This window comes from Capnocytophaga leadbetteri, assembly GCF_003054025.1.
Lineage (GTDB): Bacteria > Bacteroidota > Bacteroidia > Flavobacteriales > Flavobacteriaceae > Capnocytophaga > Capnocytophaga leadbetteri.
Map to the genome: position 1 here is coordinate 1 of NZ_QBKG01000001.1, position 115,343 is coordinate 115,343.

Consider the following 115,343-nt stretch of genomic DNA (forward strand, 5'->3'; position numbering starts at 1 on the left):
CATTATTATTTACAGCAATGAAATGTCCTCGTTGTAAAGGAGAGCCTGTACTAGTAGGAAGATATGAAGAGGAAAATAGAAAAAAAGTAAGAATTTTCCCTATATATTTATATCGCCCAAAAGGTAAAAAAGAATTAGAAGTTATAAGATAAATGAAAGGCACTTACTACAAAACTCCCATTGTTTGCAAACGCAAGCAACCTTTTTTTAATGGGTAAACCACCAAATTTGCGCATCGCCAAATTATTTACTACCTTTGTACGCTATTATGAACGAATCAGTAAAAACATATACGGTAGAAGAGGCAAAGCGGCGTTTAGAGCGCTACTGCGCATACCAAGAGCGCTCGCACCGACAAGTGCGCGACAAGCTCCGCGAGATGCGTATGATTCCGCTAGCTATCGACGAGGTTATCGTGCATCTTATCAAGCACGATTTCCTCAACGAAGAGCGCTTTGCTCGCAGTTACGCCCGCGGTAAGTTCCGCCTTAAAAAATGGGGACGGGACCGCATCACCCGTTCGCTTTACGCTATGGGGCTCACCGACTACCTTATAGAAGCAGGCTTAGAAGAAATTGATGAAGATGAGTATCAAGAAGTATTCGATGCCGTAGCCGAAAAGAAATACACCTCGATAAAAGACACAAACCCTTATAAAGCAAAAGCAAAATTAGCTAATTATCTACTGTATCGCGGTTTCGAACCCGACTTAGTATACAGCAAAATAGACGAATTATATGAAGAGTAGAGCACAAGAATCAACTAACGCTATTGAGCGTATGTACGTTACTATGCGTCACCTATTCACCCGCGGTTTCTACAAGCCTATGGGCGTATCGGGCGAGGCATTGCGCGAATCATTATTGGTATTGCGCCCCGAAATATACGGCTCTATAGCCGAAAATAAAACCGAACTCAACGGACTTATTTACGTACTCGACCGCCTGCCCGAGGGCATCGAGCAGTGTTTGTATATCAACCTTATAGCCGATGAGGGTTACCGCAAATCGCATTTTAAACCTATCATTCCGCCCAAGCGCCGCCGCAACTGCTATCGTATAGACGACCAGCAGATGAATATCGAAATCACCCGTGGGCGTTCCGACATCTACGATTTGCTCACGCATCTAACGTTTTTATTCATAGAGTCGCATAAGATAGCCGACCGTATTTTGTTAGACGACAATAAGATTTCTCACGATTGGGAAAAAGTAACCGTGGCGGTGAATAAGCCCAAGCTGACGCTTGCCGAGCGCGAAGCCTGCTTTATACACATAGGCAATCTGTTGGGGCGTACTTTTGAAGAGGTACTCGAGGCGCATAATGCCCTTTCTACGGTAGCGCAACCCAATCGGTTTATACATATTATCTATTGGTTAGGCAAAATAGCGGTGAACGAACGCCTTAACGATGAGCGTCGCACCATCACCTTTAGTACCGTCTTGCGCGAGCGCATTGGTCACCACCTCCACGGCGAGATTTGGGCAGAGCATCTCAAACACCTCCTTCTCAAACGCGGATTGCTGCACCGCCCTATACATATTATAAGTGCCAATATGCACAGCGTGATGAACAGCCTATTTGCCCAAAAAGCGATAGGTACAGAAGCACAGGCAGACAGCCAAATGGCGCTATTCGAGTCGCTCAGCAAGCACGAGAACGAAGAGCTCAGACAGAAAGTGAAAAACTATGCCCACTCGCATGGTATGATTTCGGTAGACGATACTTCGGGCACCAATATAGATGTGCAGCTGTTCGATACCGCCAAGATAGACTTTACAGGCACTCCTTATGATTTAAGTCACCTAAAGGAAGAAGAAAAGCCAGTGCTCTTAGTAATGGACTATGCTTTTGGCGAACAAGCCTACGAAACGATAGACGAACTTTTGAAGCCTTACCACAAGGGCGGGGATACTCACTTTTTAGATGTAGTATCCGTATCGATTATGGGCAAAGCAGGTATTTTAGAGGGCGACAAAGGCGATATAATGATACCTACATCGCATATTTTCGAGGGTACCGCCGATAATTATCCTTTCAACAATGAGTTTTCTAAAGCCGATTTTGAAGGACACGGACTAAAAGTATTTGAGGGGTCTATGATTACTGTATTAGGCACCTCGTTGCAGAACAAAGATATACTGAAGTTTTTCTTACACTCTACGTGGAAAGCTGTAGGATTAGAGATGGAGGGCGTACACTATCAGAAAGCAATACAATCGGCCTCGAAGATACGCAAGAGCATACGCGAAGATGTAAAGGTGCGTTATGCGTACTATGCCTCTGATAACCCCCTAGAGACCGGTAGCACCCTTGCCTCAGGCGGTTTAGGCACCATCGGAGTAAAACCCACCTACCTTATAACCCTAAAGATATTGGAGCAAATTTTTTCTAAAGCCTCTTAAAAAGAATGTACAAAAAACTTCCTAAAAAGCGTTACGAGCGTACCCTTGCCATACTCAAAAAGTACGCTCCACAGGGGGCTACTATCTTAGATGTAGGAGTGGTAAACCCTTTTAGCGAACTGATGCAAGCCGAGGGCTACACAGTGCGCAACACTCAGGGCGAGGACTTGGACTTTCAAGCCGATTGCCTGCAGTCGCTCCCTGCCGATTTTGCTACCGCGCTCGAAATACTCGAGCATTTAGTCAATCCGTTGGCGGTTTTGCAGCAATTGCCTACCGATAAGCTATTAGTTACCGTGCCATTGCGCTTGTGGTTTGCCAGCGCTTACCGCAATACTAACGACCCTCGTGACTGCCATTATCACGAGTTTGAGGATTGGCAGTTAGATATGTTGTTAGAAAAAGCGGGTTGGCACATTGTATATCGCGAAAAATGGACGCATCCTGTAGGCAAATGGGGTATACGCCCATTATTGCGCCTATTTACCCCTCGCTATTACGCGGTTTATGCCGTTAGGGGTTAGTTGAATGTATTAGACAATTTAAATTGAAAATATAGTTATGAAAAGAAATATAATCGCAGTCATTATCTATATAGCCCTAATACCATTATCTTTCCCTCAAAATACTATCTCAAAATACCTTGTAGATAAAGATACTAAAGCACCTCTACAGTCTGCTACTATCCATAATGTTAATGATTACACCATTACTAATGCTGATGGGTACTTTGTGTTCTATTCTACTAATGACAGCATTACTATAAAAATGTTAGGCTATGAAACACTCAAAACTACTTTTAAAGCCCTTAGCCACACTAAAGACACCTTGTATCTTAGCCCTAAACCCTTTCAGTTAGACGAAGTAACTCTTTCTAACAAAAATATTCTTCAAGAAGCCTATAATCGTGCCTCCACCAATTATCCTATGGAGCCTTTTGCAGAAGATTTCTTTTTGCGTTGCGTACTTAAGCGCAATGGCGAACTCGTAAAAATAGAAGATTTTAGTGGGCGTATCAAACGAGATAAACTTTTTGCTGCTGAAAAGAATTATGCTTTTCAACTATTTAATATGCGTAAATTTGGTATAGAAAAGAAAGGTTTACGAACTGATGATTTTGAGTTGCCTTCCCTAAATGGTATTTTTGATTGGTATAGTAATTACTTCTTCTTAGATCCAAAGGAGTACCGTTTTTCATTCCTTAAAGTTATAGATGAAACACATCAACAAGTAAGTCATACTTCTAAAAATGAAGAGGATTACAAAAAAGGAATAGGTCATTTTATCATCAGTACTGATGATTATGCTATCAAAGAATGTATTTATAAAATCAATCCTAAAGTGGTAGATAAAATACCTTTTACTAAAAAGTTGTCAGGAAAACATAGGGTTATTGATTACTATTTGAAAGAAAAAAGTGAGAAGGACACTGATAAGAATAAGTATTTTATAACCAATGCTATAATGAGCCAAAAAATAGAGGGTTATAATAATGGTGAAAGAATAGTATATGAGGTAAGTTTCGAGCTCATTGTTACTCACCCTTTTTCAGACTTCAGTACTTTTAAAGCCAATGTAAATGGTAAAAAAGAATTGTTTAAATTAGAGATACCTTATAACAAAGAGTTTTGGGAAACCCAAAACCAATTGCCTCTTACCAATGAAATGCGTAACTTTATCAATAAAGCTCATAACCAAAAAGAATATCGTGTAATATCTAATTTTTAAAGATACTGATACGGTTAGCATTTAGCTGTTAATAATGAGCAACTTAGGAGAGCTTTCTGACGGCTAACGACTAAAGACTAACCACTATTTTTGGTCATTTTCAAAAAAAGTTGTACTTTTGCCGCCGAAATAATTTTAAGCAGGTGTTTTTCCGTGCGGAGAAACGCTGTCAGTCTTAAAGAAAACAACTTATATGAATTTACAAAAAAAGAGGTATTTATTTGTGATTATGGTATTTTTCTTTTTAGGATTTACCATTAAAGATGAAGAAACTAAAGCTACTGTTGTACCAACCAATTTCTTAGTAGAAACGCCTCAGCTGGCTACCGCTATGCCAGAAGCTACCAATAATGAGGAAACTATTACTTTCAGTGCCCTACACGCTGGTAAAACCTTTGTAGGATTTAAAGAAGCCTTAGCCTATCGCGAGTCGCGAGGCAGTTATACGGTAGTAAACCGTTTTGGATATATGGGCAAATACCAATTTGGCAAACGTATCTTGCGCTTTTTTGGGGTAAATGATATGGACGAGTTTCTCAACTCTCCTGAGCAGCAAGAACGGGTCTTCACCCTCAGCCTACAGCGCAGCAAGTGGTTTTTGCGCAAGGAAATAGAAAAATATGTAGGCAAAAAAATCAACGGAATAGAAATAACAGAATCAGGTATTTTAGCAGCTGCACACTTAGCAGGGGCAACCTCCGTTCGCAAATATTTTAAATGCCAAGGCAATTATGATTTTGCTGATGGCAATGGCATTACACTGCAACATTATCTGAAGCTCTTTGCAGGCTATGACACCTCGCACATAGTGCCAGAAGAAAAACCTAAAATATAACTTTTTTCAACTCGATATAATTACTTTGTCAAGAAAGGAACTGATATACAGTTTTTTCTTGACAAAGTTTTTTTATCAAAAGAAAAATACAATTTATTTTAGTACCTTTGCCCCCTAAAACCCTTAATAATCGCCGTTATGAAAAAACGCCTATTTTTACTCGATGCCTACGCCCTTATTTTTAGGGGCTACTACGCTTTTATTAAAAACCCGCGCATCAATTCCAAAGGACTGAACACCTCAGCCATTTTGGGCTTTATGAATTCCCTTTTCGATGTGATGAAAAAGGAGCGGCCTCATCATTTAGCCGTAGCATTCGACAAGGGCGGTAGTGTAGCGCGCACCGAGCTTTTTGCCGATTATAAAGCTAACCGCGAAGAAACCCCTGAGGCTATCCGCATAGCCATTCCTTATATACATCAGATTCTCAATGCCTTGCATATCCCTATTATAGAAAAAGAGGGCTACGAAGCCGACGATATTATCGGCACTCTTGCCAAACAGGCTGAAAAGCAAGACTATCAGGTGTATATGGTTACCCCCGATAAGGATTACGCCCAGCTGGTGAGCGACAATATCTTTATGTATCGCCCCCCTCGTGGAGGGAATGATGTAGAAATATGGGGAGTGAAAGAGGTACAAGAGAAATTTGAGGTACAAAACCCCTTGCAAGTGATAGACTTTCTGGGTATGATGGGCGATGCGGTCGATAATATCCCTGGCCTCCCAGGGGTGGGCGAGAAGACTGCCAAAAAGCTCCTTGCCGACTTTGGTTCTTTAGAAAACCTCCTTGCTAATACCGACCAGCTCAAAGGCAAGTTGCGCGAGAATATAGAAAACAATAAAGAAAAAGGTATCCTCTCTAAACAGTTGGCTACCATTATGCTCGATGTGCCCGTTGTTTTTGATGAGAAGGACTGCGAAGTCTCTACCCCCGATTTCGAGGCGGTAGGCAAACTTTTTGAAGAGTTAGAGTTTCGTCAGTTATTAGTCAATTTCCAAAAGGTATATCAGCCAGAAGCGGTAGTACAAAGCAACCAGAAAGTCGCCTCAGCCCAGTTAGATATGTTTGCCGTACAAGGCGACTTATTTGCTCAGCCCCAAGTAGCGGTCGAGAAGAAGACAGCCGCCAATACCCCCCATTACTACCAGCTGGCAGATACCCCAATGGCACAACAACTACTCTTGCAGTCGCTATTGCAGCAGACTGAAGTCTGTTTTGATACCGAAACCACTGCTATTGATGCTCTCGAAGCTGAATTAGTAGGTATTTCCTTCTGTTGGACGGCGCACAAAGGCTATTATGTACCATTTCCTGTGGATAAAGAAGAAGCTACAGCCCTGCTGAATACTTTTCGTCCGTTTTTTGAGGATGAAAAGATAACCAAAGTAGGTCAGAATTTAAAATACGACCTCAAAGTACTCGAAAATTACGGTATAAAGGTACAAGGGGCGCTATTCGATACGATGATAGCCCACTATCTTATCAACCCTGATATGCGCCATAATATGGACTTGCTTTCGGAAACCTATTTGGGTTATACCCCGATTGCTATCGAAAGCCTTATAGGCAAAGGCAAGGCGCAACGCTCAATGCGTACCGTCGCTTTAGAAGAGGTGAAAGAGTATGCGGTAGAAGATGCTGACGTTACTTGGCAGCTGAAGGACGTCTTTAAGGCAGAATTGCCTAAGGTAAATGCCCAAAAAGTGTACACCGATTTAGAGATGCCTCTGCTGAAAGTATTAGCGGCAATGGAGCGCGAGGGGGTAACCCTAGATGTGGCGTATCTGAAAGAATACTCTAAAACCTTAGACGCAGAGATAGCACAATTAGAAGCCACTATAGCCGAGCAAGCAGGTACGCCTTTCAATTTGGCATCGCCCAAGCAGTTAGGCGATATTCTCTTCGAGAAACTTAAGATAGACAGTAAGCCTAAGAAGACAAAAACAGGGCAATATGCTACTTCCGAAGAGGTGTTAGCTCCTTTTGCTGCTAAACATAAGATAGTAGCCGATATATTAGAGTGGCGACAAGTACAGAAGCTCAAATCTACTTATGTAGATGCGTTGCCGTTAGAGGTGAACCCCCGCACAGGGCGTGTGCATACTACCTATATGCAGACGGTAGCCGCTACGGGGCGCCTTAGTAGCAATAATCCTAACTTGCAGAATATCCCTATCCGTACCGAGCGTGGGCAACGAGTGCGCAAGGCATTTATAGCTCGCAATGATGATTATGTACTCCTTTCTGCCGACTATTCGCAGATAGAGTTGCGCATCATTGCCGCCTTAAGCGAAGAGCATAATATGATAGAATCTTTCTTGCACGGCGAGGATATTCACTGCGCTACGGCAGCCAAAGTGTTCAACATACCTTTAGAGGCAGTTACCCGCGAGCAACGCAGCCACGCCAAAACGGTAAACTTCGGTATTATTTATGGCGTATCAGCTTTTGGGCTTTCAGCACAAACCGATTTGAGCAGGTCGCAGAGCAAAGAGCTGATAGATACCTATTACGCTACTTACCCCAATCTGCGTAACTACATACAGAAGCAGATACACTTTGCCCAAGAGCACGGCTATGTAGAGACCGTACTGGGCAGGCGTCGCTACCTGCCCGATATACATTCGCGCAACCAAGTAGTGCGAGGGGCAGCAGAGCGCAACGCCGTAAATGCGCCTATACAAGGTTCGGCTGCTGATATTATCAAGATAGCGATGATACGTATCTATGACCTACTGCAAGCCCAGCAATTGCAAACCCGTATGCTGCTGCAAGTACACGATGAGTTAGTATTCGATGTGCCTAAAACCGAATTAGAGATAGTGAAACCCCTCATCAAAGAAGCGATGGAAAGCGCCTTTACTCTTGCCGTTCCGTTAGTCGCTGATTTAGGTATAGGCAACAACTGGCTAGATGCTCATTAAAATGATTAACAAATAACTAAATAATGAAACAGAAATTAAATATAATAAGCATTATACCGCTACTGATATTCGTAGCAATATTCTTAGGGAGTGGTTTGTATTTCGATAACTTTTATTCGCTTCCAGCACCTATTATAGCGCTTTTTGCAGTAGTGATAGCGCTTCTTATTTATAGGGCTCCGCTTAATGAGAAAATAGCTCTCTTCTTTAAAGGGGCAGGCGATAGCAATGTATTGCAGATGTGTGTTATCGCCCTCTTGGCAGGGGCATTTGCGTCAGTAGCCAAAGCCTCTGGTAGTATAGACAGTATCGTGAATATGGGTATGTACTACATATCGCCTCAGTACTTTCCGGTAGGTATTTTTCTTATAGCTTCTTTTCTGTCGTTTGCTACAGGTACTTCAGTAGGTACTATTATGACGCTTTCGCCTATTGTCTTCAACCTCGCTACCGAAAGTCACTCTAATACGGCTCTTATTGGGGCATCGCTGTTGTCAGGGGCTATGTTTGGCGATAATCTCTCGCTTATTTCTGATACTACCATTGCCGCTACCCAGTCGTTGGGTTGTAAGATGAGCGACAAGATGAAAGCCAATGCTAAGATTGCCCTACCAATGGCATTGCTTTCAGTGATTGTTCTTTTGTTTATAGGCAACCCCGAAGCACAGACTTTTATCCATAGCGAGGCATATCACGACTTTAATGTAGTGCTTATTTTGCCGTATATAGCCGTAGTGATTATCTCGCTTTTTGGAGTGAATGTGTTTGTGTCGCTTTTCTTGGGAGTGCTCTTATCAGGAGTGATAGGACTATCTTATGGTAAGTTTGGCTTTTTAGACTTTACCCAGCATACCTACAAAGGTTTTATGGATATGGCTGATATTTTCTTCTTGTACTTTATCATCGGTGGATTGGCTCTTTTAGTAGAGCATTTTGGCGGTATACAATACCTGATGAATCTCATCGCTAAGCATATTAGGAGTGGGGCATCGGCATTGCTCGGTATGGGCTTCCTTGTAACGGTAGCCGATGTATGTGTAGCCAATAATACGGTAGCGATTCTTATCGTATCGAAGATAAGCAAGCGCATCAGTGAGCAGTTTAACGTGTCGCTGCGCAATGCCGCTTCGGTGCTCGATATCTTTTCTTGCTATGCTCAAGGTCTCATTCCTTACGGGGCGCAGGTTATTGGGCTTTATCAGTTCGCCCACACAATGGATTACCCTCAATTAGTGATGTACTCAGTATATTTACACCTGCTGCTGATTGGTACTTTGGTATATATTTACTTTAGTCGGAAGAAAGCACAAACGGTATAATTTATAGTGAAATGTACATCAGTTACCACCCTATCTATAATCACCCAGTGCCAGATAATCATCGCTTTCCGATGCAGAAGTACGCCCTTTTGCCGCAACAGCTTCTGCACGAAGGGATAGCCGATCCTACTGACTTTCGTACCCCCTCTAAGGTAAGTCTGGAAACGCTCTGCTTAGCGCATACCCCAGATTATGTGCATAAGTTTGTGCAGCTACAGCTGTCGCATAAAGAGGCATTGCCTATTGGTTTTGTCCAAAATCAGCAGTTAGTAGACCGCGAACTCACCTTAGTACAAGGCACTATTGAGGCAGCCCTATGGGCACTGCGCACCGCTGAGGTAGGGTTTAATATAGCAGGGGGTACGCATCACGCGTTTTCTGATAGGGGAGAGGGGTTCTGTATGCTCAATGACCAAGCGGTGGCGGCTGCCTATTTGCTGGCGCATACAGCTGTTAGAAAAGTGCTTATTATCGATTTAGATGTACATCAGGGCAATGGTACTGCCGAGATATTTAGGCACGACCCGCGTGTCTTTACCTTTTCGATGCACGCAGAGGGCAATTACCCTTTTGTAAAAGAGCAGTCCGATAGAGATATCGCCCTACCTACAGGCACGTCTGATGCGGCTTACCTTTCTGTACTTACTTCTGTTTTGCCCGAAATTATTACTGTTCATCAGCCTGATTTTGTGTTTTACCAATCGGGAGTAGATGTGCTTAGTAGCGATAAACTAGGTAAACTATCGCTGAGTGTGCAAGGCTGTGCTGACCGCGACCGATTTGTATTCAACCTTTGTCGCCAATACCATTTGCCGGTGCAATGCTCTATGGGTGGAGGCTATTCGCCTCAGCTTTCAGCTATTCTTAGAGCGCATACCAATACTTTTATGATGAGCCAATAACCCTTAATATTCACTAAAAAACAAATGAAAAAAAAGAATTATTTAGGCATCTTTATCAAGTTTTTCTTTCAAGGAATTCTTATTATAGGCCCTCTTAGCGCTACCGTGTGGATTATATGGTCTATCTTTAAGAGTGTAGATAACTTAGTGCCCAACATCTCTCGCCAATACCCAGGGGCTGTATTTGCGGCTGTGCTGTTTGGTACCGCACTTATCGGCTTTGTAGGCAGTAAGCTTATTTTGGGGCAGCTATTCGTTAGCCTAATGGACTATATAGTGGCACATATCCCTGGGGTGAAGATTATCTATTCGTCTATTAAAGATATGTTGGCTTCGTTTGTAGGCGATAAAAGGAAGTTTACCAATCCTGTGTGGGTGCGGGTTAATGAAACCCCTGAAATATGGCGTATAGGCTTCCTTACCCAGCATACTATGAATTTTACAAATCTGGAAGGTATGGTGAGTGTTTATCTGCCACACTCTTATGCTATATCGGGGTGGGTAATCGTTACTTCTGCCGAAAATATTAAACCAGCTGAGGGTTTTACCGCCCAAAAAGCTATGGAGTTTGCCCTGAGTGGGGGTATCCTTAAAAATGATAAATAATAAAAAATGCCCATTGGCTGATTAGCTAATGGGCATTTTTTTAATTATTAAAGCTGAATTAGTACCGCCAAAACCAAATGAATTGCTCAAGAAAGCATTGATGGGCTTTTGTTGTGTACTGCCGATAATATTTAGCTTGGCACTGTCTTCATCGGGGGTTTCGAAGTTGATATTAGGAGCTATAAAGTCGTGTTGCATCATTAGTATGCTGTATATGAGCTCGCTTGCCCCTGCCATCCAGCATTCGTGTCCCGTCATTGACTTGGTAGAGCTTACAGGCGTTTTGCTGCCAAATACTTCGTAAATAGCCTTTGCTTCATTGGCATCGCCTATAGGGGTGGAAGTAGCGTGCGCATTGATATAATCTATCTCGTGGGGCTGCATACCTGCATTTTGGAGCGCTCGCCTCATCGCGCGGGCGGGGCCTTCTACACTTGGGGTAGAGATATGAGCGCCGTTAGACGAAAAACCATAGCCTACTACTTCGGCTATAGGGGTAGCCCCACGCTTTAGGGCGTGCTCATAACTTTCGAGTATAAGGGTGGCAGCCCCTCCGCTAGGTACTAAGCCGTCTCGATGTGCATCAAACGGACGAGAGGCAAGTGCAGGTGCCTCTTCGCGTATTGAGAAAACTCCTAATCCGTCGAAGCTGCCCATACAATAAGGATTTACCTCTTGGGCTCCGCCGCATATGATACAATCTTGCATACCACTCTGTATTAGCAAATAGCCTAACCCTACGGCGTGCGAACCGCTGGCACAAGCCGCGCTAATGCTCATATTGACTCCGCGCAGCTGAAAGAGGGTAGAGAGGTTCATTGTAACGGTAGAGTTCATTGTGCGAAATACTGCCCCTGAACCGAGCAATGCTGTGTCTTTCTTCTCGCGTATCTTGTCGTGTGTAAGGACTACCGATTCGGCTACACTATCATTTCCGTAGAGAATACCTACTTCATTCTGGCGTAGAAAGTCGAGGTCTATTTGTGCCGCGCTAAGGGCATCGCGGGTAGCCATATAGGCGAACTCACTTTCCTGCCCCATAGAAATGCGCTCTCTGCGCCCCAATATACCTTTGAGCTCTGGGGTAGGTAGAACACCTGTAAGGGCTGACCTATAGCCCATCAGCTTGCGCTCGGGCTGTACTACAATACCCGACTTCCCGTGATATAATGAGCTATAGACCTCGCTTAACGAAGTGCCTATACACGAATAAATCCCCATTCCTGTTATGACAACCCTCATAAGAATTTTGAACTATGATTAGAGTGATGAAAGGTCTTTACCAATGTCTCTTCGGTAGTAAGCCCCTTCGAAATGTATTTTGCTGATACTGTGGTATGACTTCTGTAGGGCTTGGTGAAAATCAGCTCCTAAGGAGGTGATTGCCAATACTCTGCCGCCTGCCGTTAGCAGTGCGCCCTCTTTTAGGGTAGTGCCTGCGTGGTATACCATACTATCGGTTACACTTTCTGTGCCGGTGATAACCTTTCCTTTTTCGTATTCCTCAGGATAGCCTCCTGATACCATTACCACTGTGGTAGCACTTTCTGGGGTTATTTTTAGCTCTTGTGCAGCCAAAGTGCCGTTGTAAAGGGATTGGAACAAAGGTACTAAGTCGCTTTCTATGCGAGGTAAAACCACTTCTGTTTCGGGGTCGCCCATACGCACGTTGTATTCTATCACGTAAGGTTCGCCTTCAACTTTTATAAGTCCGATGAAAACAAAACCTTTATAGACGATGCCTTCTGATTGTAGTCCGTTGATGGTAGGTTTTACGATGCGCTCTTCTATCTTCTGCATAAAAGCGGCATCGGCAAAAGGCACAGGCGAAACCGCCCCCATACCTCCGGTGTTGAGCCCTGTATCGGCTTCGCCAATACGCTTGTAATCTTTGGCAGTAGGCAATATCTTATAATCGACGCCATCGGTTAGCACAAAGCAGCTAAGCTCTATACCTTTGAGGAACTCTTCAATCACTACTTTGGTGCTAGCTTGCCCGAATTTAGCATCGATGAGCATACGGCGAAGTTCGGCTTGTGCTTCGTGTAGGTCTTCGAGTATTACCACCCCCTTGCCTGCCGCCAATCCGTCGGCTTTAAGCACGTAAGGGGCTTTCATCGTGCTGAGGAAAGCACAACCCTCCTCAACCGTTTCCTTAGTAAAGCTCGCATATTTAGCCGTAGGAATGTTATGGCGCACCATAAACTCTTTAGCAAACTCTTTACTGCCCTCGAGGGTAGCGCCGTGCTGCGAAGGGCCTATTACTTGCACGTGTGCGAGGTCTTTGTCGCTAACAAAGAAATCATATACTCCTTTTACTAAAGGGTCTTCGGGACCTACTACCACCATTGCAATCTCTTTTTCGAGTACAAAGGCTTTCAGGGCAGGGAAATCGGTAGGGCTAATAGCTACATTGGTAGCTACGTGGTGAGTGCCCCCATTGCCAGGGGCTATGTAAAGCTGGTCGCAAAGTGGACTGCTGTGTAGTTTTACGGCAAAGGCGTGTTCGCGACCGCCAGAGCCTAAGATTAGTATGTTCATTTTTGTCAATTTGTCAATTTGTCAATTTGTCTTATTTGTCAATTTTGCAAATGGGTATGGGCTGCATTTTGTGTTGGTTGGCACGGTTGAGGCGGGTGTATATCTCGAATACTTCGCGCTGTCTGCCTGTGAAGGCTTCGGCAGTTTGTCCTTGCTCGGTTTGTAGCATTGCCCACTCTAACTCGTCATAAGTGGCTTTTAGCTGGTCTTCATCGCTGCGGTCATCGCCAAAAAGTCCGTCAGAGGGTTTTGCTTTGAGAATGCTTTGAGGCACCTGTAAGTACTCGCCAAGTTTGTACACTTCACTCTTCATCAGGTCGGCTATAGGACTGATGTCTACGCCCCCATCGCCGTATTTGGTGAAGAAGCCTACGCCAAAATCTTCTATCTTATTGCCTGTGCCTACTACGATATACCCCTCTAAACCAGCGAAGTAGTAAAGAGTCGTCATTCGTAGGCGGGCACGGGTGTTCGCCAAAGCCATTTCGTAGGTGGGCTTATCGGTCAGCGGCACTTGCACTACGAATTGGTCGAATACAGGGGTGAGGTCTACCCGCAAATTAGTGACGTTAGGGTAGTGCGCCTTGAGGAAGCTGATGTGTTCTTCGGCTCTGCTTACGTGGCTTTCTGCCTGATGAATGGGCATTTCGAGGCAAAGAGTTGGTAACCCCGTACGCGCGCAGAGAGTAGAGACTACGGCAGAGTCTACCCCTCCTGATATGCCTATCACCAAGCCTTTGACACGGGCTTGCTGGGCGTAGTTTTTTATCCAATCAATGATTTGAGAAGCTGTTTTTTCCATATGATTCTAAAAAATATCACTTGTGTTTATCTTAAGGGTTGGAAATTTTACTGAGGTTATTTCTTTGCCCTCTACAATAGGGGCAAGTCCGCGATATTTGCCATTTTCTAATACAAAAACATTTACTTCTTTATTAGAAGGGCGCACAATCCAATACTCAGCAACCCCTGCTTCTTCGTATAGGCAAAACTTATCGCTTAAATCGCGTTGAGAGTTGCCTGCCGAAAGTATTTCGATTACTAAATCGGGGGCACCTAAGCAACGTTTGCCATCGGCTAATTTCTCAGGCTCGCACACTACACAGAGGTCGGGCTGTACGACACTGTCTTCTTTGCCTTCTGCATTAGGAAGTACCACATCAAAAGGTGCGGCAAACAGTTCGCAAGTCTTTCCTTTGAAGAAATTATAGAGTTCGCCCGACAACTTGCGAGATACTCTCTGGTGAGGTATTGCAGGGGCAGGGCTCATCTTAAAAATCTTCCCTTTTAGCAACTCTATACGCTCTTCTATTTTCCAAAGGAAATAATCGGCATAGGTATAAAGTCCGTTTACAAGGTCTAACTGATTGATATTAGTAACTTCCATTAGTGTTGAATTTGAAAATGATGTTTAGGGTATTCCCTTACGATAGGAAATTTACTATAGCCTCGCCGTTTTGGGCGGCTGTGGCGAAAAACTGTTGCAACTTTTCGAAGTGATACTTTAGGTAAGAAAAATCATCTTCGTTCCACTCTAATGAGGGGTAAAGCTCTTCATTGGCAGCCATCTCTTCGGGATTATAGTTTTCCCTTAAATCTGCTTCGGACATAGCACTGAGTCGCTTACTGAGTGCCGCTACTTGAGCGGGGGTAATGTAGTGCGCAGGTCCAAATCCATAGAGGTCAGACTGCTCATCAAAAAGCTGTCCGCTGAAAAAGAGGCGAGATACATCATCGTCTTCATCTTCTTCGTAGCCACAGACGAAAGCACTGCCTGTGAGTAGGTACATAATACCACTCCACGCCTTATCAACATCAAATAAGCGTTCATTGGTTTCTTCAACCTCGAAAAGCGTATGAATCTCCTCTTCGAGTGCCTTAGGTTCTTTTAGATATTTGTCAAACTCCGCCTTAGGTACGCGGAGGTAGTTCATAATCATACCCATAATATTGCTGTTTTACTATTGAAAGCACAAAGATAGTAATTTAATGACAAATGGCAAATGGCGAATGACAAATTAGGATATTTTTCTGTTTTCGGGTTTTTTGGGAGATATTTATACTTTGGGCGATGTTGTGCTCTTCCTGTATTGTTCCTATATCGTTCCTATATCGTTTCTATATTGTTTGTATAGGGTAAGTAAGAACAGAAAAAATTTCGGTGGTGTTTCAAAAAGTATGATGAAAAACAACAAGTCTTGCGAAAAGCTCGTTTTATTCTATGTCTCAATTTACAGTTATTCCCCTCTATCCCAACAGTATATGCTTTTCCTATTAGATGATTATCCTCTTTAAAAGTTGTTTTAAAACTTTTCCAATCATCAGTTGCTATAGAATCATAGGTAATATTCAGTTCTTTAAGTTGCTTCCTTAACTTTTTAGCTGTTCTTAAATCTCTTTTACCCCAAACATAAGTTATAATTTCTCGTGTTTCTCTGTCATAAGCGTATATAAGCCACTGTTTGTTCTCTTTTTTCTGAACATAAGTCCAAAATTCATCATACTTTTTAAATCACCTCCAAATTTTTTTATCTATGATAGAAAGAAATTTTTGATACGTTTGTATATCTGTTGATTATTTGTTATTTTTGTAGCCCAAAATTAAGCCCTATGGCTACATACAAACTACCCTTGCATTTTTGATGTAGATACGGACACTGATTACTTTTTGGGGCATCTGGTGAATATCAGGCTCGATGATAACTACCGCCTTCATTTAGAAACGATTAGTGGATAATAAACCTATGAAAAAACTTACTTTTGAGAAATATGGCTTGAGTCCGGAGAAAGTGGAACAGCTCAGGGCTTATAAGATTTTGCCCGATAAACAAACCCTAAAAAACCTCATCAAAGCCTACGAAACGGACAAGGCGGAAGAAACAGAAATTGCTGATTTTCAGAGAGAGCTGAGCCAGCCTATCGATGAGGAATATATTCGTTTTCTGTTGGAGCACAACGGAGGCATTCCTTCTAAAAACAGGGTGAAAGGCAGTAAGGTGGTAATAGACCGCTTTTTGGCTTTTCGGTCGGCTTATAAGTTTCATTCGCTGATAGACTTGTATACTGACTTTCAGAAACAGGGAATACCGATTGCGCGCACTCCTGCGGGCGATACGCTTCTATTAGCAGAAGACCAGCAGATTTATCTTTTTAATCATAATATACAAGACATAGAGCCCTCTCCTATTGCTACTTCTTTTGCCGATTTACTAATGAAACTTTATTAATTTGCAATGATTGATTACACTCCCAAAGAACATGGCTGGTTAGAAGTCATAATCAGCAATGGCACTGCCGAAATAGCTTTTGTAGCCTCTCACTTGCACGATAGTAGGCAGGATTTGATACGCTCGGTAGCAACCTTAGAAAAGTATAAAGAAGCAACCGTTGTTTTTCAAGACGAACCCGATGGTTATGTACTCCACTTAGAGTGTGAGGACAAACATTGCCATTATACCCTTCATTCCTTTAAAGGTTATGACCCAACAGCCCTCTGCGAGTTGGTTTTAGAAGGAAACATCAGTTTTGCGAGTTATAAAAACGATATAGCAAAGATTAAATAATACTATATGGAAATCACACAAGCCCTTAAAACAGAAATTTACCACACCCTTACCGACTTTTTAGAAGCCTATAAAGCCGAAGATACCCAAGTATTAGCTGAAAAGTTTGATATTTCGGGAGAATTTTTAGAAGAAATCTATGAAATGCTTGACTTTGTAGAAGATAAAAGCGTGTTGCACCTCTTTCCTATAGAAGAAATGGATAAAGAAGAGGGAGGAGGGGTGAATTTAGAGGTGTATAACTTCAACAATGATGATACCGCTGTGGGAATAGAAGCCCACTTGTGGGATGATCAAGAATATTTTGCCATCATCAAAGGATATTACAACCTTGGTGACCAATTTCCTAAGTTTGTATTTCACTACTTTAGTTGTTAATACACCCGTTGAGGCTATCTGAAAAGTCTCAAAATCGCTTTTGCGTCGCTATACTTTTGCGAGTTATAAAAACGACATAGCAAAGATAAAATAACACTATATGGAAATCACACAAGCCCTTAAAACAGAAATTTACCATTTAAATCACCTCCAAAATTTCTAAGTTTAAAGCATAATTCCGTTTTCTACTAAACTTTCATAGGCTTTCTCGGTGATAATTACGTGGTCTAATAGTTTGATGTCTAAGGTTTCGGCTGCTGTTTTTACTCTCTGGGTTAGCTGTATATCGTCGTGGCTGGGCTCGGTGCTTCCCGAAGGGTGATTGTGTACTAAAATAATTGCGACGGCACCTTGCTCTAAGGCGTTTTTGAAGAGAAGCCTTATATCGACGGTAGTATGCGTGATGCCTCCTGAAGAAAGTCGGCATTTGTGAATGACGCGATTGGCACTGTTGAGGTATAGCACCCAAAACTCTTCGTGAGGGAGGTCGCCAATAAGGGGTTGCATTAAGGTGAAGATGTTATGAGGGGCTTCGATTTTAGGTTGTGGCTCAGGTGTTTCGGCAGCACGCCTACGTCCGATTTCGGTGGCGGCGAGAATTGTGATTGCTTTGGCTGTTCCGATGCCTTTGAAGGCGGTGAGTTGTGCGAGGGTTTGTTTGCCCAAAGTGGTTAGGCTATTGCCTACTGAAGCCAATATGCGTCTGCTTAAAGCAACGGCACTTTCATTGGCAGCCCCTGAGCCAATGAGAATGGCTAAAAGTTCGGCATTGCTTAATGCGGTTTTGCCTTGCGCCATCATCTTTTCGCGAGGTTTATCGGTGTCTTCCCAGTTTTTAATCGTCATAATTTAGTGCTTTGGGTTGGGGGTGTTAATAATACTCTATGATTCTCTTTATTGTGGTTGTGAGTTTGCCGTCTTCGTATTCCTTGACGAGAGTGGCACTGCCTTGGGCATCGTATTCATACTCGTAAGTGGTAGTAACTGAATAAGTAGCATACTTCCGTTCACGTTTTTCTAAATAGTCCTTGCTGTTGTAGGTACATATAGAGGTTAAAAAAAGCTCATTTTCGCTGCCTATGTAAAACTCTCCTTTAATGACTTGTCCTTTTTTGTTATGGGTTAGTACGTTTTTCTGCTTACTTCCGTCCTTGTGTTCAATATTTATTTCTCTCTTGAGATTCTTATGGTCATAAGTGGAGTTCATTACAATCTTTTCGTCCTCTTTTTTATAAACATCTGTTCGGGTAAGCTCTAAGCCTTCCGGGTTTAGCTTACTTATGCTTTGGTATAGGATGTCTCCATCGCTGTTGTAAGCGGTTGTTTTTACTTCGTAGGCAGTGCGAGTAACGTAGATTTTTCTGGGTGTCTGTTCGTCCTCGTCATCATTAGGGGGAGTTAAGCGAACCGCTTCGGTATAATAGCCTTTTTCATCAAAAATATACAGCATTGAATCAGAGGCTTTGGTCATCTCTTCAAAAAACACTCTATCAACATTACCGTAGTAATAGGTCAGTTCGAGCATTTGTTTTACCTTGCCGTGCAATTGGTTGTCGTCTAAATCTGTAGCGGGTTTAATGCGTGTTTGGCAGCCTACAATGGCTATTAAGGTGGTTAAGATGATTAGTGCTTTCCTCATAGTTTGTTAGGGTTTGCTTTGTGTTGTTGATAATTTATTTGCCAGCCAGCTTACGTAGAACAACTGAAAGCTGTGATATAGCATTATGGGTAATAGAAACATTACCTTATTATCGTCAGGGATACCTAATACCATCATAAACAAGCTGCCGTGTACTAAAGATTTCTTAGAGCCGCAGAAGGTGGTGGTGATAGTATCTTCGCGGTTGAAGCCTAAGCGCTTAGCTGCCCAGCCTAATACGTGATAGACAATAAAGAACAGTCCTACTGATGCCCCTGCGATAATAAGAAACGTTACGGCAGGTACGCTGCTGAAGACTTCGTTTACAAAAGCAGTTGAAAAACTCTCATAGACGATTAGTAAGATGATAAGTCGGTCGAACTTGCCGATGAGTTTTCCGTAACGGGTAATGAACTTACGGCATAAGGGGTTTAGAAGCAAACCTAATACGATAGGTAAAAGTACTTTTAGCAATAGTTGTTGGATGATAGAGGCTTGGTCGACTGTACTGTTGCTGCTGTTATCCATAAAGGGCTGCATTAGCATAGGAGTGGCAAAGATACCAATAAGTCCTGATATAGAGGCGTTGAAGATAGCTGAAGGTACATTGCCTTTTGCGATAGAGACCATCACTACTGACGATGATACGGTAGAGGGCAGGCAAGCGAGGAAGTATATGGAAAACCATAGGAGGTAGAAAGTAGTACCTTTTGCCAGCGGATAGAAGGCAATGACCAAAAGGGGGAAAAGCACAAAGGTAGCCAGCTGCACCAATAGGTGTAGTTTCCAGTTTTTGATGTCGTTTACTACCTCGCGGATATTGAGTTTAAGACCATAGAGGAGGAAGATAATCACTATACCCCAATCAATAAAAGTACCTAAATTGAAGTAGGCGTTGTAGCTTTCGCGATAAGGGATGAGTTTGCCCAACAGTACCATTAGTACTAAGAGCCAAAGGAAGGCGTTTTTGCTAAAAATTTTGTTCATTTTCTTTTGTATTACTAACCATTAGTTGCTTATTGTGATTTAATAGCGCAAAAATATAAAAAACTTTTGAAGAAACTATAAAAAAATCAGAGAAAGAAGCAGAAGGGTGTGTATGATTGTGGGACCCCTTCTGCTATTCTCTGAAATATTGCCCGACTTCCTGAGGAGAATAGAATAGATGAAAGAGAAGGAAAGCCGGGACTTTTAGAAAAGCAAATATCTTGTGTATTTTCGGGGGCAAAGATAAGCATTTTACCCCCCCCTATATGTTAAAGCTATGTTAAATTTTAACGCAATGCTGTTAAAATTTTTGATAGCTGTCTAAAAAATGTACTACTTGTTGTTGGCGTGTGTGTAAGTCGCCTTTGAGGATAATATAACTAATGTGGTGTAGGTCAAGCATTTGTTGGAAGAAAGCAAATACTTCATCGCGTTCGTTGGGTTTATCGCGTAGGTCATCGGCTACCCAAGGTACATCGATGTAGGTTAGGAAGATAAAATCGTAATGGTGAGAGAGGGCTGCCTGCTCTATACAAGGGTCGCAATAACCGTAGTACAGATAAGAGTAAATCATCAGCTCCAGCAGACAGGTGTCGCAGAAGAGGAAGCGATGGGCTTGAGCAGCGAGCTCGTTTTCGGTGCGCATCTGTCCTTCGGCTATAGGCAGTACATCGTCAGGGGTGCAAGTAAGTCGCTGCTCGTCCCACTTGTGTTGCAGATAGGTGCGCATATACTCCTCTACATATAGGGTATGGTAGTGTTGCGCCAATAGCGCGCTTAGGGTAGTTTTGCCTGTGCTTTCAGGGCCTATAAAGGCTACTTTTGTGAGGGGACTGGGGTGTTGCGCAAGTGTCGTTTCCATTCTATATAACCCATAATAGCAATAATGGTGAATAAAAGGTATTGGAATGAAGTAAAGAGCATTCCTTTTTTGAGGTATAGGGGTACAGAGATAAAGTCGCCTACAATCCAGAAAATCCAGTTTTCAATTTTGCGTTTTGCCATTAGCCACATACCCACTAAGAAGATAGCAGTGGTGAATACATCAACGTATTCGGTAGGTAAGAAGTGTTCAAAACCTAATGCTACGCCTTCCATAGAGAAGTTGTTTTGTATAAAAGGCTTGAAGTAATAGACTGTAGTAACGAAAGTGAGGCTGAAGAGCCCTAAGCCAGCACAGATATACCAATCGCGAGAAGTAGTGCGACTGATAGTAATAACGTTGTTATGAGCGTTTTTAGCCCATAGTACCCACCCGTAGATACTCATTGCGGTATAATAAGCGTTGATAAGCATATCACCCCACAGCACATAGTGCCAAAGCAGATAGACAAAGAGTATAGTGCTGATGATACCTGTAGGGTACACCCATATATTCCCTTTTTTAGCAAACCAAACGCTTAAGAAGCCGAAAAAGACTCCGATAATCTCTAAGATTACCAAGTGAGTTTCTACCCCTTGGTATTGAGCAAATAAATCAGTCATCGGTAGTTAGTTAAGAGAAAGGAACGTAGTCGTGGCGGTCAGACTTTACTATTTTCACGTACATAAGTCCGTGTTCTACCAAATCAAGAGCTTCTTCTATTTCGGTAGTGAGGAGGCTCATCACTTGGGTGTAATCGCCGTAGACTTGGGTGCTTAGCGGATTTTCTTTGATAATAAGTCCTGAGGCACGTAGTTTTCTGATGAAGTGCTGAATAGGTTTTTCAAAATCGTCTTGCAACGGACTAAAGGTTAGTTCTACAGATATTTTCATAATGGTTATTAGTTTTTGTTTACGTGCCGCAAATGTAAGAACTTTTTCTTAAAACACAAGATACTCCTTAATAATTTACTACCACATTTAAGCGTTTGGCTAATAGCTTCTGTAGCTGTAAGTAGCTCTTTACGGTTTCTAAGAGTTCTCGTTTCTCCTCTTCTTCTGCTGAAGCAAATTGCGCTTGTATCTCCTGAATAAGGTGGCGCACTAATAGGGTGCGAATGTTTAAGATGATATCGCCTACCATCGCGTTGATGTGCGCATCTTTGTCTTTAGCGATGATGTCACGCCGCTCCCAGTCGTCTAAATGGCGGTTTTCATCTTCCATTATTAGGTCTGATACTTTTTCTGATAGGTCAATAGGCAGTTCGTTAGCTATTCTATCTATGTTGTACTCAGGGTCTTCGTTTAGCTTCTGCATCAGCAGCTGGTATATTTGCTTAAAATCGGGATTGGCAAGCTCTATTTCGTCTTCTTGCAATTCTAAGAATACTTTCTCGTATACCTTTAGGGTCTGCTGTACTTGCTTTTCCTTTAGGTTGCCTTCTTCGTCTTGCTCGAGTATGGTATCGATAAACTCACACTCGCGATTAGCGTATAGCAACAGCGTTTTGATAAGGTCGTGCTCAAGGGTTTCGAGTTTGTTGATGCCGCGCTGCTCTACCGCTTCGGGCGTTCTGTTTACCTGCATAGTAGGCTGCTTGCGCTCTACTTTTTGCCCTTCGTAAAGGTCTTTTTTGAGCATTTGCGAAAGGGTACTAAAGAGCACCTCTTCCGAAATGTCCATTATCACAGCACACTCGCGCACATACACTTCGCGTTTGATAGCATCGGGTATTTTGGCGATGCTGTTTATCATATCGCGTATGGTTTCGGCTTTTTTGATAGGGTCGTCTTGCGCCTCTTGCATCAGTAGAGAGGCTTTGAAGCGTATAAAGTCGGTAGCGTGGTCTTGCAGATATATCACAAGGTCTTCGTACGCGGTCTTGCGCGCAAAGCTATCAGGGTCTTCGCCATCGGGGAAGGTGCAGACCTTTACGTTCATACCTTGTTCAAGAATAAGGTCTATACCGCGAATAGAAGCACGCAACCCTGCGGCATCGCCATCGTATAGCACCGTGATGTTAGGGGTTAGGCGGTGTATAAGCCTTATTTGGTCGGGGGTAAGAGCAGTACCGCTCGAGGCTACCACGTTTTCAATACCTTTCTGGTGCAGCTGTATCACATCGGTATACCCCTCTACAAGGTAGCAGTTATCAGCCTTAGCAATCGCCTGCTTGGCAAAGAAAATACCATACAACACTTTGCTCTTGTGATAAATATCACTCTCGGGCGAGTTGAGGTATTTAGCCTGTTTTTTGTCGTTAGTAAGGATACGCCCCCCAAACCCGAGCACGCGCCCGCTCATAGAGTGTATGGGGAACATCACCCTGCCTTTGAAGCGGTCGAACTTGCGGTCGCCATTAACAATCGTAAGTCCTGTTTTCTCTAAATAAGGCAGTTGATAACCTTTGGCAAGGGCAGCATCAGTAAAGGCTGTCCATTCATCGGGCGAAAAACCCAAACAGAACTTTTTGATAGTATCATCGGTAAAGCCGCGCTCTTTGAAATAAGAAAGTCCGATGGCTTTGCCTGCCTCAGTGTTGAGCAGCGAGTCTTGAAAAAACTGCTGTGCATACTCCGACACTATGTAGAGGCTTTCGCGCTCATCGGCTTTCTCTTTTTCTTCTGTAGATGGTTGGCTTTCTTCAATCTCAATGTGATATTTCTTAGCCAGATAGCGAATGGCTTCGGGGTAGGTAAAATGCTCGTGCTCCATTAAGAAAGCGATAGCATTACCCCCCTTGCCACTGCTGAAGTCTTTCCAAATCTGCTTCACTGGCGAGACCATAAAGCTGGGCGTCCGTTCGTTAGAAAACGGACTTAAGCCTTTGTAGTTAGAGCCGGCGCGTTTGAGTTGTACAAAGTCGCCGATGACCTCTTCTACTCGCATCTGGTCATATACTTTATCGATAGTGTTTTTGGTAATCACGTTTGTTTTTGACTAAGAAAGTTAGGCAAAAGTACTATTTTATGTTGAGATACACAAAAATTACTTATCCATACGCACAATGCGAGGCTGAAAGCGCCCTATTACCTCTACCAAATCTGTTTGCGATTGCATTACCGCCTCGATGTTTTTATACGCCATAGGGGCTTCTTCGGCATTGCCCCCGATAAGGGTAATATCTTTGGCTTTCAGTACTTTCTTAATGTCTGAACTGGTAAAGCGATTTCTGCTCTCATTGCGCGAGAAGGCACGCCCAGCCCCGTGAGAGGCTGAAGCAAAACTCTCAACATTGCCCTTGCCTCGCACTATGTAGCCAGCATCGGTCATCGAGGCAGGGATAATACCCAATACCCCTTCGCCAGCAGGAGTCGCTCCTTTGCGATGCACTACCACCTCTTTGCCATCGTGAATTTCTTTCCACGCAAAGTTATGATGGTTCTCAATACGCGCCCTCAATCGTCCGCCTACTGCGCGAATAAGTCGGCGGTGAATATCATCGTGACAAGCCGAAGCGTAATCGCCTGCAAGGTTCATAGCCGTCCAATACTCTAACCCTAAGTGAGTGCTGAGGTCGAGCCACGCAAACTGCTGAGCTTCTTTGGGTAGCGGACATTGTTCGGCAGCCACGCGCACGTAATACTGCGCTATCTCTGCTCCGAACCCGCGCGACCCGCTATGCGAAAGGATACCCAAGTATTTACCTTTAGGTACCCCTATTTGTGGGTCGTCTTCTAAAAGTTCTACCTCGCCAAACTCTACAAAGTGGTTGCCACTGCCCGAAGTACCCATCTGCTTGATAGCTTTGTCCTTCAATCGTTTGAGGATAGGGATAAGCGAAAAAGTATCGCGGTCGAAAATCTCGTGGTCTATGTGTGATTTGTGGGTTTCGTACATACCAAACTTCGTATGCTCGGCAAGGGCTTTCTCGTACTTATCGCGTGCCCCCGAGAGGTACGACACAGGTATATCCAAGATACTGAGGCACATACGGCAACCGATGTCCAAGCCTACCCCATAAGGAATGACCGCATTCTCTACTGCCAACACGCCCCCTATAGGCAGCCCATAGCCACTATGGGCATCGGGCATCAGGGCACCACCAACCGAAATAGGGAGTTTCAGAGCCGTATAGAGTTGCGTTTTTGCCTCTTCGGTGATGTCTTCGCCAAAGATGTGATAAGGCGCGCGTGTAGCGTTGAGCTGTCGTTTTTCGGTTTTGGTAGACGAAAGCAGCGCTTCGGCTATCTGACCAAAAGTAAGGTGCCCTTCGTACTGTGCAGGATTTTTTAGAATATCCTCAAGTACCGACTTTACATACGCTAAGTTTTTAGTAGCGTAATTGCGTTTCATCACTTCCAACGCTACATTAATAGATTGATTATTCGGGAAACCTAACTTCAGTAGGTCTTTCCCCTTGAGTTTTAAATTTGCCATAATAATTTGTTGATTTGTCAATTAGCAAATTAGTAAATAGGTAGTAATATTACTTATTGGCTCATTTTCAAATTTGCTAATTTTTCTTTCCATTTTGGATAATCAAAGACAAAGGTATATTGCTTCCCTACTTCTTTCTCTAAAAGTTCTGCTGAGATGAGTACACGATTTACAAATATATACTCACTTACGGTATCTTTGAAATCGGATTCAGGAGGGTAATTGTCATTGAAAATCTCTTGATATAAGTTGTTGAGTTCCTCTAATTCTTCTTTTAGATACGGATTGATATCCAAATCTGCAATCTCCACATTGTGAGGGATAGGATTCTTCACGTTTTCCTCTATCCAAATAGGGGAACAAAAGAACTCAAATTGGTATTTAAATTCAAACTTTTTCATAAAACAGTTGTTTATTGTAAGCCCTTGACAACTAAAATTAATGAATCAAATCTGTTAAGGTATAATCTGTTTTCAGTATATCACCATCTTCTATCTCAAATATATAAAGTGAACTATTGTTCTGACTATCTACAAACAAAAGGCGTTCATTCTCATACCCTATGGAAAGGCTTTGTGACAATCTTTCTAAGGAGAAAGCACCTTCTTCGTAGCCGACCTCTTGTAGGGTAGTAGCATAAGCCTTTAGCTGAGTAATGATAGTACATCGATGCTTGTCAATAGTTATCTCTTTGCAAAGTTCTTCCAATGAATACAACATAAATGGTGCTTCCTCTGAAAAGACAGGAAAATAAACAGTCTCTTTCTGTGCTTTTAGATAGTTTATATATTCTTGGGATAAAGATTTAACTTCCTTATTCCGAAGCAATAACCTTAGACTTTTAGGGCTACTTGTATGATTTTCCTTACTTTGAGATAGTGCAGAAGGCGATATCCATTGCATAGGATTAAAATCAAACATAGCCGTACAATGAGGACAATGTAAAAACATAAACTGCATTTGCTTCCCGATAGCTTCCTTCAAAAAATTAAAGCCATAATCAGAAAGTGTTTCCGGCAGGAAGGTTCTGTTACAATTAGGGCAGGTAAGTTCTTTCATTATATTGCTTTTAATTTAGTTCCATAGGGTTAGTTATTAACTTATACATTATCTTAGCGATGTTATAAGCATCGTCTTTGCCTCGGTGGTGGGTTCCTACAAGGGGTATTTTGAGATAGTTCAATGCCTGATGCATTCCCAATCGCTTTGGGTGCTGGGTTACCTCTTGGAAGAGTTCCTTTACATTGATATGCTCATTGCGCATTGGGTAAGGTAGTTTCCTAAGTGCACATTGCTTTTGGAGCATATTTTTATCGTAATTCCCATAACTCGCCCAAGTGTATTGATAGGCTTGGTATTCCTTTTTAAGGATTTGCAAGGCTTCTTCAAAACTCACGCCTTCCCGTGCTACGAGTTCGGGGGTAAGGGTGGTAAGTTGGGTACAAAAAGGACTGATTTTGGAATGTGTAGGCTTTACCAAAATACCTCTGTTATCGCTAATCTCACCCGTGAGGGTATCGAGCAGGCAAATGCCTATTTCTATTATTTCGCTGACTTCTCCTTTTGGGGGTATTCCCTCCCAACAAGTCGCTTCTAAGTCTATAATAATGATTTTATTTGTCATTGTTTTAATTCTTTAATGTGGAAAAGTATAATTGCCGTGGAGTTCATCTATCCACACCACTTCTCCATCTTCAAAACAAATTTCTACTTCCAAAGGGAATTCACTATCCTCTCTATCCCAATTGGTAAAAGCTCCTACATAAACAATGTTTTTAGAGGTTTTACACTGACTGGGGATAGCTACAAACTCAAAATCAAGCTCAAAATGGTGTTCATTCTTTCGCTCCAGCTCTCCTTTGTTAACTAGCTCTTCGTAAAAGTCCCGCAATTGCTCTTTGAGTTGTTCCCAATAGGAACTGTGATAAAAGAACTGTTCAAAGGCAACTTCTTGCTTAGGCGAAAAGAAACCTGCTTCTCCTGCTTCATTATATATCCATATAGGCAGTGTTACACCCAAACTCGGAATCAATATATCGCTAATCGTAGAGGATATACCCTCTTCTTTTTCAAAAATAATTGTTCTGATCATATTGTTTTTAGTTTTTACTCAACTTCGCCAAAGGTCGTAGCGATACAATCATTTGCTAATCGACTAATTTAACCTCTCTCTTAGCAGCAGCGCGTTCCTTCTTATAACTCTTTTCTACATAAGTGCTTTTGAAGTCAGAGCCATTAAAGGTGCGTGTAGGATTGCCCCGCTGCACTTGGGTGTGATTGTTCCAATGACTCTGCGCTTGCTCGGCAAGTTGCTGAAGCTCTATTTCGGCGAGTTTTTCCTTCAGACGGTTGAGGGCGAGCTTCTTATTGTCGAGTTGCGAACGCGAATCTTGTGCAAATACGCTTACCCCAGTAGGCAGGTGGGTAGCGCGTACTGCCGAATTCACCTTGTTCACATTCTGTCCGCCATTGCCTTGCGAGCGAGTAGTTTGGAACTGTACATCTCGTTCCGAGAAAGGCTGGTGCTGCAGTTGGTCGAGGACAAAAACGCCTATATACCAATTGCTGCGCTGATGGAATTTGCGAAAGGTGCTCTTGCCAACCCAACAAACCGTACCGAGCCAACTTTTTAGGAAAGCCGATAGCTCCTTGCCTTTAAGTTGCACAGTAACCGATTTTATAGTCAGATTAGCATCGCCTTCCTCTCGGCTGACGATAGTATAGTCAATGCCCTTTTGAGTAGCCTCTTGCAAAAAGACTTTCAGTACTTTGGCTACTACCCATTGGCATTCTAAAGGGCCACGCCCTGCAGTGATTTGTATGATTTTTTCTTCCATTTTTTCTTTTGTTTATAATTGCACATACGGCTTGCACTCTAAAAGCATCTCCCCAATTTCGATTGCTGAGGTGTGATACTTAAGGGCTGTGATTTCTTTCAGCGGGGTGCGTTTGTACTTTTCCTTAGGCGTATAGCGCTTTTGGTATTGATTCCACGAATAACTGCCTCCATAGATTTTGCTATGGATAATCCCCCAGTTCTTATGGTCATTTATGATCTTATCAAGCTCGGCGAGTTCTCGTTCTATGGCTATATCTACCGGACGGTAATGCGTAATCATATTAGGCTTTACACGCAATTCAAAACGCCACGCCTCGGTAAACTCGTAATGGATTTCAAAACGGTCTTTTTGCCGATTGAAACACTCTATTTTTGCAAAATAGGCGCGTTCTTTTTGGGTGAATTTTCCCCTTTCAAGGGCTCTTTCCCATTCCCATTGACTAAAAGTGTACAATTCCTGTTTGCGAGCTATATAGACACGCTTGCCACGACGCTTTTTCTTCTTCTGGAACTTGCGTGTATCGGCATATTGATAGGTGTTGATTTTCTCCAAAAGTGTCGCGAAAAAGTCGGCTTGCTTGCCTTGTCGCACATCTTCCCTCAGTACAAAGAAACGCACATAGCCCTTTTGGTAGGGTTTTTCGAGTGGCACAAGCGGCAGTTCACGGCGTTGTTTAAAGAGTACTTTTTGGCGTTTGATACATTCGCGCAAATACTTCTCGTGGTCTTCTCGAGCAATGCGCTTGCGAGAACGCAAATTGCGGAGGCCAGAAACGCCTTTGGGGGTAATATATAGATTTCCCATTTTTCAATTAACAATTGATAATTAATAATTAACAAATCGCTTCGGGAAAATCTCCCTCTCCTTGGGAGAAGCCAGCGAGGGCTCACAGCTGGGTATGTGGTAACGAGGTGAGGAAAAACAAAAAGCCCGAAGCGGGTGCTTCGGGCTCTTCTATATTTTATACTATTATTCTAATCAAGCGGATACGCCACGAAGCGTTACCTTGTGCAAAGGTAATACAGATGCGATATGTAACTTGATGTAGGTCATTTCTTCGTGTGTATTTATAAGGTTAAACAATGATTTGTTTTATAATTCGGCGGCAAAGGTACTACTATTTTCTCAATTAGCAAGAAAAAAAGAAGAATTATTTTTTAAATAGTGTTGTTCCCTAAATAGTTAAACATAAATTTATAAGCTATATTTCTGTTGGCTTGTTCTGAAAGTTCTTTTATAAGCTTATCTTTTTCAGCATTGGTTAGTTTTTTTTAGCTTCTTTTTTAGCGGGTTTAGCTGTTTTTGTAATTAATGTCTGCATAGTATTTTAGTTTTTATGGTTACAAAGGTAATAATAAAATCTGAACAAACAAAGCTTAACGATAAAAAACTCATACTTCAATAGCCCTTTGCCCCTCTGCTACATAGCCTGTAGCCAAACGGTATTTAAACATAAATGCCGTGAGAAACGGATACAATTCACTGGGTATTGTTATCGTAGTACGCTTCGAGTGCCCCATTTGTTTTCGTTGAAATACTGTTGCTTTTGCTGTAGAGGTGTTAGGTTGTGCTTGGGGAGTATCCACGTTTCAATGCCCCCATTCACACAACTTCTACTATTGATAGCCGTATCAATAGCTTTTTGACAGTGTTTAGCAATCTCATCTTTTTTGCCAATATGAATAAAGAACTGCATTATTTGCGCCAAATCGTCAATATCAGGAGCTATTTCTTGTACGGTGGGAAAGTATTGCCAAGCGCCTACTTCGGGATTGATACGCTCCATAAAGTAGTGGTATTCCTCCTCAAAGAAAGATGTAATGGGCAACCGGTATCTTTGAGCAATAGTGTACGAGCAATCGTCTAATAGTGCACGCTGGAAAGTATCGGAAGTATGTACCTGACAAGTGTTCTCAAAGCCTTCGGCATTACCTATACATCGTCATAGAGCTGAAACCCTACTGAAAAATAGCGATGTGACAATAATAATTTTTCGTACACAGTCTTGTTTTGAGTGTTGCTTTGTACCCAAAGGCTATCTATAGCTATTTTGCCAAAAGCCGACTTATCATCTGCTAAGCTACTGTATTGTTCAAATGATACTTCAGGGGTAGTAAGCAGGCGTTTTTCGGTTTGTATAGCCTTAAAGTACTCCGCTTTACGCTGTTGCCATAGTTCCCAAAAAGGCGATTTATAACCGTAAATACTTGTGAGAATTTTAATTGTTTGCTCTTGCAAGGCAAGCATTTCCACCAATGCTTTTGTATCACCTTCATCTACTAAGGCGTCTAAACAAAGCACTGCATTGTAATAGGTATAACCCGCTTTGCAGAGCAAATGTAAGGTTTCAGCACTTACAGTAGGAAAATAAGTGTGAAACAAAGTGGGGTAATGCTTGTAAAATTCTGGAGATTTCTCAGTGGTAGGCATAAGGCTATTGGTTTATAAATTCTTGCTCTTCTTTGGTAAGTAAAAACTTGGCTTCGCCTTGTTTGTGAGGGGTAATGTATTCGTGGAAAGACTTTTGAATATCTATTCTATCCTCTTTTTTAATATATTTGTTCTCTACTCCTGTACGCAAAAAACTATGCTCCAAAAAGAGTTTATCTCTTTTCCCTTTGTATTCAATAGCTCCTATGAGTCTTACGTAATAAGAACTAAACAGTAGTTTGCCTTTATAGTCAGTTAAAGTAAGTTCCAAGCGATAATTATCTGTAATAGACTTATAAGAAGTTTTAGTTTTATCAGAAATTTTATCCTTCATACCTCGATGTATGTCGTTAAAAATAACTTTTCTCACAGCATTGGTAGTATTGTCAAACACCAATACCGAGTTTTCAAGTTTTAGATTTAGCTTTTTATTGATCACAATATCAGCATTAAATGTTACTTTAGTAACATCTTTACTTTTCTCTACTTTTTTAATTTCAATATTTTCACCAAACTGATTTATAAATGACAAATAAGTGTTCACAAAAAGATACATAAACATTGGTGTTCTTTCTAAGTGAACAGAACGAGCCACTACTTCATCTTCACTTAACATTTTAGAGTAGTCAATATTCTTAAGTTGGATTTGTAATAGTTTTTCTAAAGGTTGGTTAAAAGAAGCATAACGATAACTCTTGCTCCACCAACTTAACTGCACTTGGTAGAGCCTTGTCAAGGTGTCATTTCTTATAAATTTTTCTCGGTAGGTACACTCTAATATCTTAGCCTTAGTATCATACAATTTGAAGTAATTATCTAAAACATACTTCACTTTCTTCTTCAAATCAAAATTATATAGTACTACTTCGTCAAGTTGTATTTCCTGAGGATTGAGATAAAGGGTTGCTTTAGCAAAGGTTTTATCTGTAAAAATCTTTTTAGTTGCATAGCCTATATGACTTAAGGTAAGCGTATCATTTTCTACAGTAATGCGTAACTTACCTTCATCATTGGTAATAGTGCCGTTGAGAGAGCGTGTGTAATAGGCTTCAACGTTGGGAATGGGCTGCTTTGTAGAGGCATCCAGCAGGGTGAGTTCAGCTACTTGGGCGTGTAAGGCTGTGGCTGTGAATAATAGGATAAAAAGTAATAGTTTCATTCTAATTTGGGCAAGGCATCGGTTACTTCCTTTTTATAGCACAAAGATAAAGAAAAGTATTTTAAAGTAACCAAAAGAAAAATACAGTTTAACTCAAATTTAACAGTAAATTCTTTGTAAAATAAACAATTATAAAGGTATAAGCTACTAAAATTTTTAAAACTCTTAATTTTTTGAAGAAATGATATATTTGGGAGGTATTTTTTAACAATTTAGCAAAGATAGTGTAAAAACGCTACTTGTCTAATGATAAAATAGGGAATATTTTTACGAAAAAAATCAACGTAAAAAATACTAAATTGAATTTAGAATACCCCTTTGCCCCTCTGCTACATAACCTGTAGCCAAACGATATTTAAACATAAATGCCGTGAGAAACGGATACAATTCACCGGGTATTGTTAGGGTAGTGCGCTGCGAGTACTCTATGAGCACCGTTATATTGTTGTATTTGTCTTTTGAAATAGCACTGACGTTCGTAATGCTGGTTACCGGTACTTCAATGATATGCGTTAGCTTAAAGAGGTATAGCTTCTCTTGGCATAGTACAAATGGTGGCAAGAGGTATAACAATCTCGATACCTGTTTCACCTTTTCCAAATAGGCAAAATCTTCTTCGCTCATTTCTGCCAAAAGCAGTTGTTGCGCTTGCGTAGTCCTATTGATAGTGTAGTATAAATAATAGAAAATTATTAGCAAATAGGGGACAAATGTGATAATAGACGTTAACAATATATAACCAAAAAGCGAGTAGGGTACGCTATCCATTTGGCGTATCACCTCAAAATCGACGCACAGCCCAATAAACAGAAAAGGGATTAACGAAAAGATAATCGCTACGGTTGTAAATAGATACTTCAGAATTCTCTTCCGCTTAGTTAGGTATAGCTGTCGCGCCTCAGGTAGGGGAGAAGGAGGACAATAGCTCTCTAAACGCTTTTCAAAATCGTTTTGATGGGTTTTTAAATACCATTTAAGAGCGTAAAATACGCCTGCTGCTACGGTGAGTTCTGCAATAAAATAGAAAATCTGCTCCATATGCTAAAAAAGAAAAAGACTACCCTAAAGAGCAGGGCAGCCTTTCTCATATTATAAACATTCTAAAATTAAGCCACATCAATATCGGTATTCACGTTCTTGCTACCTACTAATGCGTAGAACAATAGGTAAGCTATCGCAAGTACGATTACCCAGTAACTTTGTATATAACCTACAGCATCGGCAGCCCAACCTTGTATAGCAGGTAGGATACCTCCACCACATACCATCACCATAAAGATACCCGAAGCAGCAGCCGTATATTTGCCCAAACCTTCAGTAGCAAGGTTAAAAATACCTCCCCACATCACCGAAGTACATAAGCCGCAAAGGATAAGGAACATAATGCTCATAGGCACTTGTGCTAAACCGAATGATATATCAGCTTTGAATACAGGCATATTTACCATTTGTGTTTCAGGTATAAAGATAGCCAAGAGTACAAACACTAATCCTAAGAGCGATACGAATGAAAGCATTCCTTTGCTTGAGAATTTAGCGCCTAACGAACCACCGGTAAGACGACCGATAAACATCAAAAACCAATAAGTACCTACTACCGAACCTGCGGTAGTGGTGTCGATGCCTAAACCGTTAGCTTCAGTGCTACCTGTCATAAATAGGTTGGCTATATTAGGTATACCTACTTCTATCCCTACGTATAAGAAAATAGCGATAGCCCCTAATACAAAGTGACGGAAAGATAGCGGACTGTGGCTATTCTTCACCCCATTGGCAACAGCAGCCGCTGCGTGAGGCTCTGGAATGTTCATAGAGAACAATACGATAAACGCTAAGGCAAAAATACCCATTGCTAAGAATAAGGCAGGGTTAGCGTTGGCTATAGAAGTCTCTGAGCTGATAGTACCGATAAGGTAACCTACCAATACAGGCACGATAGTAGCCCCGATAGAGTTGATAGCCCCTCCGAACTGTAGCAATTGGTTACCGCGTTTGCCACCACCACCAAGGGTGTTAAGCATAGGGTTTACCACCACGTTTAGCATACACATAGAGAAACCAGAGATAAAAGCACCGGTTAGGTATACCGCAAAGCTACCTGCAGAGCCCGATAAGAAGGTAACACATACCCCTACGAAACCTACAGCAATAGCCGCTAAGGCAGTTTTCTTATAGCCGATGCGCTCTAACATTTTCCCAGCAGGGATACCCATAAAGGCATAGGCTATAAAGTTGGCTAAGTTCCCCAATTGCGATTCGAGGTTGCTAGCCATAAATTGGTTTTTAACAATTACCCCAAAAGGGTTTTGTAAGCCTGTTACGAATGAAATCATAAAGAATAGTGCGAACATCATCGCAATAGGCAATACGTAACTTTTGTTTTGTTGATCTTGGTGTTCCATTATTTTGATATTTTAGTTTTTATTTTTCTTTAAAAAGTAAATCGACAAATCGCCAAATCGGCAAATCGAAAATTCGGGGGCAAAAATATATAAACCTTTCCTAAAAAACAACAAAAACGAAAACTTTTTTAAGGTTTATTTATGAAATCTTTTACTTTACCCTTGATTTTCACCGGCGTTTGCTTCCTATCTATTTCGTATGCACCTATGCGCGAGGTGCGTACATATACCTCTTTGCCTCTTATTTCCGCTTCAATCTTGGCAGTTTTATGCTGATGTTTTAGCAGTGCATAGGGGTATCCTTGGTTAAAATTGCCCTTTAGCACTAGGGTCGCTCCCTCGCGTAGCACCGTCAGTTCGATGGGTTCGCCTGCTTTCTTTTGGGCGGTGTAGAGCATCGGTGCCATTGGCGAGCTGATACTGTCGCGCTCTAAAGCGATAAGCACATCGCCCTCTTTGGCGCCCAAACGCTTGGCAGTAACAGTATCATTCTTAAAACCTGCTATGCGCAAGCCCTTGCCTTTGTAAGTATAGTCGTATTTGATGCCCAAATCGGCTTTGTTGTTCTGTATGGTCACTTTGGGATAGAGAGTGTGCCAAGGGGCGCGCTCTTGCTCAAGGGCGAGCGATTTGAGGTTTAGCCACCCTATCCGATTGATTTTATTAATATTAGAAGTCTCCCATACTATATGGGTAAGGGGTTGGCGCGTGTGGTTTTTAATAAAATCGACTAATGCGGACTGTTCTTCGGGCAGGTAACCCAAAAAATGGTCGCCTATAGGGGTTTTGAAGGTAATATTAGGATTTTCTTTCCGTAGGAAGTCGATAGAAGGGGTGATTTGCTCAAGCGGATAGAGGCTATCGCCGGTGGTATTGAGTACATACAGCGGTTTTTGATTCATATTGCAAGGGAAAATCTCCTCTTCGCCCAGCATACTGGCTACTTTTAGGCTGCCATTCATCGCGATAAAGCCTGCAAAGGGGTCAGGTTGCGTCATAGCGAAGTAATACACCCCCGAACCGCCATCAGAGAAGCCCGATAGGAAGATTTTGTTAGGGTCGATAGGGTACTGTTGTTTTACGGCAGTGATTTCGTCCATTACCATTTGTTGCCCTACGGCATCGAACCAAGTAGCGCCTTTTTGTCCGAAGCAGAAAAGCAGGTAACAATCGGCAGTCTCGGCTAAGGCTACTAAGGGCGATTTGCGCACATAGCCTTCGGGGTTAGCATTTACCTGAGGCGAGGATACGGCTCCGTGCAGAAACACCAATAAAGGTTTCGTTTTAGGGTTGGGGTTTGTAGGAGTATAAACCACATAGGGGCGCGATTGACCATCAGCGCAAAGCTGCTGAGACGTTTTAATCTCTTGTGCTTGCAGAGTAGTAACGCAAGCAAGTAAGAGCATCATACATTTGTTCATAGTTTGTTAGCTAATTTTGATTATTTCTAATTTTGATTATTTTGCCGCAAAGATATAAAATTATTTTTATCTATTAATCACAAACGCTACATTTGCCTCCCAGCCTTCTCAATCCTCCCAGCCCTCTCAGCCCTCCCAGCCTTCCCATATTAAAAAAAATCACACACTATAGGAACAATACAGGATGAGCGAAGGAAGAGCGAACAAAAAACGAAAAATCATTAAATTAACAACCCCTGTTGATAACTTGTTAATATGCTGTTAATTTTTATTGATAACTATTGATTGCTATTTCAAAATTTATTTGTACCTTTGCCACCGGAAAATGAGACAATTAGATGCTTTGCCAATCGGTAAATCGACTAATTGGCAAATTGACTAAATTATAGTAATCGTTTAATAAGTTAAGTATTATGGAAGAATTTGTAAAAGTAGTAGAGCAAATCCTTTATATGGAGAACTTTAATACAGAAGTAACTCCTGATTTGAAACAAAAATTTGCACAATTGTATGCCTCTTATGCTGCTGGTGTACCTGAAAAATACAAAGGCGATGTAGCGCGTTTGGCTAACAAGTATGCCGCTGTAGGCGCTAACGCTTTTAGTTTCAGTTATTAATCCGTTAGCCCCTATTACTGATGCACGTATTAGTAACAGGAGCTAACGGTCAGTTAGGCTCCGAAATAAGAGCTAACGCCGACCGCAAAGCACGCTATTTTTTCACCGATGCAGACGTTCTCGATATTACCCAAATAGACGAGATACGCTCTTTTGTACACCAAAACCACATCGGACTGATAGTGAATTGTGCCGCTTACACCAATGTAGACAAAGCTGAAGACGATACGGCTGTGGCTGAAAGCATCAACCACACGGCTGTAGCCCATCTGGCGACCGTATGCGCTGAGGTTTCTATTCCTCTTATTCATATCTCCACCGACTATGTGTTCGGAGGCAATGGCAATACGCCCTATACCGAAGCCGATAACACTTGTCCGTTGGGGGTATATGGTCGTACCAAATTAGCAGGAGAGCAGGCTATACAGCAAGCTGGTATTGAGCATCTTATCATACGCACTGCGTGGTTGTACTCGTTGCAGTTCGGTCATAATTTTGTAAAAACCATACAGCGACTCAGCCGCGAGCGCAACGAGCTAAAGGTGGTATTCGACCAAGTAGGCTCGCCCACCAATGCTGCTGACTTAGCCGCTTTTGTCGTGTATGTTATCGAAAACGCCTTGTACAAAGGCAAGCGCGAGGTGTATCATTTTTCTAACGAAGGGGTCTGCTCTTGGTATGATTTCGCTACCGAAATTGTAGCCCAAGCAGGCAATGCTTGCAAGGTACTGCCTTGTCGCTCGAGTGAATTCCCTAGCAAAGTAACGCGTCCTCCTTATTCAGTCCTCGACAAAGCCAAGCTCAAAACCGACTTTGCCTATGAGGTAAGACACTGGAGAGAGGCGCTCATTAATTCTTAATATATGAATACAACTGTCCTTAAAGTAGATAATAATAGTGAGTTTGCGCAATCTTTTTTAGAGTTTGTGCAGACTTTGCCGTATGTAAAAATAGAGTTGCCTAAAGTTGCTAAACGCACAAAAAAAGAGGAAATGGCAACAGAACCCTTAGAAGAAGATGAAGACGGTATCCCTATTGCACACCGCGATTTTATAATGCAATTATCCAAAGAAACGAATAGGAATATAGCTAAACGTTTGAGCGAAAAGTTTGAATTATCATACCTATGATAGTAATTGCTGATAGTAATATATTTTATAGCGCTCTGATTAGTCCTCAGGGTATTACAGCTTCTATCTTAAGAGAAAGGAAAAAGATACAATTTATTGTGCCCGATTATCTCATCAGTGAAGTGAATGAGCATCTGCCTAATATAGAGGCTTACTTAGGGAATAAGAAAACTATTAAACAATTGCGAACTGAGTTTAAGAAACTGTTAGAAGGGATAACTATTATTAGCTTAGATAATTTAGCAAAAGAAAATCTTGTAAAAGCACAAGATATAGTAGAAGGAGTAGATGAAGATGATTACCCTTTCATAGCTTTGTATTTACAGATTAAACACAAGATTTGGAGTGGAGATAAAGAACTAAAAAAGGGACTGACAGCTAAAGGATATGGGCATTTCTTTGTCAGTACTGAAGAATTAAAAAATAAACTTTATAAAAAAACATAAAAATATGACAGCACTTATTATTGTTATCGCTCTTATAGTAATAGTGGTAGTTTGGTACATCAGCACCAACAACCGCTTAGTGGCTTTAGCTAATAACAGAGAAAACGCTTTTGCTGATATAGATGTGCAGCTAAAGCAACGCTACGACCTTATCCCTCAGTTGGTTGCTGCCGTAAAAGGCTATATGGACCACGAAGCAGAGGTACTTACCCGCGTGACCCAAGCGCGCAGCCGAGCTATTAGTGCGACCGACATCAATAGCAAAATAGCTGCTGAAAAAGAATTGTCATCGGCTATGGGGGCTTTCAACATACAAGTAGAAGCCTATCCCGACCTGAAAGCTAACACCAACTTTATGCACTTGCAGCAAGAGATAGCCGACATCGAAAACAAATTGGCTTCTGTACGCCGTTATTTCAATTCTACTACCAAAGAACTCAACACTGCCATTCAGTCGATACCTACTAATATAGTAGCAGGTTTCAAACAGATGACCGTTCAGCCTTTCTTTGATTTAGGTACCGAACAGCGTCAGCAGCTCGATAAAGCACCAGAAATTTCGTTCAAATAAATAGCGAAGCCTTTATGAAGTATCGTGGCATCCAACAGCAAATTGCCCTCAACAATACAAAGTCAATCTTGTATTTGTTAGCGTTCCCTCTACTGTTGTTAGCGGGCACCTATGTAGTGCTGTGGTTTATCACTCTAAAAGACTTCGACCGGGCAAATGCCGAATTTATTTCGGTAGCCCCTCTTGTTGTGGTAGGAGTAGCGATATGGTTTGTTATTTCGTATTTCTTCAATACGCAAATGATACAAGCCGCTACCCACTCTCAGCCCTTACAGCGGCGCGACAATATGCGGGTGTACAACCTTACCGAAAACTTGTGTATGAGCGTCGGGATGACGATGCCTAAGCTCTACATTATCGAAACAGACGCACTCAACGCCTTTGCTTCGGGTATCAATCAGCAAACGTATGCCGTTACTCTTACCAGAGGTATTATCAACCGACTTACTGATGAAGAGCTCGAAGGGGTGATAGCCCACGAGCTTACCCATATTCGCAACCGCGATGTGCGCTTGCTTATCGTTACTATTGTGTTTGTGGGTATCTTTGCCGCTATTGCCGATATAGCTTTCCGCAGTGTTATCAACTCCTCATTTTCTTCGTCGAGAAGAAAAGACGACAAAGGTGGCGGCGCCCTTATAATGGTGGTAGTAATTATTGTGGCAGCTGTTGTTTATTTCTTGTCGATACTCTTCAAGTTGGCACTTTCACGCAGCAGGGAGTATATGGCCGATGCAGGAGCTGTAGAGATGACCCATAACTCATTGGCATTAGCCAGTGCCCTACGGAAGATTTCAGGGCACTCTACCCTTGAGGAGGTACAGAATGACGAGGTAAAAGAGCTCTTTATTGATTATAAAGCTGAGGGTTTCTTTGCCCTCTTTGCTACCCACCCGCCTATAGAAAAGCGTATAAAAGTATTAGAACAATATTAAGAATTAGTACTTAGGGGGTTATAGTTAGGTATTGATAATCAATCTATTGAGAATAAATAGAAAAAAAATAATAAAAAAAACTACTAAAAATTTTGGTAGTTAAAAAAAAGGTTATACTTTTGCACTCTGTAACAAAGGTACTATACCGCCGGCATAGCTCAGTTGGCCAGAGCACGTGATTTGTAATCTCGGGGTCGTGGGTTCGAATCCCTCTGCCGGCTCAAGAAAAGTTCATTATTTAATAGGTTTAAAAATGTTAATTGAGGGGAGATACTCAAGCGGCCAACGAGGGCAGACTGTAAATCTGCTGGTTATACCTTCACAGGTTCGAATCCTGTTCTCCCCACTATTTTTTCATATGTATTGCGGGAGTAGCTCAGTTGGTAGAGCGTCAGCCTTCCAAGCTGAATGTCGCGAGTTCGAACCTCGTCTCCCGCTCTTTTTTTGTTTTGCTGATGTAGCTCAGGGGTAGAGCACTTCCTTGGTAAGGAAGAGGTCACGAGTTCAAATCTCGTCATCAGCTCATTTTACCTTTGTACACACATCAAACACTCATTTATATAACTAAGATTTAAAATTTATTTAAAATGGCAAAAGAAACATTTGATCGTTCAAAACCCCACTTGAATATTGGTACTATTGGACACGTGGATCACGGTAAAACAACTTTAACAGCTGCTATTACCAAAGTTTTAGCTGATGCTGGTCTTTCAGAAGTTCGTAGCTTCGATTCAATCGATAACGCTCCAGAAGAAAAAGAACGTGGTATTACCATCAATACTTCACACGTAGAGTACCAAACTGCTACTCGTCACTACGCACACGTAGACTGTCCTGGTCACGCCGACTATGTAAAGAATATGATTACTGGTGCTGCGCAAATGGACGGTGCAATCCTTGTGGTTGCTGCAACTGACGGGCCTATGCCTCAAACTCGTGAGCACATCCTTCTAGGTCGCCAAGTTGGTATTCCTCGTATCGTTGTGTTTATGAACAAAGTGGATATGGTTGATGACCCAGAGCTTTTAGAGCTTGTAGAACTTGAAATGCGCGAACTATTGAGCTCATATCAATATGACGGAGATAACACTCCTATCGTACAAGGTTCAGCTCTTGGTGCTCTTAACGGCGAAAAGAAATGGGTTGATACTGTTCTTGCCCTTATGGACGCTGTAGATAACTATATCGAACTTCCTACTCGTGATATCGATAAACCATTCTTGATGCCTATCGAAGACGTGTTTACTATCACTGGTCGTGGTACTGTAGCAACAGGACGTATCGAAACTGGGGTAGCTAAAACAGGTGAGGCTGTAGAAATCATCGGTATGGGTGCTGAAAAATTAACCTCTACTATTACTGGGGTTGAAATGTTCCGCAAAATCCTTGACCGTGGTGAAGCTGGTGACAACGTAGGTCTACTACTTCGTGGTATCGACAAAAAAGATATCAAACGTGGTATGGTAATCTGCAAACCAGGATCTGTTACTCCACACGCTAAATTCAAAGCTGAGGTGTATATCCTTTCTAAAGAAGAAGGTGGACGTCACACTCCATTCCACAACAACTATCGTCCTCAATTCTACGTACGTACCACTGACGTAACAGGTACTATCCACCTACAACCAGGTGTAGAAATGGTTATGCCAGGTGATAACGTAACTATTGAAGTAGAATTGTTACAACCAATCGCATTGAACGTAGGTCTTCGTTTCGCTATCCGCGAAGGTGGTCGTACCGTAGGTGCTGGTCAGGTAACTGAAATTCTTGACTAATTAAGTTAATAAATAGATTAAACATTAAAAAGTTTTGAGAGGCTTCTCTCTCAAAACTTTTTTAAAAATACGGGTGTAGTTCAAGGGTAGAATAGCGGTCTCCAAAACCGTTGATGGGGGTTCGAATCCCTCCACCCGTGCTGAAAACTTTGCTAAGGAAATTCTTTAGCAAAGTTTTTTTTTGCTTTTTAGAAAAATATATTGTAACTTTGCGGAGCAATTTGATGATTATAAAGTTTTGAATTGAAATGGACATTGCCAACTTTACTCAAATAACAGAACGCATTCCGCAGGAGCAGCGAGATGCCTTATTGCGGATTATAGAAATAAAAATGAATGACGATATGAAAGATTTAATATTTGCAATAGAAAAATCAACTGAGGCAAACAAAATGATGACGCAGCAATCTACTGAAGCCTATAAAATGATGACGCAGCAGTTGAAGGAAGCCTACGAACTACAGTTTCAAACCCTTAGAACCGAAATCAAAACTATCTATTGGGTATTAGGGATTGTAGGCTCAGTATTAGCAATAGCCGTTACGATTGCCCTAGCGGTGTTTGCTAAATAAAGATGAATTTACAAAACTATAAACGATGAATACAGTTGAAAAATTAGCCCTCTTGCGCTCTAAAATGCAAGAAAACAATATCGGTGCTTTTGTTGTGTATAGCGCCGACCCTCACCTTAGTGAGTATTTGCCTAAAGAATGGCTCGAACGCGCTTGGTTATCAGGCTTTACTGGCTCTGCGGGCTTCGTAGTGATTACTGGCGACAAGGCAGGATTATGGACAGACTCGCGCTACTTCGTGCAGTCGGCTATAGAGCTAAAAGGCTCAGGTATCGACCTCTTTAAAGATGGGGTAGAAGGGACGCCCGATTATGCCGATTGGTTGGTGTCAGTACTCCCTCAAGGAGCAACCGTAGCAGTTAATGCTTTGGCAACTTCGCACGTAGCGTGGGAAAAGCTACAAGCTACTCTAAACGCTAACGGACTCAAATTAATACATAAGCCGCTACTCGATACTATTTGGACAAACCGCGAAAAAGACCCCTTGCACCACATTTTTGTACACCCCGATAAGTGGGCTGGACAAACGGTAGCCGATAAGCTTAAAGCTATCAGAGAGGCTATGGCAGCAAAACGCACACAATTACACCTTATTACCGCCCTTGACGACGTGGCTTGGACACTCAACCTACGCGGTAGCGATGTGGCTTATAATCCTGTGTTTTTGGGCTATATAGCGCTAACCGATAAAGAGGCGACCCTTTTCGTAGATAAAGCAAAGCTAACCCCAGAGGTAGAGGCACATTTGGCTAAAGCGCAAGTTGCCATCCGCGACTACGACGCATTTTACGACTATCTTTCTACCGTAAAAGGTCAAAATATACTTTTGGCAGCCAATACCAATCAGGCTATTTTTGAAGCATTGCAAAAGGACAACCGCATAGTACAAGCACCAGCCCCTGGCAATCTGATGAAAGCGGTGAAAAACGAGACCGAATTAGCAGGTTTCCGCACCGTGATGGAGCGCGATGGGGTAGCAATGGTAAACTTCCTTTATTGGCTTACTCACCAAGTAGGTAAAGAGCCTATGACAGAGTACAGCATCGGTAAGAAACTCCGCGAGTTCCGTGCTGCTGGCGCTAACTTCGTAGGCGAAAGTTTCGGCAGTATCATCGGTTATCAGGGCAATGGGGCTATAGTGCACTATTCGGCTCCAGAACACGGCAGCAAAGAGGTACACGCTGAGGGCAGTATATTGGTAGACTCTGGCGGACAGTATTTAGAGGGTACTACCGACATCACCCGTACCATTCCGTTAGGAAAAGTATCACAACAGTTTATTGATGATAGTACTTTGGTACTCAAAGGAATGATTCAGTTGGCTATGGTGCAATTCCCTAAAGGAACCAGAGGGGTGCAGTTAGATGCTTATGCACGTATGGCACTTTGGAAAAACCACAAAGACTACGGACACGGCACAGGGCACGGAGTAGGTAGCTTTATGAACGTACACGAAGGTCCTCAGAATATCCGCAAAGACCTAAATCCACAGGTGCTTCTCAAAGGAATGGTATGTTCTGACGAACCTGGTTTCTACTTAGAAAATCAGTACGGTATACGCCACGAAAACTTGGTAGCTGTACGCGAGGTAACAACTAATGAGTTTGGTACTTTCTATGATTTTGAAACCCTCACCCTTTGTCCGTTTATGCCATCGGGTATCAACGTGTCGCTTCTAACCGATGTAGAGAGACAGTGGCTAAACGCTTATCACAAAACTTGCGAAGAGAAGTTAGCTAAGCACTTACAAGGCGAGGTGAAACAATGGTTTTTAGAGTTGGTAAAACCGCTATAATAACAATAAATTAGCAAATTAGCAAATGGGTGAATTAGCAGATAGGCTAATTTTTCAAATTTGTTAATTTGCTAATTATTTTATATCTTTGCAAAAATATCATTTATTACTAATGGAAAGAATAGCCAGTTTTTGTATAGACCACTTGAAACTTAACAGGGGTATATACGTATCGCGTAAAGATCACGTAGGTAATGAAACGCTTACCTCTTTTGATATCCGTATGAAACTTCCGTACCGCGAACCCGTACTTGGGAGTGCTGAAATACACACTATTGAACACCTTGCCGCTACTTGGTTGCGCAATAACCCAGAGTGGAAAGATAAGATTATCTATTGGGGGACTATGGGTTGTATGACGGGCAATTACCTGATTATTGCCGGCGACTACAGTGCTGAAGATATCGCCCCTCTTATTACACAGCTCTTTGAGTACATCGCTGATTTCGAAGGCGAAATACCAGGGGCTTCAGCCTTAGAGTGTGGCAACTTTTATAACAATAACCTGCCGATAGCTAAGTATGAGGCTAAAAAATATTTAGAAGAAACGCTTTATAAACTAACCGCAGAAAACCTGCATTATCCAGAGAATTAGCAGATGGACTAATTTACGAATTTATAAATTAAAAAATTAACATAGTGAATATTAATAAAAAAGATATATTAGAAGCCCTTAGAAAAATAACTACCCCCGGTGAAGGGGCAAATATGGTAGATAGCGGGGCAGTACAAAACATAGTAGTTTTTGGCGATGAGGTGGTAGTAGATGTGGTTATCAACAACCCTAGTATGCAAGCCAAAAAACGCACCGAAGTAGAAATTATGAAAGCCATACACGGCGAGGTGCACGAAAAAGCAAAGGTGGTGGTAAATGTAAAAGTAGTCGTGCCTGAAACACCTGAAATAAAAGGCAAACCTATACCAGGTATTCAGAATGTGATAGCGGTAGCCTCAGGCAAAGGAGGCGTGGGTAAGAGCACCGTAACGGCTAACCTCGCAGCCTCATTAGCTAAAATGGGCTTCAAAGTAGGGATACTCGATGCCGATGTTTATGGTCCTTCTATCCCTATTATGTTTGATGTAGCAGGCGAGCGCCCTCAGTCGGTAGTAATTGAAGGAAAATCGTTTATACAGCCTATCGAAAATTACGGAGTGAAGATACTCTCCATAGGCTTTTTTACCAATGCTAATCAGGCAGTGATATGGCGAGGAGCAATGGCATCAAAAGCCCTCAATCAAATGATATTCGAGTCGCATTGGGGCGAGTTAGATTTCCTCCTCATCGACCTACCTCCTGGTACAGGCGATATTCACTTAAGCATTATGCAAGCACTGCCTGTTACGGGCGCTGTAATAGTAAGTACCCCTCAGAAGATAGCTCTTGCCGATGCGAGACGTGGGGTAGCGATGTTTCAGCAAGAAAACATCAATGTGCCGGTACTTGGTATCGTAGAGAATATGGCGTACTTCACCCCTGAAGAACTGCCAGATAATAAATACTATATTTTTGGCAAAGAGGGTGCTAAGAACCTCGCTACCGACTTAAATGTACCTCTGTTAGCAGAAATACCTTTGGTACAAGGTATCAGAGAATCAGGCGACACAGGCAGACCTATAGTGCTACAAGAAAGTACTATACAAGCAAAAGCCTTTCAGCACTTAGCACAAGAGGTAGTAAAACAAGTGGTAGCACGCAATGAAAACCTACCCCCCTCTGAAGCTATCAGAATTACCAATACAGCAGGCTGTAGTAATTAACAATTAATAATTCACAATTATGGACACACTGATTGTTGAATCACAAAAGAAAGCTATTTCTCCCATTTTAGGTGCTACTGAAAAAATATCAAAAGGAGCACTAAAAGCTATAAAAGAAGGCTTAGCAGAAGAAAAAGAAGGTATTTTTATACCTCACGATGAAGTGATGAGAGAAGCCAAGAGAATTATAAATCAATGGGAACAAAAGATGCTGAATTAAGAATTGTATGGGTACCTAGAGCACAAATGCAATTCTTAGATGTTTTGTTGTTTTGGATGGAAAAGACTTTTTCAAGGTCTTATAGTGATAAAATAGAAGCAGAAGTTGAAAAGATTTCTAACCTTCTTAAACAAACTCCAAGAATAGGAAAAAGAGTATATGATTTTGAAATAGTTGATGAGGAATTAAGAAGAGTAATAGTGCTTCACAATTTTTCTATTTATTACAAAATTATAGAGAGTAGAGGAGAAATTCGTTTTATTGCTTTCTGGGACAACAGAAATGATCCTGAAGAATTGGATTTAACAGAGTACTAAATCGTAATAACTAATAAAAAACATCAATGACCTCAGAAGAATTAAGAGAAGAAGTAAAAAACGCCCTTGACAAAATACGTCCGTATCTGCAAAATGACGGAGGCGACATTACGTTAGTAGATATAGAAGATGACAAAATAGTGAAAGTGCGCTTAGAGGGTACTTGCACCAATTGTGCCGTAAACCAAATGACCCTAAAGAGTGGGGTAGAAATGACTATAAGAGAATTTGTACCCCAAATAGAACGAGTAATTAGTATTTAGATAATTAGGTAGTAATGAGTATAAACAAAATATCGAAAAAAGAATACTGGAAGCGAAAATGGCTAAGTAAATACCGCTTAGTAGTAATGGACGATAGTACTTTTGAAGAAAAAACATCGTTTAAACTTAGTAGAATGAACATTTTTGTGTTCGGTTCGCTTTTTGCGTTTATACTCATCACTCTTACTACTGTATTTATCATTTATTCGCCTTTGCGGCAGTATATTTTGGGCTATACGGCAGTAGAAAACAAAAGAGAAACATTAGGGCTGCTTTTTAAAGTAGATTCGCTACAGCAAGAGATAGAGAATAATGAGAAGTATTTGGCATCGATAAAAAAAGTGCTCGTAGGGAATATCAAACCCCAACATGATAAAGATACGGTTAGCTTTAATATCTCTAATCCTCAGAACGACCCTAAAGCCTATAGGGTAACCCCTAATGCTCAAGACTCTATACTGAGAGCCGAAGTAGCCGAAGAAGAGAAAAAATAGTACTCGTAAAACAGACTTTTACAATGACGAAACTAAGTGTAAATATCAATAAAATAGCTACGTTGCGCAATGCGCGTGGCGGCAATATGCCCGACCTTTTGCAGGTAGCTAAAGATGCGCAACAATTTGGCGCAGAGGGCATCACCATTCACCCACGTCCTGATGAGCGACATATACGCTACCAAGATGCGTTCGACCTGCTGAAGGTGGTAACTACTGAGTATAATATAGAGGGAAATCCTATCCCTAAATTTGTAGACCTTGTGCTGCAAGTAAAACCTACCCAAGTGACGCTTGTACCCGATGCCGAAGATGCTATCACCTCTAATGCAGGCTGGGATACCCTTAAGCACAAGGATTTTTTAACAGAAGTAGTGGCAGAGTTTAAGCGCAATGGCATTCGTACCTCGCTATTTGTAGACCCTGTAGAGGCAATGGTTACTGCGGCGGCGGCTACAGGAGCTGACCGAGTAGAGCTTTACACCGAAGGGTATGCTCGCGAATATGCCTTAGGCAATAAGGGCGCTATTGCTCCGTATGTAAGAGCAGCCCAAGAGGCTGAAAAAGTAGGCTTAGGACTCAATGCAGGGCACGACTTAAGCCTTGATAACGTGCAGTACTTCAGAAAGCAAATACCTAACCTTTTAGAGGTATCGATAGGGCACGCTCTTATCTGCGAGGCACTTTATTTAGGGTTAGAGAATGTGATACAGCTCTACCTCAATAAATTAGCTAATTAGCAATAAACATAAATTAAATAATAACGAAATGAAAACACACCAAACTTTAGGAGAGTTCATCATTCAGCATCAGAAGGACTTTCAACATTCTACTGGAGAATTTTCTCGGCTATTGAGTGCTATAAAATTAGCCTCAAAATTAGTAAACCGAGAGGTGAACAAAGCAGGACTTGTAGAGGATATTCTCGGCGATATGGGGCAAGAAAATGTGCAGGGCGAGGTACAAAAGAAGTTAGACGTTTTTGCCAACGATCTTTTTATCCGTGCACTCACTCAGCGCGATGTGGTATGTGGTATTGCTTCAGAAGAAAACGAATTTTTCATACCCATCAACGCTTCTGAAAGCAGCCCTAACAGCAAATATGTAGTGCTTATTGACCCGTTAGACGGCTCGAGTAATGCAGATGTAAACGTAACGGTAGGGACTATTTTTTCTATTTACAAACGCGTAACTCCTGTAGGTACGCCAGTGCAGTTAGAAGACTTTTTGCAGCCGGGCAATAGGCAAGTAGCGGCAGGTTATGTGGTATACGGGCTTTCTACTATGTTAGTCTACACCACAGGGCACGGGGTAAATGGCTTTACTCTCGACCCTTCTATCGGTACTTACTACCTATCACACCCCGATATGAAGTATCCTAAAGACGGCAATATCTACTCGATAAATGAGGGGAACTATGTTCACTTTCCACAAGGGGTGAAAGACTATATAAAGTACTGTCAGGCGTTAGAAGAGGATCGCCCTTATACTTCGCGTTATATAGGTTCTTTAGTGTCGGATTTTCATCGTAATATGCTGAAAGGAGGTATTTATATTTACCCGTCAGGTACGCGTACCCCCCAAGGTAAATTGCGTCTGCTGTACGAGTGCAATCCTATGGCTTTCTTGACTGAACAAGCGGGAGGAAAAGCCTCTGATGGCTACCAACGCATAATGGATATTGAACCGAAGAAGCTGCATCAGCGTGTGCCTTTCTTCTGTGGATCAGAAAATATGGTGAAAAAAGCAGAAGAATTTATGGCGAAGTATCCTAATGATAAGCCTGAATATTAAGTAGTTATAAAAAGGTAGATAAAAAACTTGCAAAATATTCGCGAAATATTTTGCAAGTTTCAAAAAAAGTATTACTTTTGCACCCGTAAAAATGAAACAACTGGTACCTTAGCTCAGTTGGTAGAGCAAAGGACTGAAAATCCTTGTGTCCCTGGTTCGATTCCTGGAGGTACCACGAGATCTTCTTCATAGAGGAAATTTTTCATATTTTTAAGGATTAGGAATTGCAGGAGCCTCAGTAACAACTGAGGCTCTTGTTTTTTGTGGTTTAATACAAAGCAGAATAAGAACAATACAGGCGCGAGCTGTAGCTCGCGCCTGTATTGTATGAGACAACTCTGTAACACGATGAGACAAGTATTTGCACACTTCAGCAAAACATACGAATTTTGCCCTGTAAAGGTTTTAAAGCCATAGTTTGTTCTTTGACATATTGGGAAAAATAGTTTACTATTTAGGCTTATACAGTGATTGTTTAAATAGTTCGTCAGCTTTCATTGCTAATAGATTTACTAAAGGAGTATCTTTGTGATTTTCGGCATAAGCCTGCACAATCTGATAGCCTATATAACGCCCTATCTGTCCTGGTGACTGGTTGTCTAACTCTAAATAGAATTTAGAGAAAGGCGCAGGATATAAGAACCGAGAGAGCAGTTTCTTATCAGTTTGGTAGAGTAGCTCCTTTTCTATAAAATACCGCCATATTTCTGCCTCATTTGCCTTTGCCCAGTCGTATTGGTCAGAAGTATATTTTAGTAGTGTTGCCGGTTTTTTATCGGGCATCAAAAGACTTTCTAAATACAGCTTTTTGCCTTCGTAAATCATATTGTCTAAAAAGGTGAGATGGGCACCACGAGGTATGAGCCTATTAGCAAATGCCTCTGCTACATCTACTGTTAGGTATTGTTTGTCGAGCTCAGTACTGATGTACTGCTGCATCTCCTGATAGTAAGGATGTTTAGCCCCCAAATAGTTGTCAGCACCTATTAGCAGCAAGCTGTCGGCATAAATCACTCGCGACTCATAATCTACTCTGCTGATAAGGGTTACTACGCGGGGAGGCTCAAATTTAGGGAAGTAGTATTTGATATGCTGGAATAGGCGTTTTAGCTCTTTCTTTTCAGCTGAAAAGTCGCCTAAACTCTTGTGTATTTCGTTGTAAATATCAGCATAACGCAAGTTTACTGAGGGTTCATCAGGGAAGATAAGTCCGTTGCGAATTTCGCGCCACTCTTCATCGCTAATAGTAGGGGTGAAAAAGTAAGGATACTTCCGGCACAGCTTAGGCAGGTCGGCATCGGGGGTTTTTACAAATAAAGAGTCTAACCGCACAGTCTCAAAGTGCATTGGTATGGCGGCTATTTCCTTTTCTTTTTTATCGCCACAAGCTATGGCGGTTATCAGTACAAGGCTTAGTAATATTCTTTTCATTTTTATTTAATAGTGAAAATAGTAAAGGCAATCATTGCTATAATAAATAGTATAAATAGGTGCATTAGCGCATTTTCTATAGGGAAAAGCAAAAAGATAGCCGCGATGTATAATATGGTTAAAGCTGCTATTACGATAGCGCAGCCCATCGCTTGCCGGTCGGTGCGTACTGCTAATACTATCATTGATAATAGGTCATCTTCGTCGTCTATTGTCTTCTTTTTGAAAGCGCCTTCAAAAAGATTATCTCTTAGAAAGTATTCTTTATACTCCTTTTTCTTTAGTAGTGCTTCTACTAAAGGCTTAGCAGGGGCATACGGTTGCTGCCCTCCTAAGGAGTATAGAGCAACATCTACTATACGGCTATTTTTTTGCTCATCTACAAACGGACTTTGTATAAAAGGCAATAAGCGTTCGCGTTGGTCATTAGGTGTGAGGAAGATAGCAGTTCTATAGACTACATCTCGCTGTATGTCTGAAGCGAAAATATCTTTTTCTATATATTTCCAGCAGGTTTCTAACAATAGTGGTTCAGGTTCTGTTCTCCCTGGTGAATACTCTATTGTGTATTCTAAACAGTACAGATGATGAAACTCTCCCTTTCGGAGGCTCTGATGATAGACATTCAGAAAAGAGTTTATATTTCTAAAATCAGGAGAGAAGTCGGGGTAAGGTTCGTCTTCATACACCACTACTTTCCCCTTGAAAATATCATTAGTATAGATTGCTACTACAGACTTTTCGTTATCTATGAAAATCGGCAATAAGTTAAACCCTAACTGATAAGAGGCCAAGCGTTCTTTAGCAGTTAAGAACTCGCCATAGTTTAGTAGGCGGAGTCCTGCTGAAGGTCTAAACTCCTTCAGAAAAGAACTGTCTACATTATTTTTCTTACAAATATCTTCCCAATCCATACTGTAGTGTCAAGAAGGTTTTTCTGCATTTAAAATTTGCTTATTTGTTAATTAATTCTTAACTTGCTTCACTTTTTTAATTATATCGCTTACCCCTAACTTCGATCGTCGTGTTCCTCCTAAGAAGCAAGATTACCAAGTGAAGTAGGATTTCAGTACTATCCTCTCAATTTCTCAAGCTCACGTTTCACCTCACTGTGCGTCACCGTCTTATCTTTAAAGTAGGCGGTGAGCACTTTTTTTTCGTCTTCACTCGCCCCTAACTGATTAAAAATATTGTTTAAATGCATCTTCATATGCCCCTTTTGAATGCCCAAGCTGATGAGAGAACTCACTGCTGAAAAGTTCTGAGCCAAGCCCACACAAGCCACTATCTGCATCAGTTCGCGTGCGTTAGGCTTCTCTAATATAGCTAAAGCAGTCTTCACTAAAGGGTGCAAGTTTGTAAGCCCACCAACAGTCCCTAATGCTAAGGGCAGTTCTAAAGCAAAGTGAAACGTATCTCCGGTTATCCACGCATCCGACAGACTTTTATAGCGTCCCGTCCGAGCTGCATAAGCGTGTGCACCAGCTTCTATAGCACGAAAATCGTTACCAGTAGCTAGAATTACCGCATCTATACCGTTCATTATCCCCTTATTGTGGGTCGTAGCGCGATATACATCAGCATTAGCGATAGCAAGAGCTTGCACAAACTTACGTGCTGCCGTCTCACCCTCTAAGTGGGCTATCTTAAGGTCTTTCACGGGGCAAAACACTTCAGCGCGCACCACACAATTAGGTACGTAGTTAGAAAGTATCGACATCACTACCTCGTATTTGCCCTGTAGTAGGGGGGCTCTATCGGCTTCGTCTCTAAAAGTATCGGCAAACGACTCTAAGCACGAGTTAATAAAGTTAGCCCCCATAGCATCTAGGGTCTCAAAAGTCGCCGACAGCTGGTAGTAATGTGCCAAAACCTCTGTTTTATCTTCCAAAGTAAGCGAAGTAATCCCTCCTCCTCGTTTTTCCATATTGGCAGTGATAGGCTGAGCATTAGCGAGCATCAAAGGTTGTACACGAGCGAAAAAAGCAGTCAAATCAGCCTTTTCACCATAGAAAAAGAAGTGTACGTGTCCCGTCTTTTGGGTGTCGAGCACCTCTGTATGAAAGCCTCCGTGCGTTTGCCAGTACTTAGCCGCTCTACTTGCGGCCGCTACTACCGAACTCTCCTCGATAACCATTGGCACCGTATAAGTACGTCCGTTGATAACGAAGTTAGGAGCTACCGCAAAGGGCAGGTAATAGTTAGAAACTGTATTCTCTATGAACTCATCGTGCAGTTTTTGCAGTTCAGCATCAGCGTTCTGATATCTTTCAAAGAGAGCAGCGGCATTCTCTACTTCGGGGAAATATGTATCGCAAAGCCACGCTATCTTCTCCGCTTTGGTAAGTTTAGAAAAACCGTCTATATGTTTCATCTTAGTTGTTAGTCTTTAGTATTGGTAGTGTATAATACGCCCCTATGGCTATGCGGTGCATTTGTTCGTTTTTCAAATGCAAAGCCTTATCGTAGCTGATGGAGTTGCCCACATAAGCCAAATAGAAACGAAGGTCTTGCCCACGAAGCGGCGCATACTGTGCTGCCGCAAAATAAATATAGTTAGTGCGCAATTGTTCACTTAGTCGCTGGGTACTACCCGCCTGCTCAATCCCAAGTTTAGCCGACAAACTCCAGCGGTCAGTCAGCTGATAGTCGTAGCGAGACACGGCGCGCTTATATACAGCGTTTTTCTGCATAAGATAATTGTCTTTAGCCAAACCATCATAAGCGCTGAGTAGCTGCGAGGCAGTAAGCCCATAGTCAGCCCCCATATAAGTATAGCTAAGGTCGAGGTAGAGAGTGTGTCGCCCGCTTTTATACCAGTTACCTAGCGCAAGCGAGTGAGTTAGGTTGTTAGCTGCATATTGCGAAAGATTGTAAGAATAACGCAGCTTGAGTTTGCCGTCCAACAAATCGGCATTCCAGAAAAGGTACATACCGATAGGAGCTTTCGAAGCCTTAAAATCGCCTGCTACAAACCCTTTAGTCTTAAGCAAGTCAGTAAAATTAGTATTCACCGTATTGTGCAACTGCACGCCTATCTTATGCGCCCTGTTGATTTTATAGCCAAGAGTAAGCCCCGAAAGAAAGACATTGTTGTACACCCCGTTTAGGTAATCAGTGAAAATATATTCGTACAACGGATTGATTTCCTTCTCAAAAGCACCAAAAGCAGCCAATTGCTTGCCTACAGTCACATCCCACTGGTGGTCAGACCCAAAGCGGTAAGTCAAAAAAGCATAGTCTAAAGCGCTTGTACCACCATCTTGCGTAGTAGCGTTGAATGGCAGATTCGGACGAAAACGCACCCTATAAAAAAGGTCTTCATTAAAATCTCCCTGCAAATTGAGCCGTGCGTTATCAATCACAAAATGGGTACTATTCTTAGAGTCATCTGTATAGCTATCGCTAATACCGCCTCCTCTAAAAAATAAATCTATGTTTAATTTCTTAGCAAAAGTAGGGATAACCTCCTGTTTTTTAGGAAGCGAATCAACCTCTTGTGCTGCGCTATCAAGTGTAAAAGCCAAAGCTAATGCGGAAAAAACTATTTTTTTCATCATTTAGAAAATTATTTATGCCGCAAAGCTACAAAACAATTAGCAATTCAGCAAATTTGAGAAACAGCAAAACAAAAAAGTTTTTGAGTTCTGATAAATTTACTATACCTTTGCCAGACAAACACTTATGGACGAACTACATACACTACATATGCGCATACAACAAGGTGATAGGTTAGCATTTCAAAAACTCTTTGATTTGCTGTGGAAGCCTTTGTATATTTATGCACAATCAATAGTAATGGATGAAGAGGCGGCTAAAGACCTTGTACAAGAAGTATGGATTGACTATTGGAAACGCTGCAAAAGCATACAAAATATTGCTATTGATGCCTATCTGCGCCAAGCTGTACGCTATAAGGTCTATAACTATTTACGTGACCGAAAATTCAATACAGTGCAAATAGAGGTCATAGAAGACCTTCTTACTGATGAAATTGCTATAGACGACCCTGCAACCCTACAAGAAAACTTCTTTACTACCCAAAGCAAACTTAACAACGTACTGAAGTCTCTACCACAGCGTTGTCGCGAAATCTTCTGTCTAAGTCGTGAAGAAGGAATGACCAATACTGAAATTGCTATTCATTATGGTATATCCAAACGCACAGTAGAAAATCAGATTACTTTTGCTCTGAAGAAGTTACGGGAAGTATTAGGAATATTTTTCTAATAAGATTTGCAGATATATCAATTAATACAAAGAGGCTGTCCAAAGAACTTTTCGGACAGCCTCTTTCTTTATAAAAGTAATGAAGGATGAATGTTTTTATGTCTTTTTCCAAGTAAGTAATGCAAATAACATTGAGAGTATAGCAGCTGATACCCAGAATACAGATATAGCACTAAAATCGTAAGTAGTTACACCATTTACTACAGTTTTATTTCCTTCTATTAGGTAACCACTAGCAATATCTTGAATACCTGCGGCTAAATAACTCATTATTCCCACTACCCCTAAAGCTGCCCCTGATGCTTGTTTAGAAGCGATGTCTGTAGCCATCAATCCTCCTAAGAAGCAAATAAGAGCTCCTATTGCTAAACCAAAAATTACCATACTTAGTATATCAGTTAGCCAGCTTTGCGATGCAAAAAGCATCAACGATAGAGCGGTAACATTCATCAACCCAAAGATAAGAGCAGGTTTATTACGGTGTCCGCCGAACCATTTGTCAGAGACAAAACCTGAAGAAGCCGTACCTAAAATACCGCAAATGGCATTGATTGATACTAAAAGGTTTGCCTCTGTAAGACTATAGTGCTTAGCCGCCTGAAAATAATAAGGTCCCCAGCTGGTAACTGCATAACGCGAGATATACATAAAAGCACTTGCAAAGGCTAAGAGCCATACATAAGGATTTTTTATTACCCCTAATTGTTCGTTCCACACACTTTTCTTTTCTTGAGTGACTTGTTCATTCACTGAAGGCAAACCTATGCTTTCAGGACTATCATAAAAGAAAAAGTACAAGATAGCTACCCCTACAAAACCTATTGTAGCAGCCGTGAGAAAGCCCCAACGCCAACCACAATAAGAAGCTACAACCGCTGTGAGTATATAGGTAAGAGCTTCACCTATGTTGTGACTTGTGCTCCAAAATCCGTAAAAGCTACCTCGCTCACTGCTCTTATACCAGCGAGAAAGTCCTACTACACAACTTGCAGCCCCGATAGACTGTACCCATCCATTTACTCCCCAACAAATGATGAAGAATAAATAGGCATTAGTAAAGCCCATTACAAGGTTTGCTAAGGCTGAAATGAGCAACCCTGCACTCATAAAACGCTTGATATTGCTATGGTCAGCTAAGAAACCATTAATCAATTTTCCAAAAGCATAAGAGAAAAATAGGGCAGAACCTATAATCCCTAATTGCGATTCACTTAGGAACCCGCTATCGGCAATAGGCTTTTTCACTACATTCAGGCTTAACCTACACACATAGTAAAAACCATAGCCAAAGGTTGCTGAAAAAAAGATGTACCAACGCAGTTTTTGATAGCGTTTAGATTGCTCCTCAGCTGTGCCTTGCAGTGGCTGAGGAGCACTTTTTTTGAAGTAATTTATCATTGTTTGTAATGTAATTTCTTAGACTTTAAAAAGGCTACAAGCTCTTTAATTCTATCAGTTTGAATGATATTTATCTTTTTGTCTATATACCATTGATAAACAGCAGGATTTTCAAGAGCTTGGTCGTCATTATGTCCTGCATTATGGTCAAACCATAACGAGTTTACCCATATACGATACCCTTTTTCCCGAAGAGACGAAAAGTCTATCAATTTCTCTTCAGTAGCCCCCACCGTAAATTCAAAACCATAGGCTGGGTAATTGTCTACAAAACCATTAATAATCTCCCAACCTTGTCCTTTTTCCAAACGAATAATAGGCATATAGCAAATTTTGTCCTTGATGTTGCCGTACTTCTGGTTAAACTGCTCATAAGTAGCTTCGCCTTTGTAAAGCACCTGTTCTTCCATTCCATATTTTTTTACCAAAGGGTATACAAGGTCAAAATAATCAAAGCCTTTGTCTAAGTTTAAAAATATTTTACCTTGGGCTGCTTGCAGAGCCTCTTCTAAGGTAGCAATTCGCATTTGAGTAGGGTGCCCTGCCCCATCCTTTAGATAGTAATTCTTCAACTCAGCTAAAGTGTAATCAGAGGGTTTCCCCTTAGCTGTTGTAGTACGGTCAAGTACGCGGTCGTGTAGCAAAATAAGTACACTATCCTTGGTGATATTTAGGTCTATTTCAGCCATATTAGCACCAGCTTCGTAGGCTTTTTTGATAGCCCAAATAGAGTTTTCAGGAGCATCGCGCCAGTTACCGCGGTGGGCAACTACCATCACTTTGTCTTGAGGAAAATTCTTAAGTGTAAGAGGTTTTTTTTGCTTTTGTGCGTTTAGAGTTACTCCTAAAAATACACAACATAATAGTATTATCTTTTTCATTTTTGTTAAATCTGTTAGTTATAACCTTGGTTTTGCCAACCTGTTTTATTGTTTACGTTTTCAATTTCTACTGAAGGCACTGGGTATAGTTGGCGATAAGCAGGTACACTCGGGTAAAGAGTGCTAAACTGACCTGTGCGTACTATGTCGAACCAGCGGTCGCATTCTAAAGCCAACTCTAAGCGACGTTGTAAATACACTTGGCTGCGGAAAACCTCCTTAGTAGGATAGTCGGCTAAGGTTTTAGTTGCGATATTGGCATTGCTACGCACCGCGTTTAGCGCATCGAGGGCAGCTTGAGTAGGAGTAGAAGAGAGTTCATTAGCTGCTTCAGCATAGAGCAACATTACTTCGGCACAGCGAATAATAGGAAAGTCGCTGCTGGTTTCGTTGCCTATACGGTCGGCATTGTATTTTAAAGGGCGATTACCCATTGAGGTAGGGGCTACCAAAGCCTTGCGGTTGTCGCCTGTCTCAAATAGCGATTGTGGCAAATTAATTACGTTGTTGCCATCCTGATTTCGATAACGGTTGTTTTGGTGTACTGATTCGCCTACCCCTCCTTTGAGATATTGTACAGCAAATAGCACATCTTTACTGGTTTTGAGGTTGTTAGGGAAGGTTTCATTAGAGGGTACTAAGCCTATCACCCTACCGCTGTTGATAGCCGTTACCAGCGGTGTTAGTTCAGCTAATGCTTGGGCATATTGTTTTTGGTATACATACACTTTAGCCAAAAGGGCTTGAGCCGCATAGCGGGTAGCACGACCGCGCTCGCTATCTGCCCATTGGGTAGGTAACTGTTTGGCGCGTTGTAAATCTGAAATAATCAAGGCATAAATATCGGCTACAGAAGCACGCTGGTTATTACGAGCTTGTTCTACAGTTTGCACTTGGGTAATAAGAGGTACTTCCCCCCAGAGGCGTACTAAGTTGAAGTAAGTCAGGGCACGTAAGAAAGCTGCTTGTCCTGCAATGTTGGTACGCTGAGTGTCAGTCATCGTTACCTTGTCAAGGTTTTCAAAAATAGTATTGGCACGCAATATAATCTGATAAAGCGATAGCCAAGAAGCTTTGAAATTTTCATTAGCAGGAGTTTCCGAAAACGCTTCTATTTCATAATTTACTCCAGCTAAAGCAGCGGCATTATCATCAGTTACATTGTCAGCTCGGACTTCCATTAAAGTGAGAAAACGTCCTGAATATTGGTCTTTAGACTGTAGCTCATCATAGATTCCTGTTACTGCCCCTTCAAGGTCTTTAGCTTCTTTAAAAGCTGTTTTTTCAGTAGGCTTCGAGATAGGCTCACGGTCTATAAATTTGTTGCAAGAAACACTCAGCAAAAGTGCTGAAAGTGCTATAAAAGTATATGTTGCTTTCATTGTTTTAGAATTTTAAGTTTAAACCAAGAGTAAAGGTGCGTGCCAAAGGATACACACCGTAATCTTCGCCGCTGGTGGTAGCATCGGTGCGGTTAGACACCTCAGGGTTGTAGCCTTCGTAGTTTGTAAAGGTATACAAGTTCTGAATGCTGCAGTACAAGCGTACATTACTGAAATACTTACTGATATCCTTAGGGAGGTTGTAACCTAAGGTGATATTCTTGATACGCAAATACGAACCGTCTTCTACGTGCCAAGTGCTAGTTACGGCATTTTGCCCTTTGCTTACACGGTTAGCGCGCACATTCATACCACTACCTGTATCGCTTTCTGATTTCCAACGGTTCAAGGCTCCACGATAGTTGTTCATATTCCCCTCGTGATTGTAGAAGTAGCGGCGTGATAGGTTCAGAATCTGATTGCCATATACACCTTGAAAATCTACTTTGAAATCAAAGTTTTCATAAGTGATACCTGTACCAAAGGCGTAAGTAAATTTAGGTAGATAGTTGCCTACAATAGCACGGTCTGTATCCAACACATCTAAACGACCATCACCATTTACATCCTTAAACTTAAAGTCACCAGGGCGAGTAGTGCTCAAATCGTAATTGTTAGGAGTGTCTACATAGTGCAAAGAAGCATCCACTTCAGCTTGGTTTTTAAATACACCTTCTACTACAGGTAAGTAGTAAGACCCTATTGACTCGCCTACACGAGTGATGAAGTAAGCATTTGGCACCGAACCTGTAGAGATAATGTCGGCATTACCAGGACCTAAAGCTTTTACTGTGTTAATGTTCTTAGAGTAGTTGAAGTAAGGTTCAAATCCCCATTTACCCCAGTTGATATTGCTCGAAATGTTAAACTCTATTCCCTTGTTGTTTACCTTACCGATGTTCTCCAAACGGGTAGCAAAACCAGTAGTGCGTGGGATAGGTACATTTAGTAGCAAATCGTAAGTGTTACTATTATATAAATCAAGTCCAAGATTTAGGAGTCCTTTCCATAGAGAAGCGTCAAAGCCAACGTTTAGCTGAGCGGTTTTTTCCCATTGTAAGTTAGGGTTAGGAATTGCACTAGGCCCCATACCTTTGACTACTGCAGGCGAAGAACCTCCGAGTACATAGCTGTAGTAACTAAATTCACCTAAAGCCCCGTAGTTAGGAATGCGGAAGTTACCAGTGAGACCATAGCTAGCCCGAAGTTTCAGATCAGTAAGAAAAGTGATATTTTTCATAAACTCTTCACCTGTGATACGCCAACCTGCTGAGAGAGATGGAAAATATCCCCACTTGTTGTTATTGCCAAAACGAGAAGCTCCGTCGGCACGTAGAGCCGCTGAAAGCATATACTTGCTTTTGTAAGAATATTGTAGGCGTGCTAAAGCAGAGAGCAAAGCCCATTCTGAAGCTTGAGAGTTTCCACGCGTTACGGTGCCTGCATTCAGTGTTTGAATACTATTGGAGATAAATCCGTTGGCAAACATATAATTGCTCTCATCGCGTTGGTATTGCATTGTCCAACCTCCTAAAGCATTGAGGTGATGTTCGCCAAAATCTTTGTTGTAGTTTAAGGTTTGTTCAAATACCCAATTGTAGCGTTGTGAGGTTTGAGAGGTAGCTTCGGCCTCAGAAGGCTGATTGCCTGCTGTGTTGGAAAGCGGAATAGTAGAAGGTCGGAAAGTGCCTTGAGCATCTGAGAAAATGTCAAAGCCAAAATCCATCTTGTAAGACAAACCTTTTGTGAACTCAGCTTCAGCATATACTTTGCCTAGCAAACGGTTCGCTTTTGTTTGATTTGAAGTAAGCCGTGCTAAGGCTACAGGGTTCCACGCTTGGGTTTGTGAGTTGCCTACACGGCGTGTGCCGTTCACCATCGTAACAGTGCTGGCACTCCATTCGTTTTGAGCAAAGCTGAATGTACCATCAGGATTGTATACAGGGAAGATAGGTGCATAATGCAATGCTGATGCTATTACCCCACCACCGTTGGAGTTATAAGCCCCATTAGCATTTACAGTATTTTCTTTTACAAATGAGGGATTTAGAGAGGCACCAAACTTAAAGATACCTGCTTTGCCGTCTAAATTCAGACGTAAGCCTATACGCTCGAAGTTACTACCTATCACTATACCATCTTGGTTTAGATAATCTAACGAAGAGTAGTACTTTAGGTTAGGAGTTCCTCCAGAAATTGAAATTGAGTGGTTAGTCATAACCGCTGTGCGGAAAATTTCATCTTGCCAATCGGTGTCAGTAAGCCCTTGTACACCTTGCAAATAAGGTTGTAGCTCTACAGGGATAATAGTGTTGTAGTCGTTGTTAGTGTTTTTAAGGCGGGTAGCGTTGTCGTCAGCTGATGAAAAGCTAATAGGCGCTTGGCTTCGTGCAGCACGGCGTTTATTAATAGATTCCATACGGTCAGCATAAGAATTGTTACGTGCGTCTTTTACTAAATCGGCATATTCGTAGGCGTTGAGAAGGTCAATCTTTTTAGAGACGTTTTGGATAGAGAGGTAAGTATTGTAAGAGAAGGAAGGTTTGCCTTCTGCCCCCTTTTTAGTAGTGATGAGCACCACCCCATTACTACCGCGTGAACCGTAAATAGCTGCTGACGAAGCATCTTTAAGTACTTGTATAGATTCAATATCATTGTTATTAAAGGTATTGAGGTCTTCTTTAGCTAAAGGTACACCATCTACCACATACAGAGGAGCTGATCCTGCGGTAATAGTGCCTACCCCACGTACACGTACTTGTAAGTTAGCACCAGGTGCCCCCGTATTTTGGGCAATGTGTACACCTGGCATTTTACCTACCATCGCTTCAGCTACTGAAGTAACAGCCTTGTCTTCCAAGTCTTTCGCTTTTACACTAGCAATAGCAGTAGTTACATCACCGCGCTTTTGCACACCATAACCAACCACCACTACTTCGTCTAACTCAGTGGTATCTTCTTTGAGCACTACTTTGAATTGAGTGTTCTTGCCAATGATAATTTCTTGAGAATGATACCCTACTGAAGAAATTATAAGGGTTTGAGCGTCAGAAGGAACTTCTAAAGAGAAGTTGCCATCAAAATCAGTTGCTACTCCTATGGTAGTTCCTTTCACAACTACGCTTGCCCCTGGTATAGGCACCCCTTTGTCATCTACTACGGTTCCTTTTATAGGGCGTCTGTCAGTAGAGGATTTTAGAGTGTTCACTTTTACCGAAATACTATTGCCAATACGTAGGAAGCTCACTCCGTATTCAGTAGCTAATTTTTCTAATACACTATCTACTGATTCACTCTGATAACTAAAATCAACTTGCTTTTGCAGTGTTTTTAGTTCGTTGTTGTAAACAAAGCTCAATTGTGTTTGAGCTTCAATTGATTTTAAAACATCTAAAATAGATGCTTTTTTTAAATTTAGTTGTATCTTTGCCGTCTGCAATTCTTTATGAGGGGATGCTTTTGCTTCCCAGAAGCTGCATAATAGCGATACACTGAGCAGCCAAATGACCGCCCGATAGCTGAATTTTGTGTGCATAATAAAATAGTTTATAAGGTTATTATCTTATAGATGTAGCAACCTGTTTTTTCTACTCGCCAAAGTACTGAAACAAGCAGGTTGCTTTTATTTTTTATGGCTTATGAGCAGTTTTCCTCCTATAAATTTATAGTTTAGCTCTTCATCGGTAAAACTCAATTGTTTGAGGACTACCTCCAATGGTTCTTTTACAAAAGTTCCTGATATATAGTAATGCTCAGCATCTTTTACTTCCAACTGTACAGGTATACCGTAAAATTTTTCTATCTGAGCAGCTACAACTGTTAGTGAACTTTCATCAAAGTGCAAGATACCTTTTCTCCAGTCGGTGTATAGGGCTATATTTACCTGCTTTGCGTACATCTCCGCTTTATCTTTTTGGTAAACAGCTTGTTGTGCAGGTGCTAAAATTAATTCTTGCATTCCTGCCTTCACGCGTACTTTTCCTGTGGCAAGCGTAACCTTAACATCCTTTTGCATAGCGTAGGCTTCTATGTTGAAACTGGTGCCTAATACCTCAGTGCTTAGTTGTTCTGTTTGTACCACAAAAGACTTATCAGGATTAGGAGTTACTTCAAAAAAAGCCTCACCTATTAGCGTTACCTTGCGTACGCTTTCTGAGAAGGTAGTAGGGTAAAGTAAGCTACTTTCTCCGTTTAGAGTTACTACCGACCCATCAGGTAAATGTACTTCGCGAGTTTCTCCTTTTCTAGTACTCACTTCTTGCCACTCTATGGGGGTAGAAATAACTATTTTAGTACTTTCTGTAGAACTAAACCACCAAGAGCCTACGCTTATGAGTATTAGTAAGGCAGCTACGGCTGCCCATTGGTATACTAAAGTGTATCTTGTGCGTGTTGCATTAACAATTTTTTTAGATAGTTCGCGCTGAATTATTTCAGAAGGGGTATGCTCAAAAACACTCTCAGCATTATGCGCTAAAAGCCTCTTTTCAAACTCATTAAGTACCTTTTCCTCTTCTTTTGAAGTCTTCCTTAATAAGAATTTGTGTATAATATTTTTGAACTCGTGAACTTTCATATATTTTCTTTTCATTTATAAATACCAAAAAACCGACACTACACACATAAAAAATAAAACTTTTTTACTTCTCAATTAAAATTTGATTTGTAGACGTGTTTCTATAAGGCCTAAATTAGTGTTCTCTTTGTCTGCACGATAGCCAACTGAGGTATATGAGGTGCGTACCCGCCAAATCACGTATTTATTGATATAATAGTTGAAAGTAAGCGAATAATCGTTTAGTCTGCCCCCTAAGATGCCTGCTTTGCTATTCGAAAGGTCGGTATAGTTATAACCGGCTACTAACTCCATAGCTCCTGCTTTAGGGGTTGCCATAACGGCATCGGCATCAGAATAAGCATATGGCTTGCCTTTTATGATAGTGCGCACCATAGCGTAAGCTCCACTAGCATCGAATGCTTCAAACCCATTTTTGCGATTTACATTTAGGTAATAATATTGTGCCTCCAAGCCCCAATGACCTTTTGCCAATAAGAGTTCGGGCGAGAATTTGTAGAGAATCGTAGCATTATTAATAGAGGCCTCTTGTGCTGTTACCCTAGCTATACGTGTAGGAAAGTATGTTTTAAGTACATAAGAACTATGGCTTACACCTGTTACTTTTCCTGCATTATCTTTTACTTCAGTATAACGAGGCGTCTCAAAAGCTCCTGAAATACCTACGTGAAAGATATTACCTTCTTCACGATGCAGACGGTATAGTAAACGGCTCATCATACCCATTCCTTGGCTGCCTGTTTTGTCAGCACTCTTCTTCATCGCTTCATTTTCAGCAAATAGGCTCAATGTGCCAAAGAATTTATCTTTTTGGTGCATCAGCATAAGCCCTACAAGCCTATTGTTGTAGAAAGCGCTATTGCTTAGAGGCTCTTCCATAGATATTTTAGCAGAAGCCCCAAAAACACTCTGCATACCGAATTGATGCAGAAAATAACCTCCTCTAAGCAGGGTATGTTTGTTAAAATCGTACTCTATAAATACATCTTTTACCGAAAGAGCTTGATTAGCATAGCCCATTTCTATTTTGCTTTTCCATTGTCCGTAGCGCATCAGTAGGCCAGCACGGAAGTCAGCTAGAGCTATACCACTTACAAACTCGTTGTGATAGTGATTGGCTCCTAACACGCCACCATCAAAATGAATGCGCCCTACCGATTTAATTTCTACTTTCTCTTCTACTTTTTGTGCAGGCTCAATAGGTTGGGCAGGGGTTAGGGTAGCCATTGGCACAGTATTATCTTGTGCATAGCTGTAGCCTAAACTCATTAGGGCAGCGGCTGTAAATACTAACTTCTTCATTTTTTAATATATTTTGGGTTAAACTTTAAATAAAAAAGAGCTCCTTGTGCTAAGGAACTCTTTTTTATTATGTATTCTTATGAATAGCTTTATATTAGAATATAGCTACTAAATCTTTTTTGTATTTAGAAAGTAGGGCTCTTGTAAGACCTAAGTTCGCTTTGTTTGAATCTACAGCTAAGTAGATAATGTAGCTACCATTTGATGAAATGTCAATGATGTGGATTTGGTCTGTAAGTGTAATTAGGATATCAACGATTCTCTCTTTTGAAGCTAATCCTAATACTTGTAGAGCGTTTTGTTTTGCCTTTACTACTTCTAGGTTGTAAGCAGAAGCAAGGTTAGGGTCAAAACTTGGGTCAACAGAGTCAGAACCGTATGATACACCTGAACGTACCTCTGTTACTGAAACTGCTATAAAACCAGGAATGTTACTCTTCATATCCTGAATAAATTTGTCTAGAACATTTGTCATTTTTCGAAAAGTTTTTAGAGATGGGATTATTTATTTAAAAAGGTGAGGCATCGAGCGGATTTGAACCGCTGTATAAGGTTTTGCAGACCTCCGCCTAGCCCCTCGGCCACGATGCCTTTTTGTATTCTGGGTGCAAAGATATATCTTATTTTTTAATTAACCAAATCTTTCTTGTTTTATTTTTACTGATACACTCTCTACATCTCCGCCTATAGGTGGATTTATCTTGGCAACCTTTAGGGTAACCTTCTGAACTTCAGGAAGTTCATCAAAGATACGTTTTACTATCCGCGCTGCTACATTTTCTAATAGTTTTACCGGTATTGCCATTTCTTCCTTTACAATTCTGTTTAGGTGTACATAGTCTACCGTGTCTTGTAGGGCATCAGAGAGCATTGATTTTTTTAGGTCAGCACTGATTTTTAGGTCGGTGCGGTAGTCACTCCCTATAGCGGTTTCTTCGCTTAAGCAACCGTGATAAGCGTATGAGCGTATGTTTTTAAGAATAATCTGTTCCATTTATCGTTGCGCACATTTACAGTTACTAACCCCTTGGAATAGGTCAAGACCCAATGTAATAACGTGTGTACCAGAGTTATAGCCTATTATCTCGTTGAGTGTTAGCTGATATGAGTAAGCAAAATAAAGCATTCCGCGTTTAAGTCCTGCCATTGGACCTATGTTTAACGGACGGAATATCTGGTCGTTTAGCGAACGATAGTTTACCCCTACCCAGTAATAATCTTCTAAGTCCATCCAACGGAATTTAAGGTTGAAGTCGGTAGTAGAACGTCCATCACTTTCGTAAAGTTGGTACAATACAGAAGGTTCAATCTCAAAATTGCTCTTCTTGTCTTGTTTGTAGCGATAACCGGCAAAAATCATATAGTTGCGAAGTGCTTTTGGTTCTTCTTTGTAGAAATGCTCGATATCTTTGTTGAGGATATTCATAGCACTAAGGTTTACGAACCAATTTTTGTAGCGGTAAAGTACCCCTACGTCGAAGTTGTGGTTTACGGTGAAACGGTCGTTAGTAACCGCCTGATCTCTAATAGATTGGTTGAATTTTTTTATATCAATTTCAAAAGTATTAAGAGCGTATGAGATACCGAATGACACAAAATGGTTATCATATCTGTCGAGGGTAAGGTGGTGAGCGAAAGACACTTTGCCACCGCGTTGGTAGGTGTGCCCGTTGCGGTCGTTATAAAGCATTACACCAGCCCCGCTGCGTTCGCCTAAACGCATATCGCCAGCTAATGATTGATAATCAGGAGCACCTTTTACGCCTACCCATTGGGTAATACCAGAAAGGCGTACGCGTACGAAGTCTCCTATACCTGCGTATGTAGGTGCTATAAGGAACTCACTGTCAGCTAAATACTGGTTTTGCTGTGGTAAGTTCAACTCTTGTGCAAGGGTCTTCCCCTCAAAAGCACATACTGCTAAAAGTAACAATACTATTCTTTTCATTGTCGATAAAAATTAACTTTTTAACTGTTTGCTTGCTATTTTTCATTGTAGTTTTGCCACCTATTACACCTATATAGTAGATAGGCACAAGTTGCAAAATTTTCAGCAAATATACCTATTTTTTTTATCCTACCCTATTTTTTTACCTACAAAATACGCAGATTTAACACATTTATAGTTTTTTTAACACTTTTGGCTATGTTATTTAGCATTGCTATATATGTGTTGTTTTAAATGTTTTTATAATAATAATTGCAAAGAATAGGGTGTTTTATTTCTGATAATTCTTTTAAAACAATGATTTTATTGCAAAGTGTGTATTACCATTTAAAGACCTTATACCCCTATCTTATCTCCCTTCTTTTTTAACTTTTATTTTCTGATTTCTGTTTTGTTTATAATGCTAAGGCTACCATCTATGTATATGCGTTCTTCTTTCTTATTGCCTGCATTGTCGTAGGTGTGAGTGAAAGTGTAATTTCTGATGTTTTTTTCTTTTATGTTATAATCTTTTTTGTCTATTAGGGCGCCTTTTTCGTCATATACATAATACGTTGTAGAGGAGTGCTTTTTGTCTTTGGTGATGTACACCTCTTCTTTTATGGCTTGTCCGCGTGGGTTGTATTCTATGTTAGAGGTAAGGAATAGCTCACCTTTTCCGTCTGTAGCCTTTGCTTCCGCCTTTAGTCCGTCGGCACTATAGTTGAAAACTACGGTAATCACCTCTTTGGTTTCGCCATTGGTAAGGGTGTACTTTTCTACGAAATTATAAGCATTATAGGTTGCCAGCTCCTCGCTTAAGAGCGTTCCATCGCTTTTGTAAGTTTTGGCGAGTCGGGTGTGTTGGGTATCGTCATACACATACTTAGTTTTGATTATGCCGTCTTTTGCTTTTTGCAGATGTTCTATTTTCTCTGTCATCCGTCCTTTGGAGTCGAAAGTTAGAAAGGTAGTGTCGCGTTTCTCTTCGTCTATATGCTGACTGATAAGGGTAACTTGCTGCACATTATCTGTTAGCCCTAAGATTTGCCGGTCGCTCATCTCTACGGGGCGTTGTGGGGTATGCTGACAGCTAAAAAATAGTGCTGCAATACAAAAGAATAGGAGTTTTTTTAGAGGTTTCATTTTAGTTATAACTTGAAAGAGGTTTTTGATAACAACAACTAACAACTACTCTCATTTTCTGCAATATCTTCTTTCCATTGCCTCTTTTTGCACCTCAGAATGATCTATTACCATTCCCATTCTAGATTGTTCTTTTGATAGGTAAATGCTTTTGAGGTCATTAGCTGTTAGTTCAGAAAAAGTAGTTTGTTCAGGTTCTATTACCTCTACGCCTATATCATCTAAAAATTTCATTATTGATTGATATTTCTCGAAAGGTAAATGTTCTTTAAATGTAATTGTGTTTGTTGTCATAGTCTGTATTTGCTTATTCTAAAGGCAAAGTTACAAAATAAATTACTAATAGGCAATTTTATTCCTTTTTCAGCAATTTTAGATACTCTCCATAGCCCTCTTTTTCCATATTCTCTTTTGGAATAAAGCGCAAAGAGGCACTGTTGATGCAATAACGCAAGCCTCCCAACTCTTTAGGTCCGTCATTGAATACGTGTCCTAAATGAGCGTTGCCTAAGGTGCTGCGTACTTCGGTGCGTACCATTTGGTGTGAGGTGTCTGTCTTTTCGGTGATGAGTTTTTTGTTAATAGGCTTTGAAAAACTAGGCCAACCACAGCCCGATTCGAATTTGTCGGTAGAGATAAACAGCGGTTCGCCTGTGGTAATATCTACATAAATGCCCTCGCGATATTCGTTCCAATACTCATTGGCAAACGGACGTTCGGTAGCACTCTCTTGGGTTACGGCGTATTGCTCTGGTGTCAGTAGTTTGCGCAACTCGCTCTCTGCAGGGCGTTTGTACTTAGTTGGTACCGGATTTGCTTTGCGTGCCAACTCGAACATAGCAGGCGAGATATGGCAATACCCATTAGGGTTCTTGTCTAAATAGGCTTGGTGGTACTCTTCAGCCTTATAGAAATTGCGCAAAGGCAATACCTCTACCACGATAGGCTTGGTGTACTGAGTGGCAAGCTGATGGATAGCTTTCTCAATAAGCGGCTTTTCTGTGGCATCGGTGTAGTAAATGCCTGTGCGATATTGCGTACCGCGGTCGTTGCCTTGTTTGTTGAGCGAAGTTGGGTCGATGATTTTGAAATATAGGTCGATGAGTTTGTGCAGGTCGATAAGCTGAGGGTTGTAAGTAACTTTTACAGTTTCGGCGAAATTTGTATTTCCTTCACACACCTGTTCGTAGGTAGGGGCTTTGTCGCGGTTGCCGTTAGCATAGCCCACTTCGGTAGCGAGTACGCCACGTATTTGCTTAAAAAAGTGCTCGGTACCCCAGAAGCAGCCTCCTGCAAAATAGATATAAGTTTTAGATTGAGGTTCTTCTTCGTCCATTGCCTCATTGTCCATTTGTTGATTTTCTGTCATTTGTTCTGTTTTTTGATAAGAAGTATGAGTGTTAGCTTTTTTTTGGGCACAGCCTAACGCAAAGAGCGCTGCTACAGCTGTTAGCACGAGTGTTTTCATCTTTTCTTTTTTATTTTAAGTTGTTAATAACTCTAAATAAAATGCAAAAACTATACCAAACTATAAAATAAATATTAAAACCAGCTCATCGGCTTTCGTTTGTCACATACTCGGCTGTGCCAGCTTGCCGACTTTCCTTCGTTTATTGTTCGCTCATCCTTCGCTTATCCTTCGCTCTTCGTGTATCGTTCCTATATCCTTCCTATATCGAATGTAAAGGGTGCCTAAGGAGAGAAAAAAGATTTTGTAAATTAGTAAAATGTTTCGTATATTTGTCGCTCGAAAATAAACGTAACTAGATATGAGAAAATTTGCTATTATTACCGGAGGCTCGCGCGGCATAGGTCGTGCCATAACTGAGAAACTCGCTCAGGATACTGACTATCACTTGCTTATCACCTACCAAAGCAACGAAATTGCTGCCCGAGAAACCTTAGGACACGTTAAAAAATTAGGTCGTGAAGGTGAGATTATTCGCTTTGATGTGTCTGACCACCAGAGCACCGTGAAAGCTCTTACCCAATGGCAACACGACAACAAAGACGCTGTGGTAGAGGTGATTGTGAACAACGCGGGCATCAACCGCGATGGGCTTTTTATGTGGATGCCCCCCGAAGATTGGAGCAAGGTTATTTCTACCTCGCTTGATGGTTTTTACAATGTTACTAACTTCTTCATTCAGAAGATGTTGCGTCACCGCTACGGGCGCATTATCAACATTGCTTCGGTATCGGGCGTAAAAGGTACCGCAGGGCAAACGAACTACTCGGCTGCCAAAGGCGCTATCATCGCCGCGACTAAGGCTCTGGCACAAGAGGTCGCTAAAAGACATATTACCGTTAATGCTATTGCCCCTGGGTTTATCCGCACTGATATGACATCCTCGCTTAAAGAAGAGGATTTGGTAAAGCTGATACCTGTAGGTCGGTTTGGTGAGGCTGAAGAGGTTGCTGACCTTGTGTCGTTCCTCGTTTCTAAAAAAGCTTCTTATATCACGGGGGAAGTTATTAATATTAATGGGGGGATTTATTCGTAGGAGTGCGAGCTGTACAGGTGATTGTGGGAGGAATGGGAGTGCGAGCCGCACGGGCAAAGATGTGGGACTGGTGGGAGGAATGAGAAGGCTGGGAAGGCTGGGACTGGTGGGACGAGTGGGACAGGTGAGACTGGTGGGACGAGTGAGACAGGTGGGAGTGGTGAAAGGGAATAGGTTTTTGGGAATGAGGTTATGACCTTTTTCTTATTTTTTTCTGTAAAAAAAATAATACCCTTTGTATGAGATGATTACATTATTTTTTGTAGTTTAATTTCTGTTTTGTGAAAAAATGTTGTTATCTTTGCCGCTCGTACATTTACATATATACATTAAACAAAAACAATGGGAATCTTTGACAAACGCGAGAGCTACAAACCTTTTGAATATCCGGAGGTGATGGAGTTCGTAAACGCTATGCACAAATCATTTTGGGTGCATTCTGAAGTTGAATTTACTGCCGATGTGCAGGATTTTAAATCAAACCTCTCTGCCGTAGAGCAAGAGGCTATCAAACGCGCACTATTGGGTATTGCGCAGGTAGAAGTGTCGGTTAAAACCTTCTGGGGCGACCTATACGACCTTTTTCCTAAACCTGAATTTAACGGGCTGGGCGCTACCTTTGCCGAGTGTGAGTTCCGTCACAGTGAAGCCTATGCGCGCTTATTAGAGGTGTTGGGTTATAATAACGAGTTCGAAAACCTTTTGGAAGTGCCGGTATTTAAAGAACGCAACGCAGTACTAAAAGAGTATCTGGCTAAAAACCGCGAAAACGCTATGGAGCGTATTCTCTTCTTTACCCTTATCATTGAGAATGCCTCTTTGTTTAGTCAGTTTGCTACCGTACTATCATTTGCACGCTTTAAAGGATACCTTAAAAACGTAGCCAACATCATCGCTTGGACATCGGTAGATGAGCAACTACACGCCAATGCAGGTATTTATATCCTCAAGAAGATTTTTGAAGAAAGACCTGAGATGAAAGCCAAAGCCGAAGCCGATGCTACCGACTTTATCCGCAACTACATTGTTTTAGAAGACAAGATGCTTGATTGGATTTTTGAACAAGGCGAACTCGATTTCTTTAGTAAAAAAGATCTTGCTAACTATATGCGCTATCGCTTAGACGACTCGCTTACCCAGTTAGGACTTACTAAACCTTTCAACATCAGTGCCGATGAGGCTAAACCGATGATGTGGTTTGAAGAGGAAGTATTTAGCAATGAGTTAGACGACTTCTTCGCTAAACGACCTACTGCTTATACCAAACACGATAAGAGCATCAGCGAAAATGACCTTTTCTGATAAAGATCAATAACCAATGACCAATGACAGACCAGCAATATATACATAGATGCATACAATTAGCCCAAAACGGCTTAGGCACTACTTACCCCAATCCGGTGGTAGGTAGTGTTATTGTTTATAAGGATAGGGTGATAGGCGAGGGCTGGCACGTGCGAGCAGGCGAGGCGCACGCTGAGGTGAGGGCTATTGCCTCGGTAAAAGACAAACAGCTGCTATCGCAAAGTACGCTGTACGTTAGCTTAGAGCCTTGCAGCCATTATGGCAAAACGCCCCCTTGTGCTGACCTTATCATTGCGCATCGTATACCGCGGGTAGTGATTGGTTGTACCGATCCTTTTGCTAAGGTAGCTGGCAGGGGCATACAGAAGCTCCGCGAAGCTGGTTGTGAGGTGGTGGTAGGGGTCTGCCAAGAAGAGTGTGAGGCGCTTAATAAGCGGTTTTTCACTTTTCACCAGAAAAAAAGACCTTATATATTCCTGAAATGGGCAGAGACCCGTGACGGACTGATAGCGCCTTTGCACAAGCAGGAGCGCGCGCCCCAATGGATAACCGGCGCTTATGCCCGCCAGTATGTGCATCTGTTGCGCAGTACCGAGGCAGCTATACTCGTAGGGGCAGGCACTGTGTGGGCTGATAACCCCTCGCTAAGCACCCGTAGCTGGTATGGCAAGAGTCCGCTGCGCGTTATTATCGACCCGCGCCTAAGTACGCGCAAAGATTTCAACGTGTGGAATGACGAGGTGCCAACTCTCTTTATAGCCGACCGCGATTATAAGGGCGTTAGGCATTTTGGGCAACGCACCGAGGTAGCTTGTATTGATTTTGGCGGAGAGGTATTGCCACAGCTCTGCAAGGTGCTTTACGAGCGCGAGGTACAAAGCCTAATAGTAGAGGGTGGGGCGCATACGCTTCAGCAGTTTATCAAAGCCGACCTGTGGGACGAAGCCCTTGTATTCAGAGGCGATACGGTCTTTACTAACGGACTGAAAGCCCCTCAGCTATCGCACGCTTGCCTACACTCAGTAGAATCTTTTCCACCAGATTTTTTAATGACAATGGTAAATAACAAGTAACCAATAAGATAACCTAATAATAGAAATGCAAAAACTTAAACTTCAAAGGTTGAAAATTATTGTGGTGGCTTTTTTAACTCTTCTAGCTTGCCAAACACCCCAAACCGATAAGCAGGTGCAGCATACAGACGAGCAACTTACCCGCTATGTCAATCCGTTTATAGGTACTGACGGTACGGGCAATACCTACCCGGGGGCTACCACTCCGTTTGGTATGGTGCAATTAAGTCCGGATATAGGAATCCCCGGTTGGGATAGAATTTCAGGTTACTTCTACCCTGATAGCCTCATCACCGGCTTTTCGCACACCCATCTATCCGGCACAGGGGCTGGTGACCTATACGATATATTAGTGATGCCGACCAATAGTCGGTTTAATGAGCGCATCAAAGAGAATAATGAAAAACCTTTCTCTTACTTCTCGCACCAAAGCGAAAAAGCTACTGCTGGTTATTATGCGGTAGACCTCAGTAGCTATGGCATACGCGCCGAGCTTACCGCTACCCCACGGGTAGGCGTGCAGCGCTATACCTTCCCTAAAGATGATACTTCTAAAATAACGGTAGATTTGGGCTACAGTATCAACTGGGATAAACCTACCGAAACCTATATAAAAGTGGTAGATGATAGCACCTTAGAGGGGTATCGCTATTCTACTGGCTGGGCACGCGACCAAAAGGTGTATTTCGTGATGAAGTTTTCAAAACCTTTTGCCAAAAGTGCTCTTATATCCGAAAAAATAGCCGGCAAAAGCCAGATAGGGCGAGCAGAACTGCAGTACGCTACTGCCGAGGGCGAGCAGATAGTGGTAAAAACCGCCCTTTCGATGCACAGCCTTAGCGGCGCCTACCGCAATATGCAAGAGGAAGCTCCTCACTTTGCTTTTGATACCTATCGCGAGGCAGCCCGCGCCCTCTGGGAAAAACAATTGCAGAAAATAACGGTAACCAGCGATGATGAGCAGCAGAAGACCATTTTCTACACTATGCTCTACCAAACTATGTTAGCCCCGAACCTCTACAGCGATGTAAAAGAGCCTGTGCGCTACGATACTTTCTCTCTGTGGGATACCTTTCGGGCGGCGCACCCCCTCTACACGCTGTTGCAGCCCCAAGCGAATGCCGATTTTATCAGCAGTTTCTTAGCCCATTACAAAGAGAATGGCACACTGCCTGTGTGGAGTATGCAAGGGGGCGAAACTAATATGATGATAGGCTACCACGCGGTGCCTGTGATTGTAGATGCTTACTTCAAAAATATACCAATGGACGTTAAGCTGGCTTACGAAGCCTGTCGTGCCAGCGCTATGGTAGATGAACGCGAGATAGACCTTTACCGCCAATACGGCTACATACCTTACGACTTAGACAAGTCGGGTGAAAATTGGTCGGTGTCTAAGACCTTAGAGTACGCTTATGACGATTGGTGTATCGCTAAGTTTGCGGCTGCTTTGGGCAAAGGCACTGATGCTGACTACTTTGCCAGAAGAGCCGAGAACTGGCGCAATCTTTTCGACCCTCGCACTACTTTCTTCAGACCTCGAAACAGCAAAGGCGCCTTTATCAATCCGTTTAACCCAAAAGACTACACCCCTTATTTCTGCGAGAGCAATGCTTGGCAGTACCGTTGGTTTGTTCCCCACAATGTATCGGGACTTATAGAGGCGATGGGGGGCAAAGAGGCTTTTGAGCAAAAACTCGACTCGATGTTTACCTTTGCTTCTGCCCCTGATGAGCGTTTGCCTATCTTTAGTACCGGTATGATAGGGCAGTACGTGCACGGCAACGAACCAAGTCACCACGTAGCTTATCTGTACAATTTTACCGCTCACCCCGAGAAAGCCAGTGAGCGAGTGGGCGAGATATTGCGCACCCAATACCACAATACCCCCGATGGACATTGCGGCAATGAGGACTGCGGACAAATGTCGAGTTGGTATGTGCTTAGTGCATTGGGTTTTTACCCTATCAATCCTGCTGATAGCCCCTATTACATAGGGCACCCCCTCTTTAGCAAAGCTACTTTGCATTTGGATAATGGTAAGACTTTCACGATACGCAAAGGTAGCACTAATGGGCAGCTGCAGCTAAACGGCAAGCCTTTAGGCAGGCGCTATTTGCATTTTAAAGAGATTACCGATGGGGGGGAGCTCATTTATTAACCCAAATTTGAGAATTATCAATTGTAAATTGTTAATTAATTTGTACCTTTGTGCCCTGATAACGAAGATAATTTTAGAAAAAAACAAAGAATATAAGGAATGAAGGCTATCGAAAGAGCAGCAAATTTGTTTGCGGATATTAATGAACTGTTGATTTCCAGCGGAGCTAATACGCGTAGGGTAGAACGCAATGTAGAGCGTATCTCTAACGCGCTGAATTACCACTGTGAAAGCTTCTATTCGCATTCGGCTATAGTTCTCACCGTACAAGACAAAGCTACTGGCGAGAAAGAAACCGTAGTGCGCACTATTCCTCATCACGGGGTGAATTTTAGTGCGATATCTGATATAAGCATCCTCTCTTGGGAAGTCCTTGAGAAGCATTTGCCTATCGAACAAATTGAAAAACACGTAGCTACTATAAAAGCCAAACCACACTACAATATGTATGTAATGTGGTTTTTTGTGTCTATTGCCGGCGGCTCGTTAGCCTATGTATTTGGCAAAGAAAATGCTAGTTATGCTGAGTTCGGAATGTCATTCCTCGCTACGTTCTTAGGCTTAGCAGGCAGACGCATACTGCAGTTGCGCAAGTTTAACGTGTATATCTGTTGGGGTTGGGCGGCTTTCGTATCGGTGTCGGTGATGAGTATCTTCCGTCTGTTAGGGGTAGAGCATTATCACAATGCCTTAGCCGCCTGTGTGCTGTGGTTGGTGCCAGGGGTGCCGCTCATCAATGGGTTTATTGATATGCTTTCGGGGTGTGTAGTGCCAGGGGTGGCAAAGCTTACCCACGCAGCTATCTTGGTATTTATGATTTCTTTAGGTTTTTATTTAGCGTTATTGTTATTTGGTTATGAGCTTCCTTGATGTATTATTAGCACTTTCTGTCCGCATCTTTTGGTCGATGTGGATTTCTATAGGTTTTGCCTTATTGTTTAACACCCCACGCCGCGCTCTTTGGATTACAGGTTTGTTAGGCGGTGTAGGTTGGGGCATCAAGTTTGTGCTTTTGGGCACTATAATGCCCGAACAGATAGTGATTACCTCCTTTTTAGGCGCCTGTGCTGTAGGGCTCTTGGCAGTCTATTTTGCACACCGCGTACATACCCCTCCTATCGTGTTTACTATTCCTGCGGTTATCAATATGATTCCGGGCAAATACGGCTATGAGTTTATGATGAAAATCATTCAGATAGTAACGGTTGAAACGCCTCAGGAAGAGACCCTTGATTTGCTGTATCAAACCTTTAAATTAGGCTTACAAACGGGCTTCATCACTATGTGTTTGGCTTTTGGGGTTATCACCCCGATGCTACTTTTCAATACCTATTCGGTGAAAGGTAAAGACCTAAACGACTTTATAAAACGCCGTCTGTCGCGCCGCAAAACTAAAGCCGAGCTCGAAGGTGTAATAGAAGAAAACGAGCCTGTTTAAACAATAGAAAGTAATGGAAAACATATTACAAAATATAGAGATTATTAAGCAGCGCATTGCTGCCGCTTGTGCTCGGGTAGGGCGTAAACCAGAGGAAGTAAAACTGCTTCTGGCTACTAAAACCGTAACCCCTGAGCGCATCAAAATAGCGCTTAAGGCTGGGAATACCCTCATTGCCGAAAATAAAATACAAGAACTGAAGGAGAAGTATGAAGCGCTGAAAGAAGTGCCCCATACCAATCACTTCATAGGGCACCTGCAAACCAACAAAATCAAAGAGATATTGCGCTATGAGGTCAGCTGTGTAGAGTCGGTAGACCGTATTGACTTGGCGCAGAAGTTGCACAACCGTTTGGCGAGTGAAGGTAAGGAGCTTGACATTTTTATTCAGGTGAATACCTCTAATGAGGAAAGTAAGTTTGGGGCTGACCCCGCTGAGGTGCTCGACTTAGTGAAGCAGGTAGCACAACTGCCTACCCTACACATCAAAGGGTTGATGACCATAGGGCTTTTTAGTGCCGAAACCGAAAAGGTGCGCGCTTGCTTTAAACTGCTTAAACGCCTTCAGCAAGAGATTATCGCTCTTGGCTTGCCTAATGTAGACCCTCAGGAGCTTTCTATGGGTATGAGTGGCGACCTAGAAACAGCTATAGAAGAAGGCGCTACTATCGTGCGCGTAGGAACGGCCATCTTCGGGCAACGTATCTACCCCGATAGCTACTATTGGAACGAGAATAAGTAGCCCGATTATCTTTTTGCTATTTGATTATCAGTGTTTTAAGAAAAGCTGATGAAAAAAACTTCTGAACAATAGCCGTTATTTAAAAAATATTTCATAATATTGACGCCAAATTAATCAGAAAGCATCGTCTTTACGTATCTATTTTTTAATTATGAGAATATTATTTCTTCTTATTACCCTTTTTACGGGAATAGCTTGGGGGCAACCCGCTATTACCCTCGACAAAATATGGACGCAGGGCACTTTCTACCCCAGCCGTATGTACAATCTCAAAACCCTACAGCACGCACCTCAATACACTGTATTAGAGTACAATCCTGCCGATGGGGCTCAAGAGATTAACCTCTATGACTTCGCTACCCTCACCAAAGTAAAAACTATCTTTAAGGCAGCTGACTATAAGCAGTTCGCACGCCTGAATAGCTACACTTTTACCCCCAATGAGCAGCAGCTTCTCATCGCGGTTAATAGCGAGTATATCTACCGCCATTCATTTATAGCCGATTATTATTTGTACGATTTGGCTAGCGGTAAGCTACGGAAAATTACTAACGATAAGATACAAAGTCCGTTAGTGTCTCCTGACGGAAAGAAGATAGCCTTTGCGCGTAATAACGACCTGTATCTGTACGAAGTAGCTACTGGCAAAGAAACACGCATTACTACTGATGGTGCTAAGAATAAGATTATCAATGGTATTGCTGACTGGGTGTACGAAGAAGAGTTTAGCACCGTGCGCTTTTTTGATTGGAATGCCGATGGCACGCAGCTGGCTTTCGTCCGTTTTGACGAACAGCAAGTACCAGAATTCTCAATGGACGTTTATGGTGCAGGGCTTTACCCTACCCAGCAGACTTTTAAATATCCTAAAGCAGGCGAACCCAATTCAGTGGTAAGTCTTCATATCTACGACCTTGCTAAAGCCAAGACTACCCCTATAGCTTTAGAGGCGTACTACATTCCGCGCCTGCAATGGTCTAACAACCCTAAGTACCTAACGGTGCAGACGCTCAACAGGCATCAAAACGACTGGCAACTGGTGCAAGTAGATGCGCAAACTTTTCAAATACGTCCGTTAGTGATAGAAAAGAGCAAAACTTATGTAGAAATCAATGACAAAATAACGTTTTTAGCCGATAATAGCTTTATTTATCAATCAGAAAAAGACGGTTATAACCACCTTTATCACTGCGATGCACAAGGTAAGAGCGTGCGACAGCTCACCTTTGGGCAGACAGAGGTAACCGACCTATACGGCTATGATGCTAAAAACAAACAGCTGTTTTACCAAGCTACCCAAGCCGATGGCATACAGCGCGCTATCTGTGCAGTGGGGCTCAACGGTAAAAACCAACGCACTCTTTCGGCAGTAGCAGGTACGCATAAGGCTACCTTTAGCGGTGACTTTGCTTATTATATTGATGCTTTTAGCAGTGCTACTACCCCGCCACGCTATACTCTGCACGCTGCCAATGGCAAAGAACTGAAAGAGATTCTCAATAACAATGCTTTTGCAGAAAGACTAAAAGCCTACCAACTGCCCACTAAAGAATACTTTCAGATAAAAACCTCTCGTGCTACCCTCAATGCTTATATGATGAAGCCTGCTGACTTCAACCCTGAGAAGAAATACCCTGTGCTGATGTATCAGTATTCAGGGCCTGGCTCGCAAGAGGTAGCTGATGAATGGTGGGATATGAATGACTTTTGGCACGCTATGCTCACCCAGAAAGGCTATATAGTGCTTTGTGTAGACGGGCGCGGTACGGGCTATCGTGGTGAAGAATTCAAAAAATGTACCTATGAGCAGTTAGGTAAGTTTGAGGTAGACGACCAAGCCGAAGTGGCTACTATAGTGGGGAATTATTCTTATGTAGATAAAAGTAGAATCGGGATATGGGGCTGGAGCTTTGGGGGCTTTATGTCGAGCAACTGTATCTTCCAAAAAGGTGATATCTTCAAGATGGCAATAGCCGTAGCCCCTGTTACTAACTGGCGTTTTTACGATACTGTCTATACCGAGCGCTTTATGCGTACCCCACAAGAAAACCCCGCAGGCTATGACCTCAATTCTCCTCTTACCCACGCCCATAAGCTAAAAGGTAAATACCTGCTTATCCACGGTACTGCCGATGACAATGTGCACGTGCAAAACGCAATGTCGCTCATAGAGCAATTGGTCACTCAGCGCAAAGATTTTGATTGGCTCATCTACCCCGACCGCAATCACGGTATATACGATAATACCGGTAGCACACGTTGGCAGCTATACTACAAAATGACCCAATTTATAGAAGAGAATTTATAAAAACAGAACTTTTTTAATTACTAATTATACAATGGATACAAACGTAGAAAATGTGAAAAAGAAGCACCCTAAGGGGCTTTACTTAGTGTTTCTGACAGGGATGTGGGAGCGCTTTAGTTATTACGGTATGCGAGGCATCTTGATGCTTTACCTTACCAAAACATTCTTAGAAGGCGGTCTAGCATTCGACCCCCAAACAGCGAGTCTTATTTACGGCTTTGCCACAGGGCTTACCTACTTTACGCCGCTTATTGGTGGTTGGATAGCCGATAATTTCTTAGGGCAACGCAAAGCAGTGCTACTCGGGGGGCTTATTATGTTCTTTGGTGAGTTTGTGTTATTTGCTATGCACTCGCACATAGGGCTTTATTTGGGGCTCTTCTTGCTGATTATCGGTAATGGTTTCTTCAAACCTAATATCTCAGCTTTAGTAGGAGGACTCTATGAACCTGGTGATAAACGCCTCGACTCAGCTTTCTCTATTTTCTATATGGGTATCAACCTTGGGGCTTTCTTAGCGCCGCTTCTTACAGGGTTGCTTACTGATAACATTTTTGCAAGCAACGTTACTAACCCCGAAACAGGCGAAGTAGTAATGTCATTCGGTTATAAATACGGTTTCTTGGCAGCAGCTATAGGTATGCTTGTCAGCGAAGTTATATTCCTTTTATTTGCGCAAAAATATCTTGGTGATTTGGGCTTACACCCTAAAGGAGGTAAGAAGAAAGTAGCAGATATTGAAGTGTCTGACGCACCGCTTACTAAGGAAGAAAAAGAGCGTATTACAGTTATATTTGTGTACTTCTTCTTTGCGATATTCTTCTTTGCAGGTTTTGAGCAAGCAGGTTCGTCATTTACCCTTTACACCGATAAGTTTATAGACCGTGTGGTTGGTGGTTTTGAGATACCTACTGCTTGGTTCCAATCAGTAAATCCGCTGTTTATAGTAATATTAGCGCCTGTATTTGCGAGCTTCTGGAATAGCAAGTTCGGACAAACACTCACTACACCATTTAAGATGGGTACCGGCTTAATCCTCTTGGGTATAGGCTATTTCTTTATGTTAGGAGCTGTGTACGAACGTGGGGGTAGTATAGGCAACGATCCTTCTGATATGACAGTAAAAGCAAGCCTTGCGTGGTTAGTACTTACTTACTTAACACATACTATGGGCGAGTTGTGCTTGTCGCCAGTAGGGCTTTCAATCGTTACGAAACTTTCTCCTCCTAAATTGGCAGGACTCTTAATGGGGGTTTGGATGACCGCAGCCTTCTTTGCTAATGCTGCCGGAGGTGTTATCGCTTCATATGTAGAAAAACTAGGCCCTAGTATCGTATTTACCGTTATTTCAGGCTTTGTAATTCTCTGCGGATTGGGTATGGTATTACTCAACAAGAAGCTACAACGTATGATGCACGGAGTGAAATAATAAAACAAAAATCAGATATTAAAGGGATTGCCTCATTACGGGGCAATCCCTTTTTTTAATTATCCATAGCCTCTTTTAGTGCTACGAGTTCTCGCTTTACCTTTTCTAACTTCGCTACTATTTCAAAGTTAGAAAGCGTCTTTTGCTTTTCATCTTTTAGCCGTTGGCGCGCTCCTTCAAGGGTAAATCCTTGTTCTTTTACTAAGTGGTAAATCAGTTGCAGCTTCTTCACATCGTCGGCTGAAAACTTTCTACTTCCTTTAGTGTCCTTCTTCGGACTGATAATCTCAAATTCTTTTTCCCAAAAGCGTATAAGCGAAGAGTTTACACCAAAAGCAGTGGCCACTTCGCCTATAGAGTAATACAATTTGTCCGGTAGATTGATGTCCATTGTCCGTTAGTTAGTCAAGAGATTGGTTTTCTTGGGTAGATACGCGTAGCATTTCAGCATACTCGTCAGCTGATAGGTTGCCGTAATAGAAGTGTATAGGGTTGATGTGCTCACCATTTTTTATCACTTCGTAGTGCAAGTGAGGGGCTTCCGAACGCCCTGTACTCCCCACTTTGCCTATTAGGTCGCCACGCTTTACGTGCTGTCCTGCCCGCACATTATAGGCCGAAAGGTGCCCGTAGAGGGTCACGTAGCCATAGCCGTGGTCTATGCGTATGTGGTTGCCATAGCCCGATGAACCGTCGTCAGCACGTATTACTACCCCATCGCCTGTTGCATATACAGGGGTGCCTTGTGGCGATGAAAAGTCCATACCGTAGTGAAATTTGCGCGCTTTGGTAAATGGGTCAGAACGCCAACCATAACCCGATGCCATACGCTTCAAATCTTTGTTGTTTACCGGCTGAATGGCAGGTATTGAGGCCAAAAACTTCTCTTTTTCTTTAGATAGCTTGTTGATTTCATCTAATGATTTAGATTGTATAACTAACTGCTTCCGAAGTTTGTCCAAACGTTTAGTGGTATTGGCTACTAATTTAGAGTTGCCTAATTTCTCTAAGTCTTTATATTTATTAGGGTCGAAGCCCCCTTTGCGCACGCTATCGGGTATGATAGGGGCGTTAAAGTACAACCGATACATATTGTTGTCGCGCTCTTGCACATCGGCTAATACCTGCTCTACCAATTCCATCTTTCTGTTTAAGATTTCGTAGTTGGTTTCGTAGGTTTTTATTTCGCGTGCTAGCATCACCTCGCGAGGGGTGAAAAACAAGCGAGAATTGATAATAATCAGTGATAAGATACTTCCGAAAAGAGCAGCGGCTAATAAGAAAATCAAGGCGTTACGCACTTTTGTACGCTTCTTATTCCGAATGCGCTTATACGAAAGCGTCTCGGGGTCATAATAATATTTTACCTTTTTCATACGGGCAAAGGTATAAAAAAAATATCAAAATCGCTATTTTGTGAAGAAAAAAATGTAATTTTGCAGAACAGTTAGTCTATCAGCTTGTTAGCAACGACTAATTAACAAATCGACAAATTGACAAATCAACTATGGGCATTTCAGAAATATTCTTTATTCTTTTTATGGTGTTAATCCTCTTTGGGGCTGATAAGCTGCCAGAGATAGCGCGTGGTTTAGGCAAAGCTGCCCGACAAGTACGCGAGGCTACCGATGAAATTAAAAACGAAATACAACGCGGTGTAAATGAGGTTACTCCTCATAACGACATAGTGCAAGAAACTCAGAAAGAAATAGAGAAGCTAAAAGACGATTTAACTATTGATAAATCAGCCGATGAGTAGATTGCAGCCTCTAATGTCGGCATTGTCAAACCTACCGAGTACTTCAAACTTGCCATCGGGGTGCAAACGACCTAAATCTTGGGTAGCAATAAAGCTACACGAATGTATGTTAGCCAAATCAATAAGGTTGATACCACCTGTTTTTAGCGGGCGTTGGTAGCTTAGCGCATCATTAGTGTCTCTTATCAGCACCTTTAGCCAACGCACCGATTCATAAAGCCCACTCCCTGCTGAATAGGCTTGCGAGAGCAACTCAGTCATTCCGTACTCTGAATGTATATACTCCACTCCAAACCCTTCGCACAATATAGCGTGCAACTCTTCGCGTATTAACTCCTTACGCCTTCCTTTCATTCCCCCTGTCTCCATTACAATCGTATTTTTTAGCTGAAAACGATGAGTCTCTACCAAGTCTAATAGCGCAAACGATACCCCTATCAGCAGCACTTTGCGTCCGCTGCGGTCTAAATAGGTCAGTTTTTCGGCTAATAAGTCGTATTCATTTAGGTAAAAACCGCTATCAGCACTGCCCGACCGCTCTATAAGGTCAGCAACCATAGTGATGAGCGAAGAGCCTGTGCGCTCTAAGTAGGAGGGGAGTAGTGCTAAAACAGTGTATTCTTCTATATTCCCATAAAAATCAGCAAATCCTTGTCGGAAACTCTGTTGGTATACCGCGAGGTCTTTCACGTAGTGGCGCGAGGTCTGACTGCCCGTAGTGCCACTGCTGGTAAATACCGTTGTAGGACGCTCATTTCCGCAATAAACAGCTTCTGATTTAAAAAATTCGATAGGTAGAAACGGAATGTCAGTAAGCCGACGCACCTTGTCTGGAGTACGACCGAGCAAGGTGCAAAAGCGTTGGTACACCTGATTGTGCTGGTACTGATACCCAAAAGTCTGTAGGGCAGCCTGCACAAAATCGGCATCTGTTTGTATAGAGAAAATATCAGGTAGCAAAAATAAAATAAATTAGTGTTTAATTAGGGGAGTAAGTCTTTCAAAAAGCCCCAAGAGGGGTTGAATAGCAGTAGGTTAAGCCCTATGATAAGCAAAACGATGATAAACTTCAGCCAAGTGATGTGTCGCTCACGGGGCGTAGCGAGAAAACCATCGTAAAACTTGCGTGCCTGTACAGTAGCTATGCGTTTGTTGAAGTACATATCGATGAGCGTAGGCAGGTCGATAACCGAGGTCGAAGGTGGGGCAGACTCGCCCGTGCTTGTGCGCTCACTGCTACTACTTGGGGCAGACTGTGCCACCGATTTGTTCATTTGCGACACCAATTGGTTGTCATAGTCGCGGCGTTTATTGGTGTCAGACAGTATGTTATAGGCTTCTTGTAGGCTTTTAAACTTATCAGTAAAGAAAGTATCACCCTGATGCTTGTCGGGGTGAAAGGCTTTGGCAAGTTTTTTATAGGCCTCTCTGATTTCTTCAGCTGAGGCTTTTTGGTTTACGCCTAATATTTCGTAGTAATCTTTTAACATCATTATATTCCTGCTTTTGGAGTAGAGTTATCAACACTTTCCCAGCCTATAAGTCTGCCGTTTTGAAAGGTAAGAGTAAGGGTTTTATAATGCCAACGCTCAGTAGTAGCCCCCTGAAATACGGCACTTTGCACTTCGCGCGGTCTACCTACAGCCATTTTCACTAAATAGTTAGGCATACCCTCTGAATAAAGTCCTTTTTCTATGGCGCTAACCGTGTTTTCGCCATAGGTGTTTCTTACCAAGTTCATAATAACCTCACGGGTTTGGCGTTCGTCTACTAAGGCATTTTGCCATTTTTCGCGCAATTCTTCTATTGCCTTTTCGCGTTTGAAGTTAGCAATGCCCTGCCTTATAATCATATAAAGCAGCACAGCCACACCTATACAGAGAATAGCATAATATATCATTAGGTTGTTGTTTTTTAATGGTGCAAAAGTAAAAAATAATTAGCAGATTAGCAAATCTGTAAGTATATAAAAAAGAAAAAGGCTACCATAATTGGCAGCCTTTTGCAAGTGCGGGTGAAGGGACTCGAACCCCCACGCCGTGAAGCACTAGATCCTAAGTCTAGCGTGTCTACCAATTTCACCACACCCGCAAATGATGAATTTCTCAATGATTGACGGTGCAAAGGTACAACTCTTTTTTAAAACTGCAAATTTTTACAGCTTTTTTTTTGAATATTTTTTTTAATCAATTAATAATTAGCAAATTAAGATACTTGTTCGTAAGTCAAAAATAATATTTCTATCTACAGCCCTCTGTTGGCACCGTATCTTTTAGATGTAGAGTAAGCACTATCGAATCGCGCTCTCTTACTTTTATATTATAGACATATAAAGCTTTATGTTCTCCCAAGGTTATTATTCGTACATTGTATTTCCGATTAGGAGAAAGATAATAAAAGGGTTCCTGAAAGCGATAAATAGATACTCCATTAATTTCTAAGAGCCATCTATCGCTTGGTAAAGACTTATTATCTTCAATAACCTTGATGTGCAAGAGCCCTACGATTTCTTTTTTTAGTTCATAATAGCTAATAGTATAGTCCTCTCCATTTTTACCTATTTTCTCGTGTGACTTAAGTGGTCTTTTAAAAGTATTACAACTGCTAAAAGCCACTAAAAGACTAATTACAGATAGTATTACAATTTTCTTCACGTTCATATTTTGCTTTTTTCTTGTTCTGGTAAGTTTCTAAATTCATTGGTAGGTTCTAAGCCTCTCCACGCTCTTGTTCTTCTTTTTTTCGTATTTTGTAAATGTCTATACCAGCAGATATACCAGTAGATAGGCATACAAAAACATTAATCATCATAGCCCAAAATGCTTTGGGTTCAAGATTTGTTACTACAATGTAAGCAATATTAACTCCTGCAGTAAGAAGGGTAACTACAAATATAGCGCTTCTTACATCTCTTTTTAAAAAAGGTTTCATAAAAACATTTATTTTTTAGGTTAAACAAGAATTTTATTGGTGGGTTCTAAGCCTCTCCACGCTCTCACTCTTCGTAAAAAGATTTTATATCAATAAACTTTAAAAACAAATAAGTTTTGTAAGAAATATCAGAAACAACATAAAATAGCAAACAATAACATAGTATTCAGCTTTATAATGTTTCACTATATATTGTTTTAATAACTCTAAAAAGAAAATAATAATAGGGGTTACTACTACATTTACTATCAGAATTTTATACCACTGATAATCTGCAATACTCTTGCAAAGATATAGGCTACTCAATACAAAATACCCTATAAAGAAAGGATTCTTAAGAAACTGCACTACATTGGCTACTGTTTTACCCTCCTTATATTTTTCAAAATATATAAAGGGTACTACTAAATGTAAAGTAATAAGTACTACTATATTCATTAGATAAGTGTCAGCAAAATATTCTTTTTGAAAGTCAAATACAATAACTGCCACATACATAATTAATAGCATTGCATATAAAGCTATAAATATTTTAGATAAATTTTCTCTTTTCATATTGGTAAAATTTTTTTTAATTAATGTGAGTTTTATGTAGAAATGGTATATTATACTATTATGAGGCTCGTGTATGCTAACCATCACATCTCCCCCTTCGAAGGGGGCAGGGGGGATGTTATATGAGTCCAAATTACCTAATTAACCGCCCATATCCTTTCATACTCATAGCCTGCCCCTCTTAATATTTTCTCTTTGTGCAAATCTTCCAAATAAGCTAACTCCCCTTCATATAGCGGCTTACTCATACACTCTATAGCGATAGGCTTGCCCGCATCGGGGGCTAATAATATATCGATAGTATACCCCCCAAACGGATAGTCGGGGGTTATTTTTTTGTCAGGGTGTTTCGCTTTTAACCTTAGGTAAGTCTGTGTTTTCCACGCCTCTTCGCCTGCCGTTGCCGCCTGTGCGTGTGTATGCCCATAGCGGTCTAACTCGCTGAGTATCTCGGTGCGCGCCTGTTCATCGCCACTGCTTATAGCTTTGCAATAAGCCAAATAAGCGTATAGCACAGCGCGTCGGTTGTTAGCCCCCTCGGTAGCCAAAGCCTCTTTGTAGTTGTTAAAAACCTCTTCGGGTATCGAGTTGCATACGTATATCTTCTCTTTGGCGCGGGTGATAATCACATTTAGCAGCTTGTAGCCCTTGCTGTGGTTCAACGGACCAAAGCTCTGTACAAACTTACCGTCTTTCTTGCGCCCGTAGGTTACCGATAGTATGATGATGTCGCGCTCATCACCCTGTATATTTTCAAGGTTTTTGATAAACAAACCTGCTTGCTCAAGGGCACTGAATTTTTGGGCAAAAGCGGGGTCGTTTTGCTGCTTGAGCAGTAGCTGCTTGCGTATGTAGTTGCGCTGAGTGATGTTGAAAGTCGCAATACCCACCGAAGGATAACTACCATCACCGCGTGGGGCTAATCGCTCAAGGGTGCGAATAACCTCTACGGCTTCCTCTTTGTTGATATGCTCTTCAAAAGTGCCGTCTACCTGCGCAAAGGCTATAGGGGTAAAAGGCTTCGTATTGGGCAACGGACGCAAACGAGCATTGTAAAAAGCGTGATTAGAAAAATCTATCAGATAAGGGTGGCGCGAACGGTAATGAAAATCTAAGTGGTTTTTGCTGAACTGATATTCAAGGGCATAATCCAATAACGACTCTATGTTTAGCATCGCCTCCTTGCCAGAAAGCACCGCGGGCGAAGTGTCGCTTTCATCTTCGTCCTCTTCGTCTTCAGCCGTGCCGTCAAATACTTTGCTAAAATAGTTAGAGGGCGGCATTTGGTGCTCATCGCCAGCGATTACTATGGTTTTGCCTTTCAGCATAGCCGGTAGATTGTCTTCTAGCTTTAACTGACTCGCCTCGTCAAACACTACATTGTCAAAATAGAAGTGCTTGCCCTCAAATAGGTTGCAACACGCATCGGGGGTGGTCAGTACAATAGGGAAAAAGCTGGTGAAAAGGTCGATGTCTTGCTGGGCTATTTGCCTCAGGGTCAGTCGGTTGTGCTTTTCGCTCTTGCGCTTGTTGTACAGATTGGCTACCGTTAGTGCTGAGTGTTGCTCTTCAAAAGCCTTAACGGTGCGGCGCTGCTCCTCGTCCCAATAATACTGTATGAAAGCGTGCTGAGTGGCGCCAAAACGCTCCATTTCAGCGGTAAAATGACTGTAAGTATGAGGACTGAAGTTCAGGCTCTCATCGGCGTGCTGCTGTTGTAGTAAAGGGTAATATACCGTCAGTAGCGAAGCCTCCCACGCCTTTACGGGGCGCAAGGCAGCTACGCATTGCTGTTGCAGAGGGCTAAGAGTTCGATACCAACTGTGCCACTGATAGGTAGCCTTTAGCGGGTGGGCTGTGTCGGACATATACTGCTGATAAATGCCGAGCGTCTGCTGCATAAAGGCGGCAAAATCGGCATAAGTAGTACCCCATTGGGGCGCCTGTAGCCAGCCGTCGCGCTGTATGGCGCTTTTCAGGGCTTGCACCTGCTGCTGTAGTAGCGGTAGGCTGTCGTCGCTGAGGGCAGGGTCAGCGTAATGTAGTAGGTCAAGGGCTGCAAAGTCAGTAGCTACCTTGTCGGCAAAATCGACTTGAGCTTGCGCAATAGCACTGCTGTAATCGGCTATGGCTGCCTTATTAGCCCATAGGTCAGCACTGATAGCTATAGGCGAAAAATTGCGGTGTACGCTCAGCGCTTTTATCTCCTGACTTAGCTGCTGTAGGCGCTGCTGGGTGCGTATAGCTTTTTTCTTTGCTGACGAAAATACGGCTGCCAATCGGTAGAAAAAGCCTTCGGTTTTCTGCGGCATAAACACATCGGAAGTAGGGGCGAGGGTAGCCGTTAGCACCTCGTACTCGGTGCGATGCTGCTCAAGGGTGGTGAGTTGTGCCGCAAAAGCCGCTTTGCGCTTTGCCTCATATTGCTGGCGGTAGGCGATAGCCGTTTGGCAGATGGTCTCCCACTGCTGTTCGTATTGCTTAAAGGCAGTAGCGAGCTGCTGTTCGGTGCTGAAAAAGTTCTGTGCCGTTAGGGTGTCGGGTGCTAAAAAATCGGTGTTAGCATAAGGACGATAATCTTCGTATAGGCGCTCGCCCTCTTGCCATAGTGCCTTGAGGGCTGCCCACTCCTCGTCGGTGAACTGAAAGTGTACACCGCTGAGGTCTATCGCCTCGCAATCAGGTGTATATTCTAATAGCTTGGCAGCTATATACGTCCAGTTTTGTCCGGCTATTAGCGGTTGGTTTAGCTTGTGGTGAATAGCGTTGATAGCCGCCTTGTGGTTTTGTAGGGTGACTATCTGCTCTGTTAGGGTTTGTGTGGGGTTGTCGGCAGAGGGTTTTCTAAAGTCGGGGGCATCGAGGGTTTGGCGCACCGCTTCTACTATCAGCTTGCGGTCGGCAATAGCGTCTTTCACCATCGTGCAGTACTTGCCCAACCCTTTCTGCTGTAGGGCGTTATAGAGCACCTCTAGGGCGGTTTGCTTTTCGCACACTACCAGCGTTTTCTGCTTGTTTTGCAGTGCATTGATGAGTATAGCCGTTAGCGTTTGGCTCTTGCCCGTTCCTGGGGGACCTTGTATGAGGACTTTGCGCTGCTGCCTAAGTTGCTCGAGTACATACTGCTGCGAGGGGTCGGTAGGCACAGAGGTCAGCGTTTGGAAATCGGTAGCAAGGGGTATTTCTTCCGCCTTAAAGTTGCCGATTAAGCCCTCATAATCATTGATGATATTCTGCTTTTGCACCTCGAAGAGCGAGAGAATACCACATTTTTCTATCATACCCTCGCCTTTGTTGGGCAAAAGGGCTTCGTATTCAGCTTTTGTTTTAAGGGGCGGAATTTCAGCGTAGTTATTCAGCAAGAAATCCAAATTCTGCTCTATTTTTAGCTGCTGAAGTATCTCGGTGCAGATAGCCAGCAGTTCGGGCTTGTCGATCTTGCCGTCTTCTAGCATCTCATCGGGTATGGGCGAAAGTTTTACCCCCGAATCGCTCTGCAGGTGGTTGATAAGCACCTCGTTCAGGTAGATGGGGTCGTCTTCGTTCCTGCTTATTTCCCACGTATTCATCTGGGTAGTGGGCTTCATCTTCACCGACCATATCAGTATCGGGGCAGCGGTTAGCTGTCCGTCGCTCTTGTCGCGGCGCAGCAGTATCGGGAAGCCAAAGCCCAAAGTGTTAATGCCCTTTTCGGCGCTAACTACCTCATTCTGAAAGATAAGCGTTTCTATATGGGTAACGAGTTTTTGCAGTTCAGGGTTTTCATCAGCTGTTTTTGGGGTAGTGGCAGCGCCTCGTTGGTCTATATTAGTACTTTCGGTATCATAGATAGAAAACGAAAATTTAACATTGCGCAGCGTAAGCATATCCAGCACCAAGCGCTCGGGCAAGCTCTTGAAGATAGCCGACAGCCGTGCAATATCAAATTTATAACGCGAATTAGCCGGTATAGCGTTCAGGTGAACGCCGCGCCGGTTGCCTACTTTCAGCTTGTGTTGCAAAGCCCTAAAAATTTCAGAGGATAGAACCATTTTTTTATTGTGAAATATGAATTGGCTACAAAGGTAAGAAAAATTAGCAAATTAGCAAATCTGCCTATACGTAACATATACCTTCCCTTTACCATCACCGAAGGATCACCGAAGCTCCCAGCCTTCCCAGCCCTCTCAGCCCTCCCATTCTTCCCATACAAATTTGCGCATTTGCCAATTATATACTACCTTTGCCAAATTAATCGCCTAATCGGCAAATCGTCAAATCAGTATGAACCTCCTTACTTCGCAACAACTAAAGCAGCTCGACGCTTATACCATTCGCACGCACAAGGTTTCGCCTTGGTGCTTAATGGAGCGCGCTGCCGACCTGCTTTTTCAGTGGGTACAGCAGCATTTGTCCGACCGCAATAGCTTTACCATTCTCGCTGGTAAGGGCAATAATGGTGGCGACGGCTTGGCGCTCGCTCGCAAGCTGATACAGGCTGGCAAGCAGGTAACGGTGTATATACTGCAAGTGGGGAGCCATTCGTCTGAGGAGTACCGGCAAAACGAGTCGCTATTGCACGCTATGGGAGTACAGCCTATAGCGGTAGACGAACATAATTACAGCAAAGTAGTCGATTTCGAAGAGGTAGTCATCGACGCTGTTTTTGGTATAGGCTTCAAAGGCGACCTGCCCGAGTGGCTGCAAGCACTATTCGATTGGCTCAATTTAGAGGCTGCCTTTCGTGTTTATGTGCTCAGTGTCGATATGCCTTCGGGCTTGCCTACCGATACACCGCCTACCGATGCGCACACTTTTGTGCATCCTCATATGGTGCTGACCTTTCAATGCCCTAAGCTGCCATTCTTCTTGCCGAGCACCGGTAAGTTTATCGGCAAATACGAAGTCTTAGAGGTATGTGGCTTAGCCGAAAGGGGCGATAAGTATGCTGACGAACTTTTTAGCGAATTCCATTGCGTAGACGCTGCAATGATAACCGAGATACGCCAAAGCCAACACCTCGAACCCCGCAGGCGCTTTAGTCACAAAGGTACTTATGGACACGCGCTTTTAGTAGGGGGTAGTTATGGCAAAATGGGGGCTGTGGTGCTCAGCGGTACGGCGGTGCTCCGAAATGGTGTAGGCTTGCTCACGGTAGCCATACCCGCCTGTGGCTATACGGTGCTGCAAACAGCACTGCCCGAGGCTATGGTGCTCACCAGCGATACCGATAAGCATTTTAGTAGCATACCAGTGCCTTTTACCCCTTCGGCTATAGGCGTGGGCGTGGGTTGGGGTACACAGCCCGATACAGCAGCTGCCTTAGCCGACCTGTTTGCGCAATACCCCGATACGCCTTTTGTTGTTGATGCCGATGCGCTCAACCTGTTGGCGCAGCAACCTGAACTCTGTCAGGCGTTGCCCAAAGGGGCTATACTCACCCCTCACCCTAAAGAGTTAGAGCGGCTAATAGGCAAATGGACAGATGATTATGACAAGTTAACCAAAGCCAAAGCCTTTGCCGATAAGCACCAAGTGGTGTTAGTACTCAAAGATGCTTATACAGTGATTACCGACGGCGATGCTTATTGGATAAACACCACTGGCTGCCCAGCCTTGGCAACCGCAGGCAGTGGCGATGTGCTTACCGGTATGCTTACCGCACTGCGCACACGTGGCTACGATGCCCTACAGGCAGCCATATTAGGGGTTTACCAACACGGACAAAAAGGCGAGGAGGTAGCCAGCCGCATTGGCGAAGAGGCACTTATAGCAAGAGATTTAGTAACATTTTAATATGAAACACCGATTACCCATACTATTATTAATACTTACCATTGCCCTGAGTTTGTGGCAGTGTGCCCGACGTGGTTCGCCTACCGGTGGAGATAAAGATACTACTCCTCCTGTGCTCCTACAGGCTTTTCCGCCCTCTGGTACTACTAATTTTAGCGGCAAGCACATCCGACTTTCTTTTGACGAATTTGTGGTGACGAAAGACCTGCGCAAGCAGCTTATCATTTCGCCTCCTATGAATACGTTCCCTATTATATCGCCTACCTCTGCCTCGCGCAAGTTAGACATTAGTCTGCTCGATACGCTCAAGCCTAACACTACCTACGTGCTTAACTTTGGCAATAGCATACAAGATTATAACGAGGGCAATCCGTATACCGACTTCAAATACGTATTTTCTACCGGAGCCACTATCGATTCGCTTTGGTACGAGGGCGATGTCACCGATGCGCTGATGCCTGAAGCTGACCTATCGGTTACCCTGATGCTATACCCCTATAACGAGCAGTACAAAGACTCTTTAGTCTACAAACACAAGCCTACCTATGTTACCACCACGCTCGATAGTCTTCACAGCTTTGTGTTTGAGTTCCTCAAAGAGGGTAAATATAAGTTGATAGCCCTAAAAGATAAGGGAGGCGACTACCTGTTTAACCCCAAAGATGATAAGATAGCCTTCTTAAGCGAACCCATTACAGTCGAAGACCTCAAAGGCAAACCGCAAGGGTCGTATCCCAAACTGCGATTGTTTAAAGAAGAGCTTCCTTATAAGGCACACCGCCCTACCCAAACGGCGGCGAACCGTATTAGTTTTGGTTTTGACGGTGGCACTAAGGGGGTAACGATTACTCCTATATCGCCTACTACCCCCGACTTTCGCTATACGGTAGCCAAAGATGCTAAGAAAGATACGCTGCACTTCTGGTATCAACCCCGTCAGAAAGACTCGCTTGTCTTTACGGTGGCGCATCAGCAGAAAGTAGATACTTTTCGCCTTAGGCTGAAAGAGGGCAAGGACGTTAAGCCCGATAGCTTACAGATAGAAAGCACTTTTTCTGGCGATCTGCCTATGTATAAAGACTTTGCTTTCAGAAGCAATATCCCACTGACAAAAGTAGACCCTGCTAAGATAAAAATACTGCAAGGCAAAGACTCTTTGGCGAAAGCCATTCCTTTTAAGGCGGTATTAGATAGCACGCAGTTGCAATACACGCTCTTATTCGATAAGAAAAACGATGAGCAATACCGCATCGAGGCGTTGCCCCACGCTATGACGGACTATTTCGGTGCCACTAACGACACGCTGAATATTAAGCTCTCCACTAAAAAAGCGGAAGACTTAGCTGTCTTTAAGCTCCACCTCAGTACCGAAGCTGTCAAGCTCAACTATCCGTTACTGCTACAGCTCACTAGTGAGAAAGCCACTGAGGTACTGCAAGAGTTGTATATAGAAAAACCGCAGGAGGAATACGTATTTGCCAATGTCAATCCTGCCAAATTGCGATTGCGTTTGATAGAAGACCGCAATGGCAATCGCCGTTGGGATACCGGTAACTTCCTGCAACAACGACAGCCCGAACGGGTATGGTACTTCCCCCCTATAGTAGAACTCCGTGCCAACTGGGAAGTAGAAGAAACTTGGCTTCTGAAAGATGAATAATAACAAGAGAAAACACAACTTTTATAAAAGTTTGTGATTAGAATTATTTTCGTACCTTTGCAGAGAGAAATTGAAGAAAATTAAACATTAAAAAATGAATAAAATCAACCTTTTACTATTGTTGGGCATTACTGCTACAGGCTGGGCGCAACAACAGACCCTTCAGAAAGGGTGGAAATTCAGCAGAGAGGATGATCCTCAAGCAGCCGAAACACTTTATAACGATGCTAAATGGCAACGCGTAACCGTCCCTCACGACTGGGCTATCTATGGCCCTTTTGATATGGAAAACGACATTCAGCGCACCGCTATTAAGCAAGACGGACAAAAAGCGGCTATCGAGCATACAGGTCGTACCGGCGGACTACCCTTTGTAGGCGTGGGCTGGTATCGCACTCAGTTCAATGTGCCCGAACTCACTGCCGATAAGCAGGTGTTCATACAGTTCGACGGGGCAATGAGCAATCCAGAAGTATTTGTAAACGGACAGAAAGCGGGTGAGTGGCATAATGGCTACAACACTTTCTTCTTAGATATTACCCCTTATGTAAAAGCTAAAGATAACACCCTTGCGGTGCGTCTGAACAATCTAACCCAAATGTCGCGTTGGTACCCTGGGGCAGGGCTATACCGCAATGTGCATATCATCACCAAAAATAAAACGCACATCCCTATATGGGGCATACAGATTACCACGCCCGAAGTAACCCAAGACTTCGCTAAAGTAGTGGTAAATACAGAATTTGTATCGGCTAACAAAGCGGCTATTGCGGCAGAAACTACTATTTTCAACCAACAAGGGGAAAGAGTAGCCCATACTAATACCAAAGCAACAGCTTATACTACCGATAAGATTACATCAGAAATGTACATCGATAAGCCTCGTTTGTGGGACATCGGTGCGCCTAATCTTTACAAAGCCGTTACCAAACTCTATGAAGACGGTCAGCTGAAAGACGAGGTAACTACTACCTTCGGCGTTCGCACTATAGAGCTTAAACCTAATGACGGTTTATACCTGAATAACCGCAAAATTAAAATACAAGGGGTGTGTATGCACCATGATTTAGGCCCTTTGGGTGCCGCTGTTAATGAGAGTGCAATACGCCGACAATTGCTAATTTTAAGAGATATGGGCGTTAACGCTATCCGTACCTCTCATAATATGCCTGCCCCCGAATACGTCCGCTTAGCCGACGAGATGGGTATGCTATTGGCAGTAGAGAGTTTTGATGAGTGGGCGATACCTAAAGTAGAGAATGGCTATCATTTGTACTTCAAAGACTGGGTTAAAAAAGACCTTACGAACCTTGTGAAGCACTATCGCAATAACCCCAGCGTGCTGATGTGGTTTATTGGCAACGAGGTAGAAGAACAAAGTGTAGAGAGTGGCTCGCAAGTAGCCTACTACTTACAGAGCATCATACAGCAGCTCGACCCTACACGCCCTGTGAGCAATGGTATGGACAGACCCCACGACATCTTGCGCAACAATATGGCAGCTACTATGCAGCTAGTAGGTTTTAATTACCGTCCGTTTAAGTACCAAGAAGCCTATAAGAAATTGCCACAACGCTTGTTGTTGGGTAGTGAGACGGCCTCTACTGTTAGCTCGCGTGGGGTGTACAAATTCCCAGTACAGCGCAAATCAATGGCTAAGTACCCCGATATGCAGTCGTCGTCTTATGACGTAGAGCACTGCGGTTGGTCTAACTTGCCCGAAGATGACTGGATACACCAAGAGGATTTGCCTTATATGATAGGCGAGTTTATCTGGACAGGCTTCGACTATCTCGGCGAGCCAACGCCTTACTACGTAGAATGGCCTTCGCATAGTTCTTACTTTGGGGCAGTAGACTTAGCGGGACTTCCTAAAGACCGTTTTTATCTGTACCGTTCGCATTGGAATAAAGAAGCCGAAACGCTACACATCTTACCGCATTGGAACTGGGAGGGGCGTGAAGGCGAAGTAACCCCTATCTTCGTTTATACTAACTACCCTTCTGCTGAATTGTTTATCAACGGCAAGAGTCAAGGCAAACGCAGTAAAGACCTTTCTATAAAAATAGAAGAGAAAGAGAAAGACGGCAATCCGTCAGACCTAAACCGACAAAAACGTTACCGCCTAATGTGGATGGATACTAAGTACGAACCTGGTACTGTGAAGGTAGTAGCTTATGACGACAATGGTAAGGCTGTAGCCGAAAAAGAAATACATACTGCTGGCAAGCCTTACGCTTTGCGCCTCAGCACCGAGTACAAAACAGAACTCAGCCCTAATAGCGATGAGTTGGCTTTCATTACTGTTGAAGCGGTAGACAAAGACGGCAATCTATGCCCTACAGTGAATGATTTAGTAACCTTTACCGTAAAAGGTGCGGGTACTTATCGTGCCGCTGCCAATGGCGATGCTACTTGTACCGACCAATTCCACCTCCCTAAGATGCACCTTTTCAACGGCAAATTAGTAATGATGGTACAAGCAGGCGATAAAGCAGGCACCATAAACGTAGAGGCTAAGACTAAGAAATTGAAAGGGAAAATTGAGATTATGGTGAGATAATAATAGCGTGATATGAAAGAGCTTCTTTTTGAAGAAGATAAAGAGTATGTAGCAATAGTAGAAGCAAGTAAGTGCCGAACCTATATAGGTTTTATAGAGGCACTGAATGAAGCCTTTTTCATACATACCGGTCAGGAGCCTCATATTAATGATACGATGTGGTATATATTCTCATCGGATGTGGGGCACCGAAAGATAAAGATGCTCTTTATGCGTAGTGGAGCCTTGAAAAAACTGCCTATTTATGATGAGATTATCGCAGACTTAATACAGTGGAAACGCTATTGGGAATCCGAAAATGCTAAAAACCAATTAGAATGGGAGTTTTGTTAAGATAAGAAGCAAGATATAAGCTAAATAACTTCTTAGGAAATTTATAAAAAATGCAAGAACAAGAATATCAAATATATGGCATAAGGGCGGTGATGGAAGCGCTTGAAGCAGGCAAAACCCTCGATAAGGTGTTTGTGCAAAAAGGTTTGCAAGGCAACCTTTTCAGAGAACTGCTATCACTATTACAGCAAGCACAAGTGCCGGTGCAGTACGTGCCTGTTGAGAAGCTGAACCGCCTTACCAAGAAAAACCACCAAGGGGTAGTCGCTACCCTATCGCCAGTCGATTATCACAGTTTTGAGGATTTGGTAATATCGGTTACCGAAAGCGGTGTTACACCACTCTTTCTGCTTTTAGACCACCTTTCGGATGTGCGCAACTTTGGGGCTATCATCCGTACGGCTGAATGTGCAGGGGTGTCGGGTATTATTATCCCTAAGCGCGGCAGTGTCAGTATCACGGCCGATACCGTCAAAACCTCTGCGGGGGCTGTCTTTCGGGTGCCTATCTGCAAGGTCGAAAACCTGGTTGATGCTGTATATTACCTACAAGGTAGTGGCATTAGGGTGGTAGCCGCTACTGAAAAGACCAACCAATTGCTATATGCCGAAGATTTTAGCGTGCCTATGGCTATAGTAATGGGGGCAGAAGATGTGGGCATCTCGCCTGCGGTACTGAAAGTGGTAGATAGTAAAGCCAAATTGCCAATGAAAGGCGAAATAGGGTCGCTAAATGTGTCGGTAGCCTGCGCTGTCTTTTTGTACGAAGTCGTTAGACAGAGAGGTAATTAACCCTTAAAAAGATGTTTTTCGACTATCAGCGCAATAGAGGTATTTTAGCACTTTTGGTATTGATGGTTGTAGGGCAGTTGGTGTTTTATTATTGGCCTATCTCCTCATCATTTGCTGAGGTCGAAGATACGCGCTTGCAAACGGAGTTAGATTCGCTACGGCAGCTAGCAGCACACCATAAAGATACTATTTATCCTTTTAATCCTAATTTCATCAGCGATTATAAAGGCTTTAAATTAGGACTTACCACTGCCCAACTCGATAAGCTACAGACGTTTCGCGCAGCAGGCAAGTACGTTAATTCTGCTGAAGAGTTTCAGCGGGTTACGGGTATTTCTGATAGTCTGCTCCGCCGTATAGCTCCTGCTTTTCGTTTCCCCGAATGGGTAAAAAATAAGAGAAAAGAGAGTGAGCAGAAAACAGCCGCTCAGCACATCGAAAAGCAAGACATCAACACCGCTACTCAAGAGGAATTGATGAAAATATACGGCATAGGCGAGGGGTTTTCTAGCAGGATACTAAAATACAAAGAAAAACTACAAGGTTTTACTTATATAGACCAAGTGGCAGAGGTATACGGACTCGAAAAAGAAGTATATGAGCGAGTGGCAGCGCGTTTTGAGGTGAAAACACCACCCGTGATAGTCAAAAAAGACCTCAATGCGATAAGCAGATACGATTTGAGCAAGATACCCTACATAAAATACGGCGAAAGCAATAAAATAATAGGCTTGCGCTCAGAGGTAGGAATGTTCAAACACCTTGATGACCTTTTGCAAATAGAGGGCTTTGATGAGGCTCGCATCAAAAGATTAGCCTTGTATTTGTACGTGGGCAACTAAAAAAAACAAATTTGCTAGTTGTAATTATTTTTGTACTTTTGCAATTTAATAAAGAAAAGAAATTAACGAATGAATTTTAGCTATTCAGAAACACAGCTAATGGTAGCTCAAGCTGCTAAGGAGTTTGCCGAGAAGTATGTACGTCCGCACGTGATGGAGTGGGACGAAAGTCAGGAATTTCCTATAGAGGTATTCAGAAAAGCAGGCGATTTAGGCTTTATGGGGGTCTTAGTGCCTGAAATATATGGTGGTTCAGGCTTAGATTACCACGATTACATCGCTATAGTAGAAGAGATTTCTAAAGTAGACCCTTCAATAGGGCTTTCTATAGCAGCTCATAATTCACTTTGTACAAATCATATTCTAAGTTTTGGCAATGAAGAGCAGAAACAGCGTTGGTTGCCTAAGTTGGCTTCAGGAGAATGGATAGGCGCTTGGGGTATCACTGAGCACAATACAGGTTCTGACTCTGGTGGTATGGCTACTACAGCGGTAAAAGACGGCGATAGCTGGGTGCTGAATGGGGCTAAAAACTTTATTACTCACGGCAAAAGTGGGCAGATAGCAGTCGTTATTGCACGCACTGGCGAGAAAGGCGATAAGCACGCTATTACGGCCTTTGCAGTAGAACGAGGTACCCCTGGTTTTAGCAGTGGCAAAAAAGAAAACAAACTTGGTATGCGCGCTAGCGAAACGGCAGAGCTTGTTTTTCAGGATTGTAGAATACCCGATGCTAACCGTTTGGGTGAAGTAGGCGAGGGCTTCATACAAGCTATGAAGATATTAGATGGCGGACGCATTTCTATAGGGGCACTGTCACTTGGTATTGCTAAAGGGGCTTACGAGGCAGCGCTGAAGTATGCTAAAGAGCGCGTACAATTTGGCAAACGCCTTATTGAGCTACAAGGGGTGGGCTTCAAGCTGGCTGATATGGCTACCGAAATAGAAGCCTCTGAGCTCTTGCTACACAAGGCGGCTTACCAAAAGAATAACCATCAGCGTGTTACCCTATCGGGGGCTATGGCTAAGATGTACAGTTCTGAAATGTGCGTACGCGTAGCTACTGAAGCTATACAAATACACGGGGGCTATGGGTATACAAAAGATTTTCCGGTAGAAAAATTCTTCCGCGACTCTAAGCTATGTACCATAGGTGAGGGGACTACTGAGATACAAAAGTTGGTAATTAGTAGACAAATAGATAAATTGTAAATAGAAAATAAAGAAGAAAACATTATGTTATCTAATTCAAGCAAATACGCCATCAATGCAGTGATATATCTTGCCGCTAACTCATCAGAAAGCAAGCGTATAGGGGTAAAAGAAGTAGCCGATGCGCTACATATACCACTCCCTTTTTTAGCAAAAATACTTCAAGCCTTAGTGCGCAAGAAAGTAATAAGCTCTAACAAGGGACCTGGAGGTGGCTTTTGGCTGACCGATGACGAGAAAGAGCAACCCTTAATGCGTGTAGTAGAACAGATAGGCGAGGCTGATAAGTTTATAAAATGCGCGATGAGCCTACGCCCTTGTTCTGATGAAAAACCTTGTCCGCTACACACTTCGGTACAGCCTTTCCGCGATAACTTTAGAAAAGAGCTGACAGAAAATTCTATTGCTGACTTTGCTGAAAAAGTAGTGAATAAAGAAGCGTTTCTGTTTGCTGTAGAAGAGGATAATTAATAAGCAAATGAGTCAATTTGCCAATGAGTCAATAAAAAAAATAACTTAAAAATAATCGTATTATGGAAAATGGAAAACTTTTTACTATTTTAGGCTGGGTAGCTACCGCTACTGCTATTGGTATGTATGTATCTTACATTCCACAAATTAGTGATAACTTGGCAGGACACAAAGGGAATCCGCTACAGCCTTTGGTAGCAGCTATCAACTGTTCGCTATGGGTGGCGTATGGGTTGCTTAAAAAACCAAAACGCGATATACCAGTAGCCTTAGCAAATGCCCCTGGTATTATCTTTGGTCTTATTGCTTTTGCAACGGCAATTTGATAATTAGCAAATTGTTGTACTTTTAACAATTGAACAGATGAAAAGAATAGATACACAAGATTATAAAGGTGAGGTTTTATCACTGAAAGAGCTCAAGGAGCTTATAGAAGATTTGCCTTTTAGTGGACACGATTTTGTAGTGTTTTACGATGACGACAAAGACGACTATGTACAGACGATTTTGGAGAACCCAGAGCTTGATGAAGAGAGTGCTTATTTGATAGAAGCGCGTGTATATCGTCAGGGAGGGGATTTTACGCATTATCGCACTATTGTAGCGGGAGCTGAGGATGTATTTATTCCTTTTGAGGCTTTTTATAACGATGTTCCTTTCTCATATGAGACTTGGGAGGATGTTACGGAGGAATTTGCTGATTAGCTAATTAGCTAATGGCTTATATGCCGATTTATACGATATATAAAACGAATATCTATGTTACAACTAAACACTATTAGAGAAGAGAAAGACCGCGTACTTGCGGGACTTAAAAAGCGCAACTTCAAAGAGTTGGGGCTTATAGATGAAATTATCGCCTTAGACGAGAAACGCCGCAGCACTCAGCTGGCGCTTGATGAGTCGTTGGCAAAATCGAATACGCTTTCTAAGGAAATAGGTAGCCTCTTCAAATCAGGAGAGACTGAAAAAGCGAATGCACTAAAAGCTGAAACCGCTACCCTAAAAGATACTATTAAAACGCTGACCGATACACTTAATAGTACTGTTGAGAGCCTAAACGAATTGTTATATCGCGTGCCTAATATCCCTAATGAATTAGTGCCTGAAGGTACTTCAGAGGCTGATAATGTGGTGGTGTTTGAAGCAGGCGAAATACCTAATTTAGGCAAGGACGCTTTGCCTCATTGGGAGTTGGCTAAGAAGTACGATCTTATCGACTTTGAATTGGGTGTGAAGCTCACTGGGGCGGGATTCCCTGTGTATAAGGGTAAAGGAGCAAAACTACAACGCGCCCTTATCACCTACTTCCTCGATAAGAATACTGAAGCAGGTTATAACGAATACCAAGTACCTCACGTAGTAAATGAAGCCTCAGGTTATGGTACCGGTCAGTTGCCTGATAAAGAAGGACAGATGTATCACGTAGGGGTAGATAATCTTTACCTTATTCCTACTGCTGAAGTGCCTGTAACTAATATTTTTAGAGACGTACTGCTCAATGAAAGCGATTTGCCTATCTGTTGTACTGCCTACACGCCTTGCTTCCGCCGAGAAGCTGGTAGCTATGGGGCGCACGTGCGCGGACTGAATCGTTTGCACCAGTTCGACAAGGTAGAAATTGTGCGTATAGAGCACCCTGACCATTCGTACAAAGCACTTGAGGGAATGATAGAGCACGTGAAAGGCATACTAAATGAGTTGAAGTTGCCATATCACATTTTGCGTTTGTGTGGTGGTGATTTAGGTTTTACTTCAGCTATAACCTATGATTTTGAGGTGTATTCTACAGCTCAAGAGAAATGGTTAGAGATAAGTTCCGTGTCTAACTTCGAAACTTTTCAAGCCAACCGACTCAAATTGCGTTTCAAAGACAGCGAAGGCAAAAACCGCTTAGTGCATACCCTCAACGGTAGTTCGCTTGCTTTGCCTCGTGTGTTAGCAGGTATTTTAGAAAACTATCAAACCCCTGAAGGCATAGTAGTGCCAGAAGTACTCAGAAAATACACTGGTTTTGATATAATTAGCTAATTAACTAATTTTTGAAAAACATAACCAATGAGAATTATTGCTAAGAAAACTATTATTGATTTTTATACAAAGCACGCGGAAGCAAAAATACCTCTTGAAGATTGGTATAATAAGGCAATGATTGCAGAGTGGTCTTGTTATGCAGATATTAAAAGAGACTTTAATAGTGTAGATGCTGTAGGTAATGGTAGATTTGTTTTTAATATAAAAGGGAATCACTTTCGGTTAGTAGTACATATTTTATTTGTGCCTAAAATTATATACATACGTTTTCTAGGTACTCATAAAGAATACGATAAAATTGAGAGTATAAATAAAATATAATATTATGATAGAGAATGAAATACAATATAATGCAATAATGGCACGGATTGGAGAGCTTTTGCAATTGGTCTCTGATGAAACTTCTGAAAACGACCCTAACTATATAGAACTAATGGTACTGACAGATATTGTAGAGAGGTATGAGGATGCAAATTACCCTATATTAGTTGATGAGTCGATAAGACAATTTTCTGATGAGACAATGTGTCAATTAATAGATTAGCAAATCATTGATAAATAGAAAATGAAAGAAAATACTCTTGAAGTAGCTTTGAGAAAGGAGGAGGTAGCTGATTTTTTGAGTCGTTTTAAAGAAGAGGAATCCCTTAGTGCTCAGCACCTTATTTTGCTGCTTTCAGAAGATGAAAAGTGGACAGCAAAAGACCTAAAGCCTTTAGTATCCATAGCTAAACAGCATAGCAAAAAACACCAAAAATCAATAGCGGTGGTAAGTGCTGAATTAGTATATGAAGGGGCAGAAATCGAACTAAATTTAGCTCCCACCTTGCAAGAAGCCTACGACCTTATAGAAATAGACGAAATAGAACGCGACTTATGGAAGTAACAATATTGGGTTGCCATAGCGCTACCCCTCGCTCTAACGCGCGCCCTTCGGCTCAGTTGTTAGAAATGCGCGGACACCTCTTCTTGATAGACTGTGGGGAGGCTACCCAAGTAGCATTGCGCAATGCCAATGCTAAGTTTGCTCGCATTAAGCATATCTTCATATCGCATCTGCACGGTGACCATTTCTATGGGCTTTTTGGGCTTATCTCTACTTTTCAACTTTTAGGGCGCGAGGCAGAAATGCATATCTACGGACCTAAGGGTATCAAAGAGGCGGTGCTGCTTATCCTCAAGCTGGGCGGTGCTTATACCCCTTTCCCTTTGTACTTTCACGAACTTTCTGGCAAAGAGTCCGAGTTGCTTTATGAAGATGATAAAGTGTTAGTCCGCACCATTCCGCTACAGCATCGTGTGTATACTAATGGTTTTTTCTTTCAAGAAAAAGAAGGCGAACGCCGACTGAATATGGATGCTATACAGCAATACCCTGAAATAGAAGTATGCGACTATCAGAATATCAAAAATGGTAAAGATGTAGTATTGAACAGTGGAGAGGTTATTGCTAATGAGGTACTTACTTTTGCACCTCAACGTCCGCAAAGCTATGCTTACTGTAGTGACACCCTCTATTTTGAAGGGTTAGCTGCTGATATACAAGGAGTAAGAGTGGTATATCACGAATCTACTTTCTTAAAAAACAACGAAGAGTTAGCCGCTAAAACGATGCATGCTACTGCCTACCAAGCAGGACTTACCGCTAAGAATGCCGGTGCCGAAGCCTTGATATTAGGGCACTACTCTTCGCGTTATGCTGATGTCAATCTTTTTAAAGCTGAAGCCCAAGAGGTATTTCCTAATGTATATCTAGCTGAAGACGGCAAGAAATTTATATTCAACTAAAACTAAAAAATGGATGTTTTTAACCTTTCTGTAGCTCCGATACCACAATTGCGCATTGCCTTTATAGGCGTAGGAGTGCGTGGTATTGAGGCAGTGAAACGCTATTTGCAGTTAGAGGTGCAAATAGTTGCCATAACTGAGGTGGGCGCGGAAGCAATGCAAAAAGCAAAAGCCCTCACAGCACATCTACCTGTGCCGCCAGCCTATTATACCGCTACTGATGACTGGCGAAAACTATGCGAACACCCTGATATTGATCTTCTTTATATTTCGACCCCTTGGCAACAACACGCCCCTATGGCTATCTATGCGATGCAGTGTGGCAAGCACGTAGCAATAGAAGTGCCTTTAGCAATGACCATAGCCGACTGTAAGCGTATAGTGAGTACAGCTGAAGAAACACAACGTCACTGTATGATGCTTGAGAATGTGTGTTATGACCACTTCGAATTGATGAGCATTGAGCTGGTAAAACAGGGCAAATTGGGCGAATTAGTACATGCAGAGGGGGCTTATATACACGACTTACGACACTTAAACTTTAGGCAGACAGACCGCGATATAGAGCGAGGCAAGTGGCGAATGCAGTACAGCAAAACCTTTGAGGGCAATCCTTATCCTACACACGGTATTGCACCTATTTGTCAGGCGATGGGTATACTGCGTACTGACCGCTTAGAAAGCCTTGTGTCGATGTCGTCTTTAGCCGTAGGAATGCGCGAATATGCCGAGGCGCATTTTGGTAAAAATTCGGCAGAAGCCCAAGCACACTACACTGGCGATATGAATATAAGTCTGTTGCGCACCGCCAAAGGCAAAACCATAATATTACAACACGATGTAACCAATCCGCGTCCTTACTCACGTATTTTTATGCTCAGTGGCACTAAAGGTTTTATACAGAAATATCCTACCCCTCAGCTTTATTTTGACGATAGAGAGGAAAAACAGCTTACTCCCGATGAAATTACGGTTTATTTAGAGGAACACGAACACCCTTACTACCGCGAAACAGCCTACCTACGCGCTCTCCTTCCTGATCAAAAACCAATGGACATCGTAATGGATTACCGCTTGGTGTACTGCCTGAAGAATGGCTTACCATTAGACCAAAATGTATATGATGGCGCCCTATGGTCGTGTATAGCAGAACTTACTCAGCAATCAATAGCAGGTGGAAATTGTGTAGTGTCATTTCCAGAGTTTTAAAAATCAAAAAATATTTTTTACCTTTGCCCCAAACTAATGTCTAACGACTAAAAACTAAGTATATGAAATTCAACGAGTACAAACACTTAGACCTTACTAAGATAGCAGAAGAAATATTGGCTTTCTGGAAAGCCGCCAACATCTTTGAGCAGAGTATCACCTCACGTGAGGGCGCTATTCCGTTCGTGTTTTTTGAAGGACCACCATCCGCTAATGGCGTACCTGGCATTCACCACGTGATGGCGCGTTCTATTAAGGATATTTTCTGCCGTTATAAAACTCAAAAAGGATTTCAAGTAAAACGCAAAGCAGGTTGGGATACCCATGGCTTGCCTGTAGAACTCGGGGTAGAGAAAGAACTCGGCATTACTAAAGAAGATATAGGCAAAAAAATAAGTATAGAAGAGTATAACAAGGCTTGTAAGGAAGCCGTGATGCGCTATACCGACATCTGGAATGACCTTACCGAGAAAATAGGCTACTGGGTGGATATGCAAGACCCTTACATCACCTACAAGCCTAAGTATATGGAAAGCGTTTGGTGGCTTTTGAAACAACTCTACAATAAAGGATTGCTATACAAAGGCTATACCATCCAGCCATACTCGCCTAAGGCAGGTACAGGCTTGTCATCACACGAGCTCAACCAACCTGGTTGCTATCGCGATGTGAGCGATACTACGGTTGTGGCGCAGTTTAAAGTAAAAACACTAGCAGCAGCGGCAGCCAAAGCATTGGGTAACGCTACAGAGCCTATCCATATCCTCGCTTGGACAACTACCCCTTGGACATTGCCTTCTAACACCGCTCTTGCCGTGGGCAAAGAGATTGACTATGTACTCGTAAAAACCTACAATCAATATACTTTTGAGCCGATAACAATCATCATCGGTAAACCGCTTTTGGCAAAACAATTCGGCAAAAAGTTCGTAGAGGGCGATGCAGAAGCCTTAGCTGCTTACACGCCTGAAAGCAAAACTATCCCTTACCAAATTATAGGGGAATACAAAGGCGCAGACCTCGTAGGCACTACTTACGAGCAACTCATTCCTTGGTGCGCTCCTGCCGAGAATGCTGACCAAGCTTTCCGCGTGATTGCAGGCGACTTTGTTACGACCGATGACGGTACAGGTATCGTGCATATAGCTCCTACTTTTGGTGCTGATGACGCCCGTGTAGCTAAAGAATACGGTGTGCCCCCAATGCTCGTGAAAGATACGCACGGCAATTTGATTCCGCTCGTAGATTTGCAAGGAAAATTCATTGAAGGACACAATATTCCTGAGGCTTTTGCCGGTAAATACATCAAAAATGAGTATTATGATGCAGGAGAAGCGCCTGAAAAATCGTGGGATGTAAGCTTGGCTATTCTGCTTAAAGAAGAAAACAAGGCTTTCAAAGTAGAAAAATATGTACACAGCTATCCGCACTGCTGGCGTACCGATAAACCGGTGTTGTACTACCCGCTCGACTCGTGGTTCGTGCGTGTAACCGATTTCAAAGAGCGTATGTTTGACCTCAATGAAACCATCAACTGGAAACCTAAGGCTACCGGTGAAGGGCGTTTTGGCAACTGGCTGAAAAATGCCAATGATTGGAACCTTTCGCGTTCGCGCTATTGGGGTATCCCGTTACCTATTTGGCGTACTGCCGATAAACAAGAGGAAATCTGCATTGGTTCGGTAGAAGAACTAAAAGCCGAAATACAAAAAGCTATTGCAGCGGGCGTAATGACTGCCGACCCATATAAAGATTTTGTGGTAGGCAACAACTCCGAAAGCAACTACAACAAGGTTGATTTACACAAAAATATAGTAGATAACATAGTGCTTGTATCGCCTTCAGGCAAGCCAATGCACCGCGAAAGTGACCTTATAGACGTGTGGTTTGACTCGGGCTCTATGCCGTATGCACAATGGCACTATCCTTTTGAAAATAAGGACTATATAGAAAACCATACCGCCTACCCAGCCGACTTTATAGCGGAGGGGGTAGACCAAACACGCGGTTGGTTCTATACACTTCACGCGATTGCTACTTCGGTATTCAACAGTGTGGCATACAAAAATGTAGTGTCTAACGGTTTGGTACTCGACAAGAACGGACAAAAGATGTCCAAACGCTTGGGCAATGCAGTAGACCCATTCACTACCATAGCCGAGTATGGCGCCGATGCCACTCGCTGGTATATGATTTCCAACGCAAACCCTTGGGACAACCTCAAATTCGACTTGGAAGGAGTAGCCGAAGTGCGCCGTAAATTCTTTGGCACGCTCTATAACACCTATTCATTTTTTGCGCTCTATGCCAATACCGACAGCTTCACTTATGCAGAAGCCGATATACCACTGGCTGAACGCCCTGAAATAGACCGCTGGATACTTTCGGAACTCAATACCCTTATCAAAGAAGTAGATGCGCTATACGCTGATTATGAGCCTACTCGTGCTACTCGTGCTATCTCCGATTTTGTACAAGAAAACCTCAGTAACTGGTACGTGCGCTTGTCACGTCGCCGTTTCTGGAAAGGAGAGTATGAAGCCGACAAGATAGCCGCTTACCAAACGCTTTACACCTGCCTCATAGCCATTGCCAAACTGATGGCGCCTGTAGCACCTTTCTATGCCGATAGATTGTACAAAGATTTGGTGAGCGTTACCGGTAAAGAAAACAAAGAGAGTGTACACCTCACCGATTTCCCTGTAGCTAATGAAAGCTACATCGATAAATCGTTGGAAAGCAAGATGCAGAAAGCGCAGACTATCTCGTCCTTAGTACTATCGTTGCGCAAGAAAGAAAACATCAAGGTGCGTCAGCCATTGCAAAAGATAATGATACCGATAGCCAACGCTACCGAGCGTGCCGAAATAGAAGCCGTAGCAAACCTCATTAAGCACGAGGTGAATGTGAAGGAAATAGAACTCTTGGAAGATGCCTCAGGTATATTGGTAAAACAAATCAAACCTAACTTCAAGACCTTAGGACCTAAATTCGGTAAGGATATGAAAGCTATTGCCACAGCCGTGCAAGAATTTGGACAAGCAGAAATAGCACAGTTTGAAAAAGCACAAACGTACAGCTTGCAACTGCCCGACAAAACAGTTACTTTGAGTTTGGACGATGTAGAAATCAGTACCCAAGATATAGAAGGCTGGTTGGTAGCCACCGCTGGCAGTCTGTTGGTAGCCTTAGATATTCACATCACCCCCGAACTGCGTCAAGAAGGTATCGCTCGTGAGTTGGTGAACCGCATTCAGAATATCCGTAAGGACAACGATTACGACATCACCGACCGTATACAAATACGCCTCCAAGCGCATCCTGCCCTACAAGCAGCCGTTACAGCCAACGAAGCCTATATCAAGAACGAAACCCTTACTGATAGCATCACTTTTGTAGATAGCCTGCCTGAGGGTGAAGAAATAGCCTTCGACGAAGTAACAACAAGAATAGTAGTTGCAAAATCATAAGCTAAAGATACACTTTGCCAAAGGTGCGAGCCGTACAGGCAAAAACCTTTGGCAAAGTTTTTTTAACATCTTATTTATTAACAATGAAAAAGATATTAGTAATACTTGCTTTTATAGGCTTATTAAGCTGTCAAGAACAGAGACCCTCTCAAAAGAGCGTTGAAGAACAAACTAAAGTTACTGAGGTAGAGAACCCTGAGGAAGCAAGACTTAAAAGGTATCTGAATTTTAAATCGTATTTTAAAAAAGAGCTAAAACTTCCTGCAGATTTCACTAAAGAAATTTATGGAAGTAGAGAGGATACTTTGCCTAAAACGCTGTACAATCAAATTATTTTCTCTGACCAAGAAAAAAATAATATTCAAGAGTACGCAAAGTTTTACACTCCTGATGGTGAGCTTATAGATTGGTCTGATACCTATGGTGTTTTGGATACAACACCTTCTAATGCAGGAAGCTATAGGCATAAAGAAAATTTTCAACCAAAACTATATCCTCTTGGGTATATAAATTTATCTGAAGAATATGATGCTTTTGTACTAAAAACAAGTCATATAGATTTGATATTCATTGATATTTTTGTTTTTAATAAAGAAGGAAATATCAAATCATTTGTAAGTGTATTTGAGATGGAACCTTCTAGAGATTGTGAAAAAACTTGGGAAGATTTTGTTTACAATTATAAGGTAGATACCTTTTTCTTTCAATCGCGAATACAAAAAAATAGGATTATTAAGAGAACTGAAAAAAGATTTGGTATGACTATCAAAACAGAATGGCAGCTACAAAAAGATGGTTATCTCAAAGAAATCAAATTAAAAAAAGAAGGTAAAAATGAATGGCTTGAAGATTAGTACATTCAGGAAGAATGCCTAGCCAAAGGTGCGAGCCACACGGACTCGCACCTTTGGTAAAGTGTTTTTTAGTAGAGAGAAAGGAAATGATATAAGATAGTACTTATGTTTTTAAAATGCAATGATAAAAAAATTGAATTACATCCTACTGTGTGGGAATATCTATATCCCTATCTTTTAAGATTTTCGATAAAACACAATATTGACTGGACTATCTGGAAAGCAAAAAATGTAGTGTATATACCAGAAGATAAGAGAGAAGAGTTAATATTTATGTTAGAATATATTTTTGAAGAACTTATGGCAGAGTGCTATAAAGAACCTACACAAAGACAAAGAACAAAACATTCTACAAGGTTTGAAAATGTGGTTTTTAAAGATAAAAAATATATCTTAAACTATGTAACAGATATTATTGGAATCATTGGTTATTGGCTTATATATATGATTAATGCTTTGTCTTAGAATTTTAATACTATAAAACATAATTTTTAAAACTTAATGTAATGAAAATGAAACATTTCTCGTGTGTTTTATTATTAATTGCTGCTGAGTATGCTTATGCACAAGGCGAAACAGCTAGCAATGACTGGGCTAAAATAGGCTTAAAAGGCAAGGTAAAATCGGTGAAAACTTCTATTTATTTTGCTGAGGCAAAAGATAACGATTTTATCAAAGGCACCCCTTTCTCTCAAGGAATTTATCCTCCTGAAAAAATTAAACAGTACAGCGAAATGGAACGAATGGGGGTAAAAGCTTTCTTCATACATTTTTTAGTAAATATTATCCCTTCGGCTATTGCTTTTGATAAAAATGGCTTTATAACTGAAAAATGGCTTTATAACACTGTATCACCTAAGAAAATAGTGTATACTTACGACAAAAAGAATCGCCTTATTGATAAATCGACGTTTGTACACGACTTTTTAGAGACAAAGGATACGCTTATCTATAATACCAAAGGGCAATTAGAGAAGGAAGTACTTGACCTAAAAACAAAAGATGAAACAATCTACACTTATACTTATAATGTTGATGGTGAGCTTATCCAAAGAAATTTTAAGAAAGTAGAAGACTTGCCTTTGTTTGAAGAAATATACATTTATAACAATAAAAGACTTGTAAATAAAGAACTTTACCAATTCGACCAACTTATATGGCGAGGGCTTTACGAATATGGAGCAGAAGGAGAACTCATTAAAGCAATTTCGCAGAAAATAGACGACTTTATATGGCACTCTAAATATACTTATGACCAGAACAACCAGCTGAAAGAGGAATATCTTTTGATAAATGAGAGTGAAAAAAATGGGTTTTTAAATAAGTTTGGTTCAGATAGGCGTTTGACCTATCATTTAACGTTTTCAACCAATTATCTCTGCGAATACAAATATACGGATGATAAGCAGGGTAATTGGGTGAAAATGATTACATATGAACAGGGCGTTCCTATCCTTTACGTAGAACGAAAAATAGAGTATTTTTAATTTTTCAGAAGAAAAATATTTGTGATTGACAAAAAATATGTACTTTTGCAAAGTGATTTTTAAAAAATGAAACTTTTCTATTCTAAAATTCTTCTTTTTGGAGAATACGGTATTATCAAGAACTCTAAAGGGTTAGCTATCCCCTATAACTTTTATAAGGGTACGCTGAAGACCCTTGCTGAGGTAGAAGCGGAGTGCGAGCCAAACGGGCAGAAGAGAGAAGATGCCCGCAAGTCTAATGAAGCACTCAAAGCCTTTGCCTCTCACCTCGAAACTCTAACTAATGAGGCAAACCCTATAGTGCGCTTCAATATTGAGAAACTTAATGCTGATATTGCAGACGGAATGTACTTTGATAGTAGTATTCCACAGGGGTATGGGGTTGGTAGTAGCGGTGCTTTGGTGGCTGCTATCTACAGCGAATACGCTATCGACCCTATTAGTGCCATTGATGACCTTACTCGCGAAAAGCTCCTCCAACTAAAAGCTATCTTTGGGCGTATGGAGTCTTTTTTTCACGGCACTTCTTCAGGCTTAGACCCACTGAATAGTTATTTGAGTCTACCTATTCTCATCAACTCTTACGATAACATTGAGCCTACGGGTATTCCTACCCAAACTCCTGACGGCAAAGGAGCTGTATTCCTCTTAGATAGTGGCATCATAGGCGAAACCGCGCCAATGGTGCATATTTTTATGGAAAATATGAAGAATGAAGCCTTTCAAAAGATGCTCAAAGAAGAGTTTATCAAATATACTGATGCTTGTATAGATGACTTTCTGAAAGGACGCTTCAAATCGTTGTTTGGTAATATTAAAAGCCTATCAAGTATTGTGCTAAATCATTTCAAACCTATGATACCCAAGGAGTTTCATACCCTTTGGAAGCAAGGTATCGACACAGGTGATTATTTCTTAAAACTCTGTGGTTCAGGAGGAGGAGGCTATATTTTAGGTTTTACTGAAGATTTAGAAAAAGCCAAACGCACCCTTGCGGGACATAAATTAGAAGTAGTATATCAATTTTAATAATGAGCGATACAATAAAACACGAGTGCGGTATTGCGCTAATCCGCCTACTTAAACCCCTTGAGTTTTACAAGGAAAAATATGGTTCTGCTTTCTACGGAATCAACAAGATGTACCTAATGTTAGAGAAACAGCACAACCGCGGACAAGACGGTGCTGGTTTGGCGAGTATCAAGCTCGATATGGCGCCAGGTGAACGCTACATCAGCCGAATACGCTCGAATGCACAACAGCCTGTACAAGATATTTTCTCGCAAATAAATGAGCGAATCAACAAAGGTTTTAAAGCCAACGCTACTCTCAAAGATGATGTAGCCCAACAGAAAAGAGAACTCCCCTATATAGGCGAAGTCATTATGGGGCACGTGCGCTACGGTACTTTTGGTAAGAATAGTATTGAGAGCGTGCACCCTTTCCTCAGAGAGAATAACTGGATATACCGCAACCTGATAATGGCGGGCAACTTCAATATGACCAATGCTCACGAACTCTTTCAGAACCTCGTGCGCTTGGGGCAACATCCTAAAGACAAAACAGATACCGTAATAGTAATGGAAGGTGTGGGGCACTTCTTAGATGATGAGGTGGAAGAACTCTACCGAAGTCTGAAAGAAGAAGGCTTCAGCAAGCAGCAAGCCTCACCTTTTATAGCTGAACGCCTCGATATAGAGCGTATACTGAAGCGTGCAGCTAAGTATTGGGACGGGGGATATGCTATGGAAGGTATGTTTGGTCACGGTGATGCTTTTGTACTGCGCGACCCTGCTGGTATACGCCCTGCATTTTATTATCAAGATGACGAAATAGTAGTGGTAGCCTCTGAACGCCCCGCTATACAAACGGTTTTCAATGTAAAATACGAAGCGGTACAAGAATTACCTCCTGGTAACGCTATTATTATCAAGAAGAATGGCGAAGTAACCCTCAAAGAAATTCTTACTCCTACCGTGCGCAAAGCTTGTTCTTTTGAACGCATTTACTTCTCGCGTGGCAGCGACCAAGATATTTACCGCGAACGCAAGACATTGGGCAAACTGCTCTATCCGCGTATAGCCCAAGCTATTGATAATAATCTGAAAGATACTGTTTTTGCATACATACCCAATACGGCTGAAACGGCTTATCTCGGACTTATAGAAGAAGCTGAAAATCAACTCAACTTACAGAAATTACAACAGTTAGCACAAGCTAATGCCTCTGACTATGCTGCTATACTCTCGCAGAAAGTCCGTACAGAGAAAGTAGCTATCAAAGATGTGAAACTGCGTACTTTTATTACCGAAGACAGCAGTCGTGATGATTTGGTAGCCCACGTGTATGATATTACTTACGGGGCGCTGCAAAAGGGCGATACTTTAGTGATTATAGACGATAGTATTGTGCGAGGTACAACCCTAAAGAAGAGTATCCTTAGTATTTTGGGTAGGTTAGAGCCTAAAAAGATAGTGATAGTATCTTCAGCACCACAAATACGTTACCCTGACTGCTATGGTATTGATATGGCGCGTTTGGAAGACTTGGTCGCTTTTCAGGCAGCGTTAGCACTTCATAAAGAGCGTAATACCTATCATATTATTGAGGACGTTTATAAGAAGAGCCTCACTCAGGTAGATTTGACCGATGATAAGGTAGTCAATTATGTGAAAGAGGTGTACGCCCCTTTCACTGACGAGGAGATTTCAGATAAGATACGCGACTTGCTATTGCCTAAAGACTTCGCTTCAGAAGTAGTAGTGATTTTCCAAACCGTTGAGAATCTTCACAAAGCCTGCCCTGAAAACCTCGGCGACTGGTATTTCACTGGCGACTATCCTACCGATGGAGGCAATAGAGTGGTAAACAGAGCCTTTATCAATTTCTACGAAGGAAATAAAGAACGAGCATACTAATGCATCTCGATTTTCTCAATCAATATTTTACGGAAGTGCACTTTGCTAAGGGTGAGCTCATCACCCGCGCTGGGGAAGTAGAAAACTACTTGTATTACCTTAGCGATGGCATAGTGCGCTTTTTCTATTATAATCCAGTTACTGACAAAGAAACAACTGTAGATATCCTCTTCAGCGAGCAGTTTTGTCTTTCTTACACTTCGTTTGTAAAACAAGAGCCTTCTTTGCTCTCTATTGAGGTCCTCAAAGAGGTAACAGCCTATAAGATAGGGCGAGAGCACCTTAATACCCTAATTAGCGATATACACTTCTTAGAAATAAAAGTAGGGATATTAGAACATCTTCTTATTGAAAAAATGCAACGTGAAGCCCAGTTGTTATTGCAATCTCCCGAAGAAATTTATCGTACTCTTTTAGAGAAAGACCCTAAGATTATTCAGAATATACCTCTCAAATACATTGCTTCTTACATAGGTATTACCCCTCAAGCGCTTAGTAGAATACGCAAACGGATATTTTAACTTCATTTCTTAACCCAAGTTCATTTTTTTGTTCTTTTTCTGCCGTTACTTTGCATCGTAAAACAAATACAAACTAAAAATGAACTTAAAAATGTTACCAATTACTTTTATTATGGCACTTACTGCCTTTAAAGCTAATGCTCAAACAGCCGATTTTTTAACACTTATTACCGCTGCAACTCAAGCGCCTTCAGGACATAACTCTCAGCCTTGGTGGTTTGAGACCTCTGAGCATAGCATCGTTATCAAACCTAATTTCGAGAAAGCCCTCCCTGCTGTTGATAGTCAGCACAGAGAACTTTTTATCAGCTTGGGTTGCGCTCTCGAAAACCTTTGCCTCAAAGCCACTCAGCTGCATTATCAAACAGAGGTAAGCATTAGCGACGAAGGTGTTATTACCGTCGGGCTACAGCAATCGGCTACTGTTACGCCTAACCCTTTAGCTGAGGTTATCGCAAAACGTCAAACTAACCGCTCTGAATATGACCATAAGCGCATAGACCCTGCGCTACTGCAAAGCCTTGTCGATAAGACAGAGGCAACCGGCATTTTTACCTTTGCTAATGGCTCTCCGCTCTTCGAGCAACTCACTCAAACGGTCTTGCAAGGCAATACCGCTCAAATGTCAGACCCTGCTTTTAAAAACGAACTCCTCTCGTGGATTCGCTTCAACAAAAAACATTCTGAAAGCACTAATGACGGACTTAGTTATGCTGTACTCGGCGCCCCTAACTTGCCTCGCTGGGTAACCGAGCCTATCGTAAAAGGCAGTCTGAATGCCAAGACGCAAAACAAAACTGACCTTAAGAAGATATTGTCATCATCTGATATGGTGCTTATCACTACTGAGCAAAACGACGTACATACGTGGATACAAACCGGTCGTACTCTCGAGCGCTTTTTGCTCTTGCTTACCGAGGCAGGCATAGCCCACGCTTACCTCAATCAGCCGTGCGAAGTGCTTGAGGTAAACACCTCTCTTCGCGAAAAACTGTCTATGAGCACTCTTTATCCTCAAATCCTTTTGCGCATTGGTTATGCTAAACCTGTAGCCTATTCTAAGAGAAAAGACATCAAAGAAGTAATTATTAACAATTAATTCGTACTTTTGCCCTTAGTATTATAAAATTACAGCGATGAATATAGCTTTTGATGCCAAACGCGCTTTTCATAACACGCGTGGTCTCGGCAATTACAGCCGAGACCTTATCCGTATTCTACAAGAACATAAGGTTGGGAAGCTCTTCCTTTTTAACCCCAAACCTGCCAAAACGCAGCGCCTTACCCTCGATGCCCAAACTACCGAGATTACCCCACAATCTTTCTTCTGGAAAAAGCTCAAAAGCCTGTGGCGTAGCGTAAAAATAACAGATATAGCTAGGCAGCTGCCTATTGATATTTATCACGGACTTTCAGGCGAGATACCCCGCAATATCTACAAGCACGTGCCTACGGTGGTTACTATTCACGACCTTATTTTTATGCGTTATCCTCAGTTGTATTCCTATTTTGATAGGAAGATACATTACCGAAAATTCTTCTACGCAGCCCAGCACGCGCAGCATATTATTGCTATTAGCGAGCAGACCAAGCGCGATATTATCGATTATCTGAAAGTGCCTGAGAGCAAGATAACAGTAGTGTATCAGGGCTGTCATCAGGCGTTTAAACAGGAGTATACCGAAGCTGAAAAAGCCGCCGTACGCGCCAAATATGCTCTGCCAGCGCGCTTTGTGCTGAATGTAGGAGCGATAGAGCCTCGCAAGAATGCCCTCGAAATAGTAAAAGCTATAGCCCCGCTGCCGGACTTGTCGCTGGTGTTAGTAGGAGCACAAACCGCTTATTATCAGCAGATAGTAGCCTATTGCGAAGCGCATAACTTATCCCACCGCGTGTTAGCTCTCAAAGGGGTATCGATGCAAGAGCTAGCGATGATTTACCAGCAAGCTGAGGTCTTTTGTTACCCTTCGGTATTCGAGGGCTTTGGTATCCCTATTATTGAGGCGCTTTTCTCACGAGTGCCGGTTATTACTTCTGAGGGCAGTTGTTTTGCTGAAGCCGGAGGCGCGCATTCGTGTTATATCCGTTTAGATAACGCTGCCGACGAGATACGCGAGGCGATAGTACGCATTAGTAGCGACCGCCTTTTGCGTGAAGAGATGATTGAGAAAGGCTATGCCCACGCGCAGCGTTTCACTGACGAAGCCGTATATCAGCAGCTAATGGCAGTATATAAAAAAATCGAACAGCTATAAACTGTTCGATTTTTTTATGTTTTAAACTTTTTGAGGACTACCCGTTTATGGTTTAGGGTGTATTTTAGCAGCGTAAGTACTCCATTTAGCGTCTCTTTTATAATCACTTACTGATATAGCAGGTACATAGATATTAGGTATTTGGCCTGCACTCAAGCCAAAGAAGATATCGCCAGTTAAAGTAGGAGGGTTGAGCGCATCAATCGTAATGCTTTGCAATGCGCTACAGTATCCGAAAACAAGGTCATCAATCTTTTCTACAGAAGCAGGTAAGAATACTTTAGTAAGAACTTTACAGTTAGCAAAAGCTGCTTCGCCTATTTGCTTAACTCCTGAGCCTCTTAAGTCTACCTGTGTAAGAGCCTGACAAGAGTGAAAAGCACCATTACTTATAATCCCTACTTTTCCAAAAGTTACTTCTTTTAGATGGTAGCAATGAGAAAACATACTGCTAGAAATTTCGGTAGTATAAGGCAATTGTACAGATTCTATCTCTGAGAAATAGAAAGCTCCTTTGCCAAAAACTACATTAGAGGCAGTGTTAAACTTTACACCTCCTGTAAGTTTTGCACCTGCAAAAGCCTCATAGCCTATTTCTTTCAAACTATTGGGGAATACGATAGAAGTAAGATTCGAACCTTTGAAGGCTTCAATTCCTATAGTGTTTAC

The 115,343-nt window shown here is 42.2% G+C and carries 117 protein-coding genes, 8 tRNA genes and 1 pseudogene (1 of these 126 running past the window's edge); 72 read left to right on the forward strand and 54 right to left on the reverse strand.

Annotation, left to right across the window (positions count from 1 at the left end; genetic code table 11):
• The first annotated feature begins 268 nt into the window (after nt 1-268).
• The 9 genes from C8P65_RS00005 (at nt 269) to C8P65_RS00045 (ending at nt 10,723) form a co-directional block, all read left to right on the forward strand.
• The gene (locus tag C8P65_RS00005) at nt 269-748 is read left to right on the forward strand and encodes a regulatory protein RecX (RefSeq protein WP_107780267.1); all 480 of its coding nucleotides are present in this window, start codon (nt 269-271) and stop codon (nt 746-748) included.
• Nucleotides 738-2,405: a DUF6909 family protein gene (locus C8P65_RS00010; RefSeq protein ID WP_107780269.1), complete on the forward strand. Its 1,668-nt coding sequence runs from the start codon at nt 738-740 to the stop codon at nt 2,403-2,405. The genes C8P65_RS00005 and C8P65_RS00010 overlap by 11 nt, the downstream gene beginning before the upstream one ends.
• Nucleotides 2,406-2,410: 5 nt before the next feature.
• The gene (locus C8P65_RS00015; RefSeq protein ID WP_107780271.1) at nt 2,411-2,929 is read left to right on the forward strand and encodes a class I SAM-dependent methyltransferase; all 519 of its coding nucleotides are present in this window, start codon (nt 2,411-2,413) and stop codon (nt 2,927-2,929) included.
• Nucleotides 2,930-2,966: 37 nt separating this feature from the next.
• Complete coding sequence (locus C8P65_RS00020) at nt 2,967-4,133, forward strand: peptidase associated/transthyretin-like domain-containing protein (RefSeq protein WP_107780273.1); 1,167 nt, start codon at nt 2,967-2,969, stop codon at nt 4,131-4,133.
• 193 nt (nt 4,134-4,326) lie between these two features.
• Complete coding sequence (locus C8P65_RS00025; RefSeq protein WP_107780275.1) at nt 4,327-4,968, forward strand: peptidoglycan-binding protein LysM; 642 nt, start codon at nt 4,327-4,329, stop codon at nt 4,966-4,968.
• Nucleotides 4,969-5,106: 138 nt separating this feature from the next.
• Nucleotides 5,107-7,896: a DNA polymerase I gene (gene polA / locus C8P65_RS00030; RefSeq protein ID WP_107780276.1), complete on the forward strand. Its 2,790-nt coding sequence runs from the start codon at nt 5,107-5,109 to the stop codon at nt 7,894-7,896.
• A gap of 23 nt (nt 7,897-7,919) precedes the next feature.
• Nucleotides 7,920-9,215 carry a Na+/H+ antiporter NhaC family protein gene (locus tag C8P65_RS00035; protein WP_107780278.1) on the forward strand — a complete coding sequence of 432 codons (1,296 nt, stop codon included), beginning with the start codon at nt 7,920-7,922 and terminating at the stop codon, nt 9,213-9,215.
• A gap of 11 nt (nt 9,216-9,226) precedes the next feature.
• Nucleotides 9,227-10,117 (forward strand): histone deacetylase family protein, encoded by an 891-nt coding sequence (locus tag C8P65_RS00040; protein ID WP_107780280.1) that lies wholly within the window; start codon nt 9,227-9,229, stop codon nt 10,115-10,117.
• Nucleotides 10,118-10,141: 24 nt separating this feature from the next.
• A complete protein-coding gene (locus C8P65_RS00045) occupies nt 10,142-10,723 on the forward strand; it encodes a DUF502 domain-containing protein (RefSeq protein ID WP_107780282.1) in 582 nt (193 codons plus the stop codon).
• Nucleotides 10,724-10,744: 21 nt separating this feature from the next.
• Here the strand turns inward: C8P65_RS00045 and C8P65_RS00050 are convergent, their stop codons facing one another.
• From C8P65_RS00050 to C8P65_RS00075, 6 genes and pseudogenes are all read right to left on the reverse strand, one after another.
• Nucleotides 10,745-11,965 (reverse strand): beta-ketoacyl-[acyl-carrier-protein] synthase family protein, encoded by a 1,221-nt coding sequence (locus C8P65_RS00050; RefSeq protein ID WP_107780284.1) that lies wholly within the window; start codon nt 11,963-11,965, stop codon nt 10,745-10,747.
• A gap of 18 nt (nt 11,966-11,983) precedes the next feature.
• Nucleotides 11,984-13,264: a phosphoribosylamine--glycine ligase gene (gene purD / locus C8P65_RS00055; RefSeq protein ID WP_107780286.1), complete on the reverse strand. Its 1,281-nt coding sequence runs from the start codon at nt 13,262-13,264 to the stop codon at nt 11,984-11,986.
• Nucleotides 13,265-13,295: 31 nt separating this feature from the next.
• The gene (gene nadE / locus C8P65_RS00060; RefSeq protein ID WP_107780288.1) at nt 13,296-14,066 is read right to left on the reverse strand and encodes an NAD(+) synthase; all 771 of its coding nucleotides are present in this window, start codon (nt 14,064-14,066) and stop codon (nt 13,296-13,298) included.
• Between the two features lie 6 nt (nt 14,067-14,072).
• A complete protein-coding gene (locus tag C8P65_RS00065; RefSeq protein WP_107780289.1) occupies nt 14,073-14,651 on the reverse strand; it encodes a Uma2 family endonuclease in 579 nt (192 codons plus the stop codon).
• Nucleotides 14,652-14,688: 37 nt separating this feature from the next.
• The gene (locus tag C8P65_RS00070; RefSeq protein WP_107780290.1) at nt 14,689-15,210 is read right to left on the reverse strand and encodes a YfbM family protein; all 522 of its coding nucleotides are present in this window, start codon (nt 15,208-15,210) and stop codon (nt 14,689-14,691) included.
• Between the two features lie 161 nt (nt 15,211-15,371).
• Nucleotides 15,372-15,755, reverse strand: a pseudogene (locus C8P65_RS00075) (IS1 family transposase); the annotation flags it as partial.
• A gap of 253 nt (nt 15,756-16,008) precedes the next feature.
• Here C8P65_RS00075 and C8P65_RS00080 point away from each other — a divergent pair.
• The 3 genes from C8P65_RS00080 to C8P65_RS00090 are packed head-to-tail and all read left to right on the forward strand — an operon-like array spanning nt 16,009 to nt 17,205.
• Entirely contained in the window at nt 16,009-16,491 is a 483-nt protein-coding gene (locus C8P65_RS00080) for an SMI1/KNR4 family protein (RefSeq protein ID WP_107780291.1), read from the forward strand.
• A gap of 6 nt (nt 16,492-16,497) precedes the next feature.
• Nucleotides 16,498-16,827 carry a hypothetical protein gene (locus C8P65_RS00085; RefSeq protein WP_107780292.1) on the forward strand — a complete coding sequence of 110 codons (330 nt, stop codon included), beginning with the start codon at nt 16,498-16,500 and terminating at the stop codon, nt 16,825-16,827.
• A gap of 6 nt (nt 16,828-16,833) precedes the next feature.
• Complete coding sequence (locus C8P65_RS00090) at nt 16,834-17,205, forward strand: hypothetical protein (RefSeq protein ID WP_107780293.1); 372 nt, start codon at nt 16,834-16,836, stop codon at nt 17,203-17,205.
• Nucleotides 17,206-17,370: 165 nt separating this feature from the next.
• Here C8P65_RS00090 and radC read toward each other — a convergent pair whose 3' ends face one another.
• The 20 genes from radC to C8P65_RS00185 all read right to left on the reverse strand — a co-directional run bounded on the left by radC (nt 17,371) and on the right by C8P65_RS00185 (nt 35,314).
• Nucleotides 17,371-18,051, reverse strand: coding sequence for a RadC family protein (gene radC / locus C8P65_RS00095; RefSeq protein ID WP_107780295.1), 681 nt, complete (start codon nt 18,049-18,051; stop codon nt 17,371-17,373).
• 25 nt (nt 18,052-18,076) lie between these two features.
• On the reverse strand, nt 18,077-18,844 hold the full coding sequence (locus C8P65_RS00100; protein WP_107780297.1) for a hypothetical protein: 768 nt from the start codon (nt 18,842-18,844) through the stop codon (nt 18,077-18,079).
• Between the two features lie 6 nt (nt 18,845-18,850).
• Entirely contained in the window at nt 18,851-19,831 is a 981-nt protein-coding gene (locus C8P65_RS00105) for a bile acid:sodium symporter family protein (RefSeq protein WP_107780299.1), read from the reverse strand.
• A 301-nt stretch (nt 19,832-20,132) separates the two neighbouring features.
• Entirely contained in the window at nt 20,133-20,693 is a 561-nt protein-coding gene (locus C8P65_RS00110; protein ID WP_107780301.1) for an AAA family ATPase, read from the reverse strand.
• Nucleotides 20,648-21,316, reverse strand: coding sequence for a nicotinamide riboside transporter PnuC (gene pnuC / locus C8P65_RS00115; protein WP_107780303.1), 669 nt, complete (start codon nt 21,314-21,316; stop codon nt 20,648-20,650). The genes C8P65_RS00110 and pnuC overlap by 46 nt, the downstream gene beginning before the upstream one ends.
• A 10-nt stretch (nt 21,317-21,326) precedes the next feature.
• Complete coding sequence (locus C8P65_RS00120) at nt 21,327-21,587, reverse strand: hypothetical protein (RefSeq protein ID WP_107780305.1); 261 nt, start codon at nt 21,585-21,587, stop codon at nt 21,327-21,329.
• 67 nt (nt 21,588-21,654) lie between these two features.
• Nucleotides 21,655-23,622, reverse strand: a complete 1,968-nt coding sequence (gene dnaG, locus C8P65_RS00125; RefSeq protein WP_107780307.1) for a DNA primase — start codon at nt 23,620-23,622, stop codon at nt 21,655-21,657.
• A gap of 60 nt (nt 23,623-23,682) precedes the next feature.
• Entirely contained in the window at nt 23,683-25,074 is a 1,392-nt protein-coding gene (locus C8P65_RS00130) for an RtcB family protein (RefSeq protein WP_107780309.1), read from the reverse strand.
• 53 nt (nt 25,075-25,127) lie between these two features.
• On the reverse strand, nt 25,128-25,475 hold the full coding sequence (locus tag C8P65_RS00135; RefSeq protein ID WP_107780311.1) for a hypothetical protein: 348 nt from the start codon (nt 25,473-25,475) through the stop codon (nt 25,128-25,130).
• Between the two features lie 37 nt (nt 25,476-25,512).
• Nucleotides 25,513-26,133 (reverse strand): hypothetical protein, encoded by a 621-nt coding sequence (locus C8P65_RS00140; protein ID WP_146162902.1) that lies wholly within the window; start codon nt 26,131-26,133, stop codon nt 25,513-25,515.
• 10 nt (nt 26,134-26,143) lie between these two features.
• Nucleotides 26,144-26,698 carry a 3'-5' exonuclease gene (locus C8P65_RS00145; protein WP_107780315.1) on the reverse strand — a complete coding sequence of 185 codons (555 nt, stop codon included), beginning with the start codon at nt 26,696-26,698 and terminating at the stop codon, nt 26,144-26,146.
• Between the two features lie 12 nt (nt 26,699-26,710).
• A complete protein-coding gene (locus C8P65_RS00150) occupies nt 26,711-27,166 on the reverse strand; it encodes a hypothetical protein (RefSeq protein ID WP_107780317.1) in 456 nt (151 codons plus the stop codon).
• A gap of 55 nt (nt 27,167-27,221) precedes the next feature.
• Entirely contained in the window at nt 27,222-27,911 is a 690-nt protein-coding gene (prfH, locus tag C8P65_RS00155; RefSeq protein ID WP_107780319.1) for a peptide chain release factor H, read from the reverse strand.
• 12 nt (nt 27,912-27,923) lie between these two features.
• A complete protein-coding gene (locus tag C8P65_RS00160) occupies nt 27,924-28,718 on the reverse strand; it encodes a hypothetical protein (protein ID WP_107780321.1) in 795 nt (264 codons plus the stop codon).
• Between the two features lie 688 nt (nt 28,719-29,406).
• The gene (locus tag C8P65_RS12195) at nt 29,407-29,700 is read right to left on the reverse strand and encodes a hypothetical protein (RefSeq protein WP_245887253.1); all 294 of its coding nucleotides are present in this window, start codon (nt 29,698-29,700) and stop codon (nt 29,407-29,409) included.
• Nucleotides 29,701-29,846: 146 nt separating this feature from the next.
• Nucleotides 29,847-30,344: a dethiobiotin synthetase gene (locus C8P65_RS12200; protein WP_245887255.1), complete on the reverse strand. Its 498-nt coding sequence runs from the start codon at nt 30,342-30,344 to the stop codon at nt 29,847-29,849.
• Between the two features lie 4 nt (nt 30,345-30,348).
• Nucleotides 30,349-31,503, reverse strand: coding sequence for a carboxypeptidase-like regulatory domain-containing protein (locus C8P65_RS00170; protein WP_107780323.1), 1,155 nt, complete (start codon nt 31,501-31,503; stop codon nt 30,349-30,351).
• 294 nt (nt 31,504-31,797) lie between these two features.
• Entirely contained in the window at nt 31,798-32,541 is a 744-nt protein-coding gene (locus C8P65_RS00175) for a hypothetical protein (RefSeq protein WP_107780325.1), read from the reverse strand.
• A gap of 68 nt (nt 32,542-32,609) precedes the next feature.
• The gene (locus tag C8P65_RS00180) at nt 32,610-33,905 is read right to left on the reverse strand and encodes an MFS transporter (RefSeq protein WP_009390179.1); all 1,296 of its coding nucleotides are present in this window, start codon (nt 33,903-33,905) and stop codon (nt 32,610-32,612) included.
• 128 nt (nt 33,906-34,033) lie between these two features.
• Nucleotides 34,034-35,314: a phospholipase gene (locus tag C8P65_RS00185; RefSeq protein WP_245887257.1), complete on the reverse strand. Its 1,281-nt coding sequence runs from the start codon at nt 35,312-35,314 to the stop codon at nt 34,034-34,036.
• Nucleotides 35,315-35,739: 425 nt separating this feature from the next.
• Between C8P65_RS00185 and C8P65_RS00190 the strand changes: the two genes are divergently transcribed.
• The 23 genes from C8P65_RS00190 (at nt 35,740) to C8P65_RS00300 (ending at nt 48,188) form a co-directional block, all read left to right on the forward strand.
• Nucleotides 35,740-35,943, forward strand: coding sequence for a deoxynucleoside kinase (locus tag C8P65_RS00190; RefSeq protein WP_107780329.1), 204 nt, complete (start codon nt 35,740-35,742; stop codon nt 35,941-35,943).
• A 20-nt stretch (nt 35,944-35,963) separates the two neighbouring features.
• Nucleotides 35,964-36,803, forward strand: a complete 840-nt coding sequence (gene rfbD, locus C8P65_RS00195; protein ID WP_107780331.1) for a dTDP-4-dehydrorhamnose reductase — start codon at nt 35,964-35,966, stop codon at nt 36,801-36,803.
• Nucleotides 36,804-36,806: 3 nt separating this feature from the next.
• Entirely contained in the window at nt 36,807-37,073 is a 267-nt protein-coding gene (locus C8P65_RS00200; RefSeq protein WP_107780333.1) for a hypothetical protein, read from the forward strand.
• Complete coding sequence (locus tag C8P65_RS00205) at nt 37,070-37,519, forward strand: PIN domain-containing protein (RefSeq protein ID WP_107780335.1); 450 nt, start codon at nt 37,070-37,072, stop codon at nt 37,517-37,519. The genes C8P65_RS00200 and C8P65_RS00205 overlap by 4 nt, the downstream gene beginning before the upstream one ends.
• Nucleotides 37,520-37,523: 4 nt before the next feature.
• Complete coding sequence (locus tag C8P65_RS00210) at nt 37,524-38,090, forward strand: LemA family protein (protein ID WP_009390202.1); 567 nt, start codon at nt 37,524-37,526, stop codon at nt 38,088-38,090.
• A 14-nt stretch (nt 38,091-38,104) separates the two neighbouring features.
• Nucleotides 38,105-39,025, forward strand: a complete 921-nt coding sequence (locus tag C8P65_RS00215; RefSeq protein ID WP_107780337.1) for a M48 family metallopeptidase — start codon at nt 38,105-38,107, stop codon at nt 39,023-39,025.
• A gap of 147 nt (nt 39,026-39,172) precedes the next feature.
• Nucleotides 39,173-39,246: transfer RNA gene (locus C8P65_RS00220), tRNA-Thr, on the forward strand.
• Between the two features lie 43 nt (nt 39,247-39,289).
• Nucleotides 39,290-39,371 (forward strand) — tRNA-Tyr (locus C8P65_RS00225).
• A 19-nt stretch (nt 39,372-39,390) separates the two neighbouring features.
• Nucleotides 39,391-39,463 (forward strand) — tRNA-Gly (locus C8P65_RS00230).
• Nucleotides 39,464-39,476: 13 nt separating this feature from the next.
• Nucleotides 39,477-39,548 (forward strand) — tRNA-Thr (locus C8P65_RS00235).
• A 64-nt stretch (nt 39,549-39,612) separates the two neighbouring features.
• Nucleotides 39,613-40,800 (forward strand): elongation factor Tu, encoded by a 1,188-nt coding sequence (gene tuf / locus C8P65_RS00240; RefSeq protein WP_095913815.1) that lies wholly within the window; start codon nt 39,613-39,615, stop codon nt 40,798-40,800.
• 69 nt (nt 40,801-40,869) lie between these two features.
• Nucleotides 40,870-40,940: transfer RNA gene (locus C8P65_RS00245), tRNA-Trp, on the forward strand.
• 108 nt (nt 40,941-41,048) lie between these two features.
• Nucleotides 41,049-41,372 carry a hypothetical protein gene (locus C8P65_RS00250; protein ID WP_107780339.1) on the forward strand — a complete coding sequence of 108 codons (324 nt, stop codon included), beginning with the start codon at nt 41,049-41,051 and terminating at the stop codon, nt 41,370-41,372.
• Nucleotides 41,373-41,397: 25 nt separating this feature from the next.
• On the forward strand, nt 41,398-43,167 hold the full coding sequence (locus C8P65_RS00255; protein WP_107780341.1) for an aminopeptidase P family protein: 1,770 nt from the start codon (nt 41,398-41,400) through the stop codon (nt 43,165-43,167).
• 112 nt (nt 43,168-43,279) lie between these two features.
• The gene (locus tag C8P65_RS00260; protein WP_107780343.1) at nt 43,280-43,762 is read left to right on the forward strand and encodes an S-ribosylhomocysteine lyase; all 483 of its coding nucleotides are present in this window, start codon (nt 43,280-43,282) and stop codon (nt 43,760-43,762) included.
• A gap of 44 nt (nt 43,763-43,806) precedes the next feature.
• Nucleotides 43,807-44,925: an Mrp/NBP35 family ATP-binding protein gene (locus C8P65_RS00265; protein WP_107780345.1), complete on the forward strand. Its 1,119-nt coding sequence runs from the start codon at nt 43,807-43,809 to the stop codon at nt 44,923-44,925.
• 19 nt (nt 44,926-44,944) lie between these two features.
• Nucleotides 44,945-45,145 carry an antitoxin gene (locus C8P65_RS00270; RefSeq protein ID WP_107780347.1) on the forward strand — a complete coding sequence of 67 codons (201 nt, stop codon included), beginning with the start codon at nt 44,945-44,947 and terminating at the stop codon, nt 45,143-45,145.
• Nucleotides 45,121-45,462, forward strand: a complete 342-nt coding sequence (locus tag C8P65_RS00275) for a plasmid stabilization protein ParE (protein ID WP_107780349.1) — start codon at nt 45,121-45,123, stop codon at nt 45,460-45,462. The genes C8P65_RS00270 and C8P65_RS00275 overlap by 25 nt, the downstream gene beginning before the upstream one ends.
• 26 nt (nt 45,463-45,488) lie before the next feature.
• On the forward strand, nt 45,489-45,725 hold the full coding sequence (locus C8P65_RS00280; RefSeq protein ID WP_107780351.1) for a NifU family protein: 237 nt from the start codon (nt 45,489-45,491) through the stop codon (nt 45,723-45,725).
• Between the two features lie 14 nt (nt 45,726-45,739).
• On the forward strand, nt 45,740-46,219 hold the full coding sequence (locus tag C8P65_RS00285) for a peptidase M23 (RefSeq protein ID WP_107780353.1): 480 nt from the start codon (nt 45,740-45,742) through the stop codon (nt 46,217-46,219).
• 23 nt (nt 46,220-46,242) lie between these two features.
• On the forward strand, nt 46,243-46,959 hold the full coding sequence (locus C8P65_RS00290; RefSeq protein WP_107780355.1) for a pyridoxine 5'-phosphate synthase: 717 nt from the start codon (nt 46,243-46,245) through the stop codon (nt 46,957-46,959).
• A 28-nt stretch (nt 46,960-46,987) separates the two neighbouring features.
• A complete protein-coding gene (gene fbp / locus C8P65_RS00295; protein WP_107780357.1) occupies nt 46,988-48,013 on the forward strand; it encodes a class 1 fructose-bisphosphatase in 1,026 nt (341 codons plus the stop codon).
• A gap of 102 nt (nt 48,014-48,115) precedes the next feature.
• A tRNA-Phe gene (locus tag C8P65_RS00300) sits at nt 48,116-48,188 on the forward strand.
• Between the two features lie 275 nt (nt 48,189-48,463).
• Here the strand turns inward: C8P65_RS00300 and gldB are convergent.
• From gldB to C8P65_RS00320, 4 genes are all read right to left on the reverse strand, one after another.
• Nucleotides 48,464-49,444 carry a gliding motility lipoprotein GldB gene (gene gldB, locus C8P65_RS00305; protein ID WP_107780359.1) on the reverse strand — a complete coding sequence of 327 codons (981 nt, stop codon included), beginning with the start codon at nt 49,442-49,444 and terminating at the stop codon, nt 48,464-48,466.
• Nucleotides 49,445-49,446: 2 nt separating this feature from the next.
• Nucleotides 49,447-50,358 carry a hypothetical protein gene (locus tag C8P65_RS00310; RefSeq protein ID WP_107780361.1) on the reverse strand — a complete coding sequence of 304 codons (912 nt, stop codon included), beginning with the start codon at nt 50,356-50,358 and terminating at the stop codon, nt 49,447-49,449.
• Nucleotides 50,359-50,516: 158 nt separating this feature from the next.
• Nucleotides 50,517-51,818 carry a hydroxymethylglutaryl-CoA reductase, degradative gene (locus C8P65_RS00315; protein ID WP_107780363.1) on the reverse strand — a complete coding sequence of 434 codons (1,302 nt, stop codon included), beginning with the start codon at nt 51,816-51,818 and terminating at the stop codon, nt 50,517-50,519.
• A 1-nt stretch (nt 51,819) separates the two neighbouring features.
• Nucleotides 51,820-53,004, reverse strand: a complete 1,185-nt coding sequence (locus tag C8P65_RS00320; protein WP_425430547.1) for a porin — start codon at nt 53,002-53,004, stop codon at nt 51,820-51,822.
• Nucleotides 53,005-53,128: 124 nt separating this feature from the next.
• On the opposite strand from C8P65_RS00320, the gene C8P65_RS00325 reads away from it, so the two are divergent.
• On the forward strand, nt 53,129-53,674 hold the full coding sequence (locus C8P65_RS00325) for an RNA polymerase sigma-70 factor (protein ID WP_107780367.1): 546 nt from the start codon (nt 53,129-53,131) through the stop codon (nt 53,672-53,674).
• A gap of 96 nt (nt 53,675-53,770) precedes the next feature.
• On the opposite strand, the gene C8P65_RS00330 is transcribed toward C8P65_RS00325, so the two are convergent.
• The 13 genes from C8P65_RS00330 to msrB all read right to left on the reverse strand — a co-directional run bounded on the left by C8P65_RS00330 (nt 53,771) and on the right by msrB (nt 67,637).
• Nucleotides 53,771-55,072, reverse strand: a complete 1,302-nt coding sequence (locus C8P65_RS00330; protein WP_107780369.1) for an MFS transporter — start codon at nt 55,070-55,072, stop codon at nt 53,771-53,773.
• Entirely contained in the window at nt 55,069-55,953 is an 885-nt protein-coding gene (locus C8P65_RS00335) for a glycerophosphodiester phosphodiesterase family protein (RefSeq protein WP_245887259.1), read from the reverse strand. The genes C8P65_RS00330 and C8P65_RS00335 overlap by 4 nt, the downstream gene beginning before the upstream one ends.
• A 14-nt stretch (nt 55,954-55,967) precedes the next feature.
• Nucleotides 55,968-57,335: a RagB/SusD family nutrient uptake outer membrane protein gene (locus tag C8P65_RS00340; protein ID WP_107780371.1), complete on the reverse strand. Its 1,368-nt coding sequence runs from the start codon at nt 57,333-57,335 to the stop codon at nt 55,968-55,970.
• 4 nt (nt 57,336-57,339) lie between these two features.
• A complete protein-coding gene (locus C8P65_RS00345; protein ID WP_107780373.1) occupies nt 57,340-60,870 on the reverse strand; it encodes a SusC/RagA family TonB-linked outer membrane protein in 3,531 nt (1,176 codons plus the stop codon).
• 87 nt (nt 60,871-60,957) lie between these two features.
• Nucleotides 60,958-61,926 carry a FecR family protein gene (locus C8P65_RS00350; RefSeq protein WP_107780375.1) on the reverse strand — a complete coding sequence of 323 codons (969 nt, stop codon included), beginning with the start codon at nt 61,924-61,926 and terminating at the stop codon, nt 60,958-60,960.
• Nucleotides 61,927-61,986: 60 nt separating this feature from the next.
• Entirely contained in the window at nt 61,987-63,213 is a 1,227-nt protein-coding gene (locus C8P65_RS00355; RefSeq protein ID WP_107780377.1) for a porin, read from the reverse strand.
• A 94-nt stretch (nt 63,214-63,307) separates the two neighbouring features.
• The gene (locus tag C8P65_RS00360; RefSeq protein ID WP_107780379.1) at nt 63,308-63,688 is read right to left on the reverse strand and encodes a hypothetical protein; all 381 of its coding nucleotides are present in this window, start codon (nt 63,686-63,688) and stop codon (nt 63,308-63,310) included.
• A gap of 45 nt (nt 63,689-63,733) precedes the next feature.
• Nucleotides 63,734-63,804, reverse strand: a tRNA-Cys gene (locus C8P65_RS00365).
• 40 nt (nt 63,805-63,844) lie between these two features.
• Complete coding sequence (folB, locus tag C8P65_RS00370) at nt 63,845-64,207, reverse strand: dihydroneopterin aldolase (protein ID WP_107780381.1); 363 nt, start codon at nt 64,205-64,207, stop codon at nt 63,845-63,847.
• Nucleotides 64,208-65,161 carry a PorP/SprF family type IX secretion system membrane protein gene (locus C8P65_RS00375; protein ID WP_107780383.1) on the reverse strand — a complete coding sequence of 318 codons (954 nt, stop codon included), beginning with the start codon at nt 65,159-65,161 and terminating at the stop codon, nt 64,208-64,210.
• A gap of 372 nt (nt 65,162-65,533) precedes the next feature.
• Nucleotides 65,534-66,286, reverse strand: a complete 753-nt coding sequence (locus tag C8P65_RS00380) for a hypothetical protein (RefSeq protein ID WP_107780385.1) — start codon at nt 66,284-66,286, stop codon at nt 65,534-65,536.
• 51 nt (nt 66,287-66,337) lie between these two features.
• A complete protein-coding gene (locus tag C8P65_RS00385; RefSeq protein ID WP_107780386.1) occupies nt 66,338-66,580 on the reverse strand; it encodes a hypothetical protein in 243 nt (80 codons plus the stop codon).
• 58 nt (nt 66,581-66,638) lie between these two features.
• Nucleotides 66,639-67,637: a peptide-methionine (R)-S-oxide reductase MsrB gene (gene msrB, locus C8P65_RS00390; RefSeq protein WP_425430555.1), complete on the reverse strand. Its 999-nt coding sequence runs from the start codon at nt 67,635-67,637 to the stop codon at nt 66,639-66,641.
• Nucleotides 67,638-68,055: 418 nt separating this feature from the next.
• Here msrB and flxB point away from each other — a divergent pair, with 418 nt between their 5' ends.
• The 10 genes from flxB (at nt 68,056) to C8P65_RS00435 (ending at nt 79,246) form a co-directional block, all read left to right on the forward strand.
• Nucleotides 68,056-68,790, forward strand: a complete 735-nt coding sequence (flxB, locus tag C8P65_RS00395; protein ID WP_009390258.1) for a flexirubin biosynthesis SDR family reductase FlxB — start codon at nt 68,056-68,058, stop codon at nt 68,788-68,790.
• Nucleotides 68,771-68,986 carry a hypothetical protein gene (locus C8P65_RS11990; protein WP_146162903.1) on the forward strand — a complete coding sequence of 72 codons (216 nt, stop codon included), beginning with the start codon at nt 68,771-68,773 and terminating at the stop codon, nt 68,984-68,986. Before flxB ends, C8P65_RS11990 begins: the two co-directional genes overlap by 20 nt.
• Before the next feature lie 146 nt (nt 68,987-69,132).
• Nucleotides 69,133-70,092 carry a ribonucleotide-diphosphate reductase subunit beta gene (locus tag C8P65_RS00400; RefSeq protein WP_107780390.1) on the forward strand — a complete coding sequence of 320 codons (960 nt, stop codon included), beginning with the start codon at nt 69,133-69,135 and terminating at the stop codon, nt 70,090-70,092.
• Between the two features lie 23 nt (nt 70,093-70,115).
• The gene (gene ribD, locus C8P65_RS00405; RefSeq protein ID WP_107780392.1) at nt 70,116-71,168 is read left to right on the forward strand and encodes a bifunctional diaminohydroxyphosphoribosylaminopyrimidine deaminase/5-amino-6-(5-phosphoribosylamino)uracil reductase RibD; all 1,053 of its coding nucleotides are present in this window, start codon (nt 70,116-70,118) and stop codon (nt 71,166-71,168) included.
• A gap of 25 nt (nt 71,169-71,193) precedes the next feature.
• Complete coding sequence (locus C8P65_RS00410) at nt 71,194-73,329, forward strand: GH92 family glycosyl hydrolase (protein WP_107780394.1); 2,136 nt, start codon at nt 71,194-71,196, stop codon at nt 73,327-73,329.
• 99 nt (nt 73,330-73,428) lie between these two features.
• Nucleotides 73,429-74,199 carry a threonine/serine exporter family protein gene (locus C8P65_RS00415; RefSeq protein ID WP_107780396.1) on the forward strand — a complete coding sequence of 257 codons (771 nt, stop codon included), beginning with the start codon at nt 73,429-73,431 and terminating at the stop codon, nt 74,197-74,199.
• Entirely contained in the window at nt 74,186-74,767 is a 582-nt protein-coding gene (locus C8P65_RS00420; RefSeq protein WP_107780397.1) for a threonine/serine exporter family protein, read from the forward strand. Before C8P65_RS00415 ends, C8P65_RS00420 begins: the two co-directional genes overlap by 14 nt.
• A gap of 13 nt (nt 74,768-74,780) precedes the next feature.
• Nucleotides 74,781-75,509, forward strand: a complete 729-nt coding sequence (locus C8P65_RS00425) for a YggS family pyridoxal phosphate-dependent enzyme (RefSeq protein WP_107780399.1) — start codon at nt 74,781-74,783, stop codon at nt 75,507-75,509.
• 151 nt (nt 75,510-75,660) lie between these two features.
• Nucleotides 75,661-77,817 (forward strand): S9 family peptidase, encoded by a 2,157-nt coding sequence (locus C8P65_RS00430; RefSeq protein WP_107780401.1) that lies wholly within the window; start codon nt 75,661-75,663, stop codon nt 77,815-77,817.
• A gap of 31 nt (nt 77,818-77,848) precedes the next feature.
• On the forward strand, nt 77,849-79,246 hold the full coding sequence (locus tag C8P65_RS00435) for a peptide MFS transporter (RefSeq protein WP_107780403.1): 1,398 nt from the start codon (nt 77,849-77,851) through the stop codon (nt 79,244-79,246).
• Between the two features lie 55 nt (nt 79,247-79,301).
• Here the strand turns inward: C8P65_RS00435 and C8P65_RS00440 are convergent, their stop codons facing one another.
• The gene (locus C8P65_RS00440; protein WP_095913749.1) at nt 79,302-79,637 is read right to left on the reverse strand and encodes a MerR family transcriptional regulator; all 336 of its coding nucleotides are present in this window, start codon (nt 79,635-79,637) and stop codon (nt 79,302-79,304) included.
• 10 nt (nt 79,638-79,647) lie between these two features.
• Complete coding sequence (locus C8P65_RS00445; protein ID WP_107780405.1) at nt 79,648-80,622, reverse strand: M23 family metallopeptidase; 975 nt, start codon at nt 80,620-80,622, stop codon at nt 79,648-79,650.
• Between the two features lie 131 nt (nt 80,623-80,753).
• Here C8P65_RS00445 and C8P65_RS00450 point away from each other — a divergent pair, with 131 nt between their 5' ends.
• A complete protein-coding gene (locus C8P65_RS00450) occupies nt 80,754-81,005 on the forward strand; it encodes a Sec-independent protein translocase subunit TatA/TatB (protein WP_107780407.1) in 252 nt (83 codons plus the stop codon).
• Here the strand turns inward: C8P65_RS00450 and C8P65_RS00455 are convergent.
• From C8P65_RS00455 to C8P65_RS00490, 8 genes are all read right to left on the reverse strand, one after another.
• Nucleotides 80,991-81,965, reverse strand: coding sequence for a long-chain-fatty-acid--protein ligase (locus C8P65_RS00455; RefSeq protein WP_170069068.1), 975 nt, complete (start codon nt 81,963-81,965; stop codon nt 80,991-80,993). The two genes, C8P65_RS00450 and C8P65_RS00455, sit on opposite strands and share 15 nt — an antisense overlap.
• A 23-nt stretch (nt 81,966-81,988) precedes the next feature.
• Nucleotides 81,989-82,498, reverse strand: a complete 510-nt coding sequence (locus C8P65_RS00460; RefSeq protein ID WP_107780409.1) for a J domain-containing protein — start codon at nt 82,496-82,498, stop codon at nt 81,989-81,991.
• Entirely contained in the window at nt 82,498-82,905 is a 408-nt protein-coding gene (locus C8P65_RS00465; protein ID WP_107780411.1) for a hypothetical protein, read from the reverse strand. The genes C8P65_RS00460 and C8P65_RS00465 overlap by 1 nt, the downstream gene beginning before the upstream one ends.
• A 109-nt stretch (nt 82,906-83,014) precedes the next feature.
• Nucleotides 83,015-83,096 (reverse strand) — tRNA-Leu (locus C8P65_RS00470).
• Between the two features lie 149 nt (nt 83,097-83,245).
• Nucleotides 83,246-83,665 carry a hypothetical protein gene (locus C8P65_RS00475; RefSeq protein WP_107780413.1) on the reverse strand — a complete coding sequence of 140 codons (420 nt, stop codon included), beginning with the start codon at nt 83,663-83,665 and terminating at the stop codon, nt 83,246-83,248.
• A 49-nt stretch (nt 83,666-83,714) separates the two neighbouring features.
• Nucleotides 83,715-83,936 (reverse strand): hypothetical protein, encoded by a 222-nt coding sequence (locus C8P65_RS00480; RefSeq protein ID WP_107780415.1) that lies wholly within the window; start codon nt 83,934-83,936, stop codon nt 83,715-83,717.
• A gap of 99 nt (nt 83,937-84,035) precedes the next feature.
• Nucleotides 84,036-84,491: a hypothetical protein gene (locus tag C8P65_RS00485; protein ID WP_107780417.1), complete on the reverse strand. Its 456-nt coding sequence runs from the start codon at nt 84,489-84,491 to the stop codon at nt 84,036-84,038.
• 137 nt (nt 84,492-84,628) lie between these two features.
• Nucleotides 84,629-88,522: an AAA domain-containing protein gene (locus C8P65_RS00490; protein ID WP_107780418.1), complete on the reverse strand. Its 3,894-nt coding sequence runs from the start codon at nt 88,520-88,522 to the stop codon at nt 84,629-84,631.
• Between the two features lie 232 nt (nt 88,523-88,754).
• Between C8P65_RS00490 and C8P65_RS00495 the strand changes: the two genes are divergently transcribed.
• The 25 genes from C8P65_RS00495 to C8P65_RS00615 all read left to right on the forward strand — a co-directional run bounded on the left by C8P65_RS00495 (nt 88,755) and on the right by C8P65_RS00615 (nt 114,674).
• On the forward strand, nt 88,755-90,266 hold the full coding sequence (locus tag C8P65_RS00495) for an NAD(P)H-hydrate dehydratase (RefSeq protein ID WP_107780420.1): 1,512 nt from the start codon (nt 88,755-88,757) through the stop codon (nt 90,264-90,266).
• 1 nt (nt 90,267) lies between these two features.
• Nucleotides 90,268-91,926 carry an Ig-like domain-containing domain gene (locus C8P65_RS00500; protein ID WP_107780422.1) on the forward strand — a complete coding sequence of 553 codons (1,659 nt, stop codon included), beginning with the start codon at nt 90,268-90,270 and terminating at the stop codon, nt 91,924-91,926.
• A gap of 94 nt (nt 91,927-92,020) precedes the next feature.
• Complete coding sequence (locus C8P65_RS00505; protein ID WP_107780424.1) at nt 92,021-94,489, forward strand: DUF4982 domain-containing protein; 2,469 nt, start codon at nt 92,021-92,023, stop codon at nt 94,487-94,489.
• Nucleotides 94,490-94,501: 12 nt separating this feature from the next.
• Nucleotides 94,502-94,822, forward strand: a complete 321-nt coding sequence (locus tag C8P65_RS00510) for a hypothetical protein (protein WP_107780426.1) — start codon at nt 94,502-94,504, stop codon at nt 94,820-94,822.
• Nucleotides 94,823-94,872: 50 nt separating this feature from the next.
• Nucleotides 94,873-95,613 (forward strand): 23S rRNA (guanosine(2251)-2'-O)-methyltransferase RlmB, encoded by a 741-nt coding sequence (rlmB, locus tag C8P65_RS00515; protein ID WP_107780428.1) that lies wholly within the window; start codon nt 94,873-94,875, stop codon nt 95,611-95,613.
• An 11-nt stretch (nt 95,614-95,624) separates the two neighbouring features.
• Nucleotides 95,625-96,455 (forward strand): helix-hairpin-helix domain-containing protein, encoded by an 831-nt coding sequence (locus C8P65_RS00520; RefSeq protein WP_107780430.1) that lies wholly within the window; start codon nt 95,625-95,627, stop codon nt 96,453-96,455.
• 69 nt (nt 96,456-96,524) lie between these two features.
• The gene (locus tag C8P65_RS00525; RefSeq protein WP_009390317.1) at nt 96,525-97,667 is read left to right on the forward strand and encodes an acyl-CoA dehydrogenase family protein; all 1,143 of its coding nucleotides are present in this window, start codon (nt 96,525-96,527) and stop codon (nt 97,665-97,667) included.
• A 24-nt stretch (nt 97,668-97,691) separates the two neighbouring features.
• Complete coding sequence (locus tag C8P65_RS00530; protein WP_107780432.1) at nt 97,692-98,138, forward strand: RrF2 family transcriptional regulator; 447 nt, start codon at nt 97,692-97,694, stop codon at nt 98,136-98,138.
• 62 nt (nt 98,139-98,200) lie between these two features.
• Complete coding sequence (locus C8P65_RS00535; protein WP_107780434.1) at nt 98,201-98,464, forward strand: SemiSWEET family transporter; 264 nt, start codon at nt 98,201-98,203, stop codon at nt 98,462-98,464.
• Nucleotides 98,465-98,501: 37 nt separating this feature from the next.
• On the forward strand, nt 98,502-98,843 hold the full coding sequence (locus C8P65_RS00540; protein ID WP_107780436.1) for a hypothetical protein: 342 nt from the start codon (nt 98,502-98,504) through the stop codon (nt 98,841-98,843).
• Nucleotides 98,844-98,897: 54 nt separating this feature from the next.
• Nucleotides 98,898-100,169, forward strand: a complete 1,272-nt coding sequence (serS, locus tag C8P65_RS00545) for a serine--tRNA ligase (RefSeq protein WP_107780438.1) — start codon at nt 98,898-98,900, stop codon at nt 100,167-100,169.
• 27 nt (nt 100,170-100,196) lie between these two features.
• Entirely contained in the window at nt 100,197-100,493 is a 297-nt protein-coding gene (locus tag C8P65_RS00550) for a type II toxin-antitoxin system HigB family toxin (protein WP_009390321.1), read from the forward strand.
• Between the two features lie 37 nt (nt 100,494-100,530).
• Entirely contained in the window at nt 100,531-100,716 is a 186-nt protein-coding gene (locus tag C8P65_RS00555; RefSeq protein ID WP_231121863.1) for an XRE family transcriptional regulator, read from the forward strand.
• Nucleotides 100,717-100,737: 21 nt separating this feature from the next.
• Entirely contained in the window at nt 100,738-101,058 is a 321-nt protein-coding gene (locus C8P65_RS00560) for a hypothetical protein (RefSeq protein ID WP_107780440.1), read from the forward strand.
• Entirely contained in the window at nt 101,049-101,960 is a 912-nt protein-coding gene (locus C8P65_RS00565; RefSeq protein ID WP_107780441.1) for a ribonuclease Z, read from the forward strand. The genes C8P65_RS00560 and C8P65_RS00565 overlap by 10 nt, the downstream gene beginning before the upstream one ends.
• Nucleotides 101,961-101,969: 9 nt before the next feature.
• Nucleotides 101,970-103,169, forward strand: coding sequence for a Gfo/Idh/MocA family protein (locus C8P65_RS00570; RefSeq protein ID WP_107780443.1), 1,200 nt, complete (start codon nt 101,970-101,972; stop codon nt 103,167-103,169).
• A gap of 62 nt (nt 103,170-103,231) precedes the next feature.
• A complete protein-coding gene (ileS, locus tag C8P65_RS00575) occupies nt 103,232-106,639 on the forward strand; it encodes an isoleucine--tRNA ligase (protein WP_107780445.1) in 3,408 nt (1,135 codons plus the stop codon).
• An 83-nt stretch (nt 106,640-106,722) separates the two neighbouring features.
• Nucleotides 106,723-107,493, forward strand: coding sequence for a hypothetical protein (locus C8P65_RS00580; protein WP_107780447.1), 771 nt, complete (start codon nt 106,723-106,725; stop codon nt 107,491-107,493).
• 105 nt (nt 107,494-107,598) lie between these two features.
• A complete protein-coding gene (locus C8P65_RS00585; protein ID WP_107780449.1) occupies nt 107,599-107,958 on the forward strand; it encodes a transporter in 360 nt (119 codons plus the stop codon).
• Nucleotides 107,959-107,999: 41 nt separating this feature from the next.
• Nucleotides 108,000-108,980, forward strand: coding sequence for a hypothetical protein (locus C8P65_RS00590; RefSeq protein ID WP_107780451.1), 981 nt, complete (start codon nt 108,000-108,002; stop codon nt 108,978-108,980).
• Nucleotides 108,981-109,046: 66 nt separating this feature from the next.
• Nucleotides 109,047-110,009, forward strand: a complete 963-nt coding sequence (locus C8P65_RS00595) for a mevalonate kinase family protein (protein ID WP_095913702.1) — start codon at nt 109,047-109,049, stop codon at nt 110,007-110,009.
• A 2-nt stretch (nt 110,010-110,011) separates the two neighbouring features.
• Complete coding sequence (locus C8P65_RS00600) at nt 110,012-111,898, forward strand: amidophosphoribosyltransferase (RefSeq protein ID WP_107780453.1); 1,887 nt, start codon at nt 110,012-110,014, stop codon at nt 111,896-111,898.
• Nucleotides 111,892-112,419 (forward strand): Crp/Fnr family transcriptional regulator, encoded by a 528-nt coding sequence (locus C8P65_RS00605; RefSeq protein ID WP_211305872.1) that lies wholly within the window; start codon nt 111,892-111,894, stop codon nt 112,417-112,419. Before C8P65_RS00600 ends, C8P65_RS00605 begins: the two co-directional genes overlap by 7 nt.
• Before the next feature lie 79 nt (nt 112,420-112,498).
• Nucleotides 112,499-113,518 carry an Acg family FMN-binding oxidoreductase gene (locus C8P65_RS00610; protein WP_107780456.1) on the forward strand — a complete coding sequence of 340 codons (1,020 nt, stop codon included), beginning with the start codon at nt 112,499-112,501 and terminating at the stop codon, nt 113,516-113,518.
• A gap of 37 nt (nt 113,519-113,555) precedes the next feature.
• A complete protein-coding gene (locus C8P65_RS00615; RefSeq protein WP_107780458.1) occupies nt 113,556-114,674 on the forward strand; it encodes a glycosyltransferase family 4 protein in 1,119 nt (372 codons plus the stop codon).
• A 45-nt stretch (nt 114,675-114,719) separates the two neighbouring features.
• Here C8P65_RS00615 and C8P65_RS00620 read toward each other — a convergent pair whose 3' ends face one another.
• A protein-coding gene (locus C8P65_RS00620; protein WP_107780460.1) for a leucine-rich repeat domain-containing protein crosses the window boundary here: on the reverse strand, nt 114,720-115,343 show its 3' portion. Its footprint extends 198 nt past the window's final position; the window shows 624 of its 822 coding nt (coding positions 199-822); the start codon falls outside the window, past its right edge — the gene reads right to left on this strand; it ends in the stop codon at nt 114,720-114,722.

Excerpts from the sequence above, each read along its gene's own strand:
- C8P65_RS00005 (WP_107780267.1), top strand. The coding sequence starts at position 269 with ATGAACGAATCAGTAAAAACATATACGGTAGAAGAGGCAAAGCGGCGT.
- C8P65_RS00010 (WP_107780269.1), top strand. The coding sequence starts at position 738 with ATGAAGAGTAGAGCACAAGAATCAACTAACGCTATTGAGCGTATGTAC.
- C8P65_RS00015 (WP_107780271.1), top strand. The coding sequence starts at position 2,411 with ATGTACAAAAAACTTCCTAAAAAGCGTTACGAGCGTACCCTTGCCATA.
- C8P65_RS00020 (WP_107780273.1), top strand. The coding sequence starts at position 2,967 with ATGAAAAGAAATATAATCGCAGTCATTATCTATATAGCCCTAATACCA.
- C8P65_RS00025 (WP_107780275.1), top strand. The coding sequence starts at position 4,327 with ATGAATTTACAAAAAAAGAGGTATTTATTTGTGATTATGGTATTTTTC.
- polA (WP_107780276.1), top strand. The coding sequence starts at position 5,107 with ATGAAAAAACGCCTATTTTTACTCGATGCCTACGCCCTTATTTTTAGG.
- C8P65_RS00035 (WP_107780278.1), top strand. The coding sequence starts at position 7,920 with ATGAAACAGAAATTAAATATAATAAGCATTATACCGCTACTGATATTC.
- C8P65_RS00040 (WP_107780280.1), top strand. The coding sequence starts at position 9,227 with ATGTACATCAGTTACCACCCTATCTATAATCACCCAGTGCCAGATAAT.
- C8P65_RS00045 (WP_107780282.1), top strand. The coding sequence starts at position 10,142 with ATGAAAAAAAAGAATTATTTAGGCATCTTTATCAAGTTTTTCTTTCAA.
- C8P65_RS00050 (WP_107780284.1), bottom strand. The coding sequence starts at position 11,965 with ATGAGGGTTGTCATAACAGGAATGGGGATTTATTCGTGTATAGGCACT.
- purD (WP_107780286.1), bottom strand. The coding sequence starts at position 13,264 with ATGAACATACTAATCTTAGGCTCTGGCGGTCGCGAACACGCCTTTGCC.
- nadE (WP_107780288.1), bottom strand. The coding sequence starts at position 14,066 with ATGGAAAAAACAGCTTCTCAAATCATTGATTGGATAAAAAACTACGCC.
- C8P65_RS00065 (WP_107780289.1), bottom strand. The coding sequence starts at position 14,651 with ATGGAAGTTACTAATATCAATCAGTTAGACCTTGTAAACGGACTTTAT.
- C8P65_RS00070 (WP_107780290.1), bottom strand. The coding sequence starts at position 15,210 with ATGGGTATGATTATGAACTACCTCCGCGTACCTAAGGCGGAGTTTGAC.
- C8P65_RS00080 (WP_107780291.1), top strand. The coding sequence starts at position 16,009 with ATGAAAAAACTTACTTTTGAGAAATATGGCTTGAGTCCGGAGAAAGTG.
- C8P65_RS00085 (WP_107780292.1), top strand. The coding sequence starts at position 16,498 with ATGATTGATTACACTCCCAAAGAACATGGCTGGTTAGAAGTCATAATC.
- C8P65_RS00090 (WP_107780293.1), top strand. The coding sequence starts at position 16,834 with ATGGAAATCACACAAGCCCTTAAAACAGAAATTTACCACACCCTTACC.
- radC (WP_107780295.1), bottom strand. The coding sequence starts at position 18,051 with ATGACGATTAAAAACTGGGAAGACACCGATAAACCTCGCGAAAAGATG.
- C8P65_RS00100 (WP_107780297.1), bottom strand. The coding sequence starts at position 18,844 with ATGAGGAAAGCACTAATCATCTTAACCACCTTAATAGCCATTGTAGGC.
- C8P65_RS00105 (WP_107780299.1), bottom strand. The coding sequence starts at position 19,831 with ATGAACAAAATTTTTAGCAAAAACGCCTTCCTTTGGCTCTTAGTACTA.
- C8P65_RS00110 (WP_107780301.1), bottom strand. The coding sequence starts at position 20,693 with ATGGAAACGACACTTGCGCAACACCCCAGTCCCCTCACAAAAGTAGCC.
- pnuC (WP_107780303.1), bottom strand. The coding sequence starts at position 21,316 with ATGACTGATTTATTTGCTCAATACCAAGGGGTAGAAACTCACTTGGTA.
- C8P65_RS00120 (WP_107780305.1), bottom strand. The coding sequence starts at position 21,587 with ATGAAAATATCTGTAGAACTAACCTTTAGTCCGTTGCAAGACGATTTT.
- C8P65_RS00130 (WP_107780309.1), bottom strand. The coding sequence starts at position 25,074 with ATGGCAAATTTAAAACTCAAGGGGAAAGACCTACTGAAGTTAGGTTTC.
- C8P65_RS00135 (WP_107780311.1), bottom strand. The coding sequence starts at position 25,475 with ATGAAAAAGTTTGAATTTAAATACCAATTTGAGTTCTTTTGTTCCCCT.
- C8P65_RS00140 (WP_146162902.1), bottom strand. The coding sequence starts at position 26,133 with ATGAAAGAACTTACCTGCCCTAATTGTAACAGAACCTTCCTGCCGGAA.
- C8P65_RS00145 (WP_107780315.1), bottom strand. The coding sequence starts at position 26,698 with ATGACAAATAAAATCATTATTATAGACTTAGAAGCGACTTGTTGGGAG.
- C8P65_RS00150 (WP_107780317.1), bottom strand. The coding sequence starts at position 27,166 with ATGATCAGAACAATTATTTTTGAAAAAGAAGAGGGTATATCCTCTACG.
- prfH (WP_107780319.1), bottom strand. The coding sequence starts at position 27,911 with ATGGAAGAAAAAATCATACAAATCACTGCAGGGCGTGGCCCTTTAGAA.
- C8P65_RS00160 (WP_107780321.1), bottom strand. The coding sequence starts at position 28,718 with ATGGGAAATCTATATATTACCCCCAAAGGCGTTTCTGGCCTCCGCAAT.
- C8P65_RS12195 (WP_245887253.1), bottom strand. The coding sequence starts at position 29,700 with ATGGAGCGTATCAATCCCGAAGTAGGCGCTTGGCAATACTTTCCCACC.
- C8P65_RS12200 (WP_245887255.1), bottom strand. The coding sequence starts at position 30,344 with ATGCCTACCACTGAGAAATCTCCAGAATTTTACAAGCATTACCCCACT.
- C8P65_RS00170 (WP_107780323.1), bottom strand. The coding sequence starts at position 31,503 with ATGAAACTATTACTTTTTATCCTATTATTCACAGCCACAGCCTTACAC.
- C8P65_RS00175 (WP_107780325.1), bottom strand. The coding sequence starts at position 32,541 with ATGGAGCAGATTTTCTATTTTATTGCAGAACTCACCGTAGCAGCAGGC.
- C8P65_RS00180 (WP_009390179.1), bottom strand. The coding sequence starts at position 33,905 with ATGGAACACCAAGATCAACAAAACAAAAGTTACGTATTGCCTATTGCG.
- C8P65_RS00185 (WP_245887257.1), bottom strand. The coding sequence starts at position 35,314 with ATGATGCTCTTACTTGCTTGCGTTACTACTCTGCAAGCACAAGAGATT.
- C8P65_RS00190 (WP_107780329.1), top strand. The coding sequence starts at position 35,740 with ATGGAAGAATTTGTAAAAGTAGTAGAGCAAATCCTTTATATGGAGAAC.
- rfbD (WP_107780331.1), top strand. The coding sequence starts at position 35,964 with ATGCACGTATTAGTAACAGGAGCTAACGGTCAGTTAGGCTCCGAAATA.
- C8P65_RS00200 (WP_107780333.1), top strand. The coding sequence starts at position 36,807 with ATGAATACAACTGTCCTTAAAGTAGATAATAATAGTGAGTTTGCGCAA.
- C8P65_RS00205 (WP_107780335.1), top strand. The coding sequence starts at position 37,070 with ATGATAGTAATTGCTGATAGTAATATATTTTATAGCGCTCTGATTAGT.
- C8P65_RS00210 (WP_009390202.1), top strand. The coding sequence starts at position 37,524 with ATGACAGCACTTATTATTGTTATCGCTCTTATAGTAATAGTGGTAGTT.
- C8P65_RS00215 (WP_107780337.1), top strand. The coding sequence starts at position 38,105 with ATGAAGTATCGTGGCATCCAACAGCAAATTGCCCTCAACAATACAAAG.
- tuf (WP_095913815.1), top strand. The coding sequence starts at position 39,613 with ATGGCAAAAGAAACATTTGATCGTTCAAAACCCCACTTGAATATTGGT.
- C8P65_RS00250 (WP_107780339.1), top strand. The coding sequence starts at position 41,049 with ATGGACATTGCCAACTTTACTCAAATAACAGAACGCATTCCGCAGGAG.
- C8P65_RS00255 (WP_107780341.1), top strand. The coding sequence starts at position 41,398 with ATGAATACAGTTGAAAAATTAGCCCTCTTGCGCTCTAAAATGCAAGAA.
- C8P65_RS00260 (WP_107780343.1), top strand. The coding sequence starts at position 43,280 with ATGGAAAGAATAGCCAGTTTTTGTATAGACCACTTGAAACTTAACAGG.
- C8P65_RS00270 (WP_107780347.1), top strand. The coding sequence starts at position 44,945 with ATGGACACACTGATTGTTGAATCACAAAAGAAAGCTATTTCTCCCATT.
- C8P65_RS00275 (WP_107780349.1), top strand. The coding sequence starts at position 45,121 with ATGGGAACAAAAGATGCTGAATTAAGAATTGTATGGGTACCTAGAGCA.
- C8P65_RS00280 (WP_107780351.1), top strand. The coding sequence starts at position 45,489 with ATGACCTCAGAAGAATTAAGAGAAGAAGTAAAAAACGCCCTTGACAAA.
- C8P65_RS00285 (WP_107780353.1), top strand. The coding sequence starts at position 45,740 with ATGAGTATAAACAAAATATCGAAAAAAGAATACTGGAAGCGAAAATGG.
- C8P65_RS00290 (WP_107780355.1), top strand. The coding sequence starts at position 46,243 with ATGACGAAACTAAGTGTAAATATCAATAAAATAGCTACGTTGCGCAAT.
- fbp (WP_107780357.1), top strand. The coding sequence starts at position 46,988 with ATGAAAACACACCAAACTTTAGGAGAGTTCATCATTCAGCATCAGAAG.
- gldB (WP_107780359.1), bottom strand. The coding sequence starts at position 49,444 with ATGAAAAGAATATTACTAAGCCTTGTACTGATAACCGCCATAGCTTGT.
- C8P65_RS00310 (WP_107780361.1), bottom strand. The coding sequence starts at position 50,358 with ATGGATTGGGAAGATATTTGTAAGAAAAATAATGTAGACAGTTCTTTT.
- C8P65_RS00315 (WP_107780363.1), bottom strand. The coding sequence starts at position 51,818 with ATGAAACATATAGACGGTTTTTCTAAACTTACCAAAGCGGAGAAGATA.
- C8P65_RS00320 (WP_425430547.1), bottom strand. The coding sequence starts at position 53,004 with ATGATGAAAAAAATAGTTTTTTCCGCATTAGCTTTGGCTTTTACACTT.
- C8P65_RS00325 (WP_107780367.1), top strand. The coding sequence starts at position 53,129 with ATGGACGAACTACATACACTACATATGCGCATACAACAAGGTGATAGG.
- C8P65_RS00330 (WP_107780369.1), bottom strand. The coding sequence starts at position 55,072 with ATGATAAATTACTTCAAAAAAAGTGCTCCTCAGCCACTGCAAGGCACA.
- C8P65_RS00335 (WP_245887259.1), bottom strand. The coding sequence starts at position 55,953 with ATGAAAAAGATAATACTATTATGTTGTGTATTTTTAGGAGTAACTCTA.
- C8P65_RS00340 (WP_107780371.1), bottom strand. The coding sequence starts at position 57,335 with ATGAAAGCAACATATACTTTTATAGCACTTTCAGCACTTTTGCTGAGT.
- C8P65_RS00345 (WP_107780373.1), bottom strand. The coding sequence starts at position 60,870 with ATGCACACAAAATTCAGCTATCGGGCGGTCATTTGGCTGCTCAGTGTA.
- C8P65_RS00350 (WP_107780375.1), bottom strand. The coding sequence starts at position 61,926 with ATGAAAAGAAAATATATGAAAGTTCACGAGTTCAAAAATATTATACAC.
- C8P65_RS00355 (WP_107780377.1), bottom strand. The coding sequence starts at position 63,213 with ATGAAGAAGTTAGTATTTACAGCCGCTGCCCTAATGAGTTTAGGCTAC.
- C8P65_RS00360 (WP_107780379.1), bottom strand. The coding sequence starts at position 63,688 with ATGACAAATGTTCTAGACAAATTTATTCAGGATATGAAGAGTAACATT.
- folB (WP_107780381.1), bottom strand. The coding sequence starts at position 64,207 with ATGGAACAGATTATTCTTAAAAACATACGCTCATACGCTTATCACGGT.
- C8P65_RS00375 (WP_107780383.1), bottom strand. The coding sequence starts at position 65,161 with ATGAAAAGAATAGTATTGTTACTTTTAGCAGTATGTGCTTTTGAGGGG.
- C8P65_RS00380 (WP_107780385.1), bottom strand. The coding sequence starts at position 66,286 with ATGAAACCTCTAAAAAAACTCCTATTCTTTTGTATTGCAGCACTATTT.
- C8P65_RS00385 (WP_107780386.1), bottom strand. The coding sequence starts at position 66,580 with ATGACAACAAACACAATTACATTTAAAGAACATTTACCTTTCGAGAAA.
- msrB (WP_425430555.1), bottom strand. The coding sequence starts at position 67,637 with ATGGACAATGAGGCAATGGACGAAGAAGAACCTCAATCTAAAACTTAT.
- flxB (WP_009390258.1), top strand. The coding sequence starts at position 68,056 with ATGAGAAAATTTGCTATTATTACCGGAGGCTCGCGCGGCATAGGTCGT.
- C8P65_RS11990 (WP_146162903.1), top strand. The coding sequence starts at position 68,771 with ATGGGGGGATTTATTCGTAGGAGTGCGAGCTGTACAGGTGATTGTGGG.
- C8P65_RS00400 (WP_107780390.1), top strand. The coding sequence starts at position 69,133 with ATGGGAATCTTTGACAAACGCGAGAGCTACAAACCTTTTGAATATCCG.
- ribD (WP_107780392.1), top strand. The coding sequence starts at position 70,116 with ATGACAGACCAGCAATATATACATAGATGCATACAATTAGCCCAAAAC.
- C8P65_RS00410 (WP_107780394.1), top strand. The coding sequence starts at position 71,194 with ATGCAAAAACTTAAACTTCAAAGGTTGAAAATTATTGTGGTGGCTTTT.
- C8P65_RS00415 (WP_107780396.1), top strand. The coding sequence starts at position 73,429 with ATGAAGGCTATCGAAAGAGCAGCAAATTTGTTTGCGGATATTAATGAA.
- C8P65_RS00420 (WP_107780397.1), top strand. The coding sequence starts at position 74,186 with ATGAGCTTCCTTGATGTATTATTAGCACTTTCTGTCCGCATCTTTTGG.
- C8P65_RS00425 (WP_107780399.1), top strand. The coding sequence starts at position 74,781 with ATGGAAAACATATTACAAAATATAGAGATTATTAAGCAGCGCATTGCT.
- C8P65_RS00430 (WP_107780401.1), top strand. The coding sequence starts at position 75,661 with ATGAGAATATTATTTCTTCTTATTACCCTTTTTACGGGAATAGCTTGG.
- C8P65_RS00435 (WP_107780403.1), top strand. The coding sequence starts at position 77,849 with ATGGATACAAACGTAGAAAATGTGAAAAAGAAGCACCCTAAGGGGCTT.
- C8P65_RS00440 (WP_095913749.1), bottom strand. The coding sequence starts at position 79,637 with ATGGACATCAATCTACCGGACAAATTGTATTACTCTATAGGCGAAGTG.
- C8P65_RS00445 (WP_107780405.1), bottom strand. The coding sequence starts at position 80,622 with ATGAAAAAGGTAAAATATTATTATGACCCCGAGACGCTTTCGTATAAG.
- C8P65_RS00450 (WP_107780407.1), top strand. The coding sequence starts at position 80,754 with ATGGGCATTTCAGAAATATTCTTTATTCTTTTTATGGTGTTAATCCTC.
- C8P65_RS00460 (WP_107780409.1), bottom strand. The coding sequence starts at position 82,498 with ATGATGTTAAAAGATTACTACGAAATATTAGGCGTAAACCAAAAAGCC.
- C8P65_RS00465 (WP_107780411.1), bottom strand. The coding sequence starts at position 82,905 with ATGATATATTATGCTATTCTCTGTATAGGTGTGGCTGTGCTGCTTTAT.
- C8P65_RS00475 (WP_107780413.1), bottom strand. The coding sequence starts at position 83,665 with ATGAACGTGAAGAAAATTGTAATACTATCTGTAATTAGTCTTTTAGTG.
- C8P65_RS00480 (WP_107780415.1), bottom strand. The coding sequence starts at position 83,936 with ATGAAACCTTTTTTAAAAAGAGATGTAAGAAGCGCTATATTTGTAGTT.
- C8P65_RS00485 (WP_107780417.1), bottom strand. The coding sequence starts at position 84,491 with ATGAAAAGAGAAAATTTATCTAAAATATTTATAGCTTTATATGCAATG.
- C8P65_RS00490 (WP_107780418.1), bottom strand. The coding sequence starts at position 88,522 with ATGGTTCTATCCTCTGAAATTTTTAGGGCTTTGCAACACAAGCTGAAA.
- C8P65_RS00495 (WP_107780420.1), top strand. The coding sequence starts at position 88,755 with ATGAACCTCCTTACTTCGCAACAACTAAAGCAGCTCGACGCTTATACC.
- C8P65_RS00500 (WP_107780422.1), top strand. The coding sequence starts at position 90,268 with ATGAAACACCGATTACCCATACTATTATTAATACTTACCATTGCCCTG.
- C8P65_RS00505 (WP_107780424.1), top strand. The coding sequence starts at position 92,021 with ATGAATAAAATCAACCTTTTACTATTGTTGGGCATTACTGCTACAGGC.
- C8P65_RS00510 (WP_107780426.1), top strand. The coding sequence starts at position 94,502 with ATGAAAGAGCTTCTTTTTGAAGAAGATAAAGAGTATGTAGCAATAGTA.
- rlmB (WP_107780428.1), top strand. The coding sequence starts at position 94,873 with ATGCAAGAACAAGAATATCAAATATATGGCATAAGGGCGGTGATGGAA.
- C8P65_RS00520 (WP_107780430.1), top strand. The coding sequence starts at position 95,625 with ATGTTTTTCGACTATCAGCGCAATAGAGGTATTTTAGCACTTTTGGTA.
- C8P65_RS00525 (WP_009390317.1), top strand. The coding sequence starts at position 96,525 with ATGAATTTTAGCTATTCAGAAACACAGCTAATGGTAGCTCAAGCTGCT.
- C8P65_RS00530 (WP_107780432.1), top strand. The coding sequence starts at position 97,692 with ATGTTATCTAATTCAAGCAAATACGCCATCAATGCAGTGATATATCTT.
- C8P65_RS00535 (WP_107780434.1), top strand. The coding sequence starts at position 98,201 with ATGGAAAATGGAAAACTTTTTACTATTTTAGGCTGGGTAGCTACCGCT.
- C8P65_RS00540 (WP_107780436.1), top strand. The coding sequence starts at position 98,502 with ATGAAAAGAATAGATACACAAGATTATAAAGGTGAGGTTTTATCACTG.
- serS (WP_107780438.1), top strand. The coding sequence starts at position 98,898 with ATGTTACAACTAAACACTATTAGAGAAGAGAAAGACCGCGTACTTGCG.
- C8P65_RS00550 (WP_009390321.1), top strand. The coding sequence starts at position 100,197 with ATGAGAATTATTGCTAAGAAAACTATTATTGATTTTTATACAAAGCAC.
- C8P65_RS00555 (WP_231121863.1), top strand. The coding sequence starts at position 100,531 with ATGGCACGGATTGGAGAGCTTTTGCAATTGGTCTCTGATGAAACTTCT.
- C8P65_RS00560 (WP_107780440.1), top strand. The coding sequence starts at position 100,738 with ATGAAAGAAAATACTCTTGAAGTAGCTTTGAGAAAGGAGGAGGTAGCT.
- C8P65_RS00565 (WP_107780441.1), top strand. The coding sequence starts at position 101,049 with ATGGAAGTAACAATATTGGGTTGCCATAGCGCTACCCCTCGCTCTAAC.
- C8P65_RS00570 (WP_107780443.1), top strand. The coding sequence starts at position 101,970 with ATGGATGTTTTTAACCTTTCTGTAGCTCCGATACCACAATTGCGCATT.
- ileS (WP_107780445.1), top strand. The coding sequence starts at position 103,232 with ATGAAATTCAACGAGTACAAACACTTAGACCTTACTAAGATAGCAGAA.
- C8P65_RS00580 (WP_107780447.1), top strand. The coding sequence starts at position 106,723 with ATGAAAAAGATATTAGTAATACTTGCTTTTATAGGCTTATTAAGCTGT.
- C8P65_RS00585 (WP_107780449.1), top strand. The coding sequence starts at position 107,599 with ATGTTTTTAAAATGCAATGATAAAAAAATTGAATTACATCCTACTGTG.
- C8P65_RS00590 (WP_107780451.1), top strand. The coding sequence starts at position 108,000 with ATGAAAATGAAACATTTCTCGTGTGTTTTATTATTAATTGCTGCTGAG.
- C8P65_RS00595 (WP_095913702.1), top strand. The coding sequence starts at position 109,047 with ATGAAACTTTTCTATTCTAAAATTCTTCTTTTTGGAGAATACGGTATT.
- C8P65_RS00600 (WP_107780453.1), top strand. The coding sequence starts at position 110,012 with ATGAGCGATACAATAAAACACGAGTGCGGTATTGCGCTAATCCGCCTA.
- C8P65_RS00610 (WP_107780456.1), top strand. The coding sequence starts at position 112,499 with ATGAACTTAAAAATGTTACCAATTACTTTTATTATGGCACTTACTGCC.
- C8P65_RS00615 (WP_107780458.1), top strand. The coding sequence starts at position 113,556 with ATGAATATAGCTTTTGATGCCAAACGCGCTTTTCATAACACGCGTGGT.